Raw genomic sequence first — 107,028 nt, 5'->3', positions numbered from 1 at the left:
CGTGGTTGTCGGTGGTCACAGCGTAGCACTGGGAGGGTATCGGCCGGGTTGCACCCGGCACCCGCAGAGGCCAGAGCCAGAGCCAGAGCCGAAGCAACAGCCGGAGCAAAAGCTGGGTTCCTGGGGGGATGGCGGGGTGGGGGGGGGGGGGGGGGGGGGGGGGGCGGGGGGGGGGCGCGCGGCCCGACCCGGGCGGAATGTCGGGGGGCCCCCCCCCCCCGCCCCCCCCCCCCCCCCCCCCCCCCCCCCCCCCCGCCTTCGACAGTTTTCCGCGATCTGTCGGCCCTACCTTCTGTAGAGCCGAGCCATGCTCGGCTCAGATGTTTCGGATCTCGAAATATTCGATTTCGATGGAGAGTCATCCACGCATGGCGTGGATCGTGTCGACCAAGGTCGACACCTACCAACAGCAGCAGGAAACTGTCGAAGGCGGGGCACTGTGGGTTTGCGGGGTGTGAGCCGCATGGATGCGGCGACCAAGCCTACATGGACGTATTCACGGCGTCCCCGCAAACCCACAGTGCCCCGCCATCCCTCAGTAAACCCGCTGTTGCTGTTGCTGTTGCTGTTGCTGTTGCTGTTGCCGTTGCTCCAGCTTCAGCCTCTGCGGGTGCCGGGCGCAGCCCGGCCGTAACCCCCTTACTTCTTCGCGCGCGGCTGGTTCAGCGGCTCCATCGCGCGGAAGCGCTTGCTGTACTCATCGGTCAGGTTGCGCGATTCCTGGTTGTTGCGGACGATGGTCGGGGTCAGCAGCACGATCACCTCCGAACGACGGCTGGTGCGGGTCTTCTGCCCGAACAACGCACCGACCACCGGGATCCTGCTCAGGCCCGGAATGCCGCTGCTGCCATCGGTGGCCGAGTCGGTGATCAGGCCCGCCAGCATGATGGTGTCGCCGCTCTGTACCGCCGCTTCGGTGGACAGCTTCTTGGTCGAGATGCGCGGATTGCAGTTGCGCTCGTTCGGGTTGCAGGCGTCCGGCACGTCGGAGGCGCTGCTGACCTCCTGCACGATATCCAGGAACACCGTGCCATCGCGGGTCACGCGCGGGCGCACCTTGAGGATCACGCCCGTGTCGATGTACTGCACCGAGCTGTAGGTGCTGGTGCCCACGCCGGTGTTCACTGTGGTGGTGTTGATCGGCACCTTGTCGCCAACGTTGAGCGTGGCCTCGGCGTTGTTGCGCACGAACACCGACGGTGTCTGCAGCAGGCGCAGGTCGGTGACCTTGTCCAGCGCGCTGACCACGGCGGCCGCGTTGTGACCGGTGAACGCCCAGCCTACGCCGTCGTTGCCGGTGACACCGCCGGCGAAGGTATTCCACGAACCGCCCGCTGCCGGCGGCAGGGTCAGGCCCGCCAGTGCGCCGGTCAGCGCGCGACCAGCCACGGCGTTGTCGAAGAACCAGTTCACGCCGTACTTCAGGTCACCGGTCAGCGCGACTTCGGCCACCTGTGCCTCGATGTGCACCTGCAGCGGCATCACGTCCAGCTTCTCGATCACCTCGCGGATCGAGCGCCAGGCCTGCGGGGTCGAGCGCACCAGCAGGGTGTTGGTCTCCTCCACCGCCGACACGCCGACGCGGTCGCCCTCCACTTCCAGGCTGACGCTGACGTTGCCGGGCTGGCGCTGCGGCAGGTTCAGGCTGCCGTTGCTGCTGCCACTGCCACTGCTCCCGCCCAGCGTCGAGCCGAGGGTGCTGCTGTTGTTGTCCATGCCACGATCGCCGTCACCGCCCAGCTGCGACGGGATGGCGCCTGGCGCGAGCGAGGCCGGGCTGGAGGCGCCGCGGTTGCCACTGCTGGCGAAGGCCTCGCTGAGGCGCTCGGCCAGATCGCGTGCCTTGATGTAGCGCAGCTCGTAGGAGAACAGGCGGGCGCTGCCACCTGCGGTGTCGATGCGATCCAGCCACTGCTGGATCTGGTCCAGGTAGCGTACCTGCGGCGTGATCACCAGCACGGCGTTGGCGTTCTCCAGCGGCAGGAAACGGAACATGCCAGCACTGGGCGTCTTGCTCTCTTCGCCGAATACCTTTTCCAGGTCGGCCGCGACCTGCTCAGCCTTGCCCGACTGGATCGGGAACACGCCCACCGACATGCCCGACAACCAGTCGACGTCGAAGATCTCGACGGTGCGCAGGTAGTTTTCCAGTTCTGCGCGCGTACCACCGAGGGTGATCACGTTGCGGCCGCTGTCCACATTGACGATGGCGTTGGGACGCGCATACGGCTCCAGCACCTTCTTCATCTCGGTGGCGGAGATGAACTGCAGCGGGACCACGCGGACCTCGAAGCCGCGTGCGCTGGCCGCCGGCGCGGTGCTCGGCGCGACCGTGCCGGCCAGCGCCTGGTCGGCGGCGACGATGTTGTAGCGGCCGCCGCTGTAGACCATGCGCGCGTTGTTCCAGCCCAGCACCATCTCCAGCAGGTTCAGCGCCTGCGCCGGCGAGACCGGCTTGGGCGTGGCCAGGGTCACCGTGCCCTGCACGCCCGGTGCAATCACGTAGTTCTGGCCAAGCATGTCACCAAGGATGGCCTTGACCACCGCATGCAGCGATTCGCCTTCGAAGTTGAAGGTGGCCTCGCCGGTGCTGGCGCCATGCAGCGCCGGTGCCGGTGCGCGCGCGGCCTCACGGTTGATCATGGTGCCGGTGCCGCGACGGATCACCGCCTGCGGTGCGCCCTGGCTTTCGCGGGCGGCATCAGCGGCGACGTCGGCCGCTTGGCCGGCAGCGGCGCTGGGCGACAGGTTGCCGTTGCGCTGCACGTGCGGCGCGGACACCGTACTGCAGCCGACCAGCAGCGCGAGGGCAAAGGACCAGGGAAGAAAACGCAGGTTCATGCATTCACTCTATCGGTTGGTGCCATCGCCCGGGGGCGGCGACGGTTGTTGCTGCTGTTGCTGCAGCTGGCGGCGGCGGGCCTGGATGCGTTCGCGGATGGCCTGCATCTGCGCTTCGCTGGGACCGTTGTTGTTGGCCGGTGGTGTTTTTGCAGCTGACGCCGCAGGTGTGGGGGCATTGCCGGCGGGCGGCGTCGGTGGGGTGGCCGCGACCGGGGACGGCGCCGGCGGAGCACCCGCCGAAGGCGGCACAACGACCGCACCTGCAGGCGGTACACCGTTGGCACCGCGCAGCACCGTCGGCGGCTCGCCGCCCTGGCCGTTGAACACGGCCAGTTCCAGGACCTGGTTGCCACCGGGGCCGATCACCGTCGCCTGGCGCGGCTGCAGCGCCACCAGCTGCCAGCCATCCACGGCTTCGCCGTTGAGACGCAGGCGCAGCGAGCGGTTCTGTTCGGTGGTGAAGGTGGCCATGCCGAAATCGCCGGTCAACAGCACGCCGGTCAGGCGTAACGCGGCACTGGCCGCCGGTTCGCTGCCCCCCAGCAGATAGGGCCGCGGCCTGCGGTCTTCGGCGAACAGCGGGCGCTCTCCGATCGCGCTGTAGCTGTCGGCGCTGGCCATGCGCTCGGCAGCCAGCGGCGGCAACGATGGCAGCGATGGCGCGGCGTCGGCATCACCGTCGGCGCCCGGCAGCTGGCTGCCCAGCCCGAAGACGGTTGCCAGCCAGACCGCCGCCGCCCAGCCGGCCAGTGCCAGCAGGAAGCCGGTACGCAGGCTGATCTGCTCAAGCTTCATCGGCCACCTCCTGCCCTTCGGACGGGGGCGCCGGCGTGGCCTCGGCCGGCGAAGCAGCCGGCGTCGGCGCTGCAGCGGGCGCCGGAACCGTGCCATCGGCGGCGGCGCCTGGCAGCAGATAGCCGGCCAGCTCGAAGGACACATCCAGGCCCAGCCCCGATTCGTTCGGCGATTGCTGGAAGCGCTGCGCGATCAGGTTGAGGTTGTCGACGAACAGGCGGGGGCTGCCGGTTTCGAGGCTGTGCAGCACGGTGGCCAGTTCGGCCACGCCGCAGCGCAGGCGCACCTGCATGGCGACGCGCACGAACTCGGCATCGCGACGGTTGTCGGTCAGCGGCGTGCGGTTGCTGATGGTGCAGCTGCGGTTGCCCGGGCTGGCCATCGCTACCGCATCCTGCAGCCGGGCGCCCAATGCAGCGGCGGCAGCTTCGGCGGTGGCTTCGCGCAGGAAGCCTGGCCGCTGCTGCAGTGCCTCGCGGGTAGCGCGAAGGCGCTGTTCGATCTGCGGCTGCTGCTGCAGCTGCGCCTGCACGCGCGACTCGCGTTCGCGCAGGGCGGCGACATCGGCGTCGATCGCACGCAGCGGCTGGGTGAACCAGGGGTGCACCAGCAGCAGATAGGCCAGGCCCAGCACTGCCAGCAGCAGTGCCAGCGCCAACCAGCGATCACGGCGTGCGCTTGGCATCGGCATCGGCCGCCTCCGGGGTCGGTGCTGCGGCCGGCAACGGCTGCAGTTCGGCGGTCATGGTGAAGCGGTCGCGGCCACTGGCCGCGCCATCGGCCTGCAGCACCCCGGTCAGGTTGACCTTGCGCCACTGCGGTGCGTCCTGCAGCAGCTGCACCAGCTGCGATGCCTCGCGGCTCAGGCCGATCAGCTGCAGGTTGTTGTTCTCGATCGCCAGCTTTTCCAGGTAGGTACCTTCCGGCAGGCGCCGGGTCAGTTCGTTCCAGATCTCCACCGTACTGGCGCGCTGGCTGCGCTGCTTCTCAAGGAATGCAGCACCATCGATCAGCGCCTGCAGCTGCGCGCGTTCGCTGGCCACGCCACGCGCGCTGCGCGCGCTGCGCTCGACCTGCGCACGCAGTTCGTCGGCGGCGGCCTGGCGGTTGTCCAGCAGCTGCACCGCGGCCAGTACCAGCATCACGACGGATGCCACTGCCAGCAGCAGGTTCCAGCGCCGCATCGGGTCTGGCCGCAATTGGCGCTGCGCGGGCGGCAGCAGGTTCACCTGCAACACGTTGCCCTGCGCATCGATGGCATCGACGCCGGCCAGCGCATCGGCCCATTGGCCCACCCGCGTGCGCCATGCTTCCAGCTGCCGCAGTGGCCACGCTACCAGTTCGACCTGCAACTGCCCTTCGCCGCCCGCGCCGAGTTCACGCACGTCATAGCTGACCTGGGACGCTTCGAACGGGGTCTGCCGGTCGATTTCGAAACCGACCACGGCACGCAGGCGGTCGGCCGCCGCGGCGGGCAGGCGCAGCGTGCGCCGCAGCACATCCGCCGCGGGCAGCAGCCACACCCGGGGCAGGCTGCGCAGGCGCGGCTCGAGTACCCGGTCCAGTTCCACCGGCGACAGCGGCCACGGCAGGCGCGCCACCACTTCGCGGCGTTCACCGGCCTCACGCCAGACCTGCAGCTGGTCGCTCTCAGGCTGCAGCAACAGGCGGGCCTGGCCCCAGCCCAACGCCCATTGCCAGCGCACCGGTACCCAGGCCAGCAGCGACTGCCGCCACCAGCGCAGGAAACGGCCAGCGCCCGGGCCGATCCGGCCCTCCACCTGCCGCAGACTGTCCTGCCACGCCGTCATCTTGCTGTCATTCCCTGCTCCCAGCGAAGCACTGTGTAGGTCCGCCCGGGAACGCCGCCCGAGCCACTGCGTATCACTGCCTGCAACACCGACCTGCGTCCACTGCTGTCGATGGCAGCGGACTCGATACTATAGGTGCCGCTGCTGCTGGCAAGCGTTGTCGTACCGCCAGCGGAATCTGCATCACGCTCCTGCTGGGCCCGCTGCGCCAGCACGGTATCCGCATCCAGGCCCAGTGCGGTCAGCACCGGTGCGCTGGCGAACTGGGGATCCGGTCGCGCCTGGCGGCTGTACAGGGTCAGGTGCGGCAACATCGCCCGGTACAGCGTGCCGCGCATGCCCAGCACGCGCTGCAGCTCGCCCAGGGTCTCGAACCGCTTGTTGCGTGGGCCATAGGGCAACCCGGCTGCGGCGTAGTCCTGCGCTTCGGCACCACCGCCCGGCTGCAGCAGGCTGTCCTCGTCACGCCAGTCGATGATGGCCCCGGCCAGCTGCCGGGCCTGTGCATCGTCTTCACCCAGTGCCTTGAGGAAGGCGGCCAGCAGCGCGGCATCGGCCAGGTTCAGGTTGATCTTGCCGTTCTCGTCCAGCACCTTGATCTCGATGCTGGCGTCGTCGAACTGCCAGCGATAGGTCCGGCCATCGGCACGCCAGGGCGCGCGCTGCGGATCGGCCGACAGGCGCAGCAGTGCATACTCGAGGCCGGCACGCGCACGTTCCTGCCCGCGTGCATCGTCATCCAGCACGCGCTGCTGCAGGTGTTCGACCCGTGCGCTCAGCGCGAATGCGCCGACCAGCGCGGTCATCAACGCGATCAGCCACAGCACCAGCACCAGTGCCGCCCCACCCTGACGCCTCATCGCGCGCCTCCGCTGCCACCGGCGCGCAGCGCCACCACCAGCGGCGGCCACGGCGCACCCCGGGCCGGCGCGATCTGGATCTCCACCAGCATCGGCAGGCGGCGGGTGTCGTCCCAGCGCGGCATCCAGTCAGTCACCTGCCCGGTGCTGGCATCGATACCCCGATAGCGCAGCTGCACCGACTTCAGGTTTTCCACCAGCACCTCGGGCGGGCGCGGCGGGTTCTCGACGATGCGCTCGCCTTCCTGCAGCAGCACCAGCTCCAGCAGCAGGCGCTGTTGGCCAGCGCGTCCGTCGACCTGCAGCGCGTGCAGGTAGGGTCCGCCACGGCCGAGGTAGCCGGGCAGGTCGGCGGCGAACAGCATGCGCTGCTCTTCGCCCTGGAAGAAGACCGGCTCGCGGGTGGGATCCGGAACTTCCAGCGGCGTGCGCAGCGCAGCCGCCAGCTGCCTGCGCAGCAACGATTCCACCGCGCGCATGCGTTCGCTTTCGGCGGCGATCTGCTCGCCGCGCTGGCTGACCGCCATCGCCGAGCGCACGCTGGCAAAGGCCAACGCCAGGCCGCCGGCCAGCAGCACGGTGGCCAGCATCACTTCGACCAGGGTGAACCCTGCGGCGCGGCGCCTCACCGGGCATTCTCCAGGTCGGGCGGCAACAGGCGCAGGCTGCGCCAGCGCAGCTGCTCGCGTTCGCTGTCGCCCCAGCGCACCTGCAACTGCAGCTCCGCCAGCCATGCAGTACCCGGTGACGTCGCCTGCCCGACAGTGCCGGCGCGGGGCTCCACCCACGGCTGAACCTGCAGTTCCCAGTGATAGCGCCCCTGTTCCCAGTCACCCTGTTGGCTGCCCACCTGCAGCGGTGTGTCGACACCGGCTTCGGCCAGCAACGACTGGGCGTGCAGCACCGCGCGCGTGCGCAACTCGGCATCGCGCACCTGTTTTGCGCCGCCGGACAGGCTGCCCAGCAGCAGGGTCAACGCCAGGCCCAGCAGGGCGAAGGCGATGATCACTTCCAGCAGGGTGAAGCCACGCGCGCGCCGCTTCATTGCGCCCGCCAGGGGCCGGAGCGGACCTCGCCAGTGAGCCAGCCGACGTCGACGCGCCATTCGGCGCCGTCGCGCTGCAACCGGATGCGGCCACCGCTGGAGCCACCATCGGGATGAAATTCGATCACACCCTGCCCCGGCGCGGTGGCCAGCTGTGCGGCACCTTCGAACTGCACCTGCAGCTGTGCGGGCACCTCACCGTGGCGCTGGTTGGCGCCTTCCCAGCGCCGCCGCGCCGGCTCGATGACGAAGCGCTGCGGTTCACCGCGGGCGATCGCCTGCGCGCGCACCATGCGCAGCTGGCTGGCGATGTCCTTGCCTGCGCTGCGCAGCTGCATGCCGGCGAAGCCGCGCGACAGACCGGCGGCAGTGATCAGGCCGATCGCCGCGATCAGTGCGATCACCAGCAGCATTTCCAGCAGCGACAGTCCCGCCGCGCGCCTGCCGTGCAGGCGCGGGTGGGGCAACCGGCGCGGCAGGAAATACGTCATGCGCGGTTACGGCTGGTAGCGGATGTCAGCGTCGACGCTGCTGCCGCCGGCCTTGCCATCCTTGCCCAGGCTGACCAGCTCATACGGTTGGCCTTCGCCCGGTGCGCGGTATTCCAGGGCGTGGCCCCACGGGTCGTTCAGGTCGGCCGGCTTGGCGTACGGGCCGAGCCAGCCGCCAACACCTGCCGGTGCGGTCACCAGGTCATTGAGCGAGCCGGGCAGCTTGCCGGTGTCGATCTGGTAGTTGTCGATCTTGGACGCCACGGTCTGCACCTGCGCCTTGGCGATGTTGGCCTTGCCACGGTCGGCACCGCCCAGCACGCGGCTGGCGACCAGGGTCAGCACCGCGCCGATCAGCACGATGACGATGATGATTTCCAGCAGGCTCATGCCCGACTGGTTGCGCGCGGCAGTGAAGGAAAGGCGGATCGGTCGGCGACGGGCAATCATGGACGGTCCTTTCAGTTGCGGAGTGTCGGGGTTGCAGGGAGTGCCATCGTCAACCGATGGCATTGGTCAGGTCGTACAGCGGCACCAGCACGGCCACGATCACCGCGCCCACCACCGAGGCCAGCACCAGGGTGATCGCCGGCACCATCGCCGCCAGCAGGCGGTCGATGCGCCGGGCACTATCCTGTTCGAAGGTGTCGGCGGCCTTCAGCAGCATGGTATCGAGGGCGCCGGATTCCTCGCCGACCTGGATCATCTGCAGGGCCAGGCGCGGGAAGCGCTTGCCGCGCGACAGTGCCAGCGACAGGCCGGCGCCGTTCTTCACTTCATCGGCGGCCGTTTCCACGTCGGCGGCGAGTGCACGGTTGCCCAGCACGTTGCGGGCGATGCCCAGCGCGCCCAGCAGCGGCACGCCGTTGCGCAGCAGGGTGCCCAGCGTGCGCGCCAGGCGCGCGGTTTCCAGTTCACCGACGAGACGGCCGATGCCACGGCGCTGCAGCAGCCAGCCATCCAGCGCCAGCCGGAACGCGGGTTGCCGCGCCTTGCGCTCGAAGAACAGCGCCACCAGCGCCGGCACCACCAGCAGCAGCACCCACCAGTCGCGCACGAACAGGCCCAGCTGCAGCACCGCATTGGTGAACCACGGCAGCGCCACGTCCAGGCTCTCGTACATCTGCGCGAACTGTGGCACCACATAGCCAAGCAGGAACAGCAGCGCGCCGCCCACCACCACCAGCAGGATGGCCGGGTAGACCAGTGCGTTGATGACCTTGCCCTGCAGCGCGCGGCTGCGCTCGAGGTAGTCGGCCAGGCGTTGCAGGGTTTCATGCAGGCTGCCACCGGCTTCGCCGGCGCGCACCATGTTCACGTACAGCCGCGAGAATAGCCCATGCTGGCGTTCCAGCGCGGTGGACAGCGGTGCACCGCCGCGCACCACGTCGCGGATGTCGGTGATCGCGCGGCGCGATCGTTCGTCCTCGGGCAACCCCAGCAGGATCGACAGCGCGCGGTCCAGCGGCTGGCCGGCACCGAGCAGGGTCGCCAGCTGCTGGGTGAACTGCAGCAATGCAGCGCCCTGCAACGGGCGCTGCTGCAGCAGGTTGCGCCAGCTGCTGCCGCCGATCGCGCCGGCGTCGGCCAGCTGCGTCTCCATCGGCAGGTGGCCCTGGTCCTGCAGGCGCGCGATCAGCTCGGCCTCGCTGGCCGCCTCCATCTGCCCGTCGAAGACCTCACCGTGCGGATTGAGCGCCTTGTAGCGGTAGTTCGGCATGTCAGCCCCGGCGTCCTGCACGCATCAGCTTTCCTCGGTCACGCGCAGCACTTCCTCGATGGTGGTCTGTCCGCTCAACGCCTTGGACAGGCCATCCTCGTACATGGTGCGCATGCCGGCTTCGCGGGCGATGCGCTCGATCTCGCCCATGCCATCGCGACGCATCACCGCACGCCGCAGCGCATCGTTCATCACCAGGAATTCCATGATGGTGGTACGCCCCAGGTAGCCGGTCGGCGCCAGCGCCGAGGGCTTCGGACGGTAAAGGTGGATCGGTCCCTCCGGCTGCAGGCGGCGCAGCTCGAAGCGTTCGATCTCCTCTGGCGAGGCTGCGTAGCGTTCGGCATGGGTCGGCTCCAGCCGGCGCACCAGGCGCTGGGCGAGGATGCCGTTGATGGTCGAGGTGAGCAGGTAATCCTCCACGCCCATGTCGAGCAGGCGGGTGATGCCACCGGCCGCATTGTTGGTGTGCAGGGTGGACAGCACCAGGTGGCCGGTCAATGCCGACTGGATGGCGATGCGCGCGGTTTCCAGGTCGCGCATTTCACCGATCATGATGATGTCCGGATCCTGGCGGACGATGCTGCGCAGCGCGTTGGCGAAATCCAGGCCGATCTGCGGCTTGGCCTGGATCTGGTTGATGCCCTCGATCTGGTATTCGACCGGATCTTCCACCGTGATGATCTTGACGTCGGCGGTGTTGAGCTGGCTCAGCGCGGTGTACAGCGTGGTGGTCTTGCCCGAGCCGGTCGGGCCGGTCACCAGCAGGATGCCGTGCGGCTGTTCCAGTACCTTGCGGAACTGCGGCAGGAAGGCGTCGGTGAAGCCGAGCCGGTGGAAATCGAAGACCACCGTTTCACGGTCCAGCAGGCGCATCACCACGCTTTCGCCATGCGCGGTGGGCACGGTACTCACGCGAAGGTCCAGCTCCTTGCCCTGCACGCGCAGCATGATGCGGCCGTCCTGCGGCAGGCGGCGCTCGGCGATGTTGAGCCGGGCCATGATCTTGATGCGGCTGATCACCGCGGCGGTGAGGTTGGCCGGCGGGCTTTCGCCCTCCACCAGCACGCCATCGACCCGGTAGCGGACCTTCAACCGGCTCTCGAACGGTTCGACATGGATATCCGAAGCGCGCAGTTCCACCGCACGCTGGATCACCAGGTTGACCAGACGGATCACCGGCGCTTCCGAAGCGAGGTCGCGCAGGTGCTCGATATCGTCGACCGCGCCGCCCTCGCCATCGGCGGTTTCCACGATCGCGCCCATCGCGCTGCGGCCCTGGCCGAACCAGCGCTCGACCAGGTCATCGATCTCCGCGCGCATGCCCAGCACTGGTGTCACCGGAACCCCCAGCGCCAACTGCACGGCCTGCTGCGGATAGGCATCGTGGGCATCGGCCAGCCACAGACGCACCCCGTGTTCATTCAGCTCCAGCGGGCACACATGGAACTGCTTCAGGAAACGCAGCGACAGCGGCAGTCCCTCGGCCAGCGCCTGCGGCGGGGCCTCCGGCACCTGTTTGCCCTCCAGCAGCGGCAGGCCCAGCACCTCGGCGCTGGCCTGTGCCTGGTCGCGTTCAGACACCAGGCCCAGGCGCACCAGCAGGCCCAGCAGGCTGCCGCCGGCCTCGGCGTGCAGCGGCCGCGCGCGCGCCAGGTCTCCTTCCTTGAGCCTGCCGCGTGCCAGCAGCGCATCCAGGATGCGGCCTTCGGCATCGTCGGTAACGGTTGCAGCGAGCGCGTTCACGTGACTCTCCTGTCAATCGGACCGACTTTAGCAGTTAAGCCATGATTTCCGCCGCCCTGCGGCCAGCTTTCGTAAAAAGACGAAGCCCGTCACACAGGATGACGGGCCTCGGCCGTTCAACTACGACACGTCAGGCTTACTGCGTGGCGAGGATGCTCACGCCGTTGTAGGCCGCTTCGCCCACCACCTTGATGTAGTAGGTGCCTGCCACCGGCTTGTTCACCCGTACCGTTTCGGACGTGCCGGGACGGGTCGACTTGCCATCGTTGTCGCTGGCGCTCGGCTCGCGTCCCTGGGCGATGTAGACCGACACGTTGCCGGTGCCACCGTAGGTGATCACGCTGAGCTGCTTGCCAGCGGCTGCCTCGAAGCTGTACAGGCGGCTGCTGCCGGCCGTACCGTTCAGGCCCCCCACGGCGGCCTTGTTGGTCAGCGGCGTCGCCACCGGCCCGCAGTTCTCGGTGCACGGCTCTTCCAGTGCCTTGGCCAGCGCCGCCTTGGCATCGACGATGCCGGTGCCGATCGGGGTGGCGGTCGGGATGCTGACCGGGAACGGGCGCGCGGTTTCCTTCAGCAGCGCGCGCATCGCGGCGGGGGCCAGCGGGTCCTTGCCCTTGGCGATCAGCGCGCTCTGCACCAGTGCAGCGACGGCAGCCACGTGCGGCGAGGCCATCGACGTGCCGCCCATGCCCATGTAGCTGTAGCTGCCCGACTCCGGCGTGGTGGCCGCATCGGAACCGGACTGCCAGACGTAGCCGCCGGGATTGCCATCGACGCTGCCGCCCCCCCCCGGACCGGACAGGTCCACGCGGGTGCCGTAGTTGGAGTAGTAGGTGATGCCGCCGGTGATGCGGGTGGCACCGACGGTCACCACGCCATCGCAACTGGCCGGACGGTACTTGGAAGCGTTGTCGGTCTCGTTGCCGGCCGCCACGACCACGGTGGTGCCACGCGAGATCGCGCCATTGATCGCATCCTGGTAGGTTCCGTCACAGCTGCCGCTTCCACCCAGGCTCATGTTGATGATCTCGGCCGGGTTGGCATTGGCGGGCACGCCCGCCACGGTGCCGCCGGAGGCCCAGGTGATGGCGTCGGCGATATCGGAAAGGTAGCCACCGCACTTGCCGAGCACGCGGACCGGCAGCACCTTGGCCTTGTGCGCGACACCGGCCATGCCGACGCCGTTGTTGGTCTGCTCGGCCACGGTGCCGGCCACATGGGTACCGTGCCAGGAGCTGTCCTCCGCGACGGAGCCGGTGTAGCACTCGTTGTCGTTCTCGACCCAGTCGCCATAGTCCTGCGCGCCCGGCACGCGATCGTTGGTGGCACGGCGCGACGTCTCGGCATCGCTGATGAAGTCGTAGCCTTCCAGCAGGTTGCCGACCAGGTCCGGGTGCTGCGGCAGGATGCCGGTGTCGAGCACGGCTACCACCACGCCCTCGCCCTGCGATACATCCCACGCCGACGGTGCGTTGATGCCACCGGTGGCGTTGTGCAGGTGCCACTGGTACTGCTGGTAGTACGGATCGTTCGGCGCCAGCGCCGGCTGCACGTCACCGGCGCGCAGCTCGGTGCGGCGCAGCTTCACGTCGGCTTCGGCGTACTGCACGGCCGGGTCGGCCTTCAGTTCCTTCAGCACGCGCTGCAGTTCCGCAGGCGCCAGGCGCCCCTGCAGGCGGATCACATCGGCGCCGACGCCGAGCCGGCGCACGACCTGCGGGCCCAGCGTGCTGGCAAGCGCGGTACCGCCGGACAGGCTGGCGCGGGTCAGCGCCGACTGCACGGCGGACAGCTTGGCCGAACGGTCACCGGCTGCAGCGCTACCGGCACGATACTTGACGATGATGCGGTCGGTGCCCGGCTGGGCAGCACTTGCCTGGCGCACCGGTTCGCGGGTCGGCAACCCGGCGGCGTGGACGGCACCGACAGCGGTCATCGACAGCACGGCGGCGGCAAGCACATTGATGCGAAGGTTCTGCTTCTTGATCACGTCGAAATTCCTCTTCTGGGTCATGGATCGAACCAACACTGCGGCCATCATTCCTTGACGACTCCCGGCCGGCCCAGCCGGGATTGCCGTGACCTCCCCCCAGGCCCTGATTGCAGGTTTGGCGCCGGCGTGGGTGGCCGCCGGCGCAGTGGTTTGGCTTACCAGCCGAAGCCGGCACCGACGCCAACCGAGCTGTCGTCGCTGCTGAAGGCACCGCCGAAGGTGACCGTGGCGCGATCGCTGATCGCACGCTGATAGCCCAGCGACAACGCCGACTCGCCGCCCTGGAAACCGATGCCGACGCCGACCCGGTTCTGGGTGCGGATACCGGCGGCACTGGTGGCCATGTTGAGCATCGCCGCACTCATCGCACCCTGGCGGTCGATGCGACGATCCATGTGGCGCAGGCGCCCGTCGATCTCGCCCTTGAACACATCGAAGCTGTCGGCGACGGCCTGGACACGGCTGTCGGTGTAGCTGTTGGCGGTGGCCATGCCACGATCCAGCTGGCCCTTGTTGACGGCGTCGGTGGCGGTGGTGCCGGCGGCGACGTGGGTGACCTGGCGTTCGTTGCCTTCGCTACCGACCGACACGGTGTTGGCACGATCGGCAACCGAGCCCTGGCCCAAAGCCACCGCGTTGGCAGCCGTGGCACTGGCGCCCTGCCCGATGGCGGTGGACGAGGCGCCACTGGCCACTGCGCCTTCACCCATGGCGACGGCGTTGAAGCCCGTGGCCGGGGTGCCAACCGGAATCCCGGCACCGGCGGCGGCAGCCGTCGGCGTGCCCTGCACGCGTGCGGTGCTGGCCGGTGCCGCGTCGGCGGTGGCCGGTGCGTCGGCGACGCTGGCCAGTGCGCTTTCATCCAGCGAGGCACTCATCGAACGCAGGCTGGCCGTTCCCGAACGCGTGCCTCCGGCGGTGCGGCGATCGATCTCGCTGACCTTGCGGTCCAGCGCACCGAGCGCATCGCCGACGTTGCTGTACGTCGCGCCCTGGATCACGTAGTTCGGCGCCACGAACACACCCTGCATGCCGACGCTGGCGCCACCGCCGAGGAAGCTGGCGGCATCACTGAGCGACTGGAACAACTGCCCGCCATTGATCGCCTGGCGGCTGCCGGCGGCGATGCTGCCGGCACCGACGTTGTCGATGGTGGTGCCCTGGAAGCCGGACAGGGTCAGGCGATCACGGCTGGCGTCGTCATAGCCGACTGCACTGGCCGCCGTGGTCTCGACCGTCGCGATGCGCGAATCGAAATCACCGACGCGGGTTTCCACTGCGCCCACGCGCTGGTTGGTGACGTTGAGCTGTGACCCGGTGACCGCATCGGTGCTGCCGGCAGCGATGCGGCCGTCGGCCACATTGACGATGCGCCGCGTGGCCGGGCCGTCGGTGCCATTGCCGCCGCCGACCGACACCACGTTGGCATCGAGCGCACGCGAGCCCGCACCCAGCGCCACCGAGTTCGCACCGGATGCGCCGGCACTGTTGCCCAGCGCAAGCGCACCGTTGCCGATGGCCATGGCGTTGGCACCCAGCGCATTGCTGCGTGCACCACTGGCAGTGGCGGCCGAACCGACCGCAGCGGCATCGCTGCCGCTGGCACTGGCGGTACCCGCACCAGTGGCCTTGACGTAGCGTGCGGTGCCATCGGCGGTCGCCGCGACCGCATCGAGCTGGCCGCGATTGACTGCGTCGGTGCGCTCGGTACCGGCGGCGACACGGGTGATCTGACGATCACTGGTGCTGCTGCCCACTGACACGGTATTGGCACGATCAGCCACCGAGCCGGCACCCAGTGCGATGCTGCCGGCCGCCGACGCATTGGCGCTGACACCCACCGCGGTGGCATTCGCACCGGTGGCCTTGCTGCCGTAGCCGACCGCCGTACCAAGCCGGCCACTGGCTTCGGCATAGCTGCCCAGCGCGGAGGCACCGTCAGCCGAGGCGTTGGCGCGGAAGCCGCTGGCCTGCGACTGCGTGCCGCTGGCCGTGGCCTGCGCACCACTGGCGGTGCTGTAGGCACCCTTGGCCTGGGCACCGGCGCCGCTGGCGCTGGCACCGAGTTCGCTGGCGCTGGCACCGCTGCCCACCGCCACGCTATCGACACCACTGGCCTGCGCGTTGTTGCCCAGTGCCGCCGCGTTGCTGCCGGTCGCCAGGGCATCGAAGCCTACCGCCGTGGCGTTGACGGCCATGGCGTTGGCTCCGCTGCCCAGCGCGGTGGCGCCGTTGCCGACGGCGTTGGCCGCGTTGCCGGCGGCCAGTGCGTTGTCGCCGTCGACCAGGGCACCGGCTTCGCCATCGGCGTTGCCGCTGGCCTGGAACTGCCGGGCAGTCCTGTCGGCAACGCTGGCAACCGCGTCCAGCTGGCCCTTGTTCACCGCGTCGGTCGCCTCGGTGCCCGCCGCCACATGCGTCACCTGGCGCTCACCGCCCGCGGTGCCCACGGCCACGGTATTGTCGCGCTCGGCCTTGGAGCCGGCGCCCAGCGCCACGCTGTTCAACCCACTGGCGGTGGCACTGGCGCCCAGTGCCGTGGCATCTGCCGCATCCGCCCACGAATTCCAGCCGATCGCGGTGGCGTAATCTTCGGTCGCCCAGGCGCCGGCACCGAAGGCCGCCGCGCCGGTGCCGCTGGCGCGCGACGGGATCAGGCCGAAGAAGGTGCTGCCACCGATGGCCACGCTCTCAGCGCCACTGGCTTCGCTGGACTGGCCGACCGCAACGGCACCGCTGCCGGCCGCGGCGGCGCCGAAGCCCACTGCCGTGGTGTTGGCACCGCTGGCCGCCGAGCCGTAGCCCAACGCGGTCCCGAGGCGACCGCTGGCTTCAGCATAGCCACCGACCGCGGTGGTGCCATCGGCGGAGGCGGCACTGCGGAAGCCACTGGCCAGTGCCTGCGTGCCGCTGGCGTTGGATTCGGTGCCGGTCGCGGTGCTGTACGCACCACTGGCCTGTGCACGCGCACCCGCGGCGCTGGCACCCAGCTCGCTGGCACTGGCGCCGGTACCGAGCGCAAGGCTGTCTTCGCCGGTGGCCTGTGCGGTACTGCCCAGTGCTGCGGCGTTGTTGCCGGTGGCCAGCGCATCGATGCCGACCGCCGTGGCGTTGGCCGCCAGTGCATTGGCGCCGCTGCCGAGTGCGGTGGCACCGTTGCCGATGGCGTTGGCCGCATCACCGGCCGCCAGCGCGTTGTCGCCCTCGACCAGGGCGCCGGTTTCACCATCGGTGTTGCCACTGGCCTGGAACTGCCTGCTGGTCTTTTCCGCTGCAGCCGCTACTGCGTCGAGCTGGTTCTTGTTGACCGCATCAGTGCCCTGCGTGCCAGCGGCCACGTTGGTGATCTGGCGGGTATTGCCACCACCCCCCACCGACACGGTGTTGTCGCGGTCCGCGATCGAATCGGCGCCCAGCGCCACGCTGTTGGCCGCGCGCGATTCGGCGGCGTTGCCCAGTGCGGTGCTGTTGATGCCACCGGACCAGGCGCCACCACCGACGGCGGTGGAGTAATTGCCCGATGCTTCGGTGGCCAGCACGCCGAACAGCGAACCGCCGACGGCGACGCTGTTGGTGCCGGTGGCCAGGCTGCCCTGGCCGGTGGCGGTGCTGTAGGCACCCGACGCCTCGGAGTCGCCGCCCAGCGCCACGCTGTTGGAACCGGAGGCATTGGCGAAGTTGCCGAAGGCGGTGGCATTGAACGCCGAGGCCTGCGCATAGCCACCGATGGCGGTGCTGTAGCCACCGGTCGCTTCTGCGCCGATGCCGAACGCTGCCGACGCGGTGCCGCTGGCGACGCTCTCGCTGCCGACCGCGGTGGAGCCGCTACCGCTGGCGTTGCTGAAGTAGCCCACCGCCACGGCTTCCTCGCCGGAGGCTTCGGACAACACACCGTTGGCGGTACTGCCGGCACCACTGGCGATGCTGGCGGCACCGAACGCCGCGCTCTGCTCGCCGCTGGCTTCGCTTTCCGCACCCTGCGCGGTGGCGTACTCACCGGTCGCCTGGGCGTTGGCACCGACAGCGCTGGCGTTGGCGGCGCTGGCCAGCGCGTTGAAACCGATCGCCTGCGCGTTGTTGGCCAGCGCGTTGGCACCACTGCCGAGCGCGGTGGCGCCGTTGCCGATGGCGTTGGCCGCATCACCGGCGGCCAGCGCGTTGTCACCTTCCACCAGCGCACCGGCTACGTCGTCGCCGCTGCCACTGGCCTGGAAGAAGCGGCTGGTGGTGGTGGCGGTACTCGCGACCGCATCCAGCTGTGCCTTGTTCACCGCGTCCGTGGCTTGGGTACCGGCAGCGACGTTGGTGATCTGCCGCTCGTTGCCGCTGCTGCCCACCGACACCGTGCGTGCACGGCTGGCAACCGAACCGGCACCGAGCGCGACAGCATTGCTGGCGCTGGCGTTGCTGCCGGCGCCCAACGCAATCGCACTTTCACCGCCGGCCACCGTGTTGGTGCCGATGGCAATGCTGTTGAGGCTGTTGCCCAGCGCCTGGAAGCCCAGTGCCACGCTGTTGTCGCCATAACCGAATGCGCCGCGACCGACGGCGGTGGAGCTGGCACCATTGGCCCAGCTGTTGTAACCGATGGAGGTTGCGCCACTGCCACTGGCCCAGGCCGCGTTGCCGAATGCCGAGGCATTGGTGGCGGTGGCCCACGCACCCGAACCGAACGCTGCTGCGCCACTGGCCGTCGCCCAGCTGTAACCACCGACAGCGGTGCTGTCATCGCTGCTGGCGAAGGCGCTGTCACCGACCGCGACCGCATAGCTGCCGGTGGCGCGCGACTTGCCGCCTGCCGCGAAGCTGTTGTCGCCACTGGCCTTGGCGGCATTGCCGAACGCGCTGCTGGCAGCCCCGGTGGCCTGTGCACCGCTGCCGACCGCCGTGGCATCGGCGGCCGCCGTGGTGCCCACCTGCTGCGCCTTGCCGTCGGCGCCGATGATCGGCTGGTTGTACTCATCGTAGGCCTGCCCGAGGCCACCGATGGCAACACCGCCGTTGCCGGTGGCGCTGCTGTTGCGACCCACCGCCACGCTGTCATCACCGATCGCCGACGCGGCAGCGCCATGTGCAACCGCGCCGGCGCCAATCGCATTGCTCGACGAACCGGCCGCGACCGCGCCTTCGCCCTCGGCGAACGCACCGGCATCACTGCCCGCTTCGGGCTGTGCCTGGAAGAAGCGCGCGGTGCCGTCGGCGGTGCTTGCCACAGCGTCCAGCTGCGCCTTGTTCACTGCATCCGTCGCCTGCGTACCCGCGGCCACGCTGACGATCTGGCGTTCATTGCCATTGGTGCCCACGGCCACCGTATTGGCCCGATTGGAGCCCGAATAGGCGCCCAGCGCGACACTGTTTTCGGCGCCAGCGGTGGCGTAGTAACCGATGGCCGTGCTGTCCTTGCCGATGGCCCAGGTCTGCGCGCCCAGTGCACTGGCGTTGTCGCCTGCGGCATAAGCGAAGTAACCCAGCGCGGTGGATTCCGCGCCCACCGCTTCGGTGAAGCTGCCGTTGGCCAACGAGCGGTCACCACTGGCGACCGCACCGCCGCCTACCGCGGTGGAGGACACACCGCTGGCCCGCGTCTGCACATACAGGCCCATGCCCGGCACGATGTCGGCCGGGCCACCGATGGCGACGCTGCCGGCGCCGGTGGCGCTGCTCTGCGTTCCCAGGGCGGTGGCGTTGCTGCCACTGGCGGTGGCCGCCGCGCCGAAGGCCGCGCTGCCCTGCCCCGAAGCCAGCGCATTGCTGCCGACGGCAGTGGCGCTCTGCGCGATGGCAACGGCGCCCGCTCCCAGTGCACTGCTGCCATTGCCGATCGCGTTGGCCGCCTCGCCGGCGGCCAGCGCGTCTTCGCCTTCGGCCAGCGCACCGGCCTCGCTGTTGCTGCTGCCGGTGGCCTGGAAGTGCTTGGCGGTGGCATCAGCCACGGCAGCGACGCCCTTCAACTGGGCCAGATTGACCGCATCGGTGGCTTCACTGCCCGCGGCAACGCTGGTGATCTGCCGTTCGTTGCCGGCGCTGCCGACCGCTACGCTGTTGGCACGGACGGCCTCGGAATTCGCACCCAGTGCAACGCTGTTGGCACCGCGTGCGGTAGCGTAATAACCGACGGCGGTACTCTGCGCGCCGCTGGCCCAGGTCTGCGCACCGAGCGCGCTGGCATTCTCACCCGGGGCATAGGCGAAGTAGCCGACGGCGGTGGATTCCGCACCGGACGCTTCGGTCAGGCTGCCGTTGGCCACCGCACGATCACCGCTGGCGATGGCACCGGCGCCGACGGCCGTCGCCGCTTCGCCGCTGGCCTGGGTCTGCACGAAGAAGCCCAGGCCCGGAATCAGGTCGGCCGGGCCACCGATGGCGACGCTGCTGGTACCGGTGGCGGTGCTCTGCGTACCCAGTGCGGTGGAGTAGTCACCGATGGCATTGGCGACCGCACCGAATGCGGACGACTGCGCACCGGCGGCATACGCGCCAACGCCGTAGGACGACGCCGCAAATCCACTGGCTTCGGCACTGGCACCGACTGCAGTGCCACCGACGCCTGCGCTGGTGGCGCCGGTTTCGACCGGCACGCCACCACTGGTGATCAGCGGATTGCCATCGGCATCCACCGCAGCACCACCGACGGCGACGCTGCCCGGGCCGTTCGCCTGTGCGTTGTTGCCGAACGCGGCGCTGTTCTGGCCCGACGCCAGCGCGTTGTTGCCGACGGCGGTGGCGTTCTGCGCAACGGCCGTGGCACCGGCACCCACGGCGGTGGTGCCATTGCCGATGGCGTTGGCCGCCTCGCCGGCCGCCAGTGCCTCGTCACCTTCGGCCAGCGCGCCCGCATCGCTGTTGCGGCTGCCCGTGGCCTGGAAGTGCTTGGCGGTGGCATCGGCCACGGCAGCCACGTCCTTCAACTGGCCGACATTGACCGCGTCGGTATCTTCAGTACCCGCCGCGACGCTGGTGATCTGCCGGGTCAGGCCATATTCGGCGGCGCCGACCGACACGGTGTCGACACGGTCGGCCAGCGAGCCGGCGCCGAGCGCCACGCTGCCGGTGGCAACCGCCGCCGAGTTTGACCCCAGCGCGGCGCTGTACTCACCCACGGCGGTGCTGAACGCACCCACCGCGATCGATGCTTCATTGGCGGCGGTGGCGCCGCGGCCCAGTGCGGTACTGCCCGGGCCCATCGCCACGGCACCGCCACCCACGGCAGTGGCGCCATCGGCAGTGGCTTCGGACAGCGCGCCCAGGGCGGTGGCCGCGCCATTCTCGCTTGCGGCATAGGCACTGGCGCCGACGGCGGTGTCACCAAGACCGAACGCGGCAGCACTCTGCCCGACCACCACGCTGGCGTCACCGATTGCCAATGCGCCCTGGCCGAACGCGCTGGCGCCCAGGCCGGCGGCAATCGCCTGGGTACCGATGGCGGTGGTGGCATTGGCCAACGACTGCGCACCGGCGCCCGCTGCAACCGCGCCCTGCCCGTCGATCTTCGCCGCGTCGCTGTCATCACCTGCGCCATCGGCCTTGAAATAGCGGCTTCCATCTGCGGCGACGTCCGCCAGCGCGGCCTGCGTGGCGCGCGCCTGCGCATCCAGCTGTGACTTGTTCACCGCATCGGTGGCCTGGGTGCCTGCAGCCACGTTGGTGATCTGCCGTTCCTTGCCGGCATCGCCAACGGACACGGTGTTGGCCCGCGCTGCTTTGGAGCCAGCGCCCAACGCCACGCTGTTGGCGGCAGTGGCGCTGCTGTTGCTGCCGATCGCCACCGCGTTGCTGCCCTTGGCACTGGCGGAGCCTTCCACCAGGCATTTTTCCAGCAGCTTGCCGCTGAATGCCACGCAGGTGGCGCTGCCGCCGATCTGCACCGACTGCGCAATGGCGGAACCGCTCATGCCCAATCCCAATACCAGGCCCAGTGCCACCGCCAACAGCGCGGGCGTGGCCGATGTCGTATCGCGGCGCTGGTCGACAACACCACCGCTGCTGTCGGAGGAGGCCAGTTCCGAGGCCACCACCAACTGACCCAATGCTTTGTTCCAGACCTTGCGATAAATCCGATTCATCGGTACGGCTCCTGATTGGACTGGTTTTGGGCAAAGCAACGCCACCGCCGGGCCTTCTGGCCCAACGTCCCCTGGGGGCGTTTTTTCGCGTGATTTACTGCGGGGTATTGCCGAACGGCGCGCAGCGACAGAAAACCGAGCGCGTACGCCGAGCGGTTACTGCGGAATGAATGGTTCTGAAACGGGGTTCAAGTGTTAACGGCAACTTTGCAGATCGTCAAGACTTTGACACGACAAATGCTATTGCCGTGAAGCATTTCACAATTTCGCGTGTTTATAAAAGTATTTTGTTAGGTACACGTGACGGACCGCTGGCGCATGAAAACCGATGTAACTAGCGGGCGCGACAAGGGTTTCACGCGTGCAAAGAAAAACCCGCCGACGAAGCGGCGGGTTTTTCCATACGCGGTGGCATTGCGGCCTGCGCGGAACGATGCGATCAGCCGCACCACACCCGCGCGTTGCGGAACATGCGCATCCACGGCGAATCACCCTGCCATTCCGCCGGTGCCCAGCTCAGGTTGAGCGCGCGCGGGGTACGTTCCGGGTGCGGCATCATGATGGTGACGCGGCCGTCGCTGCTGGTCAGGCCGGTGATGCCGTCCGGCGAACCGTTCGGGTTCAGCGGGTACTGGCTGGCCACCTTGCCATTGCCATCGATGTAGCGCAGCGAGACACGTGCAGCAGCCTGGTCGACGGCATTGTCGAACACGGCCTGGCCCTCACCATGCGCCACCGCCACCGGCAGGCGCGAGCCGGCCATGCCACGCAGCAGGATCGACGGCGATTCCACCACTTCCAGCAGCGCGGTACGGGCTTCGAACTGCTCGCTGGCATTGCGGCGGAACTGCGGCCAGTGCTCGGCACCCGGAATGATGTTCTTCAGCTGGCTCATCATCTGGCAGCCGTTGCATACGCCCAGCGCGAAGCTGTCTTCGCGCGCGAAGAACGCGGCGAAGGCATCACGCAGTGCGCTGCGCTCCAGGATCGAGGTGGCCCAGCCACGGCCGGCACCGAGCACGTCGCCATAGCTGAAGCCACCACAGGCCACCAGGCCGGTGAAATCCTGCAGGGCCACGCGGCCTTCAATCAGGTCGCTCATGTGCACGTCGAAGGCGCGGAAGCCGGCGCGTTCGAAGGCATTGGCCATTTCGATCTGGCCGTTGACGCCCTGCTCGCGCAGCACCGCCACGCGCGGACGCGCTCCGGTGCTGATGAACGGTGCGGCCACGTCTTCGTTGAGGTCGAAGCTGAGCTTCGGCTTCAGGCCCGGTGCGTTGAAGGCACGCGCGACCTCGCGCTCGGCATCGGCGTTGGCCGGGTTGTCGCGGCGCTTCTGCATCGCGTGGGTGACCGACCACCAGGCGTCGAACAAGGCCTCCCAGCGCCACTCGGCCAGGTTCTCGCCGCCCAGCGACACGCGCACCACCGGTGCGGTGGTTGGCTTGGCGATGCGCTGCGCGCATTCGGTCAATGCATGGCGTTCAACCAGGTCGGCAAACGCGGCACGGTCTTCGCGCGCGATCTGCACCACCGCGCCCAGTTCTTCGTTGAACAGGCTGCGGAACGGATCATCGCCCCAGGCATCGAGGGTGATGTCCAGGCCCAGGCGCGAGGTAAACGCCATTTCGCACAGCGCGGCGAAGGCACCACCGTCGCTGCGGTCGTGGTAGGCCAGCAGCAGGCCGGACTGGCGTGCATCGCGGATCAGTTCGAAGAAACCCCGCAGGCGCTGCGGATCGTCCAGGTCCGGGGCGGCGCCGGCGAAGGCCGGCAGATCGCCGTGGTCGGCATGCACCTGGGCCAGGATCGAACCGCCCAGGCGCTGCTTGCCAGCACCGAGGCCGATCAGCCACAGCTCGCTGTCCACCTCCCGGTCGAGCAGCGGGGTCAGCTGCTGGCGCACGTCGGCGACCGGCGCGAACGCCGAGATCACCAGCGACACCGGCGACACGCTCTTGTGCGCTTCGCCCTGGTCGTGCCACTGCGCCTGCATCGACAGCGAGTCCTTGCCCACCGGGATGCTGATGTCCAGCTGCGGGCAGAGTTCCATGCCCACCGCCTTCACCGCGTCGTACAGCAGCGCGTCTTCGCCCGGGTGACCGGCCGCGGCCATCCAGTTCGCCGACAGCTTGATCTCATCCAGCGCATCGACCGGGGCCGCGCACAGGTTGGTCAGCGCTTCGCCCACCGCCATGCGTGCCGAAGCAGCGGCATCGAGCAGGGCCAGCGGGGTGCGCTCGCCGATCGACATCGCCTCACCGGCTACGCCGTCGAAGTCGGCCAGGGTGATCGCCACGTCGGCCACCGGCAGCTGCCACGGGCCGACCATCTGTTCGCGCGCGGTCAGGCCGCCGACGCTGCGGTCACCAATGGTGACCAGGAAGTTCTTCGAAGCGACGGTCGGGTGCGCGAGCACGCGCAGGCCGGCTTCCTGCAGGTCCAGGCCACCGGTCTTCAGCGCCGGCCAGCGCGGTGCCGGCGGGTGCGCGGTATCGCGGTGCATCTTCGGCGGCTTGCCGAACAGCACGTCCATCGGCAGGTCGATCGGTGCATCAGCCGGGGTGTGGCCCGGCACGGCGCCGTAAGCCACCACCAGATGCTCTTCAGCGGTGGCCACGCCGACGGCCGCGAAGGGGCAGCGTTCGCGGGCGCACAGCGCGGCGAACTCGGCCAGGCGCTCCTGGGCCACGCCCAGCACGTAGCGTTCCTGCGACTCGTTGCACCACAGCTGCATCGGTGACAGCGACGGATCATCGGTGGGCACCTTGCCCAGGTCGATGACACCACCGACGTTCGAGTCGTGCAGCAGTTCGGGGATGGCGTTGGACAGGCCACCGGCGCCGACGTCGTGGAAGAACTTGATCGGGTTGTTGGCGCCCATCGCCACGCAGCGGTCGATGACCTCCTGGCAGCGGCGCTCCATTTCCGGGTTGTCGCGCTGCACGCTGGCGAAGTCCAGGTCCTCGGCGCTTTCACCGGAGGCCACCGAACTGGCCGCACCGCCGCCCAGGCCGATCAGCATCGCCGGGCCACCCAGCACGATCACCGCATCACCGGCCTGCAGCGGGATCTTGTCGACCTGCACGCGATCGATCGCGCCGAGGCCACCGGCCAGCATGATCGGCTTGTCGTAGGCGCGCACCAGGTCGGCGCCTTCCGGCAGCTCGAAGCTGCGGAAGTAGCCGAGCAGGTTCGGGCGGCCGAACTCGTTGTTGAACGCGGCGCCGCCGAGCGGGCCGTCGGTCATGATTTCCAGCGCCGGTGCCATGCGCGGGTTCAGCGCGCGCGGCGCCTCCCACGGCTGCGGCAATTCCGGAATGCGCAGGTGCGAGACCGAGAAGCCGGTCAGGCCCGCCTTCGGCTTGCCGCCACGGCCGGTCGCGCCTTCGTCGCGGATCTCGCCACCCGCGCCGGTCGAAGCGCCCGGGAACGGTGCGATCGCGGTCGGGTGGTTGTGGGTTTCCACCTTGATCTGGAAGGCACTGGGCACCTGCGCTTCGCGGCGGTATTCGCCACTGGCCGGATCGGGACGGTAGCGCGACGCCGGATGGCCTTCGATCACTGCAGCGTTGTCGCTGTACGCGCTGAGCGTGTGCTGCGGGGTCTGCTGGTGGGTGTTCTTGATCATCCGGAACAGCGAGCGGTCCTGTTCCTGGCCATCGATGGTCCAGCTGGCGTTGAAGATCTTGTGGCGGCAGTGCTCGGAATTGGCCTGCGCGAACATCATCAGTTCCACGTCCGACGGCGAGCGGCCCAGCGCGGTGAAGCGTTCACGCAGGTAGTCGATCTCGTCCTGGGCCATGGCCAGGCCGAGGCGCTGGTTGGCGGCCTCCAGCTGGTCCACCGGCACGCGTTCCAGCTCGCCACGGGCCGGCGCCGAGAACAGCGCCTGGCCCTGCTCCACGGTCTCCAGCACCGACTGCGTCATCGGGTCGTGCAGCGCCTTGACCAGCGCCTGCTGCACGGCGGCATCAGCCGGCCAGCCCTGCACATCGATACGCAGGCCACGCTCGACCCGGCTGACCGGCTGGCCGGCACCGCGGACCAGTTCGGTGGCCTTGCTCGACCAGGGCGACAGCGTGCCCAGGCGCGGCACCACGATGCGGCTGACCGCGCCGTCGGCCACGGCTTCGGCCTGCGGCGCCGCTTCGAGGATGCGGCACAGCGTGGTCAGGTCGGGGGCGGCGCTGCCTTCGGGCTGCACGAAGTAGACGTGCCAGGCACCGCTGATGCGCAGGGAGGGAGCGATGGACTGCAGGCGGGATTCAAGACGTTCGCGGCGGAACGGCGACAGGGCGGGCGCGCCCTCGAGGACCATCATGTCCGGGGAACCGTAGTTGGGAAACGGGCCCGACATTGTACCGGAAGCAGGGGGATGGCTTTGGCCGGGCGGCGCCCGGCACCCGCCGAGGCCAGGGCCGAAGCAACGGCAACGGCCCAAGCAAAAGCGGGGTTCCCGTGGGATGGCGGGGGGGTGGGGGCCAGCAGGACACGCCGTAAACCCCGCTCCGCGGTCCGGCCCAGCCGCTGGCGGCTGGGCGTTCGGGCGCTTGCGAAGCAGTGCTTCGCAAACAAAGCGCCCTCACCCATGGGGGCTCGATGGCGCCATCCATGGCGCCAACGGTCCTGCTGGCCCCCACCACCCCGCCCCCGACAGATTTCCGCGATCTGCGGTAGATCCACGCCATGCGTGGATGCTCCCCGGTAGTGCCGGCCGCTGGCCGACAACCAGGAAAATCTCAGAAGTCAGGTATTGGAGAGCGAAGCGACCGGCTTCTGCCTTTGATTTCTTGTTCTGTCTTCCGTGGCTGGCCGCGCAGGAATCTGTCCGTGGCCGGGCGGGTGGGCTGCGCAGGGGCGTAAGCGCCATGGATGGCGCGCCCGAGCCTACAGGGACGTATTCACGGCGTCCCCTGCGCAGCCCACCCGCCCGGCCAATCCCCGGAAATCCGCTGTTCGCAGCAAGTCCCAGCCACGAGGGGCCCCGCCGCTGGCCGCCGACCGCGCGCCAGCGCCGCTTTCCGCCCAAATCCTCGAACCATGCGCTTGCTCACGGATTGACCACGCAATTGATGACAACGTTGTCCCCACCTGGTGCCGGACTCTCTCCCCGGCCTCCCAGGTGCCTCCGTCCGGCCCCTCCGTCGCCTTCCCGGGCGATGCCCGGACCTGCGTCACGCGCGGCGCCATCGGGGCCCGCGCGCCCTTTGATCGGAGACTCACCCATGTACGACCCGATTGTGCGCAGTGCCGAACGTTCGACCCGAAGCTGTCGTCCCCGCCACCTGGCCTGGCTGCTTGCCCTGGCCGCCGGCAGCGCCGCCCTGCCCGGCCTGGCCCAGGCCGCCAGCTGTGCCGGCGTGGCCCAGTGGGACCAGGCCAAGATCTACCGGGCCGGAGATACCCTGCAGAAAGGAGGCGTCCTCTATCGGGCGAACCAGGACATCTGGAACGCGCCGCCGGACCATCCGGCCGGTGCGCCCTACTACACCAACCTCGGTGCCTGCGATGGCAGCGGCACCAACCAGCCGCCGGTGGTCAGCCTGACCTCGCCGGCCAACGGCGCCACCTTCAGCGCCGGCAGCACGGTCAACGTGACCGCCACCGCCAGCGATCCGGACGGCAGTGTCGCCAAGGTCGAATTCTTCCGCGACGGCAGCACGCTCGGCGTGGCCACCAGTGCGCCGTATGCAGCCAGCTGGACCAACGCCAGCGCCGGCAGCCATACCCTGCGCGCGGTGGCCACTGACAACAACAATGCCACCGCCAGCACGGCGACGATCACCATCACCGTCAACGCCGCCAGCGGCGACACCACCGCACCGAGCGTACCCGGCGGGTTGGCGGCCGGTACGCGCACCGCCAACAGCATCGCGCTCAGCTGGAGCCCGTCCACCGACAACACCGGCGGCAGTGGCCTGGCCGGCTATGACGTGTACCGCAACGGCAGCCTGGTCGGTTCGCCGTCCAGTGCCAGCTACGTCGATGGCGGGCTGACCGCATCGACCACCTACCGTTACCGCGTGCGGGCGCGCGACAATGCCGGCAACGCGTCGGCGCAGGGCACCGAGATCAGCGCCACCACGCTGGCCGGTGACGGCGGCACCACCGGCAAGCGGGTCATCGGTTACTTCACCCAGTGGGGCATCTACGGCCGCAACTACCGGGTCAAGAACATCGACAGCAGCGGCTCGGCCGCGCGCCTGACCCACATCAATTACGCGTTCGGCAACGTGCGCAACAACCGCTGCGAAGTCGGCATCACCCAGCCGTCGGACCCGAACAGCGGTGCCGGTGGCGATGCCTTCGCCGACTACACCAAGGCCTTCAGTGCCGCCGAGAGTGTCAGCGGCAGCGCCGATACCTGGGACCAGCCGCTGCGCGGCAACTGGAACCAGCTCAAGCAGCTCAAGGCCAAGTACCCGAACCTGAAGGTACTGATCTCGCTGGGTGGCTGGACCTGGTCGCGCGGCTTCTCCAGCGCGGCGCGCCCGGAAAACCGCCAGGCCTTCGTTGCCTCGTGCATCGACGCCTACATCAAGGGCAACCTGCCGGTGACCGACGGTGCGGGCGGCGCCGGTGCGGCGCTGGGCGTGTTCGACGGCATCGACATCGACTGGGAGTACCCGGTGGCCTGCGGCATCGAATGCGGCAAGCCGGAAGACAACGCCAACTTCACCGCGCTGATGGCCGAGTTCCGCCGCCAGCTCGATGCGGTGCGTCCGGGCCTGTTGCTGACGGTGGCGGTGGGTGCCGGCATCGACAAGATCCGCGTCACCGATCCGGCGGCGTACCACCCGTACCTGGACTACATCAACGTGATGACCTACGACTTCCACGGCGCGTGGGATGCGAGGACCAATCACCAGTCGGCACTGTTCGATTCGCCGAATGATCCGTCCACCGGCGACCAGAAGCTGTACAACAGCAACGACGCCATCGAGGCCTTCATCAGCCGTGGCGTGCCCGCCGCCAAGCTCAACCTGGGCATCGGCTACTACGGGCGTGGCTGGACCGGCGTGGCCAATGCCAACAACGGCCTGTACCAGACCGCCACCGGTGCCGCCCCGGGCACGTATGAAGCCGGCATCGAGGACTGGAAGGTGCTGAAGAACCTGGCGTGGCCGGGCTACACCGACAACACCGCCGGTGCCACCTGGATCTACAACGGCAGCACGCTGTGGAGCTTCGACACCCCGGCCAACATCACCCGCAAGATGGGTTACGTGAAGACCCAGGGCCTGGGCGGCGCGTTCGTCTGGGAGTTCAGCGGTGACGATGCGCAGGGCACGCTGACCAAGGCGGTCAGTGATGGCCTGAAATAAGGGAAAAGCCGGGGGCGCATTTTGCGCCCCCGGCCTCTGATCTGTAGCGCCGAGCCCATGCTCGGCTGATGGTTGCGCAGCCGAGCATGGGCTCGGCTCTACAGGAAAAGGTCAACGGCGATCAGCGCTTGGCCGACAGCTTTTCCAGCGCCGCGCGCAGCTGCGCCGGCGGCAGGTAACCGCCCAGCTGGGTACCGTCCGGCGCGAAAATCGCCGGCGTGCCGTTCACGCCCAGCTGCTGGCCCAGCGCGTACTGCATCGCCACCGGATTGGTGCAGTTCCTGGCGGGAACGTTGCCGCCGCGCTTGGCGTTGGTCAGCGCCTGGCGACGATCCGCTGCACACCAGACCGAAATCATGTCGGTGTAGTCCTTGCTGCCCAGGCCCATGCGCGGGAACGCCAGGTACTCGACGGTGATGCCGTTGCGGTTGAGCTCGGCGATGTCCTGGTGCAGCTTGCGGCAGTAACCGCACTCGATGTCGGTGAACACGCTGATGGTGTACTTGGCGTTCGGCGCGGCGAACACGATGCGATCGCCGTGGTTGGCCTTGGCCAGCAGGCCGCGGCGATAGCCGAGCAGGCCTTCGCTGTTGGCCGGGCCCTTGGCGCGGGTGTCGTAGGGCTGAGACTGGAACAGATAGCGGCCGTCATCGGACACATACAGAAGCTGGCCTGAAACGACGACCTCGCGGAAGCCGGGGAACGGCGCGGCGCCAATGTAGTCCACCTGGAAACCGGGGTTCAACGCGGCCAGTGCGGCGCGTACCGCCTGGTCGGCGGGCGCATTCGCAGCCGGACTGGCCTTGGCCGCAGCGGCGGCGGGTGCCTTGGCGGCCGGTGGAGCCGGCTGGGCGCAGGCGGTCAGGCTGAGCGCACCGAACACGGCGGCGATGGCAAATCGGAGCATGGAGCGGTCCGCGACAGAAGAAGACCCCGGATTCTGACACAGCCACCGCGACCGGGCGGCGACGGCCGGCAGCGCCCCGGGCAGCGATTCAGCCCGGCGCTCAGCCACGCGGATGGTGGCGGGCGTGCAGCTTCTGCAGGTGCTCGCGCGCGACCAGGGTATAGATCTGGGTGGTCGACAAGGAACTGTGGCCAAGCAGCATCTGCAGCGCGCGCAGATCGGCACCGCGGTTGAGCAGATGGGTGGCGAAGCTGTGCCGCAGGCCATGCGGGCTGATCCGCGCCGGATCGATGCCGGCCACCTGGGCGTGGCGCTTGACCAGATGCCAGAACGCCTGCCGGGTCAGCGCATGCAGCGTCGGTTCGACGAACAACGGGGTCTGCCCATCCGCCAGGGCATGCACCTTGCCCTTGCCGACCAGCTGCGGGCGCGACTGCTGCAGGTAACGCTCCAGCCAGTGCTGGGATTCCTCGCCCAGCGGCACCAGCCGTTCCTTGCTGCCCTTGCCGGTGACCCGCAGCACGCCCTGGCGCAGGTTGATCGCCGTGGCCGGCAGCAACACCAGCTCGCTCACGCGCAGGCCGGCGGCATACATCAGTTCCAGCATGGCGCGATCGCGCAGGCCCAGTGGGCTGTCGATGTCCGGGGCCGCCAGCAGCGCATCGATCTGGCTCTCGGCCAGCGCCTTGGGCAACAACCGTGGCAGCTTCGGTGGATCCAGCAGCGCACTCGGGTCCTCGCTGCGTTCGCCACGGCGGACCGCATCGGCGAAGAACGCCCGCAACGCCGACAGCAGGCGCGCATTGCTGCGCGGCGACCAGCCATGCCGGGTGCGCCAGGCCAGATACTCGAACAGTCCGGGACGCTCGATGCCGGCCAGGCCACCGTCGCGTCCATCCATCCAGCGCGCCAACCCTTCGAGGTCACGCCGGTAGCTGTCGAGCGTGGCGCGGGCCAGGCCGTTCTCGGCCCAGATCGCATCGAGGAAGCGCTGGATGCGCACGCTGTCGTCGGCGCGAAGCTCGGGCAGTTGCTGGACCAGCTGGCGGCGTTCGGCGGGGGTGGAGACAAGGGCCATGCGTGCAGGATACGAGGGCCACTGCGGGCACGGCCAGCTTTGCGTATGCTCGGCGCATGTCCCGCCCTGCCACCGACACGGCCCCTGCGGCCGCTACCGAAATGCTCCATCCGCGCGCATTGCTGCTGTGGCGCGTGCTGGCGATGGCCTACGACGCACTGCCGGTGCTGGCGCTCTGGATGCTGGCCGGCACGCTGTTCACCCTCGCCTACACCTTCAGCGGCCACGCACAGCGCGAGAACATCGCGCCGTTCAGCGCCTGGCAGTGGCTGCTGTGGGCGGTGTGCTGGGCGGTCACGGGGTGGTATGCCACGGCCAGCTGGCGCCGCGGCGGACAGACCCTGGGCATGCGCCCGTGGCGGCTGAAAGTGCAATCAATCGATGGCACGCCGTTGCGGCGCGGGCAGTTGTGGCTGCGCTTTGCGGTAGGCACGCTGTCCCTGCTGCTGGGCGGACTGGGATTCTGGTGGGCGTGGGTCGACCGCCAACGCCTGACCTGGCACGACCGCGCCAGCGCCACCTGCATGGTGCGGATGCCGAAACGGTAAGGCGCTGTCTGTAGAGCCGAGCCCGTGCTCGGCTGCTTTCCGCACTGTACGTGACAGCCGAGCACAGGCTCGGCTCTACAACAATCAGAATCAGCCCGACTTGCGCCGGAACAGCAGTCCGGACACCGCCAGCATCACGATCGGCGGCAACGCGTAGGCAATGCGGTAGTCGAACTTCAGCGCGCCGGCCATGCGGCCGAAGAACAGCTGCAGCAGCCAGAAGCCCAATGCGAACAGGATGCCCAGGAACAAGCGCTTGCCCATGCCGCCGCTGCGCAGCGATCCGAACGCGAACGGCACCGCCGCCAGGCACAGGGCCAGCACGTTCACCGGATAGAACCAGCGGCTCCAGTACACATCCTCGAAATCGCGCGCGTCCAGCCCGTTGCGTTCGCGGTAGGCAATGCTGGTGCTCAGCTCGGACACGCTGAGGTTGCGCGGCTTGGCGATACCGGTCGCCAGCGCGGCCGGGTCCAACTTCGAGTTCCAGGGTTCTCGTGCCACTTCCTGACGGGTTGCCGAGCGCTCGCCAAAGGTGTCGCGGCGCACGCCGGTCAACACCCAGCCGTCCTTGTCGTGCTCGGCGGTGGCGGCGTGGGTCAACGAGGCGATCTTGCCATCTTCGGCGACCCGGTACAGGCGCACATCACGCAGGATCAGCCGCGTGCCCTTGTCGCCCACCAGCTGCTCCTCGCCGCTCTGCGCATTGAGGAAGGTGTCGCCTTCGCGTGCCCACAGCCCCGAGTAACGGGTAGTGGCAATATCCCGCCCCCATTTGGCGCTGGATTTCAGCGCATCGGCACGGTCCTGGCCCCACGGGCCCAGCGTCTCGGCGCTGAGCACCATCACCGCGGTCAGCAGCGAAAGCGCAATCGCCACCGAAACGCTCAGGCGCTTGCGCGACAGGCCCAGTGCACGCAGCGCGGTCAGCTCCGAGGTCGCGGCCAGCTGGCCCAAGCCCATCAGTGCGCCGATCACTGCGGCGGTCGGGAACATGGTGTAGGCGCGGCGCGGCACCGTGTACAGCACCCACGCGGCGGCATGCCCCAGGGTGTAGCCGTTCTTGCCGATGTCCTTGAACTCGCCGGAGAAGGCCATCACCACGTCCAGGCCCACCAGCACCGCCCAGGTCAGCAGCACGGTGGTGAACACCGACCGGCCCAGGTACAGGTCGAAACGCATCGGGCGCAGCCTCATGCGCGGGCTCCCTTCGGACGGCCCAGGCGGCCATCACGTACATACATCCAGATCGCCAGCGCCAGCAGCGGCAGGGTCAACCACCACAGGCCGAGCGCGGGCGGAATCTTGCCGTTGGCAATCCAGCCGCTGCCGATGAACATCAGGTTGGTGCCCACCATGTAGGCCAGCAGGGCCAGCATCATGCGCCCGTAGCGCTGCTGGCGCGGCGAGCTGCGGCCCAACGGCACGGTCAGCAGGGCGAACGCCAGCGCGATCAGCGGCGGTGCCAGCCGGCGATGCAGCTGCGCCTGCGCCTGCGGCCGTGCATCACCGATCAGCTGCAGGGTCGGCATCAGTTCCGGGTCGTCCTCGGTGCGGGTCTGTGCGCCATCGGGCAGGGCCACGTCGTTGCGGGCGAAGGTCGCCAGCCGGTAATCCAGCCCAGCGGCCACCGGGCCTTCCACCTGGTGGCCATCATCCAGCTCCAGGAAACGCTGGCGGGTGCCCTCGAAGTACATGCGGCCACTGTTGGCCGACACCACTTCCAGGCGATCGTCCTTCTGCCGCTGCAGGAACACCTTGCCCAGCTCGGTGCCGTCAGGCGAGATCGAGGACAGGTAGACCACGCCGCCATTGGGCAGCGGCGTGAACCGGCCCGGCTCCAGGCCGGCCATCAGCACGCTGCGGTTGGCCTCGATGATCATCTGCTCGGCCACCCGGCCTGCCCACGGGCCCAGCCACAGCGAGCAGGCGCCGACCAGCAGCACCACCGGCACCACCAGCATCAGCAGCGGTCGCAGCAGTCGCTTGGGGCCAACACCAATGGCGGTGATGACCGCCATTTCCGAGTCGCGGTACAGCCGCGCCACGGCCAGCAGCAGGCCCAGCATCAGGGCCAGCGGCAGGATCAGCGGCAGGTAGGCGATGAACTGCAGGCCCAGCTGGGAGAACAGCAGCTTGGCCGGCAGGCGTCCGTCGGCGATGTTGCCGAGGATGTCCACCAGCACGCCGCCCACGCTGACCACCAGCAGGACGATCAGGGTAGCCAGGAAACTCTGGACGAAATCGCCCAGCAGGTATCGGTCGAGCTTCAGCATGGGGCGGTGGTTTAAACTCTGGGGTTCGTTCGCGGTGCCGCCCAGTCTACTGTCTGGGCGTAAACGGCCTGCGATTGTACGGACTCGCCAATGGAATCTGCTCAATGGCCCTCGAATTCACCCTGAACCACGTTGCTCCGGCCGCCGCCACCGTTGATTGCCTGGTGGTCGGCGCGTATGCCGACCATACCCTGACCCCGGCCGCGCAGGCCCTGGATGCCGCCAGCGGTGGCCGCCTGGCGGCCCTGGCCGAGCGTGGCGACCTGTCCGGCAAGACCGGCGCAACCACCCTGCTGCACGACCTGCCGGGCGTGACCGCCCCGCGCGTGCTGGTGGTCGGCCTCGGTGAAGCCGCCCGTTTCGGCGTGCCGCAGTACCTGAAGGCCGTGGGCGACGCCGTGCGCGCGCTGAAGGCCGGTGCTGCCCGCAGCGCACTGTTCACCCTGTCCGAAGTGGCGGTGAAGGACCGCGACGCGGCCTGGGCGATCCGTCAGGCGGTGATCGCCGCCGATCACGCCGCCTACCGCTACACCGCCACCCTGGGCAAGAAGAAGGCCGACGACGCCGGTCTGACCCAGCTGGCCATCGCCGGTGACGACGCGCAGGCGCTGGCTCAGGGCCAGGCCATCGCCGCCGGTGTCGAGTTCGCCCGCGAGCTGGGCAACCTGCCGCCCAACTACTGCACCCCGGCCTATCTGGCCGACGTGGGCGTGAAGTTCGCCGGCGAGCACGACGGTGCCGAAGCCGAGATCCTCGACGAGCACCAGATGGAAGCGCTGGGCATGGGCTCGCTGCTGGCCGTGGCCCGTGGCTCGGCCAACCGCCCGCGCCTGGTCGTGCTGAAGTGGAACAATGGCGGTGACGCCAAGCCGTACGTGCTGGTCGGCAAGGGCATCACCTTCGATACCGGTGGCGTCAACCTGAAGACCCAGGGCGGCATCGAGGAAATGAAGTACGACATGTGCGGTGGCGCCAACGTCATCGGCACCTTCGTCGCTGCGGTCAAGGCCAAGCTGCCGCTGAACCTCGTCGTGGTGGTCCCGGCGGTGGAAAACGCCATTGATGGCAACGCCTATCGTCCGTCGGACGTGATCACCTCGATGTCGGGCAAGACCATCGAAGTCGGCAACACCGACGCCGAAGGCCGCCTGATCCTGTGCGACGCGCTGACCTACGCACAGCGCTTCGAGCCGGCCGCGCTGGTCGACGTGGCCACCCTGACCGGTGCCTGCATGGTCGCCCTCGGCCACCAGACCGCCGGCCTGATGAGCAAGCACGACGACCTGGCCAATGAACTGCTGGCCGCTGGCGAGCATGTGTTCGACCGCGCCTGGCGCCTGCCGCTGTGGGACGAGTACCAGCCGATGCTGGATTCGACCTTCGCCGACGTCTATAACATCGGTGGCCGCTGGGCCGGTGCGATCACCGCCGGCTGCTTCCTGTCGCGCTTCACCGAAGGCCAGCGCTGGGCCCACCTGGACATCGCCGGCGTGGCCAGCGATGAAGGCAAGCGTGGCATGGCCACCGGCCGCCCGGTCGGCCTGCTGAGCCAGTGGCTGCTGGACCAGGTCGCCCGCGCCTGATGCCGTACCCGACCCTGGCCGGCAGACGCCGGCCGGGGCCTCGCCCGGCACTGCCGGGCCCCTGCCTGACCCGGACCCTGCCATGCCCCGCGCCGACTTCTACCTGATCGCCAAGCCCCGCTTCCTGACCGAGCCGCTGCGCCTGGTCTGTGAGCTGGCGCGCAAGGCCAACGACGCCGGGTTGTTCACCCTGGTGCTGGCCCGTGACCAGGCCCAGGCCGAGGAGCTGGACGAGCTGTTGTGGGCATTCGACAACGACGCCTACATCCCGCACCAGATCGCCGGCGAAGACATGGACGAGGAAGAGGCCCTGGTACTGATCGCGGTACCCGGCACCGAGGCACCAGCGCGTCCGCTGGTGATCAACCTGCGCGACGAGCCCTGGCTGGGCCAGTGCGAGCGCGTGCTGGAAGTGGTGCCGGCCGATCCGGAAGCGCGCGAACCGCTGCGCGAGCGCTGGCGCCAGTACAAGGCCGCCGGTTACGACCTGAACAAGCATGACATGTGACCGCGCCCCGGCCCCCTTGATGGGCCGCCGCCGCGCCCTGATCCTTCAACGATTACCTCCTGGTTCCCCCGCATGACCCAACTCGCCTCCAGCTACGACCCGACGTCCTTCGAGACCGACCTCTACGAGGCCTGGGAGAAGGCCGGCCACTTCAAGCCGTCCGGCACGGGCGAGCCGTACACCATCCTGCTGCCGCCGCCGAACGTGACCGGCACCCTGCACATGGGCCACGCCTTCCAGCAGACCCTGATGGACGCGCTGGTGCGCTACCACCGCATGCGCGGCTACGACACGCTGTGGCAGGTCGGTACCGACCACGCCGGCATCGCCACCGAAATGGTGGTCAGCCGCAACCTGGCGCTGGAAGGCAAGGGCGAGACCCGCGATTTGCTGGGCCGCGAGGGCTTCATCGGCAAGGTCTGGGAGTGGAAGCAGCAGTCCGGCGACACCATCGAACGCCAGATGCGTCGCCTTGGCACCTCCGCCGACTGGTCGCGCAGCACCTTCACCATGGACCCGCAGCCGTCGGCGGCGGTCAATGAGGCCTTCGTGCGCTGGTACGAGCAGGGCCTGATCTACCGCGGCCAGCGCCTGGTGAACTGGGACCCGGTGCTGAAGACCGCCATTTCCGACCTGGAAGTGGAGAGCGCCGAGGAAGACGGCTTCCTGTGGTCGATCGCCTACACGCTGGACGAAGGCCTGAGCTACGAGCACGTCGAGCGCGATGCCGACGGCGTGGAAACCCTGCGCGAAACCCGCGACTACCTGGTCGTCGCCACCACCCGCCCGGAAACGCTGCTGGGCGATACCGCGGTGATGGTGCACCCGGAAGACGAGCGTTACGCGCACCTGATCGGCAAGAGCGTGGTGCTGCCGCTGACCGGCCGCCGCGTGCCGGTGATCGCCGACGACTACGTGGACCGTGCGTTCGGCACCGGCGTGGTCAAGGTCACCCCGGCGCACGACTTCAACGACTACGAAGTGGGCGTGCGCCACAGCCTGCCGATGATCAACCTGTTCACCCCGGTGGCGGCGCTGAACGAGAATGCACCGGAACGCTTCCAGGGCCTGGACCGCTATGAAGCGCGCAGGGCGGTGCTGGCCGAACTGGAAGACCTGGGCATCCTGGTCGAGACCAAGGCGCACAAGCTGCAGGTGCCGCGCGGCGACCGTACCGGCCAGGTGATCGAGCCGTACCTGACCGACCAGTGGTTCGTGAAGATGGACGACCTGGCCAAGCGTGGCCTGGAACTGGTCGAGGACGGAAGCATTTCCTTCGTGCCGCCGAACTGGATCAACACCTACCGCCACTGGATGAACAACATCCAGGACTGGTGCATCAGCCGCCAGCTGTGGTGGGGCCACCGCATCCCGGCGTGGTTCGATGCCGCCACCGGCAACTGCTACGTCGGTCGCAGCGAAGAGGAAGTGCGGGCAAAGCACAACCTGGGCAGCGACGTGGTGCTGGACCAGGAAAGCGACGTGCTGGAGACCTGGTTCTCCTCGCAGCTGTGGCCGTTCTCCACCCTGGGCTGGCCGAACGAGCAGGCCATGGCCGAGCGTGGCTTCGACCGCTACCTGCCGTCGTCGGTGCTGATCACCGGCTTCGACATCATCTTCTTCTGGGTGGCGCGCATGATCATGGCCACCGACAACCTGGTCGGGAAGATCCCGTTCAAGGATGTCTACTTCACCGGCCTGATCCGCGACGGCCAGGGCCAGAAGATGTCCAAGAGCAAGGGCAACGTGCTCGACCCGCTGGACATCATCGACGGCATCACCATCGACGATCTGGTTGCCAAGCGCACCGGCGGCCTGATGCAGCCGAAGATGGTCGAGAAGATCGAGAAGGCCACCCGCAAGGAATTCCCGGACGGCATTGCTGCCCACGGTGCCGATGCGCTGCGCTTCACCATCGCCGCGCTGGCCACCCACGGCCGCGACATCAAGTTCGACATGAACCGCGCCGAGGGCTACAAGAACTTCTGCAACAAGCTGTGGAACGCCAGCCGCTTCGCCCTGATGAACACCGAAGGCGCTGCGTTCACCGGCGCGCCCAAGCCGCGCACCGATGCCGAGCGCTGGATCCTCGCCCGCCTGGCCGCCACCACCGCCGAGGCACAGGGGCATTTCGCCGCCTACCGCTTCGACCTGCTGGCGCAGTGCCTGTACGAGTTTGCGTGGAACGCGTTCTGCGACTGGTTCCTGGAACTGAGCAAGCCGGCCCTGAACGGTGCCGACGCCGCCGATGCCGAAAGCACCCGCCACACCCTGCTGTACGTGCTGGAAGCACTGCTGCGCCTGCTGCACCCGCTGACGCCGTTCATCACCGAACAGCTGTGGCAGCAGCTGGCCCCGCGCCTGGGCCTGGCCGAAACCACGCTGTCGCTGCGCCCCTACCCGACCGCCGCCGAGTTCGAAGGCGATTTCGCCCAGGCCGAGGCCGACGTGGAATGGCTGAAGGCGGTGATCAGCGCGGTGCGTCGCGTGCGCAGTGAGCTGAACGTCGCGCCGTCCAAGCTGGTGCCGCTGCGCCTGCAGGCCGGCCTGGAACAGGACCGCGTGCGTATCGAACGCTTCAGCGCTTCGCTGTCGTTCCTGCTGAAGCTGGACAGCATCCAGTGGCTGGCTGAAGGCGAAAGCGCACCGCCGGCGGCCGCCGCGATTGTGGGCGAGCTGAAGCTGCTGGTGCCGCTGGAGGGCCTGGTCGATCTCGATGCCGAGCGCGCGCGCCTGGACAAGGAGATCAAGCGCGTAGAAGGCGAGCAGGAAAAGAGCGAGACCAAGCTGGCCAGGTTCACCGACAAGGTGCCGCCGGCCGTGGTCGAGCAGGAACGCGTGCGCCTGGCCGACTGGAACACCCAGCTGGCCGGCCTGCGCGAACAGCGCGCGAAGCTGTAACGCTGCGCTCTGGTGCGTGCCAACCAAGGTTGGCACCTACCACGGCGGGAGAGGTTGGCACCCACCCAAGCGGAATGGGAAACGCCGGGCGATGCCCGGCGTTTCCATTTCCCCCGCATGGCATCATCGCCGGATGCCTCTTTCGATCTTCCTGCTGGTTCTCGCCGCTGCGGCACTGCATGCCAGCTGGAATGCGATCGTCAAGCGCGGGCCGGACAAGTTCCTCGGCACCGTGCTGGTCACCGGCAGCGCCGCGCTGCTGTCGGCCGCCGCCCTGCCCTTCCTGCCTTTTCCCGCCGCGCACAGCTGGCCCTGGCTGGGCGCATCGGTGCTGTTGCAGGTGACCTATTACGGGCTGGTCGCACGCTGTTACCAGCAGGTCGACATGAGCCTGGCCTACCCGCTGATGCGTGGCAGCGCGCCGATCCTGGTCGCAGTGGCGGGCACCCTGCTCGGTGAACCATTGCCCGCTGCAGCGTGGCTGGGCGTGGTACTGGTGAGCACCGGCATCCTGTGCATGGCAGTGGGTGCGCGTGGCGGCCAACTGCGCCTGCCGCTGCTGACCGCAGCGATGATCGCCACCTACACGCTGGTCGATGCGCAGGGTGCGCGCCAGTCCGGCAGCGCGCTCAGCTACACGTTGTGGTTGTTCCTGCTGTCGGGCATTCCGCTGCCGCTGTGGGCGTTGTACACGCGCGGCGGCGCGGTGCTGGACTATGCCCGGCGGCATTGGCCGCTGGGACTGGCCGGTGGCGTCGGCACCACCGCCTCCTATGCGATGGCATTGTGGGCCATGACCCAGGCGCCGGTGGCAATGATTTCGGCGCTGCGCGAATCCTCGATCCTGTTCGCGCTGCTGATCTCGGTGTTCCTGCTGCGTGAGCGGATTCCGCGCGCGCGCTGGCTGGCGGCGTCGCTCATCGTCGGTGGCGTGCTGGCGTTGCGGCTGGCGTGATGGGCGCGTTGGTAGTGCTGGCCGCTGGCCGGCAACCCGTCTGCGTCACAGCGGCGGCATCACCTGCAGGTCGCCGTCGACCAGCTCGATCGCCATCACCACCGCGTCCTCGCGGCCCTGTGCGGCCGGGTAGTAGCGCGGGCGGCGGCCGATCTCGTTGAAGCCTTCGCTGTGATACAGCGCCAGCGCCGGCGTATTGGACGGACGCACCTCCAGGAAGACGCGCTGGGCACCACGGTCGGCGGCCAGTTGCACCAGCGCGCGCAGCAGCTGGCGGCCCAGCCCGCGCGACTGTGCCAGCGGGTCGATGCAGATGTTGAGCACGTGCGCTTCATCCGCGGCGATGCTGAGCACGCCATAGCCGACCAGCAGGCCATCGCGCTCCATCGCCAGGCCGGGATAACCGGCGCGCAGGCAGTCGATGAAGATGCCGCGGGTCCAGGGAAAAGGATAGCCCCGCAGCTCGATCGCCATCACGGCATTGAGGTCACTCTCGCGCAGCGCACGCAGGCTGACCGGGCCGGGCCGGGTTACCGCGCTCACGGCGTGCCCCGCTTGCGCAGGGCACGCAGCTGCGGCCACAGCGCACGCTTGGCGGCCGGGTCGCGGCGCAGCTGGTCCAGCGGCCAGCTGTCCATCAGCATCTGGGTGGCCGGGTCGTTCGGGTTGCAGCCAGAGGCGCGCAGCAGTGCGATCTGCAGGCGATCGGGCAGGCGTACCACCGGCTGGCGTGCGTTGCCGCTGGGCAGCGGGCGCTCAGCCGCCGGCACGGTATCCGGGGCACTGACCGGCGTTTCGCGGCGCGGCGGTGCCGGGCGTTCCGCGCGTACTGCGGTCGCGGGCGCGGCGTGGGCGTCGCGCGGCGGCACAGCAGCCCGCACCGGCTCCGGCGGGGCAACGCTGGCTTCGGCTTCGGCCACGCTCAACTGCAATGCGGCATCCAGCTCGGCGGCCAGCTGGCCGTCGTGATAGACGGTATAGCCCATGGCCTGCAGCCAGGCCTGCTGGGCCGGTGACCACAGCACGGGCAGGTCCTGGCTCACGCGGCCTCGGGCTTCTTGCGCATGCGCTGCACGGCCCACATCACCGGGCCGGACAAGGCGTACAGGATGCCGACCGCGAACAGCACGCGCGGCAGGTCGATCACCGCAATGGCAATGGCGACCGGCACCAGTGCCAACACCAGGAACGGCACGCGATCCGAACGGGTGCCCTTGGCATCGCCGCCCTTGAAGCTCCAGAAACGGATACGGCTGACCATCAGCAGCGCAGCGATGATCGTCACCGCCAGCGCCACGTAGCGCAGCTGGTTGCCATCCCAGCCCAGGTTGCCGTCGGCAAACGCCCAGACGAAGGACATCATCAGGCCCGCTGCGGCCGGGCTGGCCAGGCCGACGAACCAGCGCTTGTCGACCACCGCCACCTGCGTGTTGAAGCGGGCCAGGCGCAGCGCCGCGCAGGCCGCATACAGAAAGGCAACGGCCCAGCCGACGCGGCCGAGCAGCGGATCGTCGAACTTCAGCCACGACAGCGACCAGTGGTACATCACCAGCGCCGGGGCCATACCGAAGCTGACCAGGTCGGCCAGCGAGTCGTACTGCACGCCGAATTCGCTGCTGGTACCGGTCAGGCGCGCCACGCGCCCGTCCAGGCCATCCATCACCGCCGCCACGAACACGGCGATGCTGGCGTTGACGAAATCCCCGTTGGCCGCGGCGATGATCGCGTAGAAACCGGAGAACAGGCCGGCGGTGGTGAACAGGTTGGGCAACAGGTAAATCGTGCGCGAGCGCGGCGGCGGTGTGATCGGGTCCATGGAATCCAGTTTAATCGACTTGCCAGTGCTCGGCGCCAATGCTGCAATCGGCGTTCTACGCCCATTCCGTGGAGTTTGCCATGCGTGCCCTGTCCTGCCTTGGATGCCTGCTGCTGTTGGCCAGTGCCAACGCCGTGGCCGGTCCCGTGTACAAATGGAAGGACGCCCATGGCGTGACGCAGTACTCGGAGACCCCACCGGCGGGCAAGAAGTACGAGACCCGCGAGCAGGCCCGCAGCCCGCAGGCCGCGGCCAGCGCCGAGACCCCGGCCGCGCCGGTTCCCGAGCAGTGCAGCACGGCCCGGGCCAACCTGGCCCTGCTGGACGGCGGTGGTCAGGTGATGCAGGACACCGATGGTGATGGCAAGGCCGATACCCCGTTGACCCCGGAGCAGCACACCGCACAGAGGGGATTGGCGGAGGCCGCCATCAAGGCGTACTGCCCACCGGCCGGTTAAGGGTATCGGCAGGGCTGCGCCCTGCACCTGCAGAGGCTGCAAGCAACGGCAACGTCAAAAGCGGGCATTCCGTGGAATGGCGGGGGGGGGGGGGGGGGGGGGGGGGGGGGGCCCGCCGGCCCCGCGGCGGCGCGGGGGCCCCCCCCCCCACCCCAACCCCCCCCCCCCCCCCCCCCCCCCCCCCCCCCCCCCCCCCCGCCCCACCCCCGACAGGTTCCTGGTGACGGTGGTAGATCCACGCCATGCGTGGATGAAATCTGTCGGATCTCGAATTGAATCCGGGGTCAGATCCGTTTTCCTGCGGAAAACGGATCTGACCCCAGGAGCCATTCCGACAGCTCGCAGGAAACTGTCGAAGGCGGGGCGGGTCCGGTTGCGGGGGCGTGAGCGCCATGGATGGCGCGACCGAGCATCCATGGACGGATTCACGGCGTCCCCCGCAACCGGACCCACCCCGCCATCCCACGGGAAACCCGCTGTTGCTTCGGCTGTTGCTTCTGAGGTTGCCGGCCAGCGGCCGGCACTACGGCGGGTGCAGGGCGCAGCCCTGCCGATACCCCTCCCCCCGGCCGGGCTGGCAGAATAGGCGTCTCTGCCGTTATCCGAAGCCGACGATGCGCCTCTCCCAGTTCCACCTGCACACCACCAAGGAAACCCCCAGCGACGCCGAGCTGACCAGCCATCGGCTGATGCTGCGCGCGGGCATGATCCGCAAGCTGGCATCGGGCCTGTACACCTGGTCGCCGCTGGGCCTGCGCGTGCTGCGCAAGGTCGAGCGCATCGTTCGCGAGGAAATGGACCGGGCCGGCGCGGTGGAATTCCAGATCCCGACCATCCAGCCGAAGGAACTGTGGGAGCAGACCGGCCGCTGGCAGAAGTTCGGCCCGCAGCTGCTGAAGATCAAGGACCGCAAGGACCAGGTGTTCTGCTACAGCCCGACCGCCGAAGAAGCCGCCTGCGACTTCGCGCGCAGCGAGCTGTCCAGCTACAAGCAGCTGCCGGTGAACTTCTACCAGATTCAGACCAAGTTCCGCGACGAGATCCGCCCGCGCTTCGGCGTGATGCGCGCGCGCGAGTTCCTGATGAAGGACGCCTATTCGTTCCACCTGCACGATGAGTGCCTGGTGCGCGAGTACGAGAACATGAAGTCGGCCTACAGCCGCATCTTCACCCGCCTCGGCCTGGACTTCCGCATGGTGCAGGCGGACTCCGGCGCGATCGGCGGCGATGCTTCGCAGGAGTTCCACGTGATCGCCGATTCCGGCGAAGACGCCCTGGTGTTCTCCACCGGTTCGGACTACGCGGCCAACATGGAGGCGGCGATCGCCGCCGATCCGGCACCGCGTGCGGCCGCCTCCGAAACAATGCGCAAGGTGGATACCCCCACCCAGAAGACCTGCGAGGACGTCGCGGCCCTGCTCGGCATCGACCTGCAGCGCACGGTGAAGTCGGTGGCACTGATCGCCGGCGAAGGCGAGGCACAGCAGTTCGTGCTGGTGCTGGTGCGTGGCGACCATGAGGTCAACGAGATCAAGCTGGCCAAGGTGGCCGGGCTGGACGAGCAGCGCTTCGCCAGCGAGGCGGAAATCGCCGAGTACCTGGGCAGCGTGCCAGGCTTCCTCGGCCCGGTCGCGCCGGCCAAGGCCATCCGCGTGGTCGCCGATCGCGAAGTGGCGGCAATGTCCGACTTCGTCGTCGGCGCCAACGAGGCCGGTTTCCACTTGGCCGGCGTCAACTGGGGCCGCGACCTGCCGGAACCGGAAGTGGCCGACGTCCGCAACGTGCGTGCCGGTGATCGTGCTGTGGACGGCGGTGAACTGAAGATCGCCCGTGGCATCGAAGTCGGCCACGTGTTCCAGCTCGGCCGCAAGTACGCCGAAGCGCTGGATGCCACCGTGCTGGATGAAAACGGCAAGGCGGCAGTGATGGCGATGGGCTGCTACGGCATCGGTATCTCGCGCGTGGTGGCTGCCGCGATCGAACAGAACCATGACGATGCCGGCATCATCTGGCCGGACGCGATGGCGCCGTGGCAGGTCGTGGTGTGCGTGATCAACCCGAAGGGCGATGCCGCTGTGGCTGACGCTGCAGCCAATCTGCTGCAGGAGCTGCGCGACGCCGGCCTGGACGCCGCGCTCGACGATCGCGGCCTGCGCCCGGGCGCGATGTTCGCCGACATGGAACTGATCGGCATCCCGCACCGCGTGGTGGTCAGCGAACGCGGCCTGGCCGCCGGCACCTACGAGTACCGCGCGCGCCGCGCCAGCGAGGCGGAGAGCCTGGACAAGGCCACCCTGCTGCAGCGACTGCAGGGCTGACGTGGAAAGACCGGGGCCTGCCCCGGTCTTTTTTTTCTGCCTGCGGCCTTCCCCAATATTGCAGCGGACATAATCCGGTCAAAATCGCAGCCACGGTGCTGGTATGCCGCCACGGCATGTCCTGCCTGCATTTGTGCTGTGATTAATTCATCTCTATTCTGTCCGCCGACGCCATGGACTGGCTTGTCCCGTCCACACATTAGTTTCCGGAGTAACCGTAAATGAGCATTGACCTGACCGGCCTGTCAGCACGCGAGCTGGGCGCCCTGATCCGTACCGCCAAGAAGCAGCAGACCATCGTCGCCAAGCGCCGGCCGATCACCAAGGTCCGGGCCCAGCTGACCAAGCTGGCCAAGACCGAGGGTTACACCATCGAAGAACTGTTCGGCAGCGCCCCGGCCACGCGTGCCCGCAAGGCCGCTCCGGCCGCCAAGGCCCCGTCGAAGACCGCCGGCCGCAAGCTGGGCAAGGTTGCCCCGAAGTACCGCAACCCGGCCAACCCCAAGGAAACCTGGACCGGCCGTGGCAAGCAGCCGCGCTGGATGGCTGAGCTGACTGCCAAGGGCAACAAGAAGCCGGAAGATTTCCTGATCAAGAAGGCCTGAGGCCGGATCGGGATGCAATGAAAAACGCCGGCGAAAGCCGGCGTTTTTTGTTTGTAGAGCCGAGCCCACGCTCGGCTATCCATATCCGAAGCCGAGCATGGGCTCGGCTCTACAGGGTCTTGCGGGCGGGCATCAGCAGATTGCCGAACAGCAGGCCGGCCACCAGTGCCATCACCACGTTGAGCACGGTAAGGAACACGCTCTGGCCGGCGCCCACGTCCTGCTGCTGGACCAGGGTCAGCACGCCGCGCAGGCTGGTGCTGCCGGGCACCATCATGATGATGCCGGGCAGGCGGATGATCGCGCCCGGACGCCCGACCAGGCGTCCGAACAGGTTGCCACCGGCGGTCAGCAGCATTGCCGACAGGAAGATACCGGCCGGTGCGCCCCAGGCATGGCCGCCGAACTTGGAGATCGCATAACCGGCCACCGAGGCGGCAATCACCCACGGATAATCGCGGCGATTGGCCTTGAACAGCATCGCGAAGGCAAATGCGGCGGTCAGCAGCGAGCCCCATTCCACCCAGGGCCCCTGCGGCCGCGCGGCCCGGATCACCGGATCCAGGCCGAGCACATCGGCCAGGGTCACCGCGATCATCGCGCCGACGCTGAGCTTCATGATGGTGGTCAGCGCGCCGGCAAAGCGCGCGGTACCCGATACCCAGTGCTGGCTGGCCAGCTCATTGACCGCATTGGTCAGCGACATGCCGGGCAGCAGCACCACCAGCGAGGCGATGATCACCGTATTGAGGTTGAGCGCACCAATGAACGACGCGACCAGGGTGGCGACCATGCCGGCCAGCAGCGCGGCCAGTGCCTCGGCGGCTTCGCGGGTGGCCGGGCGGCGATCGGTGACCATGCCGAGCAGGCCGATCATCAGGCCGATGACACCGGCAGTGGCGATGTCCAGCCACGGCAGCTTCCACATGCCGGCCACGCCCGCCGCGCCGAGGGTGAACGACAGGATGGTGCGCAGCTTGCCGCGCCGGCCCGGATCCTTGTCCAGTTGGCGCAGCGCCGTGTGGCCCTGGGCGATGCTCATCCGCCCGTTGGACACTTCTTCGGCTATGCGGTCGGCAACGCTGAGCTTGTGCAGGTCGTTCTCACCCGGTGCCAGGCGGATCACGCGGGTGATGTCGCTGGAGCCGATCGCCTGGGCCGGGTCGCTGAAGCTGAGGATGATACCGGTGGGATTCGACCACGGTTCACAATCCAGATCGAGCTGGCGGGCCAGGGCAACCACCGCCGTCTCCAGGCGCTGGGCCGTGGTGCCATAGCTGTGCAGGCGTCCGGCGATCTCGGAAACGAAGGCCACGCGCTGTGCGTAGGTGGCCTGGGGCGTGGGGATCGTGTGAGCATCTGCGGACATGCGCCGTAGTATTACCTACGCTGGGGCCCGCCGGAGAAATTCATCCAAGTTCGACGCGAAGCCCGATACAGAACGGTTATGCTGCGACCCGAATGGCCCACGTCACCCCGAACCACGCCCCCCAGCTCGAACAGGATGCCCACGACCCGGGCCTGATCCGCCTGTCCGGCACCTGGACCTTGAAGACCGCGCTGGCCGCGGCCGAAGTCCTGCGCGGCGTTCCCGACGCGCTGACCGGCATCGATGCCACCGGCATCGAGCAGCTCGATTCGGCCGGCGTGCTGCAGGTACTGCGCGTGGCCCATCGTGCCGACCTCCACGAAGACGCACTGCAGTTCCGCGCGGACCACCAGGCGCTCGTATGCACCATCGAGGAAGTGGCCGATGACCGGCCCAAGCCCAAGCGCGACTTCGGTGTGCTGGCCGCGCTGGAACGGCTGGGCGTCAGCGTCCACACCACCGGCCACAATATCAAGGCGCTGTGCAGCTTCCTTGGCGAGAACCTGGTCAAGGCGGCCCGGCTGGTCAAGGAACCGCGCCGCTTCCGGCTGACCGCCACCGTGCATCAGATGGAGCAGGTCGGGCTGGATGCGGTGCCGCTGGTGGCGCTGTTGTCCTACCTGGTGGGTGCGGTGATCGCGTTCCTCGGCTCGACCATCCTGCGCGACTTCGGCGCCGAGATCTACGTGGTCGAGCTGGTCAACATCGCCTTCCTGCGCGAGTTCGCGGTGCTGCTGACCGCGATCGTGCTGGCCGGCCGCACCGCCAGTGCGTTCACCGCGCAGATCGGTGCGATGAAGGCACGGGAGGAGATCGATGCGATGCGTACGCTGGGCCTGGACCCGGTCGACCTGCTGGTGCTGCCACGCTTGCTCGCCCTGCTGGTCACCCTGCCCTTGCTGACCTTCATCGCGATGATCGCCGGCCTGGCCGGCGGCATCACCGTCGGTGCGTTCGACCTCGACATCCCGCCGCAGATGTACATCGCGCGCATGCACGAGACGATGGAAGTGCGGCACCTGCTGGTGGGCCTGTCGAAGGCGCCGGTATTCGCCCTGGTGATCGGCCTGATCGGCTGCCTGGAAGGGCTGAAGGTGGAAGGCACCGCCCAGTCGGTGGGCGAACGCACCACCTCCAGCGTGGTGCAGACCATCTCGCTGGTGATCATCATCGACGCCTTCGCGGCGTTGTGGTTCATGCACATGGACTGGTGACATGAGCACATCCGCCCTACCCGAATCCATCGACATGCGCGACGACCAGGGCCACGAACTGGCCATCCGCGTGCGTGGCCTGGTCAACCGCTTCGGCAGCCAGACCGTGCACGAAGACCTGGATCTGGACGTACGCCGCGGCGAGATCCTGGGCGTGGTCGGCGGCTCCGGCACCGGCAAGTCGGTGCTGATGCGCTCGATCCTCGGCCTGCGTGTGCCGGATGCTGGGCAGATCGAAGTCCTCGGCCGCGATGCGCGTGCCGACGACGCCGAGAGCCGCCTGCACATCGAACGCAATACCGGCGTGCTGTTCCAGGACGGTGCCCTGTTCTCGTCGCTGACCGTGGGTGAGAACGTCCAGGTGCCGTTGAAGGAACACCACCGCGAACTGCCCGAGCGCTGGCACTACGAACTGGCGCTGCTGAAAGTGAAACTGGCCGGCCTGCCCGCCGACGCGATCAACAAGCTGCCCTCGCAGCTGTCCGGCGGCATGCGCAAGCGCGCCGGCCTGGCCCGGGCGCTGGCGCTGGATCCGCCGTTGCTGTTCCTGGACGAACCCACCGCCGGCCTCGACCCGATCGGCGCGGCGGCGTTCGACCGCCTGATCAAGACGCTGCAGGAAGCGCTGGGGCTGACCGTGTTCCTGATCACCCACGACCTGGACACCCTGTACGCCATCTGCGACCGCGTGGCCGTGCTGGCCGACCGCAGGGTGGTGGCCAATGCGCCGCTGCCGGACATCGAGAAACTGGATCATCCGTGGATCCAGGAATACTTCCACGGACCCCGCGCGCGCGCCGCGCGTGGCGAACAGATCGAGAGTGCCTGAGCCATGGAAACCAAAGCCAACTACGTGCTGATCGGCGCGTTCACCCTGATCACTGGCCTGGCCCTGCTGGCCTTCGGCCTGTGGGCGGCCAAATACTCCTCCGACCGCACCTGGCAGGAGTACCGCGTGGTCTTCCGCGAAGCGGTGACCGGCCTGTCGGTGGGCAGCCCGGTGCAGTACAACGGCATCGCGGTGGGCTCGATCACCGAACTGAACCTGGTGCCGGACGACCCGCGCCAGGTGGTCGCGCGCATCCGCCTGAACTCCAACACGCCGGTCAAGACCGATACCCGCGCCAAGCTGGCGATCACCAGCCTGACCGGCCCGTCGATCATCCAGCTCAGCGGCGGCACGCCGCAGTCGCCGGCGCTGACCACGGTCAACAAGGATCCGGCACCGATCATCCCAACTACGCCCTCGGCGCTGCAGAACATCACCGACGTGGCCAACCGCATCGTCGAGCGCATGGACCAGATCCTCAGCGACCGCAATGTAGCCTCGATCAATGCCACGCTGGCCAACCTGGAGACGATCAGCGGAGGCCTGGCCGACCGTGACCAGGGCACGCAGGCGCTGCTGCTCAGCGCGCGCGATGCCGCCCGCAGCCTGGACACCACGCTGAAGACCACCAACGGCACCATCGAGCGCCTGGACAGGAACCTGGTGCAGCAGCTGCCCGGCATCATCGACAAGCTCGACACGACCCTGGCCAAGCTCGATTCGGCCGCCGGCAACGCCGATTCGATCCTTGGCGAGAACCGCGCCGCGATCAACAGCTTTGCCAACGATGGCCTTGGCCAGCTGGGCCCGACGCTGACCGAACTGCGCGGCCTGATCCGCGACCTGCGCCGGGTCAGCGACCGCCTCGAGAACAACCCCGCGCGCTACCTGCTGGGCCGCGACGCACCGAAGGAGTTCGAACCCAAATGAGCCCGACCACCCTTCCGCGCCTGCTGCTGGCCGCTTCGATGGTCACCCTGCTGGGCGGCTGCTCCATCCTCGGCAGCAGCGAGAAAACCGCGGTGACGCTGTACTCGCCGTCCGTGCAGGTCAAGGCGGACCCGGCGTGGCCGCAGGCCAGCTGGCAGCTGGTGCTGGCCAAGCCCAGCGCCGCGCGCATGGTCGACAGCCCGCGCATCAACGTGCGGCCGACGCCCTCGCAGCTGGAGATCTACAAGGGGGCCAGCTGGGCGCAGCCGGCCACCGACATGATCGAGGACACCCTGTTGCGCGGCTTCGAGGATTCCGGCCGCATCCGCGGCGTGGCCCGCAGCACTGCCGGCATCCGCGCCGACTACAAGCTGTCCACCGACGTGCGCCGCTTCGAATCGGATTACCAGGGACAAGCCACGCCGACCGTGGTGATCGAGGTCAACGCCAAGCTGATCCACGTCGCCGACCAGCGCGTGGTGGCCGACCGCACCTTCCGCCAGGCGCAGCCGGTCGGCAGCACCGATGTGCCGGCGGTGACCGCGGCGTTCGAGCGCGGCCTGCAGCAGCTGGCACAGGATGTGGTGGGCTGGACGCTGGTGAGCGGGCAGGCCGACCAACCTAACGTCGCGCGCTGATCGATCAGCGCGGCGCAATCCAGCGGAACGTCAGATTGATCCGTTCACCCTGCACCCGTGCCATCTTCGGAAGCGCGTGCTGGTAGAACCTCTGCGTCTGCCCCGCCATTACCAGCAGATCGCCATGGCCGAGCAGGAATTCAGCCTTGCGCGCCGGATCGTCGCGTCGGCGCAGCAGGAAACGGCGCGCCGCACCCAGGCTCAGCGACGCGATCACCGGGGCCGGCCCCAGCTCCGGCTCGTCATCGCTGTGCCAGCCCATGTAATCACCGCCACCGCGATAACGGTTCAGCAGCACGCTGTTGAAGCGACCGTGGCCTTCGGCCTGCAGGCGCTCACGCACGGCCTGCAACACAGGCGGCCAGGGGCGCGGCACGAACTCGGCACCGGAATAGCGATAGCGGGCCTGCGGGTCGCCGATCCAGCAGCTCAGCCGCGGCGAATCCACCCAGTTGCCGAACAAACGGATGCGGTGGACCTCCCACGGTACGTCGGCCAGCAGCGCTCCCAAGAGCCGGTCGGCGTCGGCAGCGGCCAGCCAGCCCGGCAGGTACTGGACGTCGGCGTCGGGCAGGTCGTGGGGGAACAGCATGGCGGCACCTCAAGAAACAGGGCGGCACGCTTGGCCGCCCTTGCAGCCTCAGCCGCGCTGGAACGCGACGCCGGTCTTTTCCTCCAGCTCTTGATCGCTGACACCCGGCGCGGCCTCCACCAGCAGCAGGCCCTTGTCAGTCACGTCGAACACGGCCAGATCGGTGATGATCCGGTCGACCACGCCCACGCCAGTCAACGGCAGCGTGCATTCGGCCAGGATCTTGTGCTCACCGTTTTTGGCGGTGTGCTCCATCAGCACCACCACGCGCTGCACGCCGGCCACCAGGTCCATCGCACCGCCCATGCCCTTGACCATCTTGCCGGGCACCATCCAGTTGGCCAGATCGCCCTTGTGGGTCACCTGCATGGCACCGAGGATGGCCAGGTTGACGTGGCCACCGCGGATCATCGCGAAGCTGTCGTGGCTGCCGAAGTAGCTGGCGCCCGCACGTGCGGTGACCGTCTGCTTGCCGGCATTGATCAGGTCGGCGTCGACTTCAGCGTCGGTTGGGAACGGGCCGATGCCGAGCAGGCCGTTTTCCGACTGCAGCCATACATCCACGCCTTCGGGAATGTGGTTGGCAACCAGCGTCGGCAGGCCGATGCCCAGGTTCACGTAGGCGCCATCGGTCAGTTCCTGGGCGGCACGGGCCGCCATTTCATCGCGGGTCCACGCCATGTCAGTTGCCCTCCGCGCGGATGGTGCGCTGTTCGATTCGCTTCTCAGGATGCGCGTTGTGCACGATGCGGTGCACATAGATGCCCGGCAGGTGCACCTGGTCCGGGTCGATGGCGCCGACCGGCACGACCTCTTCAACCTCCACGATGCAGACCTTGCCGGCCATCGCACAGGCCGGGTTGAAGTTGCGTGCGGTCTTGCGGAACACCAGGTTGCCGGCCTCGTCGGCCTTCCAGGCCTTGACCAGTGCCACGTCGGCGCGCAACGCGGTTTCCATCACGTAGTGCTTGCCGTCGAACTCGCGGGTTTCCTTGCCCTCGGCCACCACCGTGCCGTAGCCGGTGGCGGTGAAGAACGCCGGAATACCCGCGCCACCGGCACGCAGGCGCTCGGCCAGCGTGCCCTGCGGGTTGAACTCCAGTTCCAGCTCGCCGGCCAGGAACTGCCGCTCGAATTCCTTGTTCTCGCCCACGTAGGACGAAATCATCTTCTTGATCTGCCGCGTTTCCAGCAGCTGGCCCAGCCCGAAGCCATCGACGCCGGCATTGTTGGAGATCACGGTCAGGCCCTTGACGCCACTGTCGCGCAGCGCAGCGATCAGCGCCTCGGGAATGCCGCACAGGCCAAAGCCGCCCACGGCCAGGGTCTGCCCATCGGCGACCACCCCCTGCAGGGCCTCCGCCGCACTGGCGAAGCGCTTGCCGCGCTTTCCGCCGGAAGTCGATTGCTGCATTGCTGTAGTACCCTGCGAATGGATAAGCGCATTCTAGCCGCAGGCCTGCATCCGACGGGTTTGCGGCGCAGCAAACCGCGCGGATGCGGCGGCCCGGGGCCGGGATGCCGCTTTCTGGCCCACGACCCAACGCGGATACAATGGTCGATCCCGCCGCGTCAGCCCGCGAACGATGCCCCCAGCGCCTCCTGCCCCCTCCCCTGCAGCCCACGACCGCGCCCTGTGCGTGGACCTGGACGGCACGCTGCTGGACACGGACCTCCTGTATGAGTCACTGCTGGTGCTGTTGGCGCGCAATCCGTTGTACCTGTTCCTGCTGCCGTTCTGGCTGCTGCAGGGCAAGGCCGCACTGAAGCGGCAGATCGCTACACGCGCCACCGTCAATCCATGCCACCTGCCGTACAACCCAAAGGTACTGCAACTGCTGCGCGACACGCCGCAGCGCCCGCGGGTGCTGTGTACCGCCTCGGACCAGCTGCTGGTCGCGCCGATCGCCGCACATCTGGGCCTGTTTGAACAGGTCATCGCCAGCGACGGCCAGCGCAACCTGTCCGGCCCCAACAAGGCGCAGGCCCTGGTGGATGCGTTTGGCGAGCGCGGTTTCGACTACGCCGGCAATGGCACGGTCGACCTGGCAGTCTGGGCACGCGCCGCAGGCGCCTGGGTGGTCAACAATCGCAGCGCTCTGGCCGGTGCCGCAGCACAACGCACCCAGCTGCTGGGGCACTGGCCCGCCACATCCAGGCGGCAGGCATGGTTGAAGGCGCTGCGGCCACACCAGTGGCTGAAGAACCTGCTGGTGTTCGTTCCGCTGTTGACCGCCCACCGCTTCCTGGAAGCACCGGCAGTGGCCGATGCGCTGCTGGCCTTTGCGGCCTTCAGCCTGTGCGCCTCCGGCGTCTATGTCCTCAACGACCTGCTCGACCTTGATGCAGATCGCCGGCATCCGCGCAAGCGCCATCGCCCTTTTGCTGCCGGTCGCTTGCCGCTGCTGCACGGCCTGGTTGCAGGCCCGCTGCTGACGCTGTGCGGGCTGGCCGTTGCACTGGCCTGCAGCCCGGCATTCGCCGCAGTGCTGGCGGGCTACTACGCGCTGACCGTCGCCTACTCGTTGCGCCTGAAGCGCATCGTCATGCTCGACGTGGTCCTGCTGGCCAGCCTCTACACCCTGCGCATCATCGGCGGAACCGTGGCCATCGGTGCGGAACTGTCGTTCTGGCTGCTGGCCTTCAGCATGTTCATTTTCCTCTCGCTGGCACTGCTCAAGCGCTATACCGAACTGCACGCGGTGCTGGCACGTGGCAAGACCCGCGCCAACGGCCGTGGCTACGGCGTGGAAGACCTGCCGCTGCTGCAGTCGCTGGGCGCGGCCGCCGGCTACTGCGCCGTCCTGGTGATGGCGCTGTACATCAACAGCCCCGATAGCGTGGAGCTGTACCGCAACCCGAAGCTGCTGTGGTTCATCTGCCCGGTCCTGCTGTACTGGGTCAGCCGCGCCTGGGTGATCGCGCATCGCGGCAACATGCACGATGACCCGATCGTGTTTGCCGCCACGGATCGGCCCAGCCAGGTGGTGGCCGTGCTGTGCGCCGGGTTTGCCCTGGTGGCGATCTGATGCGGGCCGACGCGCATTCCTGGGGGCGATATCCGCGCGCGCCGCAGTCGCTGGTCAGGGTGCACGATCGGCTCGCCACGCTGCCAACCTTCGAGGGCACTGCGCTGCCGCATGGTAACGGACGCAGCTATGGCGACAGCTGCCAGAATCCGGGGGCCACCCTGCTGGACTGTCGCGGTCTGGACCGCTTCATCGCCTTTGACCCGCCCAGCGGACGGCTGCACTGCGAAGCTGGCGTCACCCTGGGTGAGATCATCGCGCTCGTTCTGCCGCAAGGCTGGTTCCTGCCGGTTACCCCAGGCACGCGTCACGTCACCGTGGGCGGTGCGATCGGCAATGATGTGCATGGCAAGAATCATCATCTGGCCGGCAGCTTCGGTCACCACGTGCTGTCCTTCGAGCTGCTGCGCAGCAACGGCGAACGCCGCGTGTGCCGGCCTGGCGATGGCGACGGTTGGTTCGAAGCAACCGTCGGTGGGCTTGGCCTGACCGGACTGGTCACCCATGCCGAGTTGCAGCTGCGCCGCGTGCCGGGCAGCAGCCTTGAGGTGGAGAACATCCGTTTCTCCAGCCTGGCCGACTTCTTCGCACTGTCACAGGACAGCAGCGAAAGCCACGAGTACAGTGTGGCGTGGATCGACTGCCTGGCACGTGGCCGCGCCCTCGGCCGCGGGCATTTCACCCGTGCCAACCATGCCGTGCAACCGGTCGACGAACGCCCGGCCACGCCCCGCCGGCAGTGGAAGATGCCGCTGACGCCCCCGATATCACTGGTCAACCGGCTCACCCTGCGCCCGTTCAATACGCTCTATTACCGGCGCCAGCCGGCGCAACGCCGACGCCAGGTCTCGCACCTGCTGCCCTTTTTCTATCCGCTCGATGGCATCAGCCAGTGGAACCGGATGTATGGTCCGGCCGGCTTCGTGCAGTACCAGTGCGTGCTGCCACCGCACGCGGCCGCAGATGGAGTTCCCGCCCTGTTGCAGGAAATCGCCCGCAGTGGCCAGGGTTCGTTCCTGGCGGTGCTCAAGCAGTTCGGCACGCGGCCGTCCCTTGGCATGTTGTCCTTCCCGCGCCCGGGTACCACCCTGGCCCTGGACTTCCCCAACACCGGCGAGACGCTCTGGGCCCTGCTGCAGCGCCTGGACCAGATCGTCGATGCCGCGGGCGGTGCCCAGTACCCGGCCAAGGATGCGCGGATGACCGCCGCCTCGTTCCAGCAGGCGTACCCGCGCTGGCGGGACTTCAGCCGATTCATCGATCCACGTTTCTCGTCCGGCTTCTGGCGCCGGGTCACGGAGTAAGCATGCAGAACGTCCTCATCATCGGCGCCACCTCCGCGATCGCCGAAGCCGTCGCGCGGCGTTACGCCGCACGCGGCGCGGCGCTGTTCCTGGTCGCTCGCCGTTCCGAACGGCTCGCCGCCATCGCCGACGACCTGCGCGTGCGCGGTGCACGCGCCACGCACACTTCTTCGATGGACATCAACGATCTGGCCGCCCACGCCGAGCTGCTGGCGCAGGCCTGGCAGGCGCTGGGACGGGTGGATGTGGTGCTGGTTGCACATGGCACGCTGCCCGACCAGGCAGCGTGTGAGGCCTCGGTGGAAGCCTGCATGGCCGAGTTCGCCACCAATGGCACCTCCACCCTGGCCCTGCTGGGGCCTGCGGCCAATCGGCTGGCCGACGCCGGCAGCGGCGCGCTGGCGGTGATCACTTCGGTGGCCGGTGACCGCGGCCGCCAGAGCAACTACGTCTACGGCGCCGCCAAGGCTGCGGTCAGCACCTACCTCAGTGGCCTGCGCCAACGCCTGGCCAAGCAGGGTGTGGCGGTGGTCGACATCCGCCCCGGCTTCGTAGACACGCCGATGACGGCCCACCTGCGCAAGGGCCCATTGTGGGCAACGCCGGACCAGGTCGCACGCCGCATCGTCGCCGGCATCGGCCGCGGCACCCCGGTGCTGTATGCCCCGGGCTTCTGGCGGTTGATCATGACGGTGATCCGCCTGCTGCCGCAGGCCCTCTTCAACAGGATCTCGCTGTGAGCACTGCAATGGACTCCGTGCTGGAGCAGAAGATCATCATTCCCGGTGGTGCCGGCCTGGTCGGCCAGAACCTGGTCGCCATCCTCAGGCGCCAGGGCTATCGCCGGCTGGTGGTGATCGACAAGCACGCTGCCAATCTCGGGGTGCTCGCGCGTCTGCATCCGGATGTGGTGACCGAACACGCCGACCTCGCCGAACCTGGCGCCTGGGAGCGCCATTTCGCCGGTGCCGACGCCGTGGTGATGCTGCAGGCGCAGATCGGCGGCACCGATCCGCTGCCATTCGTGCGCAACAACATCACTGCCACCGACCTCATCCTGGATGCCATCGAGCGCCACGCCGTGCCCTACACGGTGCACGTCAGTTCCTCGGTGGTCTGTTCGGTGGCCGATGACGACTACACCCGCACCAAGCGTGAGCAGGAGCAACGGGTCGCCGCGCGCGGCATTCCATCGGTCATCCTGCGCCCGACCCTGATGTTCGGCTGGTTCGACCGCAAGCACCTGGGATGGCTGTCGCGATTCATGCGCAGGGTTCCGGTATTCCCGATTCCCGGCGATGGCCGCTACATGCGCCAGCCACTGTATGCCGGCGATTTCGCCACCATCATCGCCAGCTGCCTGCGTTCGCGCATTGCGGGTCAGCGCTACAACATCACCGGCCTGGAGAAGGTCGACTACATCGACATCATCCGCCAGATCAAGCGCAGCACGCGTGCCCGCACCCTGCTGCTGCACATCCCCTACCGCCTGTTCCGCCTGCTGCTGAGGACCTGGGCGCTGTTCGACCGCGACCCACCATTCACAGCAGCGCAGCTGCAGGCGCTGGTGGCCCATGATGAGTTCGAAGTCATCGACTGGCCTTCGATCTTCAACGTAAGGCCGACGCCCTTCGCGCAGGCCATCGACGCCACCTTCAACGACCCTGAGTACGGCGACATCGCCCTGGAGTTCTGATCATGAGCGAGCGCATCGCCGTTCTCGGCGCCGGCCCCATGGGTCTTGCCGTGGCTTACCAGCTGGCGCGCGACGGCCATCAGCCCGTGGTGTTCGAAGCCGATGACCGCGTTGGCGGAATGACTGCGAGCTTCGACTTCGGCGGCATGCCGATCGAGCGCTACTACCACTTCCATTGCACCTCCGATCACGATTTCCTGGCCGTACTCGACGAGTTGGGGCTGGGCGAACGCATGCGCTGGACCGAGACCCGCATGGGCTACTGGTTCGGCAAGCGCCTGCAGGCCTGGGGCAACCCGATCGCCCTGCTGCGCTTCAGGGGCCTGGGGCTGATGGCCAAGATCCGTTACGGCCTGCATGCTTTCGTGTGCACGCGCCGCAACGACTGGCGCCCGCTGGACCACGTTGAAGCCTCGTCCTGGATCCGCCGCTGGGTTGGCGCCGAAGCCTATGAAACGCTGTGGCGCCGGTTGTTCGACTACAAGTTCTACGACTATGCCGGCAACCTGTCCGCGGCCTGGATCTGGAGCCGGATCCGGCGCATCGGGCGCTCCCGTTACAGCCTGATGCGCGAAAAGCTCGGGTATCTGGAAGGGGGTTCATCCACCCTGCTCGATGCCCTGCACGCGGACATCCAGCGCCATGGTGGCGAGGTGCGGCTGTCCAGCCCGGTGCAACGCATCGTGATCGAGGAAGGCCGCGTGCGCGGCGTCCAGGTCGGCGGCGAGCATCTGCCCTTCGACAAGGTCATTTCCACGGTACCGCTGCCGTTCGTGCCACGCCTGGCGCCGGACCTGCCGGAGGCGATCCTGGCGACGTTCCGCGCACTGAACAACATCGCCGTGGTCTGCGTGATCGCCAAGCTGCGCAGGCCGGTCTCGGCCAATTTCTGGGTCAACACCAACGACCCGGACATGGACATCCCCGGCATCGTCGAATACACCAACCTGCGCCCGATGGATGCACATATCGTCTACGTGCCGTTCTACATGCCCGGCGAGCACGAGCGCTATGGCGACAGCGACGAGGTGTTCGCCGACAAGGTGCGCCGCTACCTGTGCATGATCAATCCGCAGCTGGGCGCAGATGACTTCATTGACGTGCGGGTCAGCCGCTACCGCCACGCGCAGCCGATCTGCGAGCCGGGCTTCCTGGACCGGCTGCCGCCGCGCCGGCTGCCGGTGGAAGGACTGTGGGTGGCCGATACCTCGCACTACTACCCCGAAGACCGCGGTATCTCCGAGAGCATCGGCTTTGGGCGTGCCATGGCCCGCGAGGCGGTGGCGTGACCCTGTCCCGCCCGTTCCTGCTGTTCCTGCTGGCCGGCGGCACCGCTGCGCTGGCCAACATCCTGTCGCGCATGCTGTACAGCCACTGGATGCCGTTCACCCCGGCGATCATCGCCGCCTACCTCACCGGCATGGTCACCGCCTTCGTGCTGACCCGCTGGTTGGTGTTTTCCGGCAGCACACGCCCCCTGCACCACTCGGCGTTCTACTTCGGGCTGGTCAACCTGTTCGCGGTGGCCCAGACCTGGCTGGTCTCCACCCTGCTGGCCTACCACCTGCTGCCATGGCTGGGCGTGGACGTGCTGCGCCTGGAAATCGCCCACGTGGTAGGTGTGGCGGTGCCGGTGGTGTCCAGCTACTTCGGCCACAAGTACCTGTCGTTCCGATGACTGCCCGGGAACGCTGTTTCCAGAAAACGGTTCCCACACATCCGTGGCCGTAAACTACGGCGCTGACCTCATCCAGGATCCCGATCAATGCCCCTGCCCGCCTTCAAGGCCTATGACATCCGCGGCCGTGTGCCGGAAGAACTGAACGAAGACCTGGCCCGCCGCATCGGCGTCGCCTTGGCCGCGCAGCTCGCTCCCGGTCCAGTGGTCCTCGGCCACGACGTGCGCCTGACCAGCCCCGCGCTGCAGGACGCATTGGCCGCAGGCCTGCGCGGTACAGGGCGCGAGGTGATCGACATCGGCCTGTGCGGCACGGAAGAAGTCTATTTCCAGACCGACCATCTGGGCGCGGCCGGCGGCGTGATGGTCACCGCCAGCCACAACCCGATGGACTACAACGGCATGAAGCTGGTCAAGGAGAACGCACGGCCGATCAGCTCCGATACTGGCCTGTTCGCGATTTCCGATGCGGTTGCCGCCGATACGTCCGCGGCGCAACCGCCGCGTGCCGCGCAGAGCGCCCAGCACGACAAGAGCGCGTATATCCAGCATCTGCTGAGCTATGTCGATGCTGGTAAGCTGCGGCCACTGAAGCTGGTGGTCAACGCCGGCAACGGCGGCGCCGGTGCCATCGTCGACCTGCTGGCACCGCACCTGCCGTTCGAATTCATCCGCATCTGCCACGAACCGGACGGCAGCTTCCCCAACGGCATTCCCAACCCGCTGCTGCCGGAGAACCGCGCCGCCACTGCCGACGCGGTGCGCGAACACGGCGCCGATTTCGGCATTGCCTGGGATGGTGACTTCGACCGTTGCTTCTTCTTCGATCACACCGGCCGCTTCATCGAAGGCTACTACCTGGTCGGCCTGCTGGCCAAGGCGATCCTGGCGCGCAACCCGGGCGGCAAGGTCGTACATGACCCGCGCCTGGTCTGGAACACCGTGGACATGGTCGAGCAGGCCGGCGGTGTACCGGTGCAGTGCAAGAGCGGCCATGCCTTCATCAAGGAAAAGATGCGCGCCGAAGACGCGGTGTACGGCGGCGAGATGAGCGCCCACCACTACTTCCGCGAGTTCGCCTATGCAGACTCCGGCATGATCCCGTGGTTGCTGATCGCCCAGCTGGTTTCCGAAAGCGGGCGCTCGCTGGCCGATTGGGTCGAAGACCGCATGGCGGCCTACCCCTGCAGCGGCGAGATCAACTTCAAGGTCACCGATGCAAAGGCCGCTGTCGCGCGCGTGATGGAGCACTTCGCGGCGCAGTCGCCCACCCTGGACCACACCGATGGCATCAGTGCCGACTTCGGCGACTGGCGCTTCAACCTGCGCAGCTCCAACACCGAGCCGCTGCTGCGCCTGAATGTTGAAGCACGCGGCGATGCAGCGCTGATGCAGGCGCGCACCGACGACATCTCCCGCCTGATCCAGCAGTAACCGAGGAACGCATGAGCAGCATCCAGCCCGTCATCCTGTCCGGTGGATCCGGTACCCGCCTGTGGCCGCTGTCGCGCGAGGCGTACCCGAAGCAGTTCCTGCCGCTGGCGGGTGAACTGACGATGCTGCAGGCCACCTGGAAGCGCGTGGCGCCGATCGCCGCGCGCGGGCCGCTGGTGATCGCCAACGAAGAGCACCGTTTCGTCGCCGCCGAGCAGCTGCAGCAGGTTGGCGCCGAGCCGGCCGCGATCATCCTCGAGCCGATCGGCCGCAACACGGCCCCGGCGATCGCAGTGGCCGCGCTGGAAGCCACCCGCGACGGTGCCGACGCCCTGCTGCTGGTGCTGCCGTCCGACCACGTGATCACCAACGAGACTGCGTTCCGCAGTGCCGTACAGGCGGCGGCCGGCGCTGCCGAGGCCGGCAAGCTGGTGACCTTCGGTATCGTGCCGACCGGCCCGGAAACCGGCTATGGCTACATCAAGGCCGCCGATGGCCAGGGCCTGCGTGCGGTCGAGCGCTTCGTCGAGAAGCCCGACCTGGATACCGCGACCGGCTATGTCAGCAGCGGCCAGTATTACTGGAACAGTGGCATCTTCCTGTTCAAGGCCTCGCGCTACCTGCAGGAGCTGGAACGCTTCCAGCCCGCGATGCTGGCTGGTAGCCGCCAGGCCTGGCAGCAGGCGCGCCGCGATGCCGACTTCACCCGCCTGGACAAGGATGCCTTCACTGCCGTTCCGTCCGATTCGATCGACTATGCAGTGATGGAGAAGACTGCCGATGCGGTGGTGATTCCACTGGATGCCGGCTGGAACGATGTGGGTTCGTGGACCGCGCTGCGCGATGTCTCGCAGCAGGACGGCGATGGCAATGCGCACCAGGGCGACGTGATCGCCATCGACTGCCGCAATACCTATGCCTACGGCCAGCGCCTGGTGGCCATGGTCGGCCTCGATGACGTGATCGTGGTCGAGACCGACGATGCGGTGCTGGTGGGCAAGGCCGACCGCATGCAGGAGGTCAAGACCGTGGTGGCACAGCTGAAGGCCGAAGGCCGCAGCGAGGCCACCTGGCATCGCAAGGTCTATCGCCCGTGGGGCGCCTACGATTCGATCGACAACGGCGAGCGCTTCCAGGTGAAGCGGATCACGGTCAAGCCCGGTGGCACCCTGAGCCTGCAGATGCACCACCATCGCGCCGAGCACTGGATCGTGGTCAGCGGTACCGCCGAAGTGACCCGTGGCGATGAAGTGATCCTGCTCAGCGAGAACCAGAGCACGTACATTCCGCTGGGCGTGACCCATCGCCTGCGCAACCCGGGCAAGCTGCCGCTGGAACTGATCGAAGTGCAGTCCGGCAGCTACCTTGGCGAGGACGACATCGTGCGCTTCGAGGATACCTACGGGCGCAGCTGACCCGGCGCCCGCTGGAGGCGACCGACCGTTGGTCGGGGTGGGTGCCGACCGTTGGTCGGCACGCCGTCTGCCGGGTCAGGCAATCTCCGCCATCACCCGCTTCAGGCCATCCTGCCAACTCGGCAGTACGATGCCGAAATCCTGCTGCAGCTTGCGGTTGTCCAGTACCGACCAGGCCGGACGCTTGGCCGGGGTCGGATACTCCGAGCTGGGAATCGCCTCGACCGTCGGCACTTTGGCCAACACGCCGGTGGCCAACGCTTCGGCGAAGATCGCCTCGGCAAAACCATGCCAGCTGGTCTGGCCGCTGGCGGTCAGGTGCCAGGTACCCGACAACTGCCCCGGATGCTGCAGCGCCTGCAAGGTGACATCGGCGATCAGCGCGGCCGGCGTCGGCGTGCCGACCTGGTCGGCCACCACCCGCAACGCATTGCGCTCGGCGCCCACGCGCAGCATGGTGCGCAGAAAGTTCGCGCCATGCGAGGCATACACCCATGCCGTGCGGAAGATCAGGTGGCGCCCGCCTGCGGCACGCACCGCGTCCTCGCCGTCGCGCTTGCTGGTGCCATACACGCCCAGCGGTGCGGTCGGCTCGTCCTCGCGGTAGGGCGCGCTGCCCTGGCCATCGAACACGTAGTCGGTCGAATAGTGCACGAACGGCACGCCGCGGGCCGCGCACCAGCGCGCGATCACGCCCGGTGCCTGCGCGTTGGCGGCGAAGGCCGCATCAGCGTCCTGCTCTGCGCGGTCAACGGCGGTGTAAGCGGCCGCATTGACCACCAGCGACGGCTGCACGCGGTCCAGCAAGGCAGGCAGGCTGTCGGGCTGGCCGAAATCGGCGGTTTCGCAGGTGCTGCCATCCGGCAGAGTGCCGCTGCGGGTGGTCGCGACCACCTTGCCCAGCGGCGCCAGCGCGCGCAGCAGCTCCTGGCCGACCTGGCCGTTGCCACCGAAGACCAGAACGGTCATGGCACGTAGACCGGCAGGCGGTCTTCGGCGATGTCCTTCAGGAACGGCGCGTTCTCGTCCTTGGCCGACAACGTCGGTGCACTGACCGGCCAGTCCACGGCGATGTCAGCGTCGTTCCAGCGGATACCCGCATCGGCTTCCTTGACGTAGACATCCGTGCACAGATAGCTGAACAGAGCGCGCTCGGACAGCACGGCGAATCCGTGGGCGAAGCCTTCCGGAATCCAGAACTGCCGCCTGTTTTCTGCGCTCAGTACCACCGCTTCCCAACGCCCGAAGGTCGGCGAGCCGCGGCGGATATCCACGGCGACGTCGTAGACCTCGCCCTCCAGCACGGTCACCAGCTTGCCCTGCGGGCGCGGCCACTGGTAATGCAGGCCACGCAGCACGCCCTTGGCAGAGGTGGAGACATTGCTCTGCACGAAGCGCTCCGGCAGGCCCAATGCAGCGAAGCGCTCGGCGTTCCAGGTTTCGTAGAAGAAGCCACGTTCGTCGCCGAACACCGCCGGCTCGATGACCCGGCACCCCGGCAGTGACGTCTCGATCACTTTCACGGAACCACTCCGCGCTGGGCCAGCGTGTGCAAGTACTGGCCGTAGCCATTCTTGATCAGCGGCGCAGCCAGTGCTTCCAGCTGCTCGGCACTGATCCAGCCCTTGCCGAACGCGATTTCTTCCGGGCAGCAGACCTGCAGGCCCTGGCGAGTCTGGATGGTCTCGATGAAGTTGGACGCCTCCAGCAGCGACTGATGAGTACCGGTGTCCAGCCAGGCGTAGCCACGGCCCAGCGCTTCCAGATGCAGGTTGCCTTCGGCCAGGTAGCGCTTGTTGAGATCGGTGATTTCCAGCTCACCACGCGGCGACGGCTTGAGTTCGGCCGCATGCGCGCTGGCATTGCCGTCGTAGAAGTACAGGCCGGTCACTGCGTAGTTCGAGCGCGGTTTCTCCGGCTTCTCGACCAGGTCGATGACCTTGCCACTCTTGTCGAACTCGGCCACGCCATAGCGCTCCGGGTCATTGACCCAGTAACCGAACACCGTGGAACCTTCCACGCGCTCATCGGCGCGCTTGAGTACGTCGCGCAGGCCATGGCCGTGGAAGATGTTGTCGCCCAGCACCAGGCAGCTCGGCTTGCCGGCGACGAAATCACGGCCGATCAGGTAGGCCTGAGCCAGGCCGTCCGGACTCGGCTGCACCGCGTACTGGATGTCCATGCCCCACTGCGAGCCGTCGCCCAGCAGCTGCTGGAAAAGCGCCTGCTCGTGCGGAGTGTTGATGATCAGCACTTCGCGGATGCCCGCCAGCATCAGCACGCTGAGCGGGTAGTAGATCATCGGCTTGTCGTACACCGGCAGCAGCTGCTTGCTGACGCCCTTGGTGATCGGATACAGCCGGGTGCCGGAGCCACCAGCCAGAATGATGCCTTTACGCTGCGTCATGTCGTCTCCAGGATTCAGGCCGCAGTACCGATGCGCTGCAGACGGTAGCTGCCGTCCAGCACGCCGTTGACCCAGTCCTGGTTGTCCAGGTACCAGTCGACGGTGAAGGCGATGCCCTGCTCAAAGGTGTAGGCCGGTTCCCAGCCCAGATCGTTCTTCAGCTTGGACGCATCGATCGCATAGCGGCGATCATGGCCGGGGCGGTCGGTGACATAGGTGATCTGGCTGCTGCGCGGCTGGCCATCCGCGCGCGGGCGGCGCCGGTCCAGCAGGGCGCAGATCGCCTGCACCACTTCGATGTTCTGCTTTTCCGAATTCCCGCCGACGTTGTAGGTCTCGCCGACCTGGCCCTTGGCCAGCACGGTGCGGATCGCCTCACAATGGTCGGACACGAACAGCCAGTCGCGCACCTGCTTGCCATCGCCGTACACCGGCAGCGGCTCGCCGGCCAGCGCCTTGGCGATCACCAGCGGGATCAGCTTCTCCGGGAAGTGATACGGGCCGTAGTTGTTGGAGCAGTTGGTGGTCAGCACCGGCAGCCCGTAGGTGTGGTGGAACGCACGCACCAGGTGGTCCGAAGCGGCCTTCGACGCCGAATACGGGGAATTCGGAGCGTACGGCGTGGTTTCGCTGAACTTGCCGGTCTCGCCCAGGGTGCCATACACCTCATCGGTGGACACATGCAGGAAGCGGAAGGCCGCGCCCTGCTCGGCCGGCAGCGCCTTCCAGTAATCGCGCACGGCTTCCAGCAGGCCCAGAGTGCCCACCACATTGGTCTGGATGAAGGCACCCGGGCCATCGATGGAGCGATCGACGTGGCTCTCGGCGGCGAAATTCAGCACTGCGTCCGGCTGGTGCTCGGCCAGCAGGCGGGCCACAAGGGCGCTGTCGCCGATGTCACCCTGCACGAACACGTGGTTCGGGTTGCCGTCCAGGCTGGACAGTGTCTTCAGGTTGCCGGCGTAGGTCAGGGCGTCGAGATTGACGACCTTGATGCCACGGGCGACCGCTTCGAGAACAAAGTTACCGCCAATGAATCCGGCACCGCCGGTGACAAGCCATGTGGGCACTACCTGTTCTCCTGATCTAAATTCATCCAAGGGGGCGCTACCAAGCACCCAGCACAGCAGCACAGGATACATGTGGTTCGTCTTCACGACTGCCTGCGTGACGTGAACGACGCACCCGATCAACACGAGCCATACTGCACTGCAGCATAACCATACGCATTCGCATGGTTCCCTCAAGCCAGCTAGAATCGGGATCCCACCCCCGAACCGGTTGCTGTGCGAGGACCGGACGTTCTCCCCGTTATTGAAGGACCCCGTACCAGATGAAAATCCTCGTCGCGTACAAGCGCGTGGTGGACTACAACGTCCGCATTCAGGTCAAGCCGGACGGTTCCGGCGTGGTCACCGACGGCGTCAAGCTGTCCCCCAATCCCTTCGATGAAATCGCCCTGGAAGAAGCCCTGCGCCTGCGCGACAAGGGCATCGCCAGCGAAGTCGTGGTTGCCACCATCGCCCCGGCCGACGCCCAGGCTCACCTGCGCAACGGCCTGGCCATGGGCGCCAACCGTGCCATCCACGTCGTCACCGACCAGGCCGTCCAGCCGCTGACGGCGTCGCGCACCCTGCTCAAGCTGATCGAGAAGGAGCAGCCTGATCTGGTGATCCTCGGCAAGCAGGCCATCGACGACGACGCCAACCAGACTGGCCAGATGCTGGCCACGCTGTGGGGCCGCCCGCAGGCGACCTTCGCCAGCAAGCTCGAAATTGCCGATGGCAAGGCCACGGTGACCCGTGAAGTCGACGCCGGCCTGGAAACGCTGGAAGTGGATCTGCCGGCCGTGGTCACCGCCGATCTGCGCCTGAACGAGCCGCGCTTCATCAAGCTGCCGGACATCATGAAGGCCAAGGCCAAGCCGCTGGAGACCCTGCAGCTGGCCGACCTCGGCGTTGAAGCCGCCGACACCTTCAAGACCACCCAGTACGCCGCGCCGTCCAAGCGCAGCAAGGGTGTGATGGTCAAGGACGCGGCCGAACTGGTTGCCGCACTCAAGCAGAAGGGGTTGCTGTAATGAGCAGGATTCTCGTCATCGCCGAGCACCACGACGGCAAGCTCAACGCCGCCACCGCCAAGACCGTCAGCGCCGCCGCCGCGATCAACGGTGCCAGCATCGACGTGCTGGTGCTGGCTGCCGACCCAGGCGCCGTTGCCGCTGAAGCCGCGAAGATCGCTGGCGTCGCCAAGGTCCTGACCGTGGCCAATGCCGCCAACGCGCAGGCCATCGCCCAGGTGCTCGCACCGCAGATCGCGCAGCTGGCCAAGGGTTACACCCACGTGTTCGGCCCGTCGACCACCTTCGGCAAGGACCTGATGCCGTGCGTGGCCGCCCTGCTTGGCGTCAACCAGGTCTCCGACCTGATGACCGTTGAAGGCAGCCATACCTTCAAGCGCCCGATCTACGCCGGCAACGCGATCATCACCGTGGAAGTCCCGGCCGACCAGATCGTGGTCGCCACCGTGCGTGCCGCCTCGTGGCCGGAAGCGGCCCAGGGCGGCAGCGCCGCCATCGAAGCGGCCAGCGTCGATGCTGCCCTGCCGACCCACACCCGCTTCGTTGGCCTGGCCGCCGGTGCCAGCGACCGCCCGGACCTCCAGAGCGCCAAGCGCGTGGTCTCCGGTGGCCGTGGTGTTGGCTCGGAAGAGAACTTCAAGGTGATCTTCCAGCTGGCCGACAAGCTCGGTGCCGCCGTCGGTGCCTCGCGTGCCGCGGTCGATGCCGGCTACGTGCCCAGCGACCTGCAGGTGGGCCAGACCGGCAAGATCATCGCCCCGGAGCTGTATGTGGCGGTGGGCATCAGCGGTGCGATCCAGCATCTGACCGGCATCAAGGACGCCGGTACGATCGTCGCGATCAACAAGGATCCGGATTCGCCGATCTTTGAGATTGCCGATATTGGGTTGGTGGGGGATCTGTTTGCGATCCTGCCGGAGCTGGAAGCTGCACTGGGCTGAGCAATCCCTGGGAGCCTGCTGCGGTAGGCACTGCCCCCGGTTGGAGTGAGCGCTCTGCCGGGGGCTTTCTGTATTGCAGGCGTGCAGTCTGCGCGGCCTGACACGTGACGATACAAGCTGAAGCTGGCACTCCGGTGCAATGCGGCTGAGAATGCATCGGCACTCACAATATTGTCACAATGATGAAGCATGGAATCGGGGCCGCCGCCCGATCATTCGCCAGGGACCTGGCGCTCGCATGGATCTATCTTCCGATCAGCCTGTTGGCCTGTACCATCATGGCTCTTCTGGCCCGGTCACTGTTCGGCCTGCAGTACAGCACCGGTGCAGTGGTGGCCACCGCCCTGCTGCTGGGAACTGGAATAGGACTACTGGGCCCGGCACTACGTAATCGCTGGTGCGGGGGCGCCTTGATCACCGGCCTGGCCAGTCTGCTGCTGGTCGGCAACGCAGTGAAAGTCGGGATGCTGCATGCCCCACTTTCCGTAGCGGATCTGCAGGCACTACCGATTCTCCTATCAACACTATCGGGAGGTCCACTCCTGTTGGCGGGCGTTCTGATCGCGATCGCCGTACTGCTTCCGCTCGCCAGTATTCGCTTTCGTTGGCGAAGTCTTCCCGCGCTGGCACTCCTGATCGGCATGATCGCCGTCATTCCGGCACTGTCCAATCCCTCACACCCCTTTTACGGTTTCCTGCTGCCACTGGAAGGAAGTGGACAGGAAGTGGACAGCAAAGACACCATGCTCGTGTCACGCCGTAACGATCAGATGAGCCTGCTCAAGGCACGCGGCCCGCTTCTCTATCTTTCAGAAGACTGGCGAGTGCAGCGCGAGGACACCCGTGAGATTCCCAGTGCAGCCGAAATCCACGCTCTACCTCTGAAGAAATGGCATCCAGGCAACATCGCGAAAAAGCGCAACGTCCACCTGGTCCTACTTGAAAGCGTTTGGGATCTTTCATTGCTCGACCACTACCACAGCAATCGCAGCGCGCTGGACCCGCGCTTCCTCGCGCTTTGGAAAAGTGCGGGACAACCGTATCTGCTCTCCCCTGAAATGGGGGGAGTTACCGCCAATGCCGAGTTCGAGGTCCTGTGCGGTTTCCCCGCGCCGAGGAACTCCGTGGCATTCATGAATCTGCTGCGCAGGCCATCACCCTGCCTGCCTGCGGCGCTCGCACGTGCGGGCTATCACACCATGGCCAGCCATGCCCACAACGCTGACAACTGGAATCGAATCACTGCATACGAGAACGCCGGATTCGAGCACTACTATCCTGATTCTGCCTTCGAGCTGGATGACCTTGAAGGCGGCATGCTCGCTGACGGCTCGTTCTTCCGCCAGAACATCCAGTTCCTCGATGAGGTCGGGACGGATGTCCCCGTCTTCAACTACTTGGTATCCCTGTCCTCGCACTGGGGATACCTACGCAATCAGGAACGACGCCCGGACTTGATCAGAATTGAGCCTGGCAATGCGCCGGTCCTGGAGGCCTACGCCAACGCAGTGGCCTACACCACTGCGGCGTTCATGGACTGGTCTGAAGCCATCATCGCTCGGGATCCAGACGCGCTGATCATTGCGTTCGGAGATCACTCCCCCTCCCTGGACGCCGATCCAGACCCCTATACCTTTGTGAATGGCGCAGACCCAGCGGATTTCGACAGCCCTGACACTCGGCGTCGGGTCGGCATGAGCCGCACTCCGTTGCTGATCCTCGATGGCAGGCGCGGCGCAGTCGCCACCGGCACGAACATTCCGATGTACGAACTGCCAGGCCTGATCGGCCAATTGTTGGGCAACAACGCCCTGCTACCGCAATCAGCCCAGCAAGGTCCCATGATCCTCCGGCCTTTCCGTGGCCATCTACTGAGCAACGATGACGGCCGCTGGTTTGACTGCGGAAACAGGGAGTCCCCCGTCCGGAACCAGAGCTGCGACCATGCTTGGGGCCAGTTTTCACCATTGCGCCTGTTGCGTCAGGACACCCTGCTTGGCGAAGGACACTACCTTTCCGCACAGCATGCGTTGGCCTTCCGCAATCCGAGGCTGAAGGCAATCTCCGTCGAACAGCGCCATGCTGCATGTGAATTCGACTTGGACGACTGGAGCCCGCGCATTGCAACTTCAGGGCTCGGATTCAACGTGCAATCGGATGGATCGAGCGCCATGTGGTTCAGCATGAAGCACCTGCGGGGCATGCCCGTAGTCCATGTCGGTGAAGTCGCAGGAATCAGCAATCAAGGTGACCACCTACTTACAGCGTCTTTTCCAGCGGGGGCCATCGCCGGCCTTGCTGGCCGCCAACCCGTCACGCTTACCTGCCCCGGCCAACGTCCGGTACAGGTGGGCACGCTTGCGTTCGAGACTCGAACGCATGCATCGCAACCAGAGAACTGCAGCTTCACCGTCGACCAATGGGGCCCTCATACCGGCACCGGAGGGCGGGGCTTCAATCTCGACCCAGACGGCCGCAGCACCGTGTGGGTCACAATGAAGCAGCTGAAAGGGCAGCCGCTGATCCATGTGAACGGCATGACGGGCAACAGCACCTTTGGGGAGAATCTCGTGACGGCTGCCTTCACGGATATGGCATCACTTACGGAGCCCACCTCTCTGCCGGTAACCATCGCATGCCCAGGCCAACCCGCAGTCGAGCTTGGTGCAATCCAGCTGGGGGCCGCCGCCCACTGACCCCTCCAGAGGACATTTGGACCTGAATGGCCCCTGCCCGACCTTCGATCTGACCAATCAGCCCGGACCCGGTCGGTAAAGCTATAATCGGCGACTGCCGGCACTGATCGTCGCGCGGGCGGACTGCCGGGGCACGCGCGTCCTCATGCCCCGCAACAGGGCGATGCGGTGCCATTCATGTGCCGAGGCAGGGCGCGCAAGGATTCCATTACGCCATGACAGACGCGATGTCCTCCTCCCCGTTCAGCGGGGAACCCTGCCCGGAAATTTCAGTGGTAGCGCCGGTTTATGGCTGCCAAGGGTGTCTGGAAGACTTGGTTGACCAGGTAGCGGCCGCGATCGCGACGATGGACGTGAACTTCGAGATGATTCTGGTGGATGACGCCAGCCCGGACGGAGCCTGGGCCCGGATCGCGGAACTGGCCAGCACTCGCCCATGGTTGCGCGGACTGAGATTGTCGCGCAACTTCGGGCAACATTCAGCCATCTCCGCGGGCATCGAGCACGCGCGCGGCCACTGGACGGTTGTGATGGACTGCGACCTGCAGGACGCACCGGGCGAAATCCCGGCCCTGTACCGCAAGGCCAACCAGGAACAGCTGGACGTGGTGTTCGCCCAGCGCCTGGAGCGCCAGGACAAGGCGCTGAAGCGGCTTTCGTCGTGGACCTTCTTCAGCGTACTCGGCTGGCTCACCGGCGTCCCCCAGGATCCCAGCACGGCCAACTTCGGCATCTACCACCGCAAGGTCATCCAGGCGGTATGTCAGATGCCCGAACGTGACCGCTCATTCCCGTTGATGGTCAAGTGGGCCGGCTTCCGTACAGGCAAGCTGCCGGTTCAGCACCAGGCGCGCGCCATGGGCGAAACCTCCTACACCCTGCGCAAGCTGCTGGCCCTGTCCACCAACATCGCGTTGGGATACTCGGAGAAGCCGTTGCGGATGGTCGCCGGTACCGGCATCGCCTGCTCGCTGGTCGCCTTCGTGCTGGTCGCGCTGAGCCTGCTGCGCTGGTGGGACGGTGACATCGAGGTTGCCGGCTATACCTCCATCATCGGATCGGTGTGGCTGATCGGCGGGCTGGTGATGTTCTGCCTCGGGGTGGTCGGGCTGTACGTCGGTCAGGTGTTCCGCAACGTGCAGAAGCGCCCGTACTACATCGTGGCCGACGCGGTGAACGACGCACGGGAAGCCCGATGAACGTGGTCATCGACAACGGCCAGGGTCGGATTGCGGCACGCCTTACGCCGTGGGATGAGCGCGCGCTGGGCTTCGCCACCGCCGAGGTGACAGCCTTGGAGATCACCCGCGTGGAGCAGGCGGTTCCGCTGCTGTCCGAGCTGGAGCAATGGTGCGCCACGCATGCCGTGCACTATCTGTTCGGGCGTATCGACGCGACCCACATGGTGGCCAAGTCTGCCCTGCTGCAGCAGGGGTACGCCTTCGTGGAAACATCGCTGACCGTCTCGCGCAGCGGGTTTGCCAACCTGCCACCGGTACCGCGCGGGATGCTGCCAACATTGCGGCCTGCAACCACCACCGATGTGGCCGAACTGCGCCGCATCGCCGCGACTGATTTCGCCCACGGCCGCTTCCTGGAAGACCCGGCCATCGACCCACAGCGCGCCGCACTGCGCACGGCCAACTGGATCGAAGACCTGGTCAGCGGTGGCTTGGCCTATGTCGCTGAGTCGCGAGGGCGCACCATCGGTTTCCATGCCGAGCGCGTGTCCGCCGACAAGAGCAACTGCGAGCTGCTGCTGACCGGCGCCACCGGGCCCTATGCGATGCTGGCCCTGCCGCTGTGGATCACTGCATTGGAGTCACTCGCCGCGCGCGGGGTTCCACACTGCACGACCCTCGTTTCCGCTGCCAATACGGGCATCCTCAATCTCTATGCCCGTCTCGGCTTCCATTTCAACAGCACCCTCTTTGGATTCAGGAAATTTCTATGAATGACATCGTTACCGAAGACCAGGTCGTTGCCGTGTTCGCCCGCGTGCTGGGCATCCCGGCCGACAGCGTGAATGATGAACTGCGTTACGCCACCATCCCGCAGTGGGATTCAATCGCCCACATGTCGGTAGTGGCGGCTCTGGAAGAGGCGTTCGGCGTGATGATCGACATGGACGAAGTGATCGACATGAGCTCGGTCGGCAAGGCCCGCGAAATCCTGCGCAAGCACGGCGCGGCTGTTTGACCATGGCCGACGCCGCGCCCGTAATCTTGGTCACCGGCGCATCGCGCGGCATCGGCCGGGCAATCGCCCTGCAGCAGGCCGCACGACACGCACAGCTGGTGCTGGTGGCCCGCAACGAAGACGCCTTGAGCCAGCTGGACGCAGAGGTCCAGGCGCTCGGCGCACCGCCGACATTGTACGCGGCGCTGGACCTGACCGATGCTGATGCCATCGCCGGTTTGTTCAAGCAGGTCTTCGCCCGCTTCGGCCGGCTGGACGGCTTGGTCAACAATGCCGGCGTGCTGCACGAAGGCCTGCTGGGCATGATCCGCAGTGAAGACATCGACCAGGTGCTGGCCGTCAACGTCAAGGCGCCGTTGATGGCGATGCAGTACGCTTCGCGGCTGATGGCACGCAGCGGCGCAGGCAGCATCGTCAACTTGGTGTCGATCATGGGTATGAACGGTGCCGCCGGGCTCAGCCTTTACGCGGCGAGCAAGGCTGCGCTTGTCGGCGCCACGCGCTCGGCCTCCAAGGAGCTGGCCCCGCGCGGTATCCGCGTCAATGCGGTCTCACCAGGTTTCATCGACACCGACATGACCCGTGACATGCCTGAGGCCGCGCATGCCAAGCGTGTTGCATCGATTGCAATGGGCCGTGCCGGTACGCCAGAGGAAGTTGCCGCACTGGTGGCCTTCCTGCTCAGTGATGCCTCCTCCTATGTCACCGGACAGGTGATTGGCATCGACGGACAGATGGTGGTCTGAATGCCGTTCTGGAACCTGGAACAACATGGCGCGCGCATCGCGCTGATCGATGGCGAGCAATCGCTGGACTTCACCGCACTGGCACGCCTGGCCGATGCGCACGCGGCGCGATTACCAGACGGGCGCGGCATGGGATTGTTGTGCATGCCCAGTCATGTCGATGCTGTCGCGCTTTACCTCGGCGCTTTGCGCTGCGGCCGCCAGGTTCCATTGCTGTTGCAGCCGGACACCGACCCGCAGCTGCTGGGCTCCCTGGTGGAGCACTACCAGCCTGACTGGGTCGCCAGCCCGGGCCAGGCCGCCAAAGGCTACCGGACTGTGTACAGCGGCCAGGTCTTGTCCTTGCACGTGCGCGACGCGGCACCGGCACCGGACGCACCGCACCCGGACCTGGCGTTGCTGCTCAGCACATCCGGCAGTACGGGTTCGTCAAAGCTGGTGCGGCTGTCATCCACCGGCCTGGATGCCAATGCCAGCGCTATCGTCGACTACCTGGGCCTGCGCGCCGATGATCGTGCGATCACCACGCTGCCACTGGCCTATTCGTTCGGCATGTCCATCCTCAACAGCCACCTGGCTGTGGGTGGATCGGTAGTCCTGAGCGAGGACAGCCTGATGACCCGCGAATTCTGGGACAGCGCGCGCCGCCACCACATCACCTCGTTGTCCGGGGTTCCGGCCACCTTCGAGATCCTGCGGCGCATGGGCCTTGCCCGCCTGCAGCTGCCCAGCCTGCGCATGCTGACCCAGGCCGGTGGTCGCCTTCGCGATGAGCTGGTCGCCCATTTCGCCGAGTCCAGCCAGGCCCATGGGCTGGAGTTCTTCGTGATGTACGGCCAGACAGAGGCCTCTCCGCGGATCAGTTATGTTCCGGCTGCACGCATCATCGACAAGGTTGGCAGCATCGGGGTGCCTGTTCCTGGCGGCCGGATGCAGGTCGACGCAACGACCGGCGAACTGATCTATTCGGGCCCGAACGTCATGATGGGCTACGCCGCCACACGTGCCGATCTGGCCAAGGGCGACGAGCTGCAGGGTGTACTGCGCACCGGCGATCTGGCCCGCGTCGACGAAGATGGCTTCCACTACATTACCGGGCGCGCCAAGCGCTTCCTGAAGATCTCCGGCAACCGGGTCAACCTCGATGAAGTCGAGGCCATGCTGTCGGCGGCGCTGAGCCAGCAGATCGTCTGCTCGGGCAGCGATGACGATCTGGTGGCCTTCAGTCACGGCGCCCATATCGCTGAACAGGCGCAGGTACGCCAGTTGGTACAGGAGCGCTACAAGCTGTTCGGTGGCCACATCCGTACCCTCCACCTGGATGCGCTGCCTCTGATGGCCAGCGGCAAGGTGGATTACCAGAGTCTCCGGCAGATGGCCGGACAAGGAGCTGCAAGGTGACTGTGCCTGCCACGCCGGCTGCCAACGCGGCCGCTGCCCTGGAAGTCGAAGTCTTCGGCCTGGACCGCATCCAGAAGCGTGCCTGGCTGCTGGAAGGGCTCAATCGCCTGACCGGCCACCATCAAGCGCAGTGCGCGCCGTATGCTCGCATCCTCGCGGGCCTTTGGCCGGCCGGCGACGCGGCCAGCCTGGAACAGATACCGTGGCTGCCGGTCCGCATGTTCAAGCTGCTGGACCTCAAGAGCATCGAGGATGACAAGGTATCGCGCACGCTGGTCTCCAGTGGCACCACGGGCGCAGCCGTCTCTCGGATCTTCCTGGATGCCGACACCGCGCGCGCGCAGGCCCGTGCACTGACCCGCATCTTCTCCCACTTCGCCGGCGCCAAGCGCCTACGCATGCTGGTGGTCGACGATTCCAGCTTCCTGCGCGATCGCAGCCGCTTCAACGCACGTGCCGCAGGCATCCTCGGATTCTCCAATTTCGGTCGCGACCATCTGTACCTGCTGGACGAAGACCTGCAACCGGACTGGACCGCGCTTGAACAATGGCTGCAGGCCCAGCCGGATGAGCCGGTGCTGCTGTTCGGCTTTACATTCATCGTCTGGCAGTCATTCGTGCAGGCCGCACGCCGTGACGGCAGGCAAATCCGCTTTCCAGCCGGCAGCATGCTGGTGCACGGCGGCGGCTGGAAGAAAATGGACGAGCAGAAGGTCGACAATGCTGCCTACAAAGCCGCGCTATCGCAGACCTTCGGCATCGAGCGCGTGCACAACTACTACGGCATGGTCGAACAGGTCGGCTCGATCTTCTTCGAATGCGAGCATGGCCACCTGCATGCGCCGGCCTACGCCGACGTGATCGTTCGCGACCTGCAGGACCTGCACCCGGTGCCGCACGGCACCACCGGTGCGATACAGGTACTGAGCCTGCTGCCCGAAAGCTATCCAGGCCACAGCCTGCTGACCGAAGATCTCGGCGTGATTCATGGCGAGGACGACTGCGCCTGCGGCCGCCCCGGCAAGCACTTCGCCGTGCTCGGCCGTATCAAGAACGTAGAAATCCGCGGTTGCAGCGATACCCGCACGGTACCCAGCGCATGACCAGACTGCTCTTCTCGATCCACCCGGACGCCACGCTGGATGCCGAACTGGCGCGCCTGTCTACCCTGCCACCGCTGCTGCCGTTCAGCACGCCACTGCGCGAATTCGTTGCGGATTTCTCCCGCCGCGTCTTCACGCTGCCGCAGCTACGCCAGCATCCCGAGCTGGCCACCCTTGGCCACTGGTTCCGCGGCGCCGCGGTCAACCAGCTTTCGCAGCGCCTCGGAACACGCCCGACCGAGCTGGATCTGGCCCGCGGCCTGGTCTTTCATCTGGCTCCTGCCAACGTGGACGTCCTGTTCGCGTACGCCTGGCTGATGTCGGTGCTCTCAGGCAACACCAATGTAGCCCGCCTGTCGCAGAAGCAGAGCACCCAGCGTGATGCGCTGGTCTCGATCCTGCACGACATGCAGTGTGAAGGCCTACACCCGCAGGTACTGGAACGTACGGTGCTGCTGACGTATCCGCATGACGATGCGATCACCACTGCAATCTCCCGTCACTGCCATGCGCGCATCATCTGGGGCGGTGATGCCACGGTCACCAAGATCCGTTCATTGCCGATCGCCCCACTGGCTCTCGAGCTGGCCTTCCCGGACCGGTTCGGCGTGGCGGCCATGCGCGCAGCCACGCTGGCCGAAGCCAGCGATGCCGATCTGCAGGAACTGGCCCGCCGCTTCTGCAACGACGTTCTATGGTTCGGACAGCAGGCCTGCTCTTCGCCGCGTACCCTGTACTGGGTCGGTGATGAGGCGGAGATTGCAACGGCCAAGGCGCGTTTCTGGCCAGCGGTGCGCACCCAGGCCGCCAGCCTGGACGACGAGCCCGCAGCGCTGATGGCCCGGGTGACAGATGCCAACCTGCTGGCGGCAACCGGACACGGCGTGCATTCGGCCGATGCCATCGGACTGTACCCGCTGCGGCTGGAGGCCGCGCGAGCCGATGGCGGGATCCGCGAAATTCAGTCCGGGCACGGCCTGGTGGTGGAGGTCGACCTGCCCGCGCTGGATGCACTGACGCCTCAGCTCGACGACCGCGACCAGACGCTTGTCCAGCATGGTTTCGCAGCTTCCGACCTGCGTGGCTTCCTGTGCGGTCTCGGCAACCGTGCCATCGACCGCGTCGTGCCTTTTGGTCGCGCCCTGGACTTCCATCCGGTCTGGGATGGGAACGACCTGCTCGATGTCCTCACCCGCAAGATCACCCTGCCAGCGACCTGACCCGATGAGCTACGTTTTCATTGCCCTGACCATCCTGCTGACCGTCTACGGCCAGCTCACGCTGAAGTGGCAGGTCAGCCTCAATCCCGGGGCGACCATCGACGGCCTGAATCCGCGCGCGGTCATCACCCTGCTGCTCAATCCCTGGGTGATCAGCGCCTTCGCGGCGGCTTTCGGCGCCTCGCTGTGCTGGATGGCGGCCATCGGCCGGATGCCGCTGAGCAAAGCCTATCCCTTTACCGCGTTGAGTTTCCCGCTTGTGGCAACCCTGGCGGTATGGCTCTTCCGCGAGTCCTTCGACTCGCATAAGATCGCCGGCACCGCCTTGATCATCCTGGGCGTCATCGTCCTGTCTCGTTCCGGAGCCTGAACCATGTCGCAGAAGACCGATGGGTTGCACGCAGTGCTATCACACCCAGCGGTCTATGACCTGCTGCAGAACCTGTTGGGGGCCCGCCGGTCCCGTGCACGCCTGATCCAGGACCATATTCGCCCCCGCCAGGGCGATCATGTCCTCGACATCGGCTGCGGTACCGGCGAGCTCTTCAGCCAGTTGCCAGCAGGACTGCGCTACATCGGGTTCGATCTGTCCCAGGCATATATCGAAGCTGCACGGAAGCGGTTCGGCGACCGGGCCCGTTTCGAATGCATGGACGTGGCCGATTATGAAGTAGGCCAGGAGCTGCAGCAGAAGGCCGACCTGGTACTGGCCATCGGCATCCTCCACCACCTTGACGACGCGCGTGCGAGGTCACTGATGCGCACCGCACATGCCGCCCTCAAGCCGGGCGGTCGTTTCATCTCGCTCGACGGCGCTTACGTCGATGGCCAGTCGGCCATCGCGCATGGCCTGATCTCACGCGATCGTGGCCAGAGCATCCGCACTCCATCCGCCTACCAAGCACTGGCTGAGGCGGAGTTCGGCATGGTCAAGGGCCAGGTCAGAAGCGATATGCTTTTCGTACCCTATACACACTACATCATGGAATGCGTGCGCTAGGCCCAGCCTCAGCCGCGATCAGGAGCAGCAGTGATTCCGTTCAACAAGCCGTTCATGACTGGCCAGGAACTGGTCAACATCACCCACGCGCATGCCAATGGGCATCTCAGCGGTGATGGTCCCTTCACCAAGAAGTGCCACGCCTGGCTGAATGCGCGTACCGGTGCCAGTGCCTCATTGCTGACCCACTCGTGTACGGCCGCATTGGAAATGGCAGCCCTGTTGCTGGATCTGGAAGACGGCGACGAAGTGATCATGCCGTCCTACACGTTTGTCTCGACCTCCAATGCCTTCGTGCTTCGTGGTGCGGTGCCGGTGTTCGTGGATATCCGCGCCGACACGCTGAACATCGACGAGACGCTGATCGAAGCGGCAATCACGCCTCGCACCAAGGCCATCTGCGTAGTTCACTACGCAGGAGTGGCCTGCGAAATGGACGAGATTCTCGCCATTGCCTCCCGGCACGGCCTGGCCGTAGTCGAGGATGCCGCACAGGGCATCATGTCCACGTACAAGGGACGGCCGCTGGGCACCATCGGCGACCTCGGCGCACTGAGCTTCCACGAAACCAAGAACATCATTTCCGGCGAAGGTGGCGCGCTGCTGTGCCGCGACCACACCCACGCCGAACGTGCGGAGATCATCCGCGAGAAGGGCACCAACCGCAGCCGGTTCTTCCGTGGGCAGGTCGACAAGTACACCTGGGTGGACGTGGGTTCCTCTTTCCTGCCCGGCGAGATCACCGCGGCGTTCCTCGCTGCCCAGATGGACGCTGCCGAGGACATCACCGCGCGTCGCCTGGCCATCTGGGACCGCTACCACGCCTGGGCAGCACCGCACGAGGCTGCAGGTCGCCTGGTACGGCCGACCATTCCGGCACACACGACCCACAACGCGCATATGTATTACATGCTGCTGCCATCGCTGGAGGCACGCACCGCATTCATCCAGTCCCTGCGCACGCAGGGCGTGCAGGCCGTCTTCCACTACATCCCGCTGCACTCGTCGCCCGCAGGCGTCAGCAATGGCCGCGTCGGTTCAACGATGCAGGTCACTGACAATCTCAGCGAGCGCCTGGTGCGCATGCCGTTGTGGGTTGGTGCGGAGCAGGACCTGCCTGACATCATGGTCGCAGCTGATCGTGCACTGACCTCCTGATCGATGCAAACTCGCATTTACCCGCTGTACGCATGGGCCAACTGGCGTACGGCCTTGGTATTGCTGTTGGCAGTCGCCGCGTTCACCAATGCCGCTGCTTACATTTCCTACGCAGGCATACCATTCGTCACGTCTGACGGCTGGTATTTCGTCGACGCGTTCCTGCAGAAACACTTCCACTCGGGACTTACACTCCAGGATTTCTATGTAAAGCGTGGCCCCGATGATCATGCTCAACCGCTCCAGAAGCTGTTGCTGCTATGGAACGCGGAATCGTTTGACCTGGATTTCGTAATCGAATCGTACATGGGCCTCGCCATTGCCGCGCTTGCATGGCTGCTCATGTTGCACGTCATGGCGATGGACAATTACAGGCGTGGAACATCTTCCTGGTGGATGTTGCCTGCTGCAACCAGCGCTGCGTGTTTCGTGTCCCTTAGTGGCGGCATGGTGTTCAACTGGTCGCTTGTCACATTGGGATATCTCGGGCCGCTCGCAGCAGTGGTTCTGGCAATCACCGCGTGGAATGCCGTAGTTGAAAAGCAATGGTGGCCACTGGTCCTGACGGCCTTGGTTGTCCAATTCACCCTCGACGGAACGGCGCTGATCTGCGCCCTTAGCTTGATCTGCGCACTTGCGTTGCGTGAATTCCGCAGCCGTTGTCAAAGTCTCCGTTCAACGCTCGCCGCAAGTGCAATCGTTGCCGGCGCCCTCAGTGCCTACAAACTGGTCAGCCATCTATATCTGCATGCTGCATTGTCCAGCGCTCCTGCCGAGGAAGCAGGAATAGCATCGGTACTGCACCTGGGCGTGGCCAGCCTCGGGAAAATGCTGTTGACAATGGCTGCACTCTCGGTCGCCGACTTGGCACCTCTGCAGTCTTACTTCCCTGCGCGAGGTCAGCTTCTGCATCACTTGCTCGGCGGCCTTGTGATTGCCGCCCATGGCTGGTTCTGGTGGCGGGCACTACATGACAAGTGGAACCGCACCCAGTTCACCTCCATCGTGCTGATGCTCTTCTGCTACGGTGCGGGCGCCGGCATCGTGATCAGCCGCGTATCAGTGTTCGGACCCGAATATGTGTCCCAGCAGCGCTATCTCATGTTGTACCAACTCGGTACGGTGGCAATTGCTCTGATGGCATCCGGCTCTGACTGGCGTATCTGGCGTCCACTGCAACGAGTTGCGGTTCTGGCTGGGCTTCTCATGTTGATCCTGGTACAGGTCCCACTCAGCAGAGCCACCTGGCGCGAAGCGCCCTACGTTCAGGCGTACGGAAACAACCTCGGGCGACAGATGATTCTGCTGGGCGCTGATCCAGGCGCGAAGCTGGCATCGTGCGCACCGACTCTCGTTGTGTGCGCAGCGGACAGCGACGAAAGGCGTCGCTCGATCACGCTTCTGCGCGACCACCACCTTAATGCGTACTCACCCAGGATGCTGGGGCGATACTCGATGCAGACAATTGGAGCCCCCGTCGGAGCAATGGAGATTGTTCCAGCGGCACCAGCCAAATAATGCCTCCAGGCTGCTAGGGCGCCAAGTCACATCCCAATTCAGTTGCGGGCCGGATGAACGCCAGCTCGCGATTGTTGCTCGCCTCGAATACTCCGATGCGATCTCCAGTCCGCAGGGACTCGCCTAGCAGCACCTTCCCTTTGGAGGAGCCCTCCGCCAGCTCGGAGTCAGTTCCATCGGATCGCATCAAACGGATCTTCACGCGCTCAGTCTCCATTGCGGCTGGCAGATCCCAGCGAACCTCCCCTGCGCGGCCCGCGCCGGAACAAGCGCGGTCAGAGGGCTCCACGCATACGATGCACGCCCCATCCGTATGCTCTTCCAAGACTTGATAGGCAATCCCTGAGACATCGGCCGGCGCGCGCTTACAAGCGCTCAGGCTCAAGAGCCCGATCATTGTGATCATGATGATTCTGCCCACGCTCAAGAGCTCCCCCCCTCCATTCCAGACATTGCGCCATTCTATCGGCCTAGCCTTCGCATTGCAGGATTCACCTGAATTCCGGCAACCGGAAGGGAAAAAGGGACTGCCGTTCTGGGATAATCGCAGGTGTTTTCGTTCCTAGACAACGGGCGACGCGCCCTCTGAAATCAATGGAGAACCCATGAGTCAAGCGCCCAAGAAGGTGCTGATCGTGTTTGGCACCCGCCCCGAAGCCATCAAGATGGCTCCTGTCGTCGCAGCCCTGCGACAGACCGCAGGCATCGAGCCCATCGTTGCTGTAACCGCCCAGCACCGGCAGATGCTGGACCAGGTGCTCGACCTGTTTGCGATTACTCCTGACGAGGATCTCGATGTCATGGAACCCGGCCAAACCTTGCAGGGGCTGTTCAGCAAGATTCTGCTGGGCATGTGTGAAGTGATCGGGCGACACAAGCCGGATCTGGTCCTGGTACATGGCGATACCAGCACGACGCTGGCATCAGCGCTAGCCGCCTTCTATAACCGTGTGCCCGTTGGCCATGTTGAAGCTGGATTGCGCACGGGTGATATCTATGCACCCTGGCCCGAAGAAGCCAATCGCTGTCTGACCGCCCCGCTGACCACGATGCACTTTGCCCCCACCCAGCGCGCCCGTGACAATCTGCGCCGCGAAAACATCGATGACGGACGAATCTTCGTCACTGGCAACACTGTCATCGATGCATTGCTGCAGGTAACGAACCGGATCGAGCACGACGCGCCGTTGCGTGATAGCCTCGCTGCGCGCTTCCCCTTCTTAGACACCTCCAAGAAGCTCGTCCTGGTCACCGGTCATCGCCGTGAGAACTTCGGAGGCGGCTTCGAGCAGATTTGCCAGGCACTTCGCACATTGGCCGACCGAGGCGACACACAGGTCGTCTACCCGGTCCATCTGAATCCGAACGTACAGGAACCGGTCAACCGGCTGCTGGGCAATCATCCTGCTATCACGTTGATACCGCCACAGGACTACCTGCCGTTCGTGTATCTCATGTCCCGCGCCTACCTGCTGATAACAGACTCGGGCGGCGTCCAGGAAGAGGCGCCGTCGCTCGGCAAGCCGGTCCTCGTCATGCGCGACGTGACTGAACGTCCGGAGGCCGTGGAAGCCGGAACCGTTGTGCTGGTCGGCACCGATACCGGGCGTATCGTGAAAGAGGCGAGCCGCCTTCTCGATGACCCGGTCGCCTACGAGAAGTTCTCGCGGAGCCACAATCCCTACGGTGACGGCACCGCCGCAATGCGCATCGCCCACGCCATCGTCGACCATTGAAGCGATAACAGAAAGTAGAGGGGGCTGCACGTGTGCAGCCCCCCATGTTTTCATCCATCTCAGCCGACGCGGCTACTGACGATATCCATGGGGTACCCATGCGCCCCATTTTGCCTCGTACAGCGCCTTGTTCTTCTCAAACAAAGCCTGCTTTGCCTCGGCCTTGAGCTTGTTGAAACTGGCAGAAAGGTGATGGTGGACGAATACGTCCTCTGCACACAATCGAACCAACCCTTCCTGCTCCAGCCTGCGGCAGTAATCGTCGTCCTCGAAGAATCCAACGCCGAACTGCTCGTCCAACCCGCCGACCTTGACGTAGGCCTCCCGCGAGATCATCACGCAGAAGAAGGCGCTGGTTGCGATCTCGAAGCTTCGCCCAGCATGAGCACGCGTGTAGCGCCCGGCCAACTCAACCATCTGCTCCATCGAGTCATAGTTGATCTGGATCTTGGCCTCGTTGCCAATATTGTTGGTGACCGGGCCGACCAGACCCGCGCGTGGCTGCCGGCGAAGCTGATTGCGCAGGGTGCGCAACCAACCCGGCGTCACGTAGGTGTCGTTGTTGAGTACTACGAGATACTCGCCCTTGGCGATTTCCAGGCCCACATTATTGCCCGCCGAGAAACCGAGATTGCTATCGTTGGCGATGAAGCGGCGATTGGAAGCCCCCTTGGCCCACTCGGCCAGGTACCCCGGACTGTCATCAGTGGACGCATTGTCCACAACAATGATCTCGACGTTCTCGTAGTCCGTATGGACCTCCAGGCTATGCAGGCATTGCTTGGTGTAGTCAAGGTTGTTGTAGGTCAGGACAACGATACTGATCAACGGTTCGTCGATCGAGGCCAGTGCGGAATCGAGGGTGGCTGCGCGGTGCAGCCAGGTCTGCCTCGATGCGAACGCCTGGCGGGCGCCCAGCTCGCTTTGTTCAACGGTCTCGGCCAGAGCAAGACGAACCTGAGCCAAGTACTCGTCATGGTTCTCTGCCAGCCGCACCAATCCCTCGAACTGGGACAATTCCGGCAGGTTCACCGAGACCACAGCCTTGCCTGCGCTGAGGTACTCGTAGACCTTGACCGGATTGGTCGCCAGAGTCAGTGGGATGACCTTGAAGGGAAGCAGACAGACATCGAACGCATGCAGCCAGTAGGGCAGTTCGGCGTATGGCACTTCGCCCACGAACCGCACGTTGTCGATGCCCTGCAGCTGTGCAGCGACGTTGGCCGTATCGCGCCCGATCATGAGAATCAGCGCGTCCGGATTATCCAAGGCCACGCGGCGCAGCAGTTCGACATCGAACCACTCCGCGATGGCGCCGTAGTAACCGATGATCTTCCTCCCCTTCGCATCGATGAAGACCTTGGCGGGAGGCGTGCAGAAGTGATCGTACTCCGTCGCGTTGCGGACCATGGCGATGTTCCGCGCGCGCGGACTCAACTCGTCATGCAACCACTGCGACGTGACCACCAGCAGGTCGGCGCGTTCGATAAGCTCACGCTCGCCCTCCAGGATGCCGGCGGCGTTGTCTTCGAAGCCGCCATGGTGGTCCATGCAGTCATAGACCAGCTTGGCATTGGGCAGGCCCTGGGCCGGCGTCAACCAGTAGGGATGCTGCACGAACGACATGCAGCGCGTCGACCGGGTCCAGCCAAGCAGTGCCGACAGACTGGACGTTATCGATTCAACCTGGGCTGCATCGGGCATTGCGTGGTAGATCTGCGGTGCCCCAGCCAGATTCAGGTTCACCTGGAACAACCGGCCACTGTCATCAAGCGCATCGACCTTGAATCCAGGACCGGCGGCATCGACAAAATTGTTGGAGATGTAGAAGACCCGATGTCCTTTGGCGGCCAAGGCCATCGCCAGATGCTGTGGCCGCTGCACGCGGAAGTTCCAATCGATTACCGCCCAGATGAAGACATCGGTCGATGCAGCATCGAACTGCGCCAACCGCGGCAGATGCGAATAGTCAACATTTGCAAGCGGATCAGCCACCAGAACATTGGGCGAGGGCGACAGCATTTCCGCCAGGCGCGCCTTGTCCGAAGGATCCAACCGCCCATTTCTGAGCGTTCGGATGCCGAATCGAGCTGCCGACTGAACCTTGCGCGGGGCGTGCTTCCCCAGATTGCGCAGTTCCTGCATCGGGTTGGACAGCAACCGCCGGATCACGCGGATCGGACGGGTGATCCGCCACGACCTGCTCTTGTACACCTCGTTCAACTCCTGATCCATGGCCAGCAGGCGCAATCGCAGACGCTGCAACTGGATTTCAACAGACTGCCCCTCCACCTTCCCGGCAACAGCGTCGAGCGTGGCCCCCACCGAGGGGCCCAACAGACTCACGATTTCCTCGCCGAGTCGCAGCGTCGTCCCCAGGCTGTGATCAGCCTGCGCGCGTGACTCGGCCGCCTGGCGCAGCATGGCTTCGGCGCTGATCAGCATTTCCCGCCGCTGGTCCAACTTGCCGTCCAGTTCGCGACGTTCTTCCGCCAGCAACTGGGTACTGTGATCCAGCTGCTGCTGAAGCGCGTCACGAGCGGTGTTCAGATCACCAAGCGCATCCTGCAGGCGATCCAGCAATGTGCTTCCGACCAGCAATGGCTGAAGCGCCTGCAGGGCCTGCTCCAGAACCGCGGCGTCGCGCAGATCGCGCGCAACCTGATCCTGGCTCCAGGCCGGACCAGTCGCCGCCGCGGTAGCACCGCGCACCAATGCCCAACGATCCAGGTCCGCACGTAGTTGGTCCAGCATTGCAACCTGCTGAGGCTGTGCGGGAACATGGCTGCGCAATGTTCCCAACCCTTCATTCAGCTGCAGCGCGAGTTCCAGGGCCGCAGCAAGCTGTGGCTGCAATGGGCTGGGAGGCTCGGTTCCAATCTGGAGATCCAGCAGGTTCAATCCCTGGGCGCGCAGCCATGCAGGGTCAGCCCAGACCAGCAATACCTGCTCCCCTGGCCAGAAGCACGGATTGTCATTGCGCGTATCGCGCACGCTGGCGTGCACCAGCACTTTCCCGTCAACCTGCTGCGGAATGTTGCCGGGCATGAAGGATGCATGGTGCTCTTCGATCCGGTGGCGCTCCCGGTAGGGCAGCATCAGTGCGATGCAATGGCTGGCCCGCGGAGCGATCGTCCCCAGCACTTTCCAGGGTTCATGGAAGTGCTCCAGCGTGTTGGAACTGAACAGGACATCGAACCTCTGCGCAGCCTCCCTCTGATCAGCCCCCAGCCAATCCTCGCTCAGGAAGGTCACCCCGGGGAATCGCTGCTGGGCATCGGCGATTGCAACTTTGGAGAAATCAACGCCAGTGAAATGAGCGCCCGCAATACCCTGTGCGAGCTCCTGTGTTCCATCTCCCAGTGCGCACCCCCAGTCACACCAGGTCAACTGGCCACGGGAGCTGGCTGATACCAGCCAGGACGGCAGCATCTGCAATGCAAGAGCACCAAAGAAGCGTGACTGTTCACGACCACCGAGACTTTCCCAGTCGTCACCGAAACGTTCGTTCCAGTAGCCCTTGGAATTGACGATTGCATCAGACACGGGACAGCTCCTTGAACAGATGTTCGATCTTTGGCTGATAGATGCCAAAGTGTCGGATGGAACTCATTACGGAGAAGTAGCGAACACCCTCGATGTACTCGTAGTACTCCACGACAGGGCCAATACGCCTCTCGGCTGCCGCCACCAGGAAATACTTCCCTTCGACGAGGCCATTCTCGAATACGAACTCGATCTCAACTTCCGCGCCTGCGGACCATGCGGTCGGGGCGGGGCTGCCGGTGTCTGCGGTACTGGACACGACGATGTCGTGGCCGCGAAGATCCTTGATTGAAAACGCAACACGGAAGGTATCGGGTGAATAGTCCAGCGGGAGTGTCAGGCGAATGCCGATCCGGCAGGTCTGTCCCCATTCGAGAAGCTCACAGTCAGTGCCTTCCATGCTGCCGATCCTGACCTCCCGGATAAGGCCCACCTGCTGCCCCCAATGAGCGAGGGGCTTTTCCCGGGTGGCCACCTCGACAACGGGCGTCTCCACAGCCGGTACTTCAATCTCATCCTCGGAAGAAGGCTCACCAACTCCGCCGGAGGGATGGAGCGCATCTGGATCGTCTGCGAATATGGACTCCATATAGCGGGAACTGACCTGCAGCACCGGCCCCAGCTCCTTCATCGCACCGCGCTCCAACCACAATGCCCGCTGGCACAGCGTTCGCACTGCTGCGACATCGTGACTCACAAAGAGAACCGATGCCCCTTCATCTTGAATGGCACGAATGCGTTTCATGCAACGCGCCTGGAATCTCGCATCGCCCACAGCCAACGCTTCATCGACCACGAGGATGTCCGCATCCACCGATGTCGCTACGGCAAAGGCAAGCCTGACGAACATTCCGCTGGAGTAGGTCTTGGTGGGCTCATCGATGTAGGCGCCGATGTCTGCAAATGCGCAGATATCGTCGAAACGTGCCTCGATCGTAGCGCTGTCCAGGCCCAGCAGGCGCCCGTTGAGGAAGACGTTTTCACGCCCTGTGAATTCGGGGTTGAAACCCGCCCCGAGCTCAAGGAGTGCGGCAATGCGGCCCCGCACCTGGACCTCTCCCTCGGTGGGGGTAATCGTGCCGCACAACATCTGCAGCATGGTGCTCTTGCCGGAGCCGTTGCGCCCCATTACCCCCAACGCCTCGCCACGGGGTACGTCGAAGGTGACATTGCGAAGCGCCCACACTTCCTTGCTGTGCTGGACAGGAGACATTCCGAGTCCACGGCGCAGCGGCTCGGTCATCAGCTGCACCAGTCGGTCAACGGGCTTGGCAAACATGTCATAGCGCTTGCCCAGGCCGCGGACTTCGATGAGGGAATCAGATGACATCGGCGAATCCTTTCCTCACGTACTGGAACACCAACAGCCCCGCCAGCATGATCAACAGGCCGACGACGAACTGCCACATCAGCAGTTTCGGCTCAGGCCAGTTGCCGAAGATCAACGTATCGCGCACACCGTCCATCACTCCGGTGATCGGGTTCATTTCAACAACACGACGGAAGGAGGCGGGTACAGCCGTAATCGGGTAGAACACCGGAGAAAGGAACAACAACATCGTTGTTACCAGGGGCATGACCTGACCAAGATCACGCAGGTAGACCCCCAAGGCCGAAAAGAGCCACGTACACCCCAAGGTGGCGAACAGCAGCGGTAGCACGACGACCGGGAAAGCCACCGCAGTAACAGGCACGCTCCCCTTCAGCAGGAGCATCGCGATCAGCAGCACGACAAGACTAACCAGCATGTGGAACAACGCCGACAATGCAGTGGATATCGGCAGCATTTCCAATGGGAAGACCACCTTTTTCACGAACTGGGCATTGGCAGTAACCAATCCAGGTGCTTTGTTCAGGCATTCAGAGAAAAAGCCGAATACCACCAGACCGGAGAACAGGATCAGTGCAAACTCCGAAGTCAGCGGCTGCTCTCCCGTACCCTGCCCTGCAACGGTCCAGCGTGAGCGGAAGATGACGCCGAACACGAAGGTATACACGCCCAGCATGAGAACCGGGTAGAAGAATGACCAGGCAAGGCCGATCACCGACCCCTTGTAGCGGGCGAACACGTCCCGCTTGGCCATCTCCCAGGCCAGGCTCATGCGCGTAGCGAGCGAGCGTTGTTCCTGCATGACCGGCAGCCTGTTCAACCCAGCGCCCTTTCCAGATCCACCTGCAGATCCCCCAGTTCCTCCACCCCCACGCTCAGCCGCACCAGTGCATCACTGATCCCCAGCTGCTCCCGACGCGCCACCGGAATCGAAGCATGCGTCATCACCGCCGGATGGTTGACCAGGCTTTCCACGCCGCCCAGCGATTCGGCCAGAGTGAACAGTTCGGTGTTCTCGCAGAAACGCTTGGCCGCTTCGAAACCGCCCTTGAGCACGATCGAGACGATGCCGCCGTAGCCGGCCATCTGCTTGCCCGCCAGCTCGTGCTGCGGGTGCGAGGGCAGGCCCGGGTAGATCACCTTCTCCACCGCCGGGTGCTTGTCCAGCCACTGGGCCAGCGCCAGCGCGTTGGCGCAGTGCGCCTTCATGCGCAGCGGCAGGGTCTTCAGGCCACGCAGGGCCAGGAAGCTGTCGAACGGGCCCTGCACGCCACCCACCGAGTTCTGCAGGAAGGCCATCTGCTCGGCCAGTTCGGCGTTGTCGCCGACCACGACCATGCCACCGACCATGTCCGAGTGGCCGTTGAGGTACTTGGTGGCCGAATGCAGGACCAGGTCGGCGCCCAGTTCCAGCGGGCGCTGCAGCATCGGCGAGGCGAAGGTGTTGTCCACCACCACGATCAGGCCATGGCGCTTGGCGATGGCAGCCACCGCGGCGATGTCCACGATCTTCAGCATCGGGTTGGTCGGGGTTTCAATCCAGACCATCTTCGTCTTCGGCGTGATCGAGGCTTCAAAGGCCGCCAGATCGGTCAGGTCGACGAAGCTGAAGTCCAGCCCGGCGGTACGGCGGCGCACGCGCTCGAACAGGCGGAAGCTGCCGCCGTAGATGTCGTCCATCGCCACCACGTGGCTGCCGGCGTCCAGCAGCTCGATCACCGTCGAGCTGGCCGCCATGCCCGAGGCGAAGGCGAAGCCACGGGTGCCGCCTTCCAGCGAGGCCACGCAGCGCTCATAGGCAAAGCGCGTCGGGTTGTGGGTACGCGAGTACTCAAAGCCCTGATGCTCGCCCGGGCTGGACTGGGCATAGGTCGAGGTGGCGTAGATCGGCGGCATCACCGCGCCGGTGCTGGGATCGGGCGACTGGCCGCCGTGGATGGCCAGCGTGGCCAGGGCCAGCGCGCGATCGGGCGAAGAGGAGTTGGACATGTCGTTTCCTGAATGGCGCCGACGTGCGGCGCCGTCAAAGGATCGGGAGTCTATCAGCGCGGCCTTAACGACCTTTGACGCGGATAAACCGGGATTCAGCGGTGAACGGCAGCGATCAGCGGCCTATTGCACGCGACGGCGCAGATAGTTCAGCAGGTCGATGCGGGTGATCAGGCCGAGGAAGGCGTCACCGTCCATCACGATCGCCACCTGCCCGCGGTCGAACACCGGCAGCAGGGCCTCGATCGGCGACTTCACGTCCAGCCGGTCCAGCTTGCTGACCATCGCGGTGGCCACGGTGTCGCGGAAGCGCGCTTCGTCGCCGTAGACATGCAGCAGCACGTCACTTTCATCGACGATGCCGACCAGCTGGTCACCGTCCATCACCGGCAGCTGCGACACGTCGTACAGCTTCATGCGCTGGTAGGCGGTGGTCAACAGGTCGTTCGGGCCGATCACCACCGTGTCGCGCTGGCCGTACGGGCGCAGGATCAGGTCGCGCAGGTCGCCATGCTGCGGGCGCTCCAGGAAGCCGTTGTCCAGCATCCAGTAGTCGTTGTACATCTTCGACAGGTACTTGTTGCCGGTATCGCAGACCAGCACCAGCACCTTCTTCGGCGTGGTCTGCTCCTTGCAGTACTTCAGCGCCGCGGCCAGCAGGGTGCCGGTGGACGAACCGCCGAGGATGCCTTCCTTGCCCAGCAGCTCGCGCGCGGTGTGGAAACTCTCGGCATCGCTGATGGCATAAGCCTTCTTGACACGGCTGAAGTCGGAGATCGAGGGCAGGAAGTCCTCGCCGATGCCTTCCACCAGCCAGCTGCCCGACTTGTCGTTGAGCACGCCATCGTTGATGTATTCGGCCAGGATCGAGCCGACCGGATCGGCCAGCACCAGCTCGGTCTTCGGCGACAGCTTGGCGAACGCGCGCGACAGGCCGGTCATGGTGCCGGAGCTGCCGCAGCCGAACACGATGGCGTCGAGGTCGCCGCCCATCTGCTCGAGGATCTCCGGGCCGGTGCCGAACTCATGCGCGGCCGGGTTGTCCGGGTTGCCGAACTGGTTGATGAAATAGGCGCCCGGGGTCTGCTCGGCGATGGTCTTGGCCAGGTCCTGGTAATACTCGGGATGGCCCTTGGCTACGTCCGAACGGGTCAGGCGCACTTCGGCGCCCATCGCCTTCAGGTTGAAGATCTTTTCGCGGCTCATCTTGTCGGGAACGACGAGGATCAGCTTGTAGCCCTTCTGCTGGGCCACCAGTGCCAGGCCCAGGCCGGTATTGCCAGCGGTACCCTCGACCAGGGTCGCCCCCGGCTTCAGGTCACCCCGCTGCTCCGCTGCCTCGATCATCGACAGACCGATGCGATCCTTGATCGAACCGCCCGGGTTGGCGCTCTCGAGCTTCAGGTAAAGCTCGCAGACGCCGGTGTCCAGGCGCTGGGCCTTGACGATCGGGGTCTGGCCGATGAGTTCGAGGACGGAAGAATGGATGGGCATTCGGAGGACTTTCGATTCGCGCCACGCAGGGCCGGACCGATGATTATCCGACGGATGGCGCTGAATGTCAGGTCGGCGCGGAGATGCCGCCCGCCGGCCCCGTAAAGGGATGCGGGCGGCCCCGGATCGACGAGGAGACCGGTACCGCCCGCATCGGTGAGTGGTGCCTGCAGGCCAAGGCACCACCGCCTGTGGTGCCTTGGCGCGGCCGCCTCATCGGCGGTGCCGCGATGCCGGGGCAGGAGCGCCCGGCGGGGCCATCGATGGCCGGGTCACGCCGTTCCGGGCGCGACGGAGTGCGTCAAAGCGTGGGGGACGTCGTTGGGAGCGGTGTTTCGTACATTCGCAGAAGACGTTGCTTGGCCAGCAGCTTCTCACGCTTCATGCGACCCAGGGTGACATCATCGATCGGGAGTACACCCAACTCCGCGTCCATGCACTTCTTGTTCAACTTGCGGTGCTGGTCATGGAGTGCCCTGAACTCCGGATCACGCGCGCGACGGGCGTCGATCTCGCTCTGGGGCTGATCTTCAAACATGATGGACCTCCTTCGACAGATACGCGAACGCCCCGGCCGCAAGGCACGGGGCGTTGTTCATGGAGGAGTGCCGGTCGATGGCCACCTGGACGCCTGCAACGACCTGCGGCACTGGCCTGCGCACGTCGATCTGCTGCGGTTCGCGCCCTGCTTGCATCGGCCCGGCCCTCCCATCGTCCGGTCCGCGGCATTGCGTCCCGGACGATTGACCCTACGCCTGCTCAAGGCGGGGTACAAGACCCCTGCGTCAAAAAGACCGAACCCCGCCGGGGCGGGGTTCAGGCTGAATGCTCATCGCAACGAAAAACAAACAATATCAAGCAATTACGGCGCGATGATGACCTCGGCAGAGCGCGCCCGGGTGGACGCAGCCTTCTTGCCGCTGACCTGGATCCGGTTGCTGGCGACACCACCTGCGATCAGGGCGTCGCGCAGCGCTTCGGCACGCTTCTGGCCCACGCCGTTGGCACTGTCGTAGGCCTCGATGCGCAGGCGCCCCTTCTTGCCGATGTTCAGGTACTCGGCCAGGGCCTTGGCCTGGTTGCGCGCGCCGCCGGACAGGCTGGAGGCGCCTGCGGCGAACGCGTCACCCCCGAAGGTGAAGACCTCACCGCGAGCGTCGAACTTCGAACCGGGCAGCTTCTGCCCGGACACCAGCTCGGCTTCCTCGCGGGCCAGCCTGGCAGCGTTCTGCTGGGCAGCGCTCAGCCGCTGCTGCTGCTTGCCGGCCACGCTGGTCAGGGCATTCTCGGCGTCCTGGCGGGCCAGGGTCTCGGCCTCGGCCGCCTGGCGCAGGCGTTCGGCCTCTTCGGCCTGCATCTGCGCCTGCATGCGCAGCTGCTCGGCTTCCTGGCGGGCACGGGCGGCATCGCGGCGGCTGGCCTCGATCAGCAGGTCGCTGCGGGTACGCTCCAGACGGTCGACCTCGCGCGCGGCCAGCGCGGTGCGCACGGCGGTCTCGGCAATCTCCACCCGGCGCTCGGCCAGATAGGTGGCCAGCTCCTGGTCGCGGCGCTTGGCCTTGTCCAGGGTGGCGATCGCCTGCTGCGCCTGCATGCGCTCGAAGGCGCCCAGCTCAGCGGTATCGGGGTTGGCCTGGATGGCCATCAGGCGCTGGCTCAGCTGCGCCACCATCGGGTTGTCGGCGGCCGTGGCCAGGGTCGGCAGCGCCAGCAGCGCGGCCAGGGTTGCGGCGGTCATCGGCTTCACCGGCGGTCCTCCCCGGTCGACAGCTGGCGTTGCAGCTGGTTGACCTCGTTGCGGCGCAGCTGCAGCTGCGCGGTGACGGTGGCTTCCTCACTACGGACGCGGGCCAGGTCGGCATCGGCGGCAGCGCGCAGGGCCATCGCCGGGGCGTTCTTGCGCTCGCGGCGGTCGCCGGCGGCGCGCTGGGCCTGCTCCAGCCCCTGCCGGGCCAGCCCGATCAGGTCCGGGGCGTACTGGTCGGCATCGGCCTGGGTGGCCTTGTCGACCGCCTGCCGGGCCTGCGCCAGTTCCAGGGCAGCGTCCTGCGCCCAGGCGGGGGCAGACAGTGCGAATGCAAACGCCATCACATACAGGCCATGGCGCATTCGTGCGAAGCTAAGTCGTTTCATTGGGGAGGCCGTACCGGTTGTCGGTTCACGGCCATTGTCGTCAAGCCGACACCGTGCTGGCAACGGGCGTCGGCCGTTTCGTTGGGGAAAATTCGCAATGGATATCGGCTACTTCCTGAAGCTGATGACCGAAAAGAACGCTTCGGACATGTTTCTGACCACCGGGGCACCGGTCTACATCAAGATCGAGGGGAAGCTCTATCCGCTGGGCAACACCGGCCTGCCGCCGGGCATGGTCAAGAAGATCGCCTACTCGCTGATGGACGAGGGCCAGGTGCCGCAGTTCGAGCGCGAGCTGGAGCTCAACATGGCCATCGCCCTGCCCGATGCCGGGCGCTTCCGCGTCAACGTGTTCAAGCAGCGGGGCGAGGTCGGCATGGTCATCCGCGCCATCCGCAGCCGCATCCCGAGCATCGAGGAGCTGAACCTGCCGCAGGTGCTGAAGGACGTCATCATGACCCCGCGCGGGCTGGTGCTGGTGGTGGGGTCCACCGGCTCCGGCAAGTCGACTTCGCTGGCGTCGATGATCGACCACCGCAACAGCACCACCACCGGTCACATCCTCACCATCGAGGATCCGATCGAGTACCTGCACAAGCACAAGATGTCGATCGTCAACCAGCGCGAGGTCGGCCTGGACACCCATGCCTTCCACAACGCGCTGAAGAACGCGATGCGTGAAGCGCCGGACGTGATCCTGATCGGCGAGATCCTGGATGCGGAAACGATGGAGGCGGCAATCGCCTTCGCCGAGACCGGCCACCTGTGCCTGGCGACCCTGCACTCCAACAATGCCGACCAGACCATCGAGCGCATCCTCAACTTCTTCCCGGAAAGCGCGCACAAGAACGTGCTGATGAACCTGGCACTGAACCTGCGTGCGGTGATCAGCCAGCGCCTGGTGAAGAACAAGGAGGGCCGTCGCCTGCCGGCCACCGAGGTGCTGATCAACACGCCGATGATCCGCGACCTGCTGCGCCGCGGCCAGGTGCACGAAATCAAGGCGGCGATGGAAGCCTCGCTGGAGGAAGGCATGGAGAGCTTTGACCAGTGCCTGTTCCGGCTGGCCAAGGCCGGCATCATCGAGCAGGAGGAAGCGCTGCGCGCGGCCGACTCGCGCGATGGCCTGGCCCTGAAGTTCCGCCTGTCCGAAGGCAGCAGCGGCGAGCACGACCCGTACGCGGATTTCTCGGCGGGCGCACCCAGCATCACCCACGGCTTCTGATCCCACGAAAAAGGGGACGGAGGGGATCAAGTCGTTTGTGCACTTGCGACTTGATCCCCTCCGTCCCTCTTTTCTGAAGAATTCAGGGGCGGTCTCATCCAATGAGACCGCTCATCCGTAGGTTTCCTCAATGGAAACCATCCGCAAGCTGGCCATTCTGGCTGATGCCGCCAAGTACGATGCCTCCTGCGCCTCCAGCGGTTCGGGCAAGCGTGACTCACGCGCCAGCGGCAGCATCGGCAGCATCGGCAGCACCGAGGGCATGGGCATCTGCCACAGCTACACGCCCGATGGCCGCTGCGTTTCGTTGCTGAAGATCCTGCTGACCAACTTCTGCGTCTACGACTGCGCCTATTGCGTGAACCGGGTTTCCAGCAACGTGCCCCGTGCGCGTTTCAGCGTGGATGAGGTGGTCACGCTCACCCTGGACTTCTACAAGCGCAACTACATCGAGGGCCTGTTCCTGTCCAGCGGCATCATCCGCAATGCGGACTACACCATGGAACAGATGGTGGAAGTGGCCCGGCAGCTGCGCGAAGAACACCGCTACGCCGGCTACATCCACCTCAAGACCATTCCCGAGGCCTCGCCGGAACTGCTGGCCAGTGCCGGGCGCTATGCCGACCGCCTGTCCATCAACGTGGAACTGCCGACCGAAGCCGGCCTGAGCGCCTTGGCGCCGGAGAAGACGGTTCATTCCATCCGTGGCGCGATGGGGGAGCTGCGCTGGCGCATCGAGGAAGCCAAGGAAGCTCGCAAGGCCCCCGCAGCGGTGGCACCGACGGCCAGCCGCAGCACTCGCCCGCGCCCTCCCCGTTTCGCACCGGCCGGGCAGAGCACCCAGATGATCGTCGGCGCGGACGGGGCAAACGACCGGCAGATCCTGGCCAGCGCCGACAGCCTGTACGGCAACTACCGCATGCGCCGGGTCTACTACTCCGCGTTCAGCCCGATTCCGGACGCCAGCCGGCAATTGCCACTGCAGCCGCCACCGCTGCAGCGCGAACATCGCCTTTACCAGGCTGACTGGCTGCTGCGCTTCTACGGGTACGGCGTGGATGAGATTACCGATACCACCCAGGACGGCATGCTCGACCTGGATATCGACCCGAAGATGGCCTGGGCGATCCGCCACCCCGAGCGCTTTCCGGTCGATCTGAACCGGGCACCGAAGGAGATGCTGCTGCGCGTGCCCGGCCTTGGCGTGCGCAACGTCAAGCGCGTGCTGATGGCACGCCGTCACGGGCGGCTGCGCGTGGCCGACCTCGCGCGCCTGAAGGCACCGATGAGCAAGCTGCTGCCGTTCGTGCTGCTGGCCGACCATCACCCGCGCAAAGCACTGGACGACCCGGCGGCGCTGCGCGCGCAGCTGGCCCCGCCGCCGCGACAGGGGTCGCTGTTCGATGCCCCGTCCGCGGCCTGACGCGCAGCGCTGGTCGCTGCGGGTGGATCCGCCATGGTCGCTGGAGGCCTGGCGCAGCGGTGCGCGCGAAGCCCTGCTGCGCGGCGTCGCGCCGGAGCAGCTGGACTGGCTCGAGGGCAGCGACGCATCACTGCTGGACGCGCCCGCGGTCACCTCGGCGCCCGCACAGGCCGATGCTGGCGCACCGACGGTACCGCGCGACTTCCTGGAACTGGCGGCCACCTGCCTGTGCCATCGCGACGGACAACGCATGGCCCTCCTGTACCGGTTGCTGTGGCGCATCGCCCATGGCGAACGCTCGGTGCTGTCAAACCCTGCCGATGCCGACGTACTGAGGGCGATGGCCATGGCACAGGCGGTCCGCCGCGACACGCACAAGATGAAGGCATTCGTGCGCTTCCGCGAAGTGCCTGGCCAGCCTGATGCATTCATCGCCTGGTTCGAGCCACAGCACCACATCGTCGACCGGGTCGCGCCGTTCTTCGCGCGCCGTTTCACCGGCATGCGCTGGGCCATCCTCACGCCTTCGCGCAGCGTCGCCTGGGATGGGCAGGCGCTTGCCTTCGGCCCCGGTGCACGGCGCGAGGATGCCCCGGCCGAGGATGCACGCGAGTCGCTGTGGCAGACCTACTACGCCAGCATCTTCAATCCGGCCCGGCTCAACACGCGGATGATGATGCAGGAGATGCCGGCCAAGTACTGGCGCCACCTGCCTGAAGCCCGATTGCTGCCACGCCTGGTGCGCGACGCCGCCGACCGCGTGCAGGAAATGCATGACCGTCCCGCGCAGGCACCGCAACGCAGGATTCCGCTGCGAGCGAACCCTCCGGCATCGGCAGCCGAAGCCAGCAGCCTGGACAATCTGCGCGGACAGGCCAGCGCCTGCCGCCAGTGCCCGTTGTGGGAGCAGGCCACGCAGACCGTGTTCGGGCAGGGGCCTGCCGATGCGCGGGTGATGCTGGTCGGAGAGCAACCCGGTGACACCGAAGATCTGCGTGGGCAGCCATTTGCAGGACCTGCCGGCCAGGTGCTGGACCGCGCATTGGCGGAACTGGGGATCGATCGCGCCACGCTGTACCTCACCAACGCGGTGAAGCACTTCCACCATGAGCGGCGCGGCAAGGTGCGGCTGCACAAGCGGCCGGAGAGCCGTCACATCCAGGCCTGCCGGCCCTGGTTGATGGGTGAGATCGCGCGCGTGCGGCCGCAGGTGATTGTGTTCCTGGGCGCGACAGCGGCAGCCTCGGTATTCGGTCGAGATTTCGACCTCTCACGCGACCGCGGACGCTGGCACACCCTCGAGGACGGCACCCGCGGCTACGCCACGGTGCACCCGGCGTGGGTGCTGCGGCAGACCGACGATGCACGCCGCGAGGCCGGCTATCGGCTGTTCCGGGAAGACCTTCGGCAGATGTTGCGAGGGGATGGGGCATCCGCCGGGCATGGCCCGGCGCTACCACGGACCGGGGACCGGTAGCGCCGGGCCGCGCCCGGCGAGCGAAGCGGCCCGTCAGGCAGCGTCGGGCTGGTTTTCCGGGCGTGCGCGGTCGAAGGCGTCCAGCGCCTGGCAGGCCGCTTCGATGCGGCGCAGGGTCGGGTACGGCGTCAGGTCCAGGCCGAAACGGTGGGCGTTGTACAGCTGCGGCAACAGGCAGATGTCGGCCAGGCCAGGACGGTCGCCGTGGCAGAAGGTGCCGGTGTCGCGGCTGTTGGCCAGCATCGCTTCCATCGCGTCAAAGCCTTCGGCGATCCAGTGCAGGGTCCACTGCGTGCGGGCGTCGGCAGGCAGCTGCAGGTCGCGTTCCAGGTACTGCATCACCCGCAGGTTGTTGATCGGATGGATATCGCAGGCCACAAGCTGCGCCAGCGCCCGCACCCGTGCGCGGCCCGCAGCATCGGCCGGCAGCAGCGGCACCTGTGGGAAGCGCTCTTCCAGGTACTCGATGATCGCCAGCGACTGGGTCAGCGTGTGCCCATCATGCAGCAGGGTCGGCACCAGCTGCTGCGGATTGAGCGCACGATAAGCCTCATGGTGCTGCTCGCCACCGTCGCGCACCAGATGCACCGGCCGCGCCTCCCAGGCCAGGCCCTTCAGCTCCAGGCCGATGCGCACGCGGTAGGCGGCGCTGGATCGCCAGTAGGTGTACAGCACGATGCCGTCGTCGACCGGAATCTCCATCGCCGCCTCCATGCTCAGGGCTTGGCCGCCTGTTCGATGCGCTGCTCGATCGCACCGAAGATGCTGTTGCCGGCAGCGTCGAGCATCTCGATGCGGACCACGTCGCCGAAGGACATGAACGGCGTGCTCGGCTTGCCGTCACGCAGGGTCTCGACCACGCGCTGCTCGGCGAAGCACGAGGCACCCTTGCTGGTGTCTTCATTGGCGATGGTGCCCGAGCCGACGATGGTGCCTGCACCCAGCGGGCGGGTCTTGGCCGCATGCGCGACCAGCTGGGCGAAGTTGAACTGCATGTCCACGCCCGCCTCCGGCGCACCGAACCACTGGCCGTTGATGTGGGTCAGCAGCGGCAGGTGCACCTTGCTGTCCTGCCACGCAGCACCCAGCTCATCGGGGGTGACGAACACCGGCGACAGCGCCGAACGCGGCTTGGACTGCAGGAAGCCGAAGCCCTTGGCCAGCTCGCCCGGGATCAGGTTGCGCAGCGAGACATCGTTGACCAGGCCGACCAGCTGGATGTGGCCGGCGGCCTGTTCGGGGGTGGCCGCCATCGGCACGTCGTCGGTGATCACCACGATCTCCGCTTCCAGGTCGATGCCGTAGTCCTCGCTGACCACCTTGACCGCATCGCGCGGGCCGTAGAACCCCGCACTGGTGGCCTGGTACATCAGCGGGTCGGTGTAGAAGCTCTCCGGCACCTCGGCGCCACGGGCGCGGCGCACGCGCTCGACGTGCGGCAGGTAGGCGCTGCCGTCGACGAATTCATAGGCACGCGGCATCGGTGCGGCCAGCGCCTGCGGATCGAGGTCGAACACGCCATCGGCGTCGCCAGCGTTGAGCGATTCGTACAGGGCGTTCAGGCGCGGTGCGATGTGGCTCCAGTCCTCCAGAGCCTGCTGCAGGGTGGCGGCAATGCCGGTGGCGCGCACGCCGTGGCGCAGGTCACGCGAGACGACGATCAGGGTGCCGTCGCGGCCGCCTTCCTTCAAAGAACCAAGCTTCATGATGGGTGGGTGTCCGGAGTCGTGGGCAAACAAGTTTCAAGTGTAATCAAATCTGCGGCGACGCCAAGCTGCAGCGCGGCATCGGCCCACCCTACCGTAGTGGGGGTCGGCAGGGCTTGCAGCCCTGCACCTGCAGAAGCAACGGCAACGTCAAAAGCCTGCATTCCGTGGGATGGCGGGGCGGTGTGGGTGGGCAGGACACGCCGTAAACCCATCCCTGGGAGCTCGATGGCGCCATCCATGGCGCCAACGGTCCTGCCCGCCCACACCGCCCCACCCCCGACAGGTTCCCAATGACTGATCGAACATCCACATCATTCATCGTCGAGATCCGTCAGACACCGAAATTGATCGAATGAGATTCGACAGATCGCGGAAAACTGTCGAAGGCGGGGTGAGTCCGGTGACAGGGGCGTGAGCCGCATGGATGCGGCGACCGAGCTTACATGGACGTACTTGCAGCGCCCCCTGCCACCGGACCCACCCCGCCTGCCCACAGGAAGCCGGCCTTTGACGTTGCTTCAGCCTCTGCGGGTGCAGGGCGCAGCCCTGCAGAGAGAACCCCTTACCTGAACGGGGCTTTTTGCGCGAGGTCTCAGCCATCGGTTAGACTAGGCAGGTCTGCAGCGGCCGTCCGTTTCCCTTCGGGATCGCCGGCGACCAGGGTCCGCCCTCTTCGCCCGCCCCCACTCCGACGCCGTTCGTCACGCATTCCAGCCTGCGCTTCGTGCCGGCTGCACCCAACTTCTCGCAGCGCGGTTCACGGGAACGCTCCGAGTCAGCCGATCACTTTGATCTGCCCCCGTCTGTCCGCTCGGACAGGCGTTTCTTGTACCTGGAGCAATCTCAATGTCTTTTGAATCGTTGGGCCTGGCGCCCTTCCTGCTGCGTGCGCTTGCCGAGCAGGGCTACGAAACCCCGACCCCGATCCAGCAGCAGGCGATCCCGCTGGCGCTGGCCGGTCGCGACCTGCTGGCCGGCGCACAGACCGGTACCGGCAAGACCGCCGCGTTCGGCCTGCCGCTGCTGCAGCACCTGGGCACCGCCTCGCAGGAAGTGCGTGCCGGTCCGCGCAAGCCGCGTGCGCTGATCCTGGCCCCGACCCGCGAACTGGCCACCCAGGTGCATGACAGCCTGCGCGGCTACAGCAAGTACCTGCGCATTCCCAGCGCCTGCATCTACGGCGGCGTCGGCATGGGCAACCAGCTGGACATCCTGCGCCGTGGCGTGGACCTGCTGGTGGCCTGCCCGGGCCGCCTGATCGACCACCTGGAGCGTCGCAGTGTCGACCTGTCCGGCATTGAACTGCTGGTGCTGGATGAAGCCGACCGCATGCTCGACATGGGCTTCCTGCCGTCGATCAAGCGCATCCTGGCCAAGCTGCCGAAGCAGAACCGCCAGACCCTGCTGTTCTCGGCCACCTTCGAGGACAACATCCGTCAGCTGGCGCTGGAGTTCATGCGCAACCCGGAACAGATCCAGGTGACGCCGAAGAACACCGTGGCCGAAACCATCACCCATCGCGTGCATCCGGTCGATGCCGGCCGCAAGCGCGACCTGCTGCTGCACCTGCTGGCGCAGGACAGCCGCGAGCAGACCCTGGTGTTCGCCCGTACCAAGCACGGCAGCGACAAGCTGGCCACGTTCCTGGAAAAGTCGGGCATCAAGACCGCGGCGATCCATGGCAACAAGAGCCAGGGCCAGCGCCTGCGTGCGCTGGGCGACTTCAAGGCCGGCCGCGTGACCGTGCTGGTGGCCACCGACATCGCTGCGCGCGGCATCGACATCAACGAGCTGCCGAAGGTGATCAACTTCGACCTGCCGATGGTGGCTGAGGACTACGTGCACCGCATCGGCCGTACCGGCCGCAACGGCGCCACCGGCCAGGCGATCTCCCTGGTGGCGCAGGATGAAGTGAAGCTGCTGCGCGCGATCGTGCGCCTGCTGGGCCGCGACATGGACATCCGCGATGTGCCGGGCTTCGAGCTGCAGACGCCGATCCGCTGGGGCAACAGTGCGCCGGGCAAGGCCGAGCACGATACCGGCGAGCGCGCACCGCGCAAGAGCCACGCACGCCGTCCGCACGGTGATGCGCCGCGCCATGCGCATGCCGGCCCGAAGAAGGCCGGTGGTGGCCGTCGCGAGGGCGGTGGCAACGGCCAGCAGCGCGCGGGTGCAGGCGCCGGTCAGGGCCAGCGTCGTGGCGGTGGCGGTAATGGTGGCGGCCGTGGCCGCGGCCAGGGCGGCGGTGGCGGCGGTCGCGCCGGCTGATCACAGCTGACAGCTGTTGTGCTTCCCGTTGCGCGGGAGGCTATCGAGGGACGGCGCTGACGCGCCGTCCTTTTTTGTTGCTGGCTACCGGGTGATGAAGCACGCGGTGGCGGTACCGAGGGCGGATGGGCATGGGGGCAGCGCAGAACACGCTGTAAATACGTCCATGTAAGCTCAATGGCGCCATCCATGGCGCCAACGGTTCTGCGCTGCCCCCATGCCCATCCGCTTCAAGCATTGCCTGCGCCTTCTTCTCCCGCCGGGTAGCCGGGAGAAGAAAGATCAAATTCAAATTCAAATTCAAATTCAAATTCAAGTTCAAAGGCAAAAGCCGAAGTCGCAATTCCTGGCTGTGCTTTTGCCCTTGCTCCCGTCTTGGGGTCTGATGCGTCCGCGCCCGCAGGGAACCGTCGAGGGGAGGCCGGGCGGGCTGCGCAGGACCGTGAGGCGCATGGATGCGCCGATCGAGCTTACATGGACGTATTTACAGCGTGTCCTGCGCAGCCCGCCCGGCCTCCCCCACACGCATCAATCAAGGCGCGTAAAACCTCAACCCCGCGCTTTACTCGGATTCACCAGATTCCCGAAGAAGATTGCGTTGATCAGCAGTCGATCCGTCCCGTGCCAGTACTTGCGGTGCGCCGGATCGTCGGCGAACAGCACCACGTTGCCCTGCCCCTGCGCCGACACCAGCAACCATGCACTGCCCGCCACCCGCGTACGGTTGCGCTCGGACAGGTAACCATTCACCCGCGGTGGCGTATCAATGCGCACCACCGTCGAGAACGGATTCGTGCTCGGCTGCAGCGTCACCGTGTTCTCCTTGTTGATCGCCAGTTGCCGCCGCGGCACGCCGAACGCCAGCGGGTGGCTGGTGTCCACATCGGCGCTGAGGATGTTGCCGCTGACCCGCTCGATCGCGGCGATGTCGCGCTGGTCGCCGAACGCACGGCGGCTCTCGTCGGCAGTCTCTTCTTCCTTGCCGAGCTTCTCGCCGTCGGCGAGTTTCTGTTCGATCGCCCACTTCGAAGCACTGCCGTAGGTCACCAGTGAACCACCGGCCTGCACCCAGCGCTTCAGTGCAGCCACCGCCGCGGCATCGACGCCGGTATAGGTGCCACCGGACAGCACGATCGTGGTGTAGCGGTCCAGCGGCACCTTGCCCAGCTGCTGTGGGTCCAGCTTGCTGGCCGGAAGGTGCAGTTGCTGGTCGAGCAGGAACCAGGCAGAACCGATCTCGGTGGCGGCCACGCCCTCACCCATCACCAGCGCAACCGCGGGTTTGCGCAGCGCCTTGACGCCGTCACTGCCCAGATCGATGCCTTCGCGGCTGCGGCCACTGGACAGCGCGTGCACCTGCACACCCGCCTCGCGCGCGGCCGAAGTCACTGCCTCAAGCAGTGCCGCGCCCTGCAGCGTTTGCCCGGCAACCGGAATCACCAGGCTGCCGGCAGCGAAGCTGACGTCGCCCTGCATGGTCGCGGTGGTGAACGGCTGGAATGCCGCACGTGCGCTCACGCCTTTGCCCTGCAGCGCGGCCAGCACGCGCCCGGCGTTGTAGTCGCGCCAGTCGATCGCGTACGCGAATCCGGCCTGGCCACCCAGCACCGCGCCCTGCTCCGCCGGCAGCGCAGTCACGCGTGCGCCACCCTCGATACGGCTACGGCTGCCGGCGAACGCCACGCCGTAGGCCGGTGCGATCGCATAGCTGGTGCTGCCGTAGAACACATCCCCCTTGATTGGCGGCGTCTCGGCAAAGATCGAATGCACCAGGCGGAACTGCGCCTGCTGCACCGGCACCACGTAGGCGCTGCCGGCATCGAAGCGCTGCCCATCGACAGTGACTGCACGCTCCAGCGCGCGTACCTCGATGCGGTGCAGCAGCAACAGTTCCAGCAGGCGGCGGGTCAGTGCCGGATCATGCGCATCACCGAACACGAAGCCCTTCACCGGCTGCTGTGCGGCCTGCTTCAGCGCGCTCTGGAAGAACTGCTTCTGCAGGTCGAACAGGCCGCTGCGCTCGGTCACCGCGCCACGCACCGTGCCCAGCCCGGTGGCGACCTGGTTGCGGATGGTGAACGGGAAGGTCAGCAGGCCGTTCACCGACTCCTGCACGCGGCCACGCGAACTGGCCTGCTCGACGGTGACGCCGACCGCGCCGTGGAAGTCCGGATAGGTCGAGCCATACACCGGCGAGAAGTTGTCGAAATTCTCGCCGGTGTAGTACAGCGAACCCAAGGCATCCAGCGCCTGCGCATGGTACCTGGCCAGGGTCTTGTTGAACTCGTACGACGGCGCCGGAATCAACGGGCTGTGCATGCTCTTCGGCGAAGGCTCGAAGTAGTACGTGCTGTCCTTGCCCATTTCGTGGAAATCGATCTGCACGTTCGGGTACCACTGGTGGAACACCTCCACCTTCGGCCGTGAGTCCTGCTGGGTCAGGGCAAGCCAGTCGCGGTTGAGATCGGTGAAATAGTGGTTGGTGCGACCCTGCGGGAACGGCTCGACATGTTCCTTGTCGGCGGGGTCGGCCGACGCCGGATCGGAGGCCCAGGCATTGTGCCAGTTGGCGGCACGGTCGCGGCCGTCCGGATTCTGTGCCGGATCGAACAGCACCACCGCGTGCTGCAGCCACTGCTGGGTTTCGGCACTGCGGTTGGCCACCAGGTAGTAAGCGGTCAGCATCGCCGCCTCGGCACTGGAGGTCTCGTTGCCATGCACGCTGTAACCCAGCCACACCACCACCGGGCTGTCACCGGCCGCGCTGCGCGGTTGCGCCGGATCGACCAGGGTCGCGTGCTGCCGGCGGATCTGTTCCAGCCGCGCATGATTGCCTGCAGCGGTGACGGTGGCGATCAACAGCGGGCGGTCCTCGTAGCTGCGGCCGATCTCGCGCACGCTGATCTTGTCCGAGCGTCTGGCCAGCTCCTGAAAGTACGCCACCAGCTGGTCGTGCCGGGTGTAGCGGCTACCGATCGGGTAGCCGAGAAACTGCTCCGGCGTCGGCACCGCTGCATCGAAGGCTTCCGCATCCGTGGCCTGCGGGAAGAAATAGGCACTCTGTGCCTGCGCCGGCTGCGGGCAGGACAGTACAGTGGCGGCGGCAAGCAGCAACGGAAGAACGGCACGATGCAAGGACACGGTGACTCCCCTGGAACACAACGGCAGACAGTTGCGCGGCCCGGCCCGTCAGGTGGCCGGCCCCGGCGGGGCGAAGAACATAACCGTGGGGGCGCCAACAACAAACGAAAGACCGCCACTTTCAAAGCCCCGGGTAACCCCCCTGAAAAACACCGCAAAAATGTTGCGCGCCCGCCCCATACTGGTGGCCGCCCGCGGCGGGTGGATCAGAAGCGGTAATCGAAGCCCAGCGTGAAGTAGCGGCCGCGCAGGTCGTACTGGCTGAAGTCGTACGGCGCGCGGATGCCCGGGAACGAGGCGTCGTACGGCGGCGTCTTGTCGGCCAGGTTCTGCACCTTGGCATACAGCGTCAGCTTGTCGATGCCGGTGTAGGCCAGGTACAGGTCGTACTGGCTGTAGCTGCCGACCCGCTGCTGCACGGCCTTGGCTGCGGTGCTGGCTTCCTGGCGGTAGCTGCTGGTGTAGTACCAGGTCACGGCTGCGTTGAAATCACCGTACTTCCAGTCCAGCGTGGTGGTGGCCTTGTCCTCGGGCAGGGTCGCGCCCAGGTTGCTGCCGGCGTAGTCAACCAGCGGTCCACCGACCACGGTCGGGCGACGGTAGTCGCGCACGTGGGTGTAGGCCGAGGACACGGTGAAGTCACCCAGCGCCGCGGTCGGGATGCGCTGGCGCAGTTCGACGTCGATGCCCGAGGTCTTCAGCTCGCTCAGGTTCTGGTAGCGGTTGTAGACCGCCTGCAGCTTGCCGCGTTCATCGCGCTGCACCGCGCCGGCCACGTTGTCGTTGACCAGGGTCTGGGTGTTGTTGGTGCCGACCAGGTTGTCCAGCTGGATGCGGTAGTAGTCCACGCTCAGGTTGGTGTTGGCCCACGGCGACAGCACCACGCCGAAGTTCACGCTCCTGGTGCGCTCGGGCTTCAGCGCGTTGTTGCCAACGGTGAAGAAGGTAGGGTTCTGCCGCGAGCCCGGCACGTCAGGATCACGCGGATCGACCACGCTGCCGTAGGCGATGCTGGTGCTGTTGGAGTTCTCCGACAGCGACGGCGCACGGAAGCCCTTCGAGGCCGATGCACGTACCAGCAGGAAGTCCAGCGGCTGCCAGCGCAGGCCGATCTTCGGCGAAAAGGCATCGCCGAAATCATCGTAATGGTCGGCACGCGCGGCGGCGGACAGCTCCAGCGTCGAGGCCAGCGGGACGTTCACTTCGGCGTAGGCGGCACTGACCTGGCGCTGGCCATGTACTTCTGCGATGGCCGGGCGCACCTGCAGGCCGGCATCGATCTGCCACGGGTTGTTGGAATCGAGCTTCTCGCGGCGCCACTCGGCACCCGCGGCGAAGCCGATCTCGCCGGCCCAGGTGCGGCCCAGGCTGCCGGAAATCTTCGCATCGATGCCCTGCAGCTTGGACTCGGCCGGACGCAGCGTGGCGATGTTGATCGAATCACGCACCGACTGCGGCGTGGCTGCCGGGTCAAGCAGGTTGTAGCTGCCCGTGGACAGTGCGTTGGCCAGCGCCCAGCGGTTCGCGAAACCACCGGACACAGTCTCCCGCTCACTGCTGCGCGCACCGAATGCAGCCACTTCCCAGTCCCAGTTGGCGGTGGTGCCGCGCAGACCGAACACGCCGCGATAGGCGGTGGAGCGGTTGGTCTTGATCGTGCCGCCGAGGTCGAAGAAGGTGTACTCGATCGGGATCGCACGGCCGTACGGGTTGTACGGATTGCTGGCCGGCAGCAGCGACGACACTGGCTCGGCCAGGCCGCTGTCCGCGTTCAGTGCGAAGCGGCCGCTCTCCAGGGTGAAGAACGGGCTGCTGCCGAACCACGCGGCGCTCTTGATCTGGCTGTACAGCACTTCGCCGAAGGCCTCAACGCTGTCGTTCAGCCGGAACGTACCGTTGGCGTAGGCCTGGTAACGCTTGGTCGAGGGGATCAGCGTGGTGAACGGTGCCTGGTTGAAGCCGCAGGTATCACCGGACAGGCCATCGATCGGCGCGCTGGCAACGCGGGTGGTGCCGGCCGGGCAGTTGCCGTTGGCATCGAGCATCGGCACCGACACGCCGTTGACCAGGTAGCGTGCGCCCTTGGCCGACCAGCCGTTCCAGCGGCCACCGGGCTTGTCGGTGTAGATGCCACTGCGGGTCAGGTTGCGCTCGTCCTGGTCCAGGCGCTCGCGGTTGTAACCCTGCAGGCTGAAGAGGATGTTGTAGCCGTCGGTGTCCAGATCACCGAGGCCGCCGACGAACTTCAGGTTCTGCTCGTGCAGGCCGCCCTGGTCGGCACCGCCGAAGCTGCCGCCGATCTCGGCGCCTTCGAAGTTCTGCCGGGTGATGATGTTGACCACGCCGGCCACGGCGTCGGAACCGTATACCGCCGAGGCGCCGTCCTTGAGCACTTCAATGCGCTCGACCGCGACCAGCGGCAGCGCATTGAGATCGACGAAGGTGTCGGACAGGCCACCGGCCGGGAAACCGTAGTTGGCCAGGCGGCGGCCGTTGAGCAGGACCAGCGTGTTCTTCTGCGAGAGGCCGCGCAGGCCGATGCCGGCCGAGCCGGACGCCCAGCCGTTGTTGGTGGTTTCGTTGGCGGCGTTGCCGGTGTTGGCCGAGATCGAACGCAGCACGTCGGCCACGGTGGCCTTGCCGGTCTGTTCCAGCTGCTGGCGACCGATCACCTGCACCGGGTTGGAGGCCTCGGTATCGGTGCGCTTGATGTTGGAACCGGTGACACGCACGGCGGCGAGGGTATTGGCGTCACCAACGGCGTCGGCGGAGGTTTCGGCGGCGGCGGACAAAGGCGCGGCCAGAGCGACGGCCAAGGCCGCCACGAGCAGGGTGTGCTTGGGCATGACGATGTGGGGAGGTGGTAAGGACGACGAAGTTCCGCAGTAGTCCATGCCTGGCCCGGGTCCGGCCAATAACATCTCTTCATACGGATATAAGAGAAACTATCATCTCTTCATCCGGATGGAAAGAGTTACTTCACGAAAGCCCGACATCCACTCAGGATGGCCGGCCACCTGCGGCGTACAATTGCGCCATGGAAATCTTCAAAGTCTTCATGCTCGAGGCGGCGCACCGCCTTCCCAACGTGCCGCCGGGGCACAAGTGCGCGCGCCTGCACGGCCACTCGTTCCGGGTGGAACTGAAGGTCGAGGGCGAGCCCGGCGCGCAGACCGGCTGGATCATGGACTTCGGCGACGTCAAGGCGGCCTTCCAGCCCATCTATGACCGCCTGGACCATCACTACCTCAACGACATCCCCGGCCTGGAGAACCCGACCAGCGAGAACCTGGCGGTGTGGATCTGGAACGAACTCAAGCCCAGCCTGCCGGCGCTGAGCGAGATCACCGTACACGAAACCTGCACCTCCGGCTGCCGCTACCGCGGTCCGACAGCCTGATCAACCCATTGATCTGAAAGGTTTTTCAAAGGCGCCCTGAGCGCCTTTGTTATTTTTGTTGCATTGCCGCATCAAAGGCGTATGCTGCAATGCATCAAGCCACTCCCTGATGCCCCATGGCCGCCGCCTTCAGCGATCGCTTCAGTGATGCCACCCGCCAGCTCGCCGCCGCGGCAACGCGTGCGAACCGGTTGGCGTTGGAGAACGCGGAAAGCATGTTCGGCGTGCAGTTGAAGGCGATGGAGCGCAACCTGACCGCGACCGGCGGCTGGCTGGGTGAACTGGCCCGCAGCGACGACGCGGCCGGGATGCTCAACAGGGGCGCACAGCTGTGGCAGGACAACCTGCAGCGGCTGGGCCAGGCCCAGCAGGATGTGGTCGGTCTCGGCCTGCAGGCCAGCAAGGCCTGGTCCGAACTGGTGCAGGGTTACAACGAATCAACGGCGGACGCGAACAGTCACTGACGCGACGCAACGCTCATTGCATGGGTCCCTCCCCCCATGCAATCCGGACCCGGCAGATCCCTCCCTCTGCCGGGTCTTTTTTTGCCTGGCTTCTGGATTGAATAGCGCTTCCTCGCTTGGACTCTCTGCGAACTGATGGGCCCCGCCGGGGCGGGCAGGGGCCTGGGCAAATGTCCCCCGGCGCCGGCCGTTGGCCGTCACCTCCTCCTTTACTTTGCCCAGGCAGGTTGCGGGGGCGTGAGCGCCATGGATGGCGCGATCGAGGCTACAGGGACGTACTTGCGCCGTCCCCCGCAACCTGAGCCACCCCGCCTCCCCTCAGGAAGCCAGCTTTTGACGTTGCTTCTGCGGGTGCAGGGCGCAGCCCTGCCAACAAACCCCACCCTCAGTAACGAGGCCGGCCTTCTTCCAGCACCTGGCGCAGGAACGGCACGGTGATCCGCCGCT

At 66.5% G+C, this 107,028-nt stretch carries 83 protein-coding genes; 42 read left to right on the top strand and 41 right to left on the bottom strand.

The window, feature by feature from the left end:
• Positions 1-639: 639 nt before the first annotated feature.
• From gspD to purL, 14 genes are all read right to left on the bottom strand, one after another.
• Positions 640-2,841 (bottom strand): type II secretion system secretin GspD, encoded by a 2,202-nt coding sequence (gspD, locus tag RCF13_RS15430; protein ID WP_061478431.1) that lies wholly within the window; start codon positions 2,839-2,841, stop codon positions 640-642.
• A 9-nt stretch (positions 2,842-2,850) separates the two neighbouring features.
• Positions 2,851-3,639 carry a general secretion pathway protein GspN gene (locus tag RCF13_RS15425; protein ID WP_134968821.1) on the bottom strand — a complete coding sequence of 263 codons (789 nt, stop codon included), beginning with the start codon at positions 3,637-3,639 and terminating at the stop codon, positions 2,851-2,853.
• Complete coding sequence (gene gspM / locus RCF13_RS15420; protein ID WP_308141323.1) at positions 3,629-4,324, bottom strand: type II secretion system protein GspM; 696 nt, start codon at positions 4,322-4,324, stop codon at positions 3,629-3,631. Before gspM ends, RCF13_RS15425 begins: the two co-directional genes overlap by 11 nt.
• Positions 4,305-5,450, bottom strand: coding sequence for a PilN domain-containing protein (locus RCF13_RS15415; RefSeq protein WP_308141321.1), 1,146 nt, complete (start codon positions 5,448-5,450; stop codon positions 4,305-4,307). The genes gspM and RCF13_RS15415 overlap by 20 nt, the downstream gene beginning before the upstream one ends.
• Entirely contained in the window at positions 5,447-6,310 is an 864-nt protein-coding gene (locus RCF13_RS15410; RefSeq protein WP_061478435.1) for a type II secretion system protein GspK, read from the bottom strand. The genes RCF13_RS15415 and RCF13_RS15410 overlap by 4 nt, the downstream gene beginning before the upstream one ends.
• On the bottom strand, positions 6,307-6,939 hold the full coding sequence (locus RCF13_RS15405; RefSeq protein ID WP_061478436.1) for a type II secretion system protein J: 633 nt from the start codon (positions 6,937-6,939) through the stop codon (positions 6,307-6,309). The genes RCF13_RS15410 and RCF13_RS15405 overlap by 4 nt, the downstream gene beginning before the upstream one ends.
• Positions 6,936-7,355 (bottom strand): prepilin-type N-terminal cleavage/methylation domain-containing protein, encoded by a 420-nt coding sequence (locus RCF13_RS15400; protein ID WP_061478437.1) that lies wholly within the window; start codon positions 7,353-7,355, stop codon positions 6,936-6,938. Before RCF13_RS15400 ends, RCF13_RS15405 begins: the two co-directional genes overlap by 4 nt.
• On the bottom strand, positions 7,352-7,846 hold the full coding sequence (locus tag RCF13_RS15395; protein WP_049417201.1) for a GspH/FimT family pseudopilin: 495 nt from the start codon (positions 7,844-7,846) through the stop codon (positions 7,352-7,354). Before RCF13_RS15395 ends, RCF13_RS15400 begins: the two co-directional genes overlap by 4 nt.
• Before the next feature lie 6 nt (positions 7,847-7,852).
• The gene (gspG, locus tag RCF13_RS15390; RefSeq protein WP_005415225.1) at positions 7,853-8,296 is read right to left on the bottom strand and encodes a type II secretion system major pseudopilin GspG; all 444 of its coding nucleotides are present in this window, start codon (positions 8,294-8,296) and stop codon (positions 7,853-7,855) included.
• A gap of 49 nt (positions 8,297-8,345) precedes the next feature.
• Positions 8,346-9,566 (bottom strand): type II secretion system F family protein, encoded by a 1,221-nt coding sequence (locus RCF13_RS15385; protein WP_134969303.1) that lies wholly within the window; start codon positions 9,564-9,566, stop codon positions 8,346-8,348.
• 24 nt (positions 9,567-9,590) lie between these two features.
• Positions 9,591-11,312 carry a type II secretion system ATPase GspE gene (gene gspE / locus RCF13_RS15380; protein WP_053499707.1) on the bottom strand — a complete coding sequence of 574 codons (1,722 nt, stop codon included), beginning with the start codon at positions 11,310-11,312 and terminating at the stop codon, positions 9,591-9,593.
• A 136-nt stretch (positions 11,313-11,448) separates the two neighbouring features.
• Positions 11,449-13,302 (bottom strand): S8 family peptidase, encoded by a 1,854-nt coding sequence (locus RCF13_RS15375; RefSeq protein ID WP_308141322.1) that lies wholly within the window; start codon positions 13,300-13,302, stop codon positions 11,449-11,451.
• A 158-nt stretch (positions 13,303-13,460) separates the two neighbouring features.
• The gene (locus RCF13_RS15370; RefSeq protein WP_308141320.1) at positions 13,461-21,368 is read right to left on the bottom strand and encodes an ESPR-type extended signal peptide-containing protein; all 7,908 of its coding nucleotides are present in this window, start codon (positions 21,366-21,368) and stop codon (positions 13,461-13,463) included.
• 439 nt (positions 21,369-21,807) lie between these two features.
• A complete protein-coding gene (gene purL, locus RCF13_RS15365) occupies positions 21,808-25,692 on the bottom strand; it encodes a phosphoribosylformylglycinamidine synthase (RefSeq protein WP_308141319.1) in 3,885 nt (1,294 codons plus the stop codon).
• 904 nt (positions 25,693-26,596) lie between these two features.
• Between purL and RCF13_RS15360 the strand changes: the two genes are divergently transcribed.
• Positions 26,597-28,696, top strand: coding sequence for a glycosyl hydrolase family 18 protein (locus tag RCF13_RS15360; protein WP_061480615.1), 2,100 nt, complete (start codon positions 26,597-26,599; stop codon positions 28,694-28,696).
• Between the two features lie 121 nt (positions 28,697-28,817).
• Here RCF13_RS15360 and RCF13_RS15355 read toward each other — a convergent pair whose 3' ends face one another.
• Entirely contained in the window at positions 28,818-29,603 is a 786-nt protein-coding gene (locus RCF13_RS15355) for a thioredoxin fold domain-containing protein (RefSeq protein ID WP_061480614.1), read from the bottom strand.
• Between the two features lie 100 nt (positions 29,604-29,703).
• Positions 29,704-30,681, bottom strand: a complete 978-nt coding sequence (gene xerD / locus RCF13_RS15350) for a site-specific tyrosine recombinase XerD (protein ID WP_061480613.1) — start codon at positions 30,679-30,681, stop codon at positions 29,704-29,706.
• 56 nt (positions 30,682-30,737) lie between these two features.
• On the opposite strand from xerD, the gene RCF13_RS15345 reads away from it, so the two are divergent.
• Positions 30,738-31,229 carry an RDD family protein gene (locus RCF13_RS15345; protein ID WP_061480612.1) on the top strand — a complete coding sequence of 164 codons (492 nt, stop codon included), beginning with the start codon at positions 30,738-30,740 and terminating at the stop codon, positions 31,227-31,229.
• Positions 31,230-31,319: 90 nt separating this feature from the next.
• On the opposite strand, the gene lptG is transcribed toward RCF13_RS15345, so the two are convergent.
• On the bottom strand, positions 31,320-32,426 hold the full coding sequence (gene lptG / locus RCF13_RS15340; RefSeq protein ID WP_049414332.1) for an LPS export ABC transporter permease LptG: 1,107 nt from the start codon (positions 32,424-32,426) through the stop codon (positions 31,320-31,322).
• Positions 32,423-33,505 carry an LPS export ABC transporter permease LptF gene (gene lptF, locus RCF13_RS15335; RefSeq protein WP_111177817.1) on the bottom strand — a complete coding sequence of 361 codons (1,083 nt, stop codon included), beginning with the start codon at positions 33,503-33,505 and terminating at the stop codon, positions 32,423-32,425. The genes lptG and lptF overlap by 4 nt, the downstream gene beginning before the upstream one ends.
• A 104-nt stretch (positions 33,506-33,609) precedes the next feature.
• Here lptF and RCF13_RS15330 point away from each other — a divergent pair, with 104 nt between their 5' ends.
• The 4 genes from RCF13_RS15330 to RCF13_RS15315 all read left to right on the top strand — a co-directional run bounded on the left by RCF13_RS15330 (position 33,610) and on the right by RCF13_RS15315 (position 39,452).
• Complete coding sequence (locus tag RCF13_RS15330) at positions 33,610-35,088, top strand: leucyl aminopeptidase (RefSeq protein WP_180885670.1); 1,479 nt, start codon at positions 33,610-33,612, stop codon at positions 35,086-35,088.
• Between the two features lie 82 nt (positions 35,089-35,170).
• Complete coding sequence (locus RCF13_RS15325; protein WP_005415211.1) at positions 35,171-35,596, top strand: DNA polymerase III subunit chi; 426 nt, start codon at positions 35,171-35,173, stop codon at positions 35,594-35,596.
• Positions 35,597-35,668: 72 nt separating this feature from the next.
• Positions 35,669-38,497 (top strand): valine--tRNA ligase, encoded by a 2,829-nt coding sequence (locus tag RCF13_RS15320; RefSeq protein WP_308141318.1) that lies wholly within the window; start codon positions 35,669-35,671, stop codon positions 38,495-38,497.
• A gap of 133 nt (positions 38,498-38,630) precedes the next feature.
• Positions 38,631-39,452, top strand: coding sequence for an EamA family transporter (locus tag RCF13_RS15315; protein WP_134969388.1), 822 nt, complete (start codon positions 38,631-38,633; stop codon positions 39,450-39,452).
• Between the two features lie 45 nt (positions 39,453-39,497).
• On the opposite strand, the gene rimI is transcribed toward RCF13_RS15315, so the two are convergent.
• The 3 genes from rimI to pssA are packed head-to-tail and all read right to left on the bottom strand — an operon-like array spanning position 39,498 to position 41,268.
• On the bottom strand, positions 39,498-39,995 hold the full coding sequence (gene rimI / locus RCF13_RS15310) for a ribosomal protein S18-alanine N-acetyltransferase (protein ID WP_111200806.1): 498 nt from the start codon (positions 39,993-39,995) through the stop codon (positions 39,498-39,500).
• Entirely contained in the window at positions 39,992-40,495 is a 504-nt protein-coding gene (locus RCF13_RS15305) for a hypothetical protein (RefSeq protein WP_061480607.1), read from the bottom strand. Before RCF13_RS15305 ends, rimI begins: the two co-directional genes overlap by 4 nt.
• Positions 40,492-41,268 (bottom strand): CDP-diacylglycerol--serine O-phosphatidyltransferase, encoded by a 777-nt coding sequence (pssA, locus tag RCF13_RS15300; protein ID WP_061480606.1) that lies wholly within the window; start codon positions 41,266-41,268, stop codon positions 40,492-40,494. Before pssA ends, RCF13_RS15305 begins: the two co-directional genes overlap by 4 nt.
• A gap of 80 nt (positions 41,269-41,348) precedes the next feature.
• On the opposite strand from pssA, the gene RCF13_RS15295 reads away from it, so the two are divergent.
• The 3 genes from RCF13_RS15295 (at position 41,349) to RCF13_RS15285 (ending at position 44,649) form a co-directional block, all read left to right on the top strand.
• Positions 41,349-41,726: a DUF4124 domain-containing protein gene (locus RCF13_RS15295; RefSeq protein ID WP_308141317.1), complete on the top strand. Its 378-nt coding sequence runs from the start codon at positions 41,349-41,351 to the stop codon at positions 41,724-41,726.
• Positions 41,727-42,340: 614 nt separating this feature from the next.
• Positions 42,341-44,044 (top strand): proline--tRNA ligase, encoded by a 1,704-nt coding sequence (locus tag RCF13_RS15290; protein ID WP_134967781.1) that lies wholly within the window; start codon positions 42,341-42,343, stop codon positions 44,042-44,044.
• A 221-nt stretch (positions 44,045-44,265) separates the two neighbouring features.
• Positions 44,266-44,649 (top strand): H-NS histone family protein, encoded by a 384-nt coding sequence (locus RCF13_RS15285; RefSeq protein WP_010480700.1) that lies wholly within the window; start codon positions 44,266-44,268, stop codon positions 44,647-44,649.
• Positions 44,650-44,758: 109 nt separating this feature from the next.
• Here RCF13_RS15285 and RCF13_RS15280 read toward each other — a convergent pair whose 3' ends face one another.
• Positions 44,759-46,018, bottom strand: coding sequence for a threonine/serine exporter family protein (locus RCF13_RS15280; protein ID WP_061480220.1), 1,260 nt, complete (start codon positions 46,016-46,018; stop codon positions 44,759-44,761).
• A gap of 92 nt (positions 46,019-46,110) precedes the next feature.
• Between RCF13_RS15280 and RCF13_RS15275 the strand changes: the two genes are divergently transcribed.
• The 4 genes from RCF13_RS15275 to RCF13_RS15260 are packed head-to-tail and all read left to right on the top strand — an operon-like array spanning position 46,111 to position 49,629.
• Positions 46,111-47,232 (top strand): ABC transporter permease, encoded by a 1,122-nt coding sequence (locus RCF13_RS15275; protein WP_134967780.1) that lies wholly within the window; start codon positions 46,111-46,113, stop codon positions 47,230-47,232.
• 1 nt (position 47,233) lies between these two features.
• A complete protein-coding gene (locus tag RCF13_RS15270; protein ID WP_061480218.1) occupies positions 47,234-48,061 on the top strand; it encodes an ABC transporter ATP-binding protein in 828 nt (275 codons plus the stop codon).
• Between the two features lie 3 nt (positions 48,062-48,064).
• Complete coding sequence (locus RCF13_RS15265; RefSeq protein WP_005415199.1) at positions 48,065-48,991, top strand: MlaD family protein; 927 nt, start codon at positions 48,065-48,067, stop codon at positions 48,989-48,991.
• A complete protein-coding gene (locus tag RCF13_RS15260) occupies positions 48,988-49,629 on the top strand; it encodes an ABC-type transport auxiliary lipoprotein family protein (RefSeq protein ID WP_049440685.1) in 642 nt (213 codons plus the stop codon). Before RCF13_RS15265 ends, RCF13_RS15260 begins: the two co-directional genes overlap by 4 nt.
• Before the next feature lie 4 nt (positions 49,630-49,633).
• On the opposite strand, the gene RCF13_RS15255 is transcribed toward RCF13_RS15260, so the two are convergent.
• Genes RCF13_RS15255 through RCF13_RS15245 form a run of 3 tightly spaced genes read right to left on the bottom strand, consistent with a single transcriptional unit; the run spans position 49,634 to position 51,635 of the window.
• Positions 49,634-50,221 carry an alpha-ketoglutarate-dependent dioxygenase AlkB gene (locus RCF13_RS15255; RefSeq protein WP_134967779.1) on the bottom strand — a complete coding sequence of 196 codons (588 nt, stop codon included), beginning with the start codon at positions 50,219-50,221 and terminating at the stop codon, positions 49,634-49,636.
• 48 nt (positions 50,222-50,269) lie between these two features.
• On the bottom strand, positions 50,270-50,902 hold the full coding sequence (locus tag RCF13_RS15250) for a CoA transferase subunit B (RefSeq protein ID WP_134967778.1): 633 nt from the start codon (positions 50,900-50,902) through the stop codon (positions 50,270-50,272).
• Position 50,903: 1 nt separating this feature from the next.
• Complete coding sequence (locus RCF13_RS15245) at positions 50,904-51,635, bottom strand: CoA transferase subunit A (RefSeq protein WP_049465322.1); 732 nt, start codon at positions 51,633-51,635, stop codon at positions 50,904-50,906.
• Positions 51,636-51,807: 172 nt separating this feature from the next.
• Here RCF13_RS15245 and RCF13_RS15240 point away from each other — a divergent pair, with 172 nt between their 5' ends.
• The 8 genes from RCF13_RS15240 to RCF13_RS15205 all read left to right on the top strand — a co-directional run bounded on the left by RCF13_RS15240 (position 51,808) and on the right by RCF13_RS15205 (position 60,777).
• Entirely contained in the window at positions 51,808-53,250 is a 1,443-nt protein-coding gene (locus RCF13_RS15240; RefSeq protein WP_134967777.1) for a UbiA family prenyltransferase, read from the top strand.
• Positions 53,250-54,554 (top strand): FAD-binding oxidoreductase, encoded by a 1,305-nt coding sequence (locus tag RCF13_RS15235; RefSeq protein ID WP_134967776.1) that lies wholly within the window; start codon positions 53,250-53,252, stop codon positions 54,552-54,554. The genes RCF13_RS15240 and RCF13_RS15235 overlap by 1 nt, the downstream gene beginning before the upstream one ends.
• 2 nt (positions 54,555-54,556) lie before the next feature.
• Positions 54,557-55,294: an SDR family oxidoreductase gene (locus RCF13_RS15230; protein ID WP_134967775.1), complete on the top strand. Its 738-nt coding sequence runs from the start codon at positions 54,557-54,559 to the stop codon at positions 55,292-55,294.
• An 8-nt stretch (positions 55,295-55,302) separates the two neighbouring features.
• Positions 55,303-56,250, top strand: coding sequence for an NAD-dependent epimerase/dehydratase family protein (locus RCF13_RS15225; protein WP_198994656.1), 948 nt, complete (start codon positions 55,303-55,305; stop codon positions 56,248-56,250).
• A 2-nt stretch (positions 56,251-56,252) separates the two neighbouring features.
• Positions 56,253-57,539 carry an NAD(P)/FAD-dependent oxidoreductase gene (locus RCF13_RS15220; RefSeq protein ID WP_134967774.1) on the top strand — a complete coding sequence of 429 codons (1,287 nt, stop codon included), beginning with the start codon at positions 56,253-56,255 and terminating at the stop codon, positions 57,537-57,539.
• Positions 57,536-57,928 (top strand): GtrA family protein, encoded by a 393-nt coding sequence (locus RCF13_RS15215; RefSeq protein WP_134967773.1) that lies wholly within the window; start codon positions 57,536-57,538, stop codon positions 57,926-57,928. The genes RCF13_RS15220 and RCF13_RS15215 overlap by 4 nt, the downstream gene beginning before the upstream one ends.
• 87 nt (positions 57,929-58,015) lie before the next feature.
• Complete coding sequence (locus RCF13_RS15210; protein ID WP_134967772.1) at positions 58,016-59,362, top strand: phosphomannomutase; 1,347 nt, start codon at positions 58,016-58,018, stop codon at positions 59,360-59,362.
• Positions 59,363-59,373: 11 nt separating this feature from the next.
• Positions 59,374-60,777 carry a mannose-1-phosphate guanylyltransferase/mannose-6-phosphate isomerase gene (locus tag RCF13_RS15205; protein ID WP_134967771.1) on the top strand — a complete coding sequence of 468 codons (1,404 nt, stop codon included), beginning with the start codon at positions 59,374-59,376 and terminating at the stop codon, positions 60,775-60,777.
• A gap of 75 nt (positions 60,778-60,852) precedes the next feature.
• On the opposite strand, the gene rfbD is transcribed toward RCF13_RS15205, so the two are convergent.
• The 4 genes from rfbD to rfbB are packed head-to-tail and all read right to left on the bottom strand — an operon-like array spanning position 60,853 to position 64,254.
• Complete coding sequence (gene rfbD / locus RCF13_RS15200) at positions 60,853-61,746, bottom strand: dTDP-4-dehydrorhamnose reductase (protein ID WP_134967770.1); 894 nt, start codon at positions 61,744-61,746, stop codon at positions 60,853-60,855.
• Entirely contained in the window at positions 61,743-62,300 is a 558-nt protein-coding gene (gene rfbC / locus RCF13_RS15195; RefSeq protein ID WP_134967769.1) for a dTDP-4-dehydrorhamnose 3,5-epimerase, read from the bottom strand. Before rfbC ends, rfbD begins: the two co-directional genes overlap by 4 nt.
• Complete coding sequence (gene rfbA / locus RCF13_RS15190) at positions 62,297-63,184, bottom strand: glucose-1-phosphate thymidylyltransferase RfbA (protein WP_065186261.1); 888 nt, start codon at positions 63,182-63,184, stop codon at positions 62,297-62,299. The genes rfbC and rfbA overlap by 4 nt, the downstream gene beginning before the upstream one ends.
• 14 nt (positions 63,185-63,198) lie before the next feature.
• Positions 63,199-64,254, bottom strand: a complete 1,056-nt coding sequence (gene rfbB, locus RCF13_RS15185) for a dTDP-glucose 4,6-dehydratase (RefSeq protein WP_134967768.1) — start codon at positions 64,252-64,254, stop codon at positions 63,199-63,201.
• Between the two features lie 263 nt (positions 64,255-64,517).
• On the opposite strand from rfbB, the gene RCF13_RS15180 reads away from it, so the two are divergent.
• The 15 genes from RCF13_RS15180 (at position 64,518) to wecB (ending at position 80,982) form a co-directional block, all read left to right on the top strand.
• Positions 64,518-65,264 (top strand): electron transfer flavoprotein subunit beta/FixA family protein, encoded by a 747-nt coding sequence (locus RCF13_RS15180; protein WP_134967767.1) that lies wholly within the window; start codon positions 64,518-64,520, stop codon positions 65,262-65,264.
• Positions 65,264-66,205, top strand: coding sequence for an electron transfer flavoprotein subunit alpha/FixB family protein (locus RCF13_RS15175; protein ID WP_134967766.1), 942 nt, complete (start codon positions 65,264-65,266; stop codon positions 66,203-66,205). Before RCF13_RS15180 ends, RCF13_RS15175 begins: the two co-directional genes overlap by 1 nt.
• A gap of 182 nt (positions 66,206-66,387) precedes the next feature.
• A complete protein-coding gene (locus tag RCF13_RS15170; protein WP_308141316.1) occupies positions 66,388-68,901 on the top strand; it encodes an LTA synthase family protein in 2,514 nt (837 codons plus the stop codon).
• A 215-nt stretch (positions 68,902-69,116) separates the two neighbouring features.
• A complete protein-coding gene (locus RCF13_RS15165) occupies positions 69,117-70,100 on the top strand; it encodes a glycosyltransferase family 2 protein (protein ID WP_308141315.1) in 984 nt (327 codons plus the stop codon).
• Positions 70,097-70,855, top strand: coding sequence for a hypothetical protein (locus RCF13_RS15160; RefSeq protein WP_134968559.1), 759 nt, complete (start codon positions 70,097-70,099; stop codon positions 70,853-70,855). The genes RCF13_RS15165 and RCF13_RS15160 overlap by 4 nt, the downstream gene beginning before the upstream one ends.
• Positions 70,852-71,100, top strand: a complete 249-nt coding sequence (locus RCF13_RS15155) for an acyl carrier protein (protein ID WP_049416872.1) — start codon at positions 70,852-70,854, stop codon at positions 71,098-71,100. The genes RCF13_RS15160 and RCF13_RS15155 overlap by 4 nt, the downstream gene beginning before the upstream one ends.
• A gap of 2 nt (positions 71,101-71,102) precedes the next feature.
• Positions 71,103-71,846 (top strand): SDR family NAD(P)-dependent oxidoreductase, encoded by a 744-nt coding sequence (locus RCF13_RS15150; protein WP_134968558.1) that lies wholly within the window; start codon positions 71,103-71,105, stop codon positions 71,844-71,846.
• Positions 71,847-73,247 carry an AMP-binding protein gene (locus RCF13_RS15145; RefSeq protein WP_308141314.1) on the top strand — a complete coding sequence of 467 codons (1,401 nt, stop codon included), beginning with the start codon at positions 71,847-71,849 and terminating at the stop codon, positions 73,245-73,247.
• Positions 73,244-74,350 carry an acyl-protein synthetase gene (locus RCF13_RS15140; protein WP_308141313.1) on the top strand — a complete coding sequence of 369 codons (1,107 nt, stop codon included), beginning with the start codon at positions 73,244-73,246 and terminating at the stop codon, positions 74,348-74,350. Before RCF13_RS15145 ends, RCF13_RS15140 begins: the two co-directional genes overlap by 4 nt.
• A complete protein-coding gene (locus tag RCF13_RS15135; protein ID WP_134968555.1) occupies positions 74,347-75,570 on the top strand; it encodes an acyl-CoA reductase in 1,224 nt (407 codons plus the stop codon). Before RCF13_RS15140 ends, RCF13_RS15135 begins: the two co-directional genes overlap by 4 nt.
• Before the next feature lie 4 nt (positions 75,571-75,574).
• Positions 75,575-75,940, top strand: coding sequence for an EamA family transporter (locus RCF13_RS15130; RefSeq protein ID WP_057494104.1), 366 nt, complete (start codon positions 75,575-75,577; stop codon positions 75,938-75,940).
• A gap of 3 nt (positions 75,941-75,943) precedes the next feature.
• Complete coding sequence (locus tag RCF13_RS15125; protein ID WP_134968554.1) at positions 75,944-76,570, top strand: class I SAM-dependent methyltransferase; 627 nt, start codon at positions 75,944-75,946, stop codon at positions 76,568-76,570.
• A 30-nt stretch (positions 76,571-76,600) separates the two neighbouring features.
• On the top strand, positions 76,601-77,728 hold the full coding sequence (rffA, locus tag RCF13_RS15120) for a dTDP-4-amino-4,6-dideoxygalactose transaminase (RefSeq protein WP_080352970.1): 1,128 nt from the start codon (positions 76,601-76,603) through the stop codon (positions 77,726-77,728).
• A 3-nt stretch (positions 77,729-77,731) separates the two neighbouring features.
• Positions 77,732-79,246, top strand: coding sequence for a hypothetical protein (locus tag RCF13_RS15115; protein WP_134968553.1), 1,515 nt, complete (start codon positions 77,732-77,734; stop codon positions 79,244-79,246).
• 605 nt (positions 79,247-79,851) lie between these two features.
• Positions 79,852-80,982 (top strand): UDP-N-acetylglucosamine 2-epimerase (non-hydrolyzing), encoded by a 1,131-nt coding sequence (wecB, locus tag RCF13_RS15110; protein ID WP_134968552.1) that lies wholly within the window; start codon positions 79,852-79,854, stop codon positions 80,980-80,982.
• A 72-nt stretch (positions 80,983-81,054) separates the two neighbouring features.
• Here wecB and RCF13_RS15105 read toward each other — a convergent pair whose 3' ends face one another.
• The 8 genes from RCF13_RS15105 to RCF13_RS15070 all read right to left on the bottom strand — a co-directional run bounded on the left by RCF13_RS15105 (position 81,055) and on the right by RCF13_RS15070 (position 91,450).
• Positions 81,055-84,528: a glycosyltransferase gene (locus tag RCF13_RS15105; RefSeq protein WP_134968551.1), complete on the bottom strand. Its 3,474-nt coding sequence runs from the start codon at positions 84,526-84,528 to the stop codon at positions 81,055-81,057.
• Positions 84,521-85,858, bottom strand: coding sequence for an ABC transporter ATP-binding protein (locus tag RCF13_RS15100; protein WP_134968550.1), 1,338 nt, complete (start codon positions 85,856-85,858; stop codon positions 84,521-84,523). The genes RCF13_RS15105 and RCF13_RS15100 overlap by 8 nt, the downstream gene beginning before the upstream one ends.
• Positions 85,848-86,660, bottom strand: a complete 813-nt coding sequence (locus RCF13_RS15095) for an ABC transporter permease (RefSeq protein ID WP_134968549.1) — start codon at positions 86,658-86,660, stop codon at positions 85,848-85,850. The genes RCF13_RS15100 and RCF13_RS15095 overlap by 11 nt, the downstream gene beginning before the upstream one ends.
• A gap of 14 nt (positions 86,661-86,674) precedes the next feature.
• The gene (locus RCF13_RS15090) at positions 86,675-87,847 is read right to left on the bottom strand and encodes a cystathionine gamma-synthase (RefSeq protein ID WP_134968548.1); all 1,173 of its coding nucleotides are present in this window, start codon (positions 87,845-87,847) and stop codon (positions 86,675-86,677) included.
• 123 nt (positions 87,848-87,970) lie between these two features.
• Positions 87,971-89,341, bottom strand: coding sequence for a pyridoxal-phosphate dependent enzyme (locus tag RCF13_RS15085; RefSeq protein WP_061480474.1), 1,371 nt, complete (start codon positions 89,339-89,341; stop codon positions 87,971-87,973).
• Between the two features lie 301 nt (positions 89,342-89,642).
• Positions 89,643-89,879: a YdcH family protein gene (locus RCF13_RS15080; protein WP_005407964.1), complete on the bottom strand. Its 237-nt coding sequence runs from the start codon at positions 89,877-89,879 to the stop codon at positions 89,643-89,645.
• 324 nt (positions 89,880-90,203) lie between these two features.
• Positions 90,204-91,088 carry a hypothetical protein gene (locus tag RCF13_RS15075; protein ID WP_308141312.1) on the bottom strand — a complete coding sequence of 295 codons (885 nt, stop codon included), beginning with the start codon at positions 91,086-91,088 and terminating at the stop codon, positions 90,204-90,206.
• Positions 91,085-91,450, bottom strand: a complete 366-nt coding sequence (locus RCF13_RS15070) for a DUF4398 domain-containing protein (protein WP_005415160.1) — start codon at positions 91,448-91,450, stop codon at positions 91,085-91,087. The genes RCF13_RS15075 and RCF13_RS15070 overlap by 4 nt, the downstream gene beginning before the upstream one ends.
• 121 nt (positions 91,451-91,571) lie before the next feature.
• Here RCF13_RS15070 and RCF13_RS15065 point away from each other — a divergent pair, with 121 nt between their 5' ends.
• From RCF13_RS15065 to RCF13_RS15055, 3 genes are all read left to right on the top strand, one after another.
• Positions 91,572-92,699, top strand: coding sequence for a PilT/PilU family type 4a pilus ATPase (locus RCF13_RS15065; protein WP_014035879.1), 1,128 nt, complete (start codon positions 91,572-91,574; stop codon positions 92,697-92,699).
• A 130-nt stretch (positions 92,700-92,829) separates the two neighbouring features.
• Positions 92,830-94,122 (top strand): putative DNA modification/repair radical SAM protein, encoded by a 1,293-nt coding sequence (locus RCF13_RS15060; protein WP_308141311.1) that lies wholly within the window; start codon positions 92,830-92,832, stop codon positions 94,120-94,122.
• Complete coding sequence (locus RCF13_RS15055) at positions 94,103-95,599, top strand: UdgX family uracil-DNA binding protein (RefSeq protein ID WP_308141310.1); 1,497 nt, start codon at positions 94,103-94,105, stop codon at positions 95,597-95,599. The genes RCF13_RS15060 and RCF13_RS15055 overlap by 20 nt, the downstream gene beginning before the upstream one ends.
• 33 nt (positions 95,600-95,632) lie before the next feature.
• Here RCF13_RS15055 and maiA read toward each other — a convergent pair whose 3' ends face one another.
• Both maiA and RCF13_RS15045 read right to left on the bottom strand, forming a co-directional pair.
• The gene (gene maiA / locus RCF13_RS15050) at positions 95,633-96,301 is read right to left on the bottom strand and encodes a maleylacetoacetate isomerase (protein WP_308141309.1); all 669 of its coding nucleotides are present in this window, start codon (positions 96,299-96,301) and stop codon (positions 95,633-95,635) included.
• Between the two features lie 14 nt (positions 96,302-96,315).
• Positions 96,316-97,305, bottom strand: a complete 990-nt coding sequence (locus tag RCF13_RS15045; RefSeq protein ID WP_065179110.1) for a fumarylacetoacetate hydrolase family protein — start codon at positions 97,303-97,305, stop codon at positions 96,316-96,318.
• Positions 97,306-98,154: 849 nt separating this feature from the next.
• On the opposite strand from RCF13_RS15045, the gene RCF13_RS15040 reads away from it, so the two are divergent.
• Positions 98,155-99,576: a DEAD/DEAH box helicase gene (locus RCF13_RS15040; RefSeq protein WP_061480480.1), complete on the top strand. Its 1,422-nt coding sequence runs from the start codon at positions 98,155-98,157 to the stop codon at positions 99,574-99,576.
• A 549-nt stretch (positions 99,577-100,125) separates the two neighbouring features.
• Here RCF13_RS15040 and RCF13_RS15035 read toward each other — a convergent pair.
• Positions 100,126-102,717: a M14 family zinc carboxypeptidase gene (locus RCF13_RS15035; RefSeq protein WP_308141308.1), complete on the bottom strand. Its 2,592-nt coding sequence runs from the start codon at positions 102,715-102,717 to the stop codon at positions 100,126-100,128.
• 206 nt (positions 102,718-102,923) lie between these two features.
• A complete protein-coding gene (locus tag RCF13_RS15030; protein WP_134969141.1) occupies positions 102,924-105,563 on the bottom strand; it encodes a TonB-dependent receptor in 2,640 nt (879 codons plus the stop codon).
• Between the two features lie 191 nt (positions 105,564-105,754).
• On the opposite strand from RCF13_RS15030, the gene queD reads away from it, so the two are divergent.
• Together queD and RCF13_RS15020 are read left to right on the top strand one after the other, a co-directional pair.
• Positions 105,755-106,117 (top strand): 6-carboxytetrahydropterin synthase QueD, encoded by a 363-nt coding sequence (gene queD, locus RCF13_RS15025; protein WP_005407953.1) that lies wholly within the window; start codon positions 105,755-105,757, stop codon positions 106,115-106,117.
• Between the two features lie 116 nt (positions 106,118-106,233).
• A complete protein-coding gene (locus tag RCF13_RS15020; protein ID WP_061480483.1) occupies positions 106,234-106,581 on the top strand; it encodes a phasin family protein in 348 nt (115 codons plus the stop codon).
• Positions 106,582-107,028: the final 447 nt, after the last annotated feature.

This window comes from Stenotrophomonas maltophilia group sp. RNC7 (assembly GCF_030910085.1).
Classification (GTDB): domain Bacteria; phylum Pseudomonadota; class Gammaproteobacteria; order Xanthomonadales; family Xanthomonadaceae; genus Stenotrophomonas; species Stenotrophomonas sepilia.
Note: the sequence above shows the minus strand (reverse complement) of the source record. Positions and strands in the feature narration are given on the sequence as shown.

Coding starts and splice junctions, on each gene's coding strand:
- gspD (WP_061478431.1), bottom strand. CDS start 2,841: ATGAACCTGCGTTTTCTTCCCTGGTCCTTTGCCCTCGCGCTGCTGGTC.
- RCF13_RS15425 (WP_134968821.1), bottom strand. CDS start 3,639: ATGAAGCTTGAGCAGATCAGCCTGCGTACCGGCTTCCTGCTGGCACTG.
- gspM (WP_308141323.1), bottom strand. CDS start 4,324: ATGCCAAGCGCACGCCGTGATCGCTGGTTGGCGCTGGCACTGCTGCTG.
- RCF13_RS15415 (WP_308141321.1), bottom strand. CDS start 5,450: ATGACGGCGTGGCAGGACAGTCTGCGGCAGGTGGAGGGCCGGATCGGC.
- RCF13_RS15410 (WP_061478435.1), bottom strand. CDS start 6,310: ATGAGGCGTCAGGGTGGGGCGGCACTGGTGCTGGTGCTGTGGCTGATC.
- RCF13_RS15400 (WP_061478437.1), bottom strand. CDS start 7,355: ATGAAGCGGCGCGCGCGTGGCTTCACCCTGCTGGAAGTGATCATCGCC.
- RCF13_RS15395 (WP_049417201.1), bottom strand. CDS start 7,846: ATGACGTATTTCCTGCCGCGCCGGTTGCCCCACCCGCGCCTGCACGGC.
- gspG (WP_005415225.1), bottom strand. CDS start 8,296: ATGATTGCCCGTCGCCGACCGATCCGCCTTTCCTTCACTGCCGCGCGC.
- RCF13_RS15385 (WP_134969303.1), bottom strand. CDS start 9,566: ATGCCGAACTACCGCTACAAGGCGCTCAATCCGCACGGTGAGGTCTTC.
- RCF13_RS15370 (WP_308141320.1), bottom strand. CDS start 21,368: ATGAATCGGATTTATCGCAAGGTCTGGAACAAAGCATTGGGTCAGTTG.
- purL (WP_308141319.1), bottom strand. CDS start 25,692: ATGATGGTCCTCGAGGGCGCGCCCGCCCTGTCGCCGTTCCGCCGCGAA.
- RCF13_RS15360 (WP_061480615.1), top strand. CDS start 26,597: ATGTACGACCCGATTGTGCGCAGTGCCGAACGTTCGACCCGAAGCTGT.
- RCF13_RS15355 (WP_061480614.1), bottom strand. CDS start 29,603: ATGCTCCGATTTGCCATCGCCGCCGTGTTCGGTGCGCTCAGCCTGACC.
- xerD (WP_061480613.1), bottom strand. CDS start 30,681: ATGGCCCTTGTCTCCACCCCCGCCGAACGCCGCCAGCTGGTCCAGCAA.
- RCF13_RS15345 (WP_061480612.1), top strand. CDS start 30,738: ATGTCCCGCCCTGCCACCGACACGGCCCCTGCGGCCGCTACCGAAATG.
- lptG (WP_049414332.1), bottom strand. CDS start 32,426: ATGAGGCTGCGCCCGATGCGTTTCGACCTGTACCTGGGCCGGTCGGTG.
- lptF (WP_111177817.1), bottom strand. CDS start 33,505: ATGCTGAAGCTCGACCGATACCTGCTGGGCGATTTCGTCCAGAGTTTC.
- RCF13_RS15330 (WP_180885670.1), top strand. CDS start 33,610: ATGGCCCTCGAATTCACCCTGAACCACGTTGCTCCGGCCGCCGCCACC.
- RCF13_RS15325 (WP_005415211.1), top strand. CDS start 35,171: ATGCCCCGCGCCGACTTCTACCTGATCGCCAAGCCCCGCTTCCTGACC.
- RCF13_RS15320 (WP_308141318.1), top strand. CDS start 35,669: ATGACCCAACTCGCCTCCAGCTACGACCCGACGTCCTTCGAGACCGAC.
- RCF13_RS15315 (WP_134969388.1), top strand. CDS start 38,631: ATGCCTCTTTCGATCTTCCTGCTGGTTCTCGCCGCTGCGGCACTGCAT.
- pssA (WP_061480606.1), bottom strand. CDS start 41,268: ATGGACCCGATCACACCGCCGCCGCGCTCGCGCACGATTTACCTGTTG.
- RCF13_RS15295 (WP_308141317.1), top strand. CDS start 41,349: ATGCGTGCCCTGTCCTGCCTTGGATGCCTGCTGCTGTTGGCCAGTGCC.
- RCF13_RS15290 (WP_134967781.1), top strand. CDS start 42,341: ATGCGCCTCTCCCAGTTCCACCTGCACACCACCAAGGAAACCCCCAGC.
- RCF13_RS15285 (WP_010480700.1), top strand. CDS start 44,266: ATGAGCATTGACCTGACCGGCCTGTCAGCACGCGAGCTGGGCGCCCTG.
- RCF13_RS15280 (WP_061480220.1), bottom strand. CDS start 46,018: ATGTCCGCAGATGCTCACACGATCCCCACGCCCCAGGCCACCTACGCA.
- RCF13_RS15275 (WP_134967780.1), top strand. CDS start 46,111: ATGGCCCACGTCACCCCGAACCACGCCCCCCAGCTCGAACAGGATGCC.
- RCF13_RS15270 (WP_061480218.1), top strand. CDS start 47,234: ATGAGCACATCCGCCCTACCCGAATCCATCGACATGCGCGACGACCAG.
- RCF13_RS15265 (WP_005415199.1), top strand. CDS start 48,065: ATGGAAACCAAAGCCAACTACGTGCTGATCGGCGCGTTCACCCTGATC.
- RCF13_RS15260 (WP_049440685.1), top strand. CDS start 48,988: ATGAGCCCGACCACCCTTCCGCGCCTGCTGCTGGCCGCTTCGATGGTC.
- RCF13_RS15255 (WP_134967779.1), bottom strand. CDS start 50,221: ATGCTGTTCCCCCACGACCTGCCCGACGCCGACGTCCAGTACCTGCCG.
- RCF13_RS15250 (WP_134967778.1), bottom strand. CDS start 50,902: ATGGCGTGGACCCGCGATGAAATGGCGGCCCGTGCCGCCCAGGAACTG.
- RCF13_RS15245 (WP_049465322.1), bottom strand. CDS start 51,635: ATGCAGCAATCGACTTCCGGCGGAAAGCGCGGCAAGCGCTTCGCCAGT.
- RCF13_RS15240 (WP_134967777.1), top strand. CDS start 51,808: ATGCCCCCAGCGCCTCCTGCCCCCTCCCCTGCAGCCCACGACCGCGCC.
- RCF13_RS15235 (WP_134967776.1), top strand. CDS start 53,250: ATGCGGGCCGACGCGCATTCCTGGGGGCGATATCCGCGCGCGCCGCAG.
- RCF13_RS15230 (WP_134967775.1), top strand. CDS start 54,557: ATGCAGAACGTCCTCATCATCGGCGCCACCTCCGCGATCGCCGAAGCC.
- RCF13_RS15225 (WP_198994656.1), top strand. CDS start 55,303: ATGGACTCCGTGCTGGAGCAGAAGATCATCATTCCCGGTGGTGCCGGC.
- RCF13_RS15220 (WP_134967774.1), top strand. CDS start 56,253: ATGAGCGAGCGCATCGCCGTTCTCGGCGCCGGCCCCATGGGTCTTGCC.
- RCF13_RS15210 (WP_134967772.1), top strand. CDS start 58,016: ATGCCCCTGCCCGCCTTCAAGGCCTATGACATCCGCGGCCGTGTGCCG.
- RCF13_RS15205 (WP_134967771.1), top strand. CDS start 59,374: ATGAGCAGCATCCAGCCCGTCATCCTGTCCGGTGGATCCGGTACCCGC.
- rfbD (WP_134967770.1), bottom strand. CDS start 61,746: ATGACCGTTCTGGTCTTCGGTGGCAACGGCCAGGTCGGCCAGGAGCTG.
- rfbA (WP_065186261.1), bottom strand. CDS start 63,184: ATGACGCAGCGTAAAGGCATCATTCTGGCTGGTGGCTCCGGCACCCGG.
- RCF13_RS15180 (WP_134967767.1), top strand. CDS start 64,518: ATGAAAATCCTCGTCGCGTACAAGCGCGTGGTGGACTACAACGTCCGC.
- RCF13_RS15175 (WP_134967766.1), top strand. CDS start 65,264: ATGAGCAGGATTCTCGTCATCGCCGAGCACCACGACGGCAAGCTCAAC.
- RCF13_RS15170 (WP_308141316.1), top strand. CDS start 66,388: ATGAAGCATGGAATCGGGGCCGCCGCCCGATCATTCGCCAGGGACCTG.
- RCF13_RS15165 (WP_308141315.1), top strand. CDS start 69,117: ATGACAGACGCGATGTCCTCCTCCCCGTTCAGCGGGGAACCCTGCCCG.
- RCF13_RS15160 (WP_134968559.1), top strand. CDS start 70,097: ATGAACGTGGTCATCGACAACGGCCAGGGTCGGATTGCGGCACGCCTT.
- RCF13_RS15155 (WP_049416872.1), top strand. CDS start 70,852: ATGAATGACATCGTTACCGAAGACCAGGTCGTTGCCGTGTTCGCCCGC.
- RCF13_RS15150 (WP_134968558.1), top strand. CDS start 71,103: ATGGCCGACGCCGCGCCCGTAATCTTGGTCACCGGCGCATCGCGCGGC.
- RCF13_RS15145 (WP_308141314.1), top strand. CDS start 71,847: ATGCCGTTCTGGAACCTGGAACAACATGGCGCGCGCATCGCGCTGATC.
- RCF13_RS15135 (WP_134968555.1), top strand. CDS start 74,347: ATGACCAGACTGCTCTTCTCGATCCACCCGGACGCCACGCTGGATGCC.
- RCF13_RS15130 (WP_057494104.1), top strand. CDS start 75,575: ATGAGCTACGTTTTCATTGCCCTGACCATCCTGCTGACCGTCTACGGC.
- RCF13_RS15125 (WP_134968554.1), top strand. CDS start 75,944: ATGTCGCAGAAGACCGATGGGTTGCACGCAGTGCTATCACACCCAGCG.
- RCF13_RS15115 (WP_134968553.1), top strand. CDS start 77,732: ATGCAAACTCGCATTTACCCGCTGTACGCATGGGCCAACTGGCGTACG.
- wecB (WP_134968552.1), top strand. CDS start 79,852: ATGAGTCAAGCGCCCAAGAAGGTGCTGATCGTGTTTGGCACCCGCCCC.
- RCF13_RS15100 (WP_134968550.1), bottom strand. CDS start 85,858: ATGTCATCTGATTCCCTCATCGAAGTCCGCGGCCTGGGCAAGCGCTAT.
- RCF13_RS15095 (WP_134968549.1), bottom strand. CDS start 86,660: ATGCAGGAACAACGCTCGCTCGCTACGCGCATGAGCCTGGCCTGGGAG.
- RCF13_RS15090 (WP_134968548.1), bottom strand. CDS start 87,847: ATGTCCAACTCCTCTTCGCCCGATCGCGCGCTGGCCCTGGCCACGCTG.
- RCF13_RS15085 (WP_061480474.1), bottom strand. CDS start 89,341: ATGCCCATCCATTCTTCCGTCCTCGAACTCATCGGCCAGACCCCGATC.
- RCF13_RS15080 (WP_005407964.1), bottom strand. CDS start 89,879: ATGTTTGAAGATCAGCCCCAGAGCGAGATCGACGCCCGTCGCGCGCGT.
- RCF13_RS15070 (WP_005415160.1), bottom strand. CDS start 91,450: ATGCGCCATGGCCTGTATGTGATGGCGTTTGCATTCGCACTGTCTGCC.
- RCF13_RS15065 (WP_014035879.1), top strand. CDS start 91,572: ATGGATATCGGCTACTTCCTGAAGCTGATGACCGAAAAGAACGCTTCG.
- RCF13_RS15060 (WP_308141311.1), top strand. CDS start 92,830: ATGGAAACCATCCGCAAGCTGGCCATTCTGGCTGATGCCGCCAAGTAC.
- RCF13_RS15055 (WP_308141310.1), top strand. CDS start 94,103: ATGCCCCGTCCGCGGCCTGACGCGCAGCGCTGGTCGCTGCGGGTGGAT.
- maiA (WP_308141309.1), bottom strand. CDS start 96,301: ATGGAGATTCCGGTCGACGACGGCATCGTGCTGTACACCTACTGGCGA.
- RCF13_RS15045 (WP_065179110.1), bottom strand. CDS start 97,305: ATGAAGCTTGGTTCTTTGAAGGAAGGCGGCCGCGACGGCACCCTGATC.
- RCF13_RS15040 (WP_061480480.1), top strand. CDS start 98,155: ATGTCTTTTGAATCGTTGGGCCTGGCGCCCTTCCTGCTGCGTGCGCTT.
- RCF13_RS15030 (WP_134969141.1), bottom strand. CDS start 105,563: ATGCCCAAGCACACCCTGCTCGTGGCGGCCTTGGCCGTCGCTCTGGCC.
- queD (WP_005407953.1), top strand. CDS start 105,755: ATGGAAATCTTCAAAGTCTTCATGCTCGAGGCGGCGCACCGCCTTCCC.
- RCF13_RS15020 (WP_061480483.1), top strand. CDS start 106,234: ATGGCCGCCGCCTTCAGCGATCGCTTCAGTGATGCCACCCGCCAGCTC.